Below are 96,271 nucleotides of genomic sequence, written 5' to 3'. Positions count from 1 at the left end.
GGGCGATGACCGTGAACCTCAACACCTACAAATACTTCAACGAAGTCGCCTCAAGCGGATCGATCAGACGTGCGGCGGATCGCCTGCACGTCGCGCCGTCGGCGATCAGTCGCCAGATTGCGCTACTGGAACACACGTTGGGCGTGATGCTGCTTGAGCGTACCAATACCGGCATCCGTTTAACGCCCGCGGGCATGATGCTGGAGCGCTTCACGCGCAAGATGTGTCGCGATCTCGATCGCATCCACGAATCGATTAAAAACCTTAAAGGTCTGCGCGAGGGCGAGGTGAAAATCTGGGTGATTGAAGCAGTGGTGCAGGCGATTTTGCCGCGCATCATGACCAGCTTTAACGAGAATTATCCGGCCATTCAATTCTCAATAAACAGCGAATCTTCTGACCGTACTATCGAAGCGATTATCCGCGATGAAATCGATATCGGTATCGTGTTCAACATGGGCGATCGCCCTGGAATAGAAGTGATTAAACGCTGTCCTGCACCAATTCAGTGCTTAGTGTCACCGCAGCATCCACTGGCCCAGCATCAGTCGTTAAGCCTGGAAGATATTTGTTTCTATCCGGTGGCGTTGCCGGTTTCCAGCTTTGGCATGCGGCAAACCTTCGACAAAGTCACGCGCAGCCTGCATCTCAATCCGCAATCCATCGTCAATACCAACAACCTTGAGCTGACCAAAGCGATGGCGATTGCCGGGCGCACGCTGACCATCGGGCCGCGACAGATTGCTGCACGTGAGATTGAGCAGAACATGCTGATCGCCATTCCGATTGATAACCAGGCGATGGAGTCCGCCAACATCGAAATTTGTGTGCATCGCGACCGGTCGCTGTCCTACGCCGCGCATCAGTTTCTCAAGCATGTTTGCCGGGAATTCAATTGATTAGGCTTGAACGGTCACCATAAATGGCGACCCTACATAATCGTGCGGCGCTCAGGTTGGTCGTTGCGTTTTTGCACGCGTATGGCGTTCTAAAACCGGCAACGCGGTGTGCTGCAATCGGTATTACTTGGGGTGGTAAAACGCGTGGTACTTATTAGTCATCGCTGAATACAGGCAAAAATCCATTAAGGGGAAAACGATGCCGAGCATCATGACTAACGGAATTCGCACCCATTACGAAATCGCGGGACGTGGTCCGGCCATCCTGTTTGTCTCCGGGCTGGGCGGCACCGCTGCGTATTGGCAGCCGCAAGTGCAGGTGTTCGCCGAGGAATTTACCGTGGTGACTTACGATCAACGCGGCGCGGGACAATCGGATCATCCGGCTGGCCCTTACAGCATTGAAACGCTGGTGGATGATGTGCAGGCGCTGATCGCCGCGCTGGAGCTGGATCGTCCGGTGCTGATTGGTCACTCGACCGGCGGGGCGATTGGTCAGGTTCTGGCGGCGCGCGATCCGCAATTGCTGGCGGGCATGGTGCAGTACGCCAGCTGGGCGAAATCCGACATGCATTTCAACTGGTGTTTCCGTATGCGCCGCGCGCTGCTGCTCGGTAGCACGCTGGAAGAGTATGTGCACGGCAGTGCGCTATTCCTTTATCCGCCGGAACATATCAAAGCTAACGCCGATACGTTATCGCCAACTTTACTGGCCTCCGCTACGCGCTTTCCGGCGCGTGAGGTGGTGCTGAGCCGCATTGACGCCATCATGGCGCACGATGCCAGCGCCGCGCTGCCGCAGATTCAAACGCCAACGCTGGTGATGTGCGCGCAGGACGACATTCTGACGCCGCCATACCAATCACGCTTACTGGCGGAAAAGATCCCCGGCGCGCAGCTAAAAATCGTGCCGCAGGGCGGCCACAGTTTTTCGGAAACCGAAACAGCGCTGTTTAACCAAATTACCCGCGACTTTATGGCGAGCATTCACGCGCCAGTGATTGAACGAGGAGTCTGAGATGAAGAATGTTGAATTCGGCGTGTTTCTGCCGGTGGGCAACGGCGGCTGGATCACCTCAACCACCAGCCCGCAACTGCCCGCAACTTACGATTACAACAAGCAGGTGGCGATCCTCGCAGAACAACTGGGTTTTGACTTCGCGTTGTCGATGGCGAAATGGCGCGGCTACGGCGGCCCATCGCAACATTGGGATGTGACGCTAGAAAGTCTGACGACCATGGCCGGTATCGCCGAAGCCACCAGCCGCATTGGCGTGTGGGGCACGGTGCACACCATGGTGTTCCATCCGGCGGTGGTGGCGAAAATGAGCGCGGTGCTGGATCAAATCTCCAAAGGGCGTTTCGGCCTGAATATCGTATCCGGCTCGAACCCAACCGACCAAGGGCAAATGGGCTTGTGGATGGATCTCGATCATGCCGAGCGCTACGAACTGGCGGCGGAATGGTTAACGGTGCTGAAACGCTTATGGACCGAAGATCGCGTCGACCACAAAGGCAAACATTACGAACTGATTGATTGCATGTCGAACCCGAAACCGGCCACGCCGCCGCCGATCATCTGCGCGGGCGCGTCGGATCGCGGTTTTCTGTTCACCATGGATCACTGCACCGGCAGCTTTATGCTCGGTTCCGATCATGACGATTTCATCAAAACCGGTTTGCGTGCCAAAGAGTTGGCGGTGCAGCAGGGTAAACCCGATTTCAAAACTTACGGCTTGTTCACCATCGTGCCGGGCGCAACCGACGCCGAAGCGCACGAACGTGTGGCGCTGTATGACGCAGGCGTGGACACCATCGCGCTGGATAACCAAACGCGCGAATACTCCGGCGACAAGAGCTTTAAGCAGAACACCATGGCGCAGCGTTTTGTTTCGCAGGGCGAGCAGCGTAATTCGATGACGCGCGCGGCCTTGGTGGGATCGCCAGAAACCATCGGCACTAAGTTGGCGGCGATTATCAAAGGCGCGCAGCTTGATGGTGTAACGGTGATTGTGCCGGACTTTATCGACGATCTTCGCACCGTCGGCACCGAAGTATTGGAAGTGCTGGAGCAGCACGGCGTCAACACCAACGCACGGGCATATCAGAAATCAATGTCGTAAAACCAGGTGCGCATAAATGCGCATCCTACGGGGCTAGTGCAGCGGTTTTGTAGGGTCGCCATTTAGGGTGACCGGAATCATTCACACAACAATAAATCCACCTTTTCCGCGATGCGGATTGCCAGGAGTCGAGCGATGAAAATGAAGATGATGTTGGCTATTGCTGTAGCAGCAGCGATCGGTTGCAGCGCCGTTGTTCAGGCTGATGAGAGCAAACCGCGCGTGGCGGCGCTGTTCACCCAAACCGTCACCCAAGGTTCGTGGGATATGGCGGGCTATGCCGCGTTTAAATCGATGGCAACTAAAGAAGGTTTTGCGCCGAGCTACCTCGAACACACCACCTACGAAGCCGCGCCCTCCGTGCTGCGTCAATTAGCCTCCGACGGTGTGAAACTGGTTATCGCGCACTCATCGGGTTATTCGGCAGCAATCAAAGAAGTGGCACCGCAGTTCCCGAATACCCAGTTCGTGCTTTATTCCTACGAAGGTTCCACCAACAATTTGCCGAACTATTCCGCATGGTCGGTAGATTGGGATGAATACGGCTTTGTGCTCGGCGCATTGGCGGCATCCGCCAGTAAAACTGGCCATATTGCGGTGATCAGCGGCGAACCGATTCCATCAGCAGAGCGTACCGTGCAGTTCATCAAAAAAGGCGCGGCTTACGTCAATCCCAAAGTGGTGGTCGATTCGGCTTACGTTGGCTCGTTCACTGACGTAGCGCGCGCCAAAGAAATCGCCACCGGCGCGATTGCGCGCGGTGCTGATTTCGTCATTCCGTCGGCGGATACCGCTGATGCCGGCATTCAGCAGGCCGCCGATGAAGAGGGCGTGTTGACCATCGGCTCCTACACCGATCAAGCCAAATCGTTCCCGAACTCGATCATCACCTCAACCGTGATGAATTTTGATAAATCCTACGCCGATATTGGCAAACATTTCGCCGATCACCAGTTGGGTAATCGCATCATCACCGAGAACCTGAAAACCAACGGTTGGACGCTCTCCACACCGTTTGCCCACGCCGATAAAGCGGTGCAGGACAAGGTGTTCAAGGTGATTGACGATATTAAATCCGGCAAGGTCAAGATTGAGGACTAACGCCATGTCCAGCCCGCTTATCGAACTCGATCACGTCTCGAAGCGCTATCCGAATGGCTTCGTGGCACTGGAAAAAGTGTGTCTGTCGCTGTTCCCCGGAGAGATCCACGCGCTGCTGGGTGAGAACGGAGCGGGCAAGTCGACATTAATGAACATCTTGTACGGCGTGCACGAACCGAGCGAAGGCGGCGTGCTGATGAACGGTCGGCAGGTGATTCACCGCCGACCGGCCGACGCCATCGCCAACGGCATTGGCATGGTGCATCAACATTTCAAGTTGGTGGCGCCGTTCACCGTGGCGGAGAACCTTGCGCTGGTGGCGCGCGGCGATCGGCGCAAAGCTTTTCGTCGTCACGCCGATGTGCGCAGCTTTATGCAGATTTATGGCGTTGAACTCGATCCCGGCGCGATTGTGGGTGAGTTGCCGCTGGCGTTGCAGCAACGGGTGGAAATCCTTAAAGCGTTGGTAAACGACACACACGTGCTGCTGCTGGATGAGCCATCGACCATTCTGACGCCAGATGAAATTACTGCGCTGTACGCCACGGTGCGACGCATCTGCCAAAACGGTACGGCGGTGGCGGTGGTGACACATAACGTCGATGAAGTGCTGGCAAATACCGATCGCTACACCATTTTGCGCCGTGGCAAAACCAACGGCAGCGGGCTGACTCAAGGCTGCACGCCGGATGAACTGGTGGAGAAGATTGTCGGGCGCACGGTAAGCAGCGGCACGCGTTTAGGCTTACAGCGCAGCGGCGGCGCGGAACAGATGCGGCTAACCAACGTACAGGTGAAAGCGGGCAGCGGATCGCCGGGATTACACAACATCAATCTCACGCTTGCCGCGCGCGAGGTGATTGGCGTGGCGGGGGTGGAAGGCAACGGGCAAAGCGAGTTGTTCGCAATTTTAACCGGTGAAATGCAGCCAGACAGCGGTGAGGTGACGCGCTCAGGTGACAATGTCACGTTAGCCTTGGTGCCGCAGGATCGTCATCACGAAGGGTTGTCTCTGGATCTGCCGGTTTCCCACAATTTGCTCTATCCCGACATCATGCAGGGTGCTTATCGCCGCCTGGGTTTGCTCGATCATCAAGCCATTGCCCAACGCGCGGCTGAAATGATCGAACAGTCGGATATTCGCACCCATTCACACGCCAGCCCGGCGCGTTCGTTGTCAGGCGGTAATCAGCAGAAGATCGTGGTGGCGCGCGCGATGGCGCAAGGTGCTTCGATCATTGTGGTGTATCAGCCCACGCGTGGTTTGGATATGGCGGCGGCGGAGGCGGTGTTGATGCGCCTGGCCGAAGCGGCTGATGCTGGCACCACGGTGATGATTATCTCCTCGAACATTGAGGAACTGATTCGCGTGTCGGATCGCATTGTGGTGATGAACGGCGGACGCATTACCGGCGCGGTGGCGGGAGATGAAATGAATATCGAAAGAATTGGCACCTTGATGACATCAGGGCGCGGAACGCAGATCGCTGGAGGTGCGCATGTCTGAATCGGTTACTTCGCTGGCGCAAACCAGCGCGTCTTTGCGCCGTGTGCTGGCGCAGCTCAGCGCTTCGCGATCGTTGTGGATCACCCTCAGCGCGTTTGTTGGTTCGCTGATCATTGGCTTAGCGCTGATCGCTGCGATGGGCGTGCCGATGCGTGCGGCGCTATCGACTGCATTTGACGGCGCGTTCGGCAATATCCGCGCGCTGTCCGACACGCTGGTGTTTATGACGCCGCGTTTATTGGTGGCACTCGGCGCGTTAATCGCCATTCGCGGCGGCATGTTTAATCTCGGCGGCGAAGGGCAACTGCAAATGGGTGCGATTGGCGCGATGCTGCCGTATCTCGCTTTCGGCGATATCGGTGGTGCGCTGTTGCCGTTATCGATTCTCAGCGGCGCGTTGTGCGGTGCGATTTGGGGCGCGATTCCGGCGCTGCTGAAAGTGTGGCGCGGCATCGACGAAATCATCGTCACGCTGATGATGAACTTCATCGCCATCTATTTCCTGAAATATCTGGTGCAAGGCCCGATGCGTCCGGCCAATTCCAACTTCAACATGTCGGCGCAAATCCCCGCTGACGGCGTGTTCCAGCAGGTGATTGAAGGCACGCGTTTGCATGCGGGCGTGTTCCTCGCACTGCTGATCGCCTTGGGCGTTTGGGTGATGCTCATTCACAGCGCCTTTGGTTTGAAACTGCGCGCCAGCGGGCAAAGTCCACGCTTTGTGCGCTTGCAGGGGCAATCGGCGGCTAAAACCATCCTTTCCAGCATGGCGATTTCCGGCGCGGTAAGCGGGCTGGCGGGCACCTTTGAAGTGCTCGGCGTGCAATACCGTTTGATTGATGGTTTCTCATCCGGCCTCGGATTTGAAGGGTTGGCGGTGTCGTTCCTTGCCGGTTTGCAGCCGTTTGGCGCAGTGATTGTTTCGCTCTACTTTGGCGCGATCAATAGCGCTGCGCTGGCGTTGCAAACCACCTTTTCGATTCCGGCGGCATTAGCCGATGTGCTGGGCGGCATGCCGATTCTGATTTTAGCGGTACTCAGCGGCGTGATGCTGGTGAAAGGGAGGCCGGTATGGAATTCAACACTGTAACGCTGGCGCTGTTTTTGGCGGGTGGCTTGCGCCTGTGCGTGCCAGTGCTGATGGCGGCGCTCGGAGAAACCATTTCTGAACGAGCAGGTGTGTTCACCATCGGGCTGGAAGGTTTGATGCTGTTTGGTGCGTCGGCATCAGCGCTGGGTTTAGCCTGGAGCGGTTCACCGGTGATGNTGATGGCGGCGCTCGGAGAAACCATTTCTGAACGAGCAGGTGTGTTCACCATCGGGCTGGAAGGTTTGATGCTGTTTGGTGCGTCGGCATCAGCGCTGGGTTTAGCCTGGAGCGGTTCACCGGTGATGGCGTTGGGCGTGGGCATGCTGGGCGGATTGCTGGCCGCTTTTGTACTGGCATTAGGCACGGTGCTGGCGCGCGCCAACCAAATAGTGATGGGTATCGGCTTCAATCTGTTTGCCATTGGCGCTACCTCGCTGATTCGTCAGCTGTGGCTGAGCGGCGCGCCAGCCGCTGGATCGATGCGCTCGGTTTCGATGCTGAAACTGCCAATGTTGTCCGATTTGCCGCTGGTGGGCCGCGCACTGTTTTCACAGAGTCCGGTGTTTTATCTGGCAGTGATCATCGCCATCGCGCTGTGGTGCTTGTTGCGTTTCACCCGCGCTGGATTGCTGCTGCGCGCGGTGGGTGAAAACGCCTTAGCCGCCGATGCTGCTGGACATGGCGTGTTACGCATTCGCTTCAGCGCCACGCTGTTTACCGGCTTGATGGCGGGTTTGGGCGGTGCGTATCTGTGCATCGTCGCATCGGGTGGCACCTTCGTTGACAACATGACCGCCGGGCGCGGCTATCTGGCGATTGCCATCACCATTTTCGCCCGCTGGATGCCGCTGCGCGTGTTGATCGTCGCCATTGTGCTCGGTTTGCTCGAAGCGTTGCAGTTCCAGGGACAATATCTCGGCGTCGATATCGCGCCAGCCTTGCTGATGGCGATGCCATTTGTGGTGGCGCTGATAGCCTGGATCATGATGGGCAAAGCGGGAGCCGCGCCCGGTGATTTAGGGCGTCCATTCTTAAGAAACTCAGGTCGTTAACACTTTTATCAGGAGAAGCAGATGAATCAGGCAATCAATCCCGAAGGTTGGATTATCGGTAAAACCGCCACCGGCCTAAATCACCTTAACTGGGGCGTCAAAGCCGGTAATCATGTCTATGTCGCGGGCATGTTATCGACCGATCCTGTAGACGGCAGCATCGTCGGCGTGGGCGATATTGAAGTGCAGACGCGCCGCGTGCTCGACAGCATCAAAGTGGTGCTGGAAGCGGCGGGTAGCAGCATGGATCACGCCGTGATGAATCAGATCTTCCTGCGCGATCTGGATGATTACCACAAATTCAATGAAATCTACGTCACCTACTTCCCGGCGCTGCTGCCTGCACGTTTCTGCGTGAAGCTGGAAATGGTGCGCCCGGAGTTTCTGGTTGAGATCGCCACCACGGCGGTAATTCCGTCTTAATTACCAGGTGCGCATAAATGCGCACCCTACGAAAACCGCGTGCCGCCGCATCAACGCGAGCACCCGTAGGGTCGCCATTTATGGTGACCGCCTAAAAATAATGAGGTCATTTGCATGCAATACCGATATCTCGGGCGCAGCGGGCTGAAAGTCTCCGAAATCTGCCTCGGCACCATGATGTTTGGCGGCGCGACGGACGAGGCCACTTCACAGCGCATCATTGCCGATGCGCGTGACAGCGGCGTCAATTTCATCGACACCGCCGATATGTACAACAAAGGCGAATCTGAACGCGTGGTTGGCCGCGCCATTGCCGCAGAGCGTTATAGCTGGGTGCTGGCAACCAAAGTCGGTAATCCAATGGGCGATGGCCCAAATCAACGCGGTATGTCGCGCAAGTGGATCCGTGAAGCGGTGCACGGATCGTTGTCGCGCCTCGGCACCGATTACATTGATGTGCTGTACATACACAAAGCGGATTTTGCAGCGCCGCTGGAAGAGATGGTGCTGGCGTTTGCCGATCTGATCCGTGAAGGCAAAATCGGTTACTTCGCGGTATCCAATTTCAAAGCGTGGCGCTTAGCGGAAACCGTGCGTTTAGCGCGTGAAGCGGGCATTGCTGGGCCAGTTGCTACCCAGCCGCTGTACAACCTCGCCAATCGCGAAGCCGAGGTGGAAATTCTGCCTTCCGCCGCATACTTCGGCGCGGGCACCGTGTGTTACAGCCCGCTGGCGCGCGGCATCCTGACCGGAAAATACCGCGTTGGCGCTGCGCCAGACAGCGACAGCCGCGCAGGCCGTGCCGATCCGCGCATGATGGAAGCGGAATGGCGACCGGAATCGCTGAAAATGGCGAGTGAACTGGCGGCATACGCTGAGCGCAGCGGACGCCAACCGGCGCACGTCGCGCAGCAGTGGGTGATGCGCAATCAGCTTGTGACCAGCACTTTGGTGGGGCCACGCACTTTCGAACAGTGGCGCGACGGCATTGCCGCACTGGATTGTCCGTGGTCATCGGAAGATGAAGCGTTTTGCGATCGTTTGGTGTCTCCGGGCAAAGGGACTAGCCTCGGGCCGGTCGATCCGCACCATCCGATTGAAGGTCGTATTGTTCGCGAGAATTTGCCATGACAGATACCATTGTTAATCCAATCACCATTGCCGACGCCTATCGCGGTGGCATGCGTCAACTGGCGGCGGGCGTGTGTTTGATCACCGCGCAACATGCCGGTCAACAGGGCGGCATGATTGCTACCGCGGTGACTTCGGTGAGCGCTGAACCGCCGACCTTGCTGGTGTGCGTCAATCGCAGCGCTTCGATGTTCGCGATGATTGCCGAGAGTGGACGATTTTGTGTCAACGTGTTGGCCGCTGATGCGCTGCCGCTGGTGGATATTTTCAGCAACTCGGCACGGCGTGAAGAACGTTTCCAGAGCGGCGAGTGGCTGACGGCGGCCAATGGTTCGCCGGTTTGTGCTGAGTCGTTGGTGTCATTTGAGTGTCGATTAGCGAAAACCGTGGATTGGCATACGCATGCGATTTTCCTCGGAGAAGTGACCGAGGTGTTGCATCCGCGCGCAGAAGCTAAGCCGTTGGTGTATTTGGATCGCGGGTTTCATCAGTTGGCGGGATTGTAGCGGTACGTAGAAGAGGTCGCCATGAATGGCGACCCTACGAAACCCTGTTTTACAGCGGCATCATGATTACCACATCTATCTCCAGCAGCAGCTCCGGCTCGGCCAATGCCGCAATCTGAAACAGCGTGCTGGCCGGTAATTCCAGCCCGGCAAAAAACGCCTCGCGAATTGGGTGGATGTGTGGCACCAATGCCAAATCCGTCACGTAAGTGGTGGTGCGCACAATCCAGTCGCGCTGCGCACCCAATCCTTCCAGTAAGCGATCGATATTGGCGTACACCTGCTCGACCTGCTTCTGCATGTCACCAACGCCAACCACCTCACCATTTTCATCCCACGCCACTTGGCCTGTCGGAAACACCGGCGTGCCAGGACGAATTTTGACGTGGTTGTAATAGCTGCGCGCTTTCAGACCGGCGGGATTAATGATGCTCATGATGCTTCCTTAATTGATGGGATTCAGGCCAACAAGGCTTCAAGGCTAACATCAGCGCGATTGATTGCGTAATCGTATCTCGGCTACACCGCGTTGCGGATTAGGCAACGCGCTCTGAGCGGCGGTCTTTCAGCGTGGCGAAAGTAAATGCCAGCACAAACAGAATGCTGTAGATCATCACGATGGTAGGGCCGGGTGCGCTGTCGAGGAAGAAAGAAGCATACACGCCGCTGAATCCGCTAAAGATCGCAATGGCGATGGCCAGCAACATGACCTGCACGAAACGTCGCGCCAGCAGCAGCGCGATAGCGCCGGGGGCAATCAACATCGAAATCGACAAAATCACGCCAACCGATTTCAGTGCCGCAACGATGGTGAGTGAAATCAGGCACAGCAAGCCGTAATGCAGCAGTTTGCCGTTGATACCGCAGGCGCGTGCCTGGCTGGGATCGAAAGCGTGCAGCAATAAATCGCGCCATTTGATGCCGATAAGCACACTGACAATCAGCGCGATGGCAGCGGTTTGCAGGATATCGATGAGGCTGATACCCAACATATCGCCGAACAGAATGTGGTCGAGATGCACTTCCGGTTGCAGCTTTAGATACAGCACCAATCCCGCGCCAAACATGCCGGAGAAGACGATGCCCATCACCGTATCGGGCTTGATGCGACTGTTTTCACTGATGTAGCCGGTGGCGACCGCACACAACATCCCGGCGACAAACGCGCCAGTTGCATACGGCAAGCCGATCAGCCAGGCGATCACCACGCCGGGAAATACCGCGTGGCTCATCGCATCGCCAAGCAATGACCAACCTTTAAGCACCAGAAATGCCGATAACATCGCGCACGGTAAAGACAGTACCAGCGTGGTGATTAGCGCCATGTTTATAAATTCGAACTGGAAGGGACTTAATAATAATTCAACCATGAATGCCGTCCTCCAGCGTTTCACGTGCGCGGCGACGCGAAGCCAGCACGCCGTGTTTAGGGGCGAAAACAAACGCGGTCAGGAACACCAAGGTTTGCGCCACCACAATCACGCCGCCGGTCGCGCCATCGAGGAAATAGCTGCTCCATGCGCCGAGGAAGCTGGTGATGCTGCCGATAGCCACGGCAATTATTAACAGGCGCGGGAAACGATCGGTGAGCAAATAGGCGGTGGCGCCTGGCGTCACCACTAAGCAAATCACCATAAACGCGCCGACGGTTTGCAGTGCGGCGACGGTGGAAGCGGAGAGCAGGGTAAAGAACAGGATTTTCAGCCGCAGCGTGTTTAAACCCAGCGAACGCGCGTGGCTTTCATCGAAAAATGTCACCATCAAATCTTTCCACTTGATGAGCAGAATGGTTAGCGTGATGACGCCAATCGCGCCAAGTTGCCAGATATCTGCCGGCGCAACCGCCAGAATATTACCCAACACGATGGTTTGAATATTCACCGAGGTGGGATTGAGTGATACCAAAAACAGGCCAATGCCGAAAAACGAAGAGAATATCAGGCCGATAATCGCATCTTCCTTCAGGCGCGTGCGTTGATTGAGAAACAACATGCTGCCCGCGGCTAATCCGCCGGAAAGAAAGGCGCCGAGCGCGAAGGGTAATCCGAGCATATAGGCGCCCGCTACGCCGGGCACAATCGAGTGCGACAGCGCATCGCCAATCAGCGACCAGCCTTTCAGCATCAAAAAACAGGAGAGAAAGGCGCAAATCGCGCCCACTAATGCGGCGATCCACATCGCATTGAGCATGTATTGGTAGCTGAATGGCTCAATAATCCACGACATGCTGCGCTCCTTGCTCGGGATTATTGGCTAATATGCGCTGCAATAATGCGGCGTTGCGATCGTGCAGCGCGCCGTCAAAAGTCTGCGCGAGGTTTTCTGCGGTGAAGGTGTCGTTGAGTAATCCGCTGGCCAGCACGGTGTTTTTTACCAACACGCAACGATCGCAGTAATCGGGGATCGCATTGAGATCGTGAGTTGAAACCAGCATGGTGCGGCCTTCGTCACGCAACTCTTTGAGTAACGCGATAATCGCCGCTTCAGTTTTGACATCAACGCCAGTAAACGGCTCATCCAGCAGGATAATTTGTCCACTTTGCGCCAGCGCACGCGCCAGGAAAACGCGTTTTTTCTGTCCGCCCGAAAGCTCACCAATTTGTCGATGGCGATAATCAATCATGCCAACGCGTTGCAGCGCTTGATCAACGCTAAGTTGATCGGCCGCGCGCGGAATGCGCAGCATGCCCATGTAACCGTAACGTCCCATCATCACCACATCTTCAACCAGCACTGGGAAACTCCAATCCACCTCTTCCGATTGCGGAACGTAGGAAACGATGTTGTTCTTCAGGGCTTTTTTGGCGGGCATTCCAGCCAACGTCACCTGACCAGAAGAGAGCGCTACAAATCCCATCATCGCTTTGAACAAGGTAGATTTACCGGAACCGTTCACGCCAATCAGTGCGGTGATGCTGCCAGCCGGGACGTTAAACGAGGCGTTGCGTAACGCGGTGTGGCCGTTGCGATAGGTCACGCCAACGTTTTCGACGTTTAAACCTGCGGCGGCGTTCATGATTGGTCTCCTGCGGTGATGCCTTTCACAACAGTTTCGGTGGTGACGCGCAGCAGATCGAGATAGGTCGGCACCGGGCCATCACTGTTGCTGAGCGAATCCACATACAACACGCCGCCGTAATGAATGCCGGCTTCACGCGCCACCTGCTGCGCCGGTTTGGCGGAAATGGTGCTTTCGCTGAAAATCACTGGAATGTGATGAGTGCGCACCGCATCGATCACTTTGCGTACCTGCTGCGGCGTACCTTGCTGGTCAGCGTTGATTGGCCATAAATACAACTCTTTCAGCCCGAAATCGCGCGCCAGATAGGAGAACGCACCTTCGCTGGTGACTAACCAACGTTGATCGGCGGGGAGTTTATCGATGGCCGCCCGCATCGGCGCAATGGTTTGCTGAATCTGCGCTTTATAGCGCTCGGCGTTGGCCTGATAGATTGCGGCATTGGCGGGGTCGTATTTCTGCAACGCATTACGGATGTTATCGACGTAAATCAACGCGTTATCCGGCGACATCCATGCATGCGGATTGGGTTTGCCGTTGTACGGACCTTCAGTAATGCCCAGCGGTTGAATGCCCTGCGTCACGCTGACTTCCGGCACATCCTTCAAACGTTGGTAAAAGCGGCTGAACCACAATTCGAGATTAAAACCGTTCACCAGAATCAAATTGGCACCTTGCGCGCGTCGGATATCGCCGGGCGTCGGTTGGTATTCATGGATTTCAGCGCCGGTTTTGGTGATCGAGGTTACGTTTGCTGCATCACCCGCCACGTTCTTCGCCATATCGGCAATCACCGTGAATGTGGTGACGACGTTGAGTTTTTCGGCTGCAAAGGCCGAGAAGGTAGTGATGGACAGCAATATCGTTAAGGCGGGCAACAGGCGCTGAGTGAACATGATTGTCTCCAGAGAAATATAGCCAATGCTATAAATTATAGCAGCTGCTATTTATATGAGACATTTTTGCTCAATTCGCCAGTGAAAAGACAAAAATTTACGTAGGAAAAGGAAGGTTGAAGTGGAGATGATTGGTCACCCGCAATGGCGACCAATTGGGTTGAAATTAGCTGGCGTCGAAAATGACATACAGTTTGCGCATGGTGTTTTCGATCAGCCAGGTGCCTTCAGTGTTGGCTGCAAAAAACAACGAATCGCCAGGTTGGAAGGTTACGGTTTCTTCGCCATCCGGCGTGAAAGCGCCGTTGCCATTGAGGATGTGCATGATTTCCGCTTGTTTCACCGAGCGGCGATACGATCCCTCACCGCACTCAAAAATGCCGCAGTCGATGTCTTCTTTGCCGGGAATAATTTTCTGTATGCCGGATAACGCAATGCTGCCGGTGCCCGGCAATCCTGTTACGTTGCCCCAGGATTCCATGCTTGCGATTGCGGCGGGTTGCGCGATTTTTTGTACTTTCATCATTTCCCTTACATCGTGAGGTTGCCATTTATGGTGCAAAATCGCTAAACCCTCGTAGGATCGCCATTTATGGTGACCATAAACGTTGGTGCGGATCAGATTACGTAAGCGATATAAAACCTGATGCGATTTATTGCGGTGCAATTAACAGATTCGAATGTTTATTTGTGCAGGTTTGGCAGAAACTTTCGCGCGAGATCCCATAAGATAAGATTTGATTGCAGCGCCAATACCTTACCGAGCCTGCACACCTTTTCATGCTGAATTCGCCATCACCATGGCTTGCGAGACTTAAGACGATGCGCATAAAAATCAATGCAGTGGCAGACAGTGAAGGTTTCCCCGAATCCGTTGATGTAATTGTGATTGGCGGCGGCATTATCGGTACGTCGGTGAGTTATGAGCTGGCAAAGCAGGGCGTTTCCGTGGCGCTGTTTGAGAAAGGCGTGATCGGCGGCGAACAATCCGGGCGCAATTGGGGCTGGGTGCGACAACAAAACCGCGATCTGTATGAATTGCCGATGGCGATTCGCAGTTTAAAGCGCTGGGACGAACTTGGCAGTGAAATTGGCCTAGATCTCGGCTTTTCCCGCCAGGGCATCACCTATGGCACGCTGAATGAGAACGATATGGCGCGTTGGGAAAAGTGGGGAAAACAGGCCAAGCAGATTGGCTTTGTTAGTCATTTGATGTCGGCGAAAGAAGCGCGCGAACGCATTGGTAATAATGCGCCGTGGATTGGCGGCGTGTGGTCACCCAGCGATGGTCGCGCTGAGCCATCGTTAGCTGCTCCGGCGATTGCGACCGGCGCGAAAAATCTTGGCGCGCATATCCATCAAAACTGCGCAGTGCGCGGGCTGGATGTTTCTGGCGGACGCGTATCTGGCGTGTGGACCGAGCGTGGTTTGGTCAAAGCTAATCGGGTGATTTGCTGCGGTGGCGCGTGGAGTTCGCGCTTCTGCAAGCAATATGGCATCGAACTGCCGAGCGCCAATATTCTCGGCACCGCGTTCAAAACCACTGCTGCACCGGAAGTGATTAAAGGTTGCCTCAGTACCGGCGGCTTGTGCATTCGTCGTCGTCAGGATGGCAGCTACACCGTGGCGCTTTCCGGACGCGGGCAAATCGATCTCGCGCCGCAGAACATTCGCTATGCCACCAAATTCTATCCGATGTTCCGCAGCAAAATCGCCAAAAAACTCAAGATTCGCGTTAACGGTTCGTTCTTCAATGGCCCGGAAGCGGCAGGTTCATGGTCGAATCAAAGCGTGTCGCCATTCGAGAAAATTCGCACGCTGGATCCGGCGGCAGATAATGCCATTGTGCAGGAAGCGTTGCAGACTTTGGTGCAGCTGTATCCCGAGTTGAACGGCATCAAGGTTGATCACGCGTGGGGCGGCTGGATTGATACCACGCCAGATCTGGTACCGGTGATTGATGAAATGAACAGCCTGCCGGGCTTGTTTATCGCTTCCGGCTTTAGCGGTCACGGCTTTGGTATTGGTCCCGGCGCGGGATTGTTGTGTGCGCAGATGGTAAATAACAAACCGTTGTTCACCGATGTTGCACCTTACAGCCTGGCGCGTTTCGCCAAAGGCAATGCGATTCGTGAGCCGCAGATGATGTAAGGTTTGCCCGGTGCGCCATGATGCGCACCGGGCAAATCTTCACACATCCAACCGGTGAATCACGTTCACAAACTCATGTACGCCGCTGTTAATTTCTCGCAGGCTGCGTGACAGCACGCTGATTTTATCCTGCTCGGTCACCACAAATTGCTTCACTTCATTCAGCTGCTGTTCCATCTGGGCGATTAATTGCGCATTGTGCTCCACTACTTGCGTGATCTGTTTGGTTGCGCTGGAGGTTGATGCCGCCAGACGTCGCACTTCGCCCGCCACCACGCTAAATCCACGGCCGGCTTCACCTGCGCGCGCTGATTCAATCGCCGCGTTCAACGCCAGAATATTGGTTTGCGAGGCAATCAGGTTGATGGTTTCCACCACTTCGCTGATGCTTTTCGCCGAAGTATTCAACTCCGCGCCAATTGCCGTGGCAGCATTGACTTGAACCGCGACAATACCGGAGTTACGGATAGTTTCATCCAGTACTTCGTTGGCGTTGTCAGTGATTTGTGAGGTTTGTTCCGAGGTAGTGAGTGCAATATCAGCCACACGTTTCGCCGCTTCGACGCGCGCGGTGATATCCGAGGCAATCTTGATCACCTTGTAAACTTTACCTTCGGCGTTATAAACCGGATTGTAGCTGGCTTCTAACCAAATGCGTTCGCCACCCGCGGTTTTACGCTCAAAGCGACCCACAAAGTGCTGACCGTTGCCGATCTTGCGCCAAAAGTCGGGATTCTCGCGGTAAAAATTGTCGTAGCAGAAAATACGATGATGCTGACCAATGAGGGACGATAGCTGATATCCCATATGTTTAAGGAAGTTATCGTTGGCGCTGATGATTTGGCCATCTGGCGTGAATTCAATCACTGCCATAGAGCGGTCGAGCGCGGTGATCACCGCTTCTTTATGTTCCAGTTCCTGATGACGTTCGGTGATATCCGATGCCACTTTAATCACTTTATACACGTGGCCTTTGTCATCGCTCACCGGGAAATAGGTGGCGCTAAGATAGAAGCGTTCACGCTGCTTGTTAAAGCGTTCGAAAATGCCGGTGACCGATTCGCCCGACGCCAGCTTTTGCCAGAAGGCGTAGTAATCGGAGGATTGACTGTATTGCGGGCTACAAAAGATGCGGTGATGCTTGCCCTGAATCTCATTCAGCTGATAGCCGGTGGTCTCCAGGAACAGGGAATTGGCAGTGAGAATCTCGCCGCTGGGCGAAAACTCAATCCATGCAACATGTTGTTTGATCGCATTGATATCTTTAGCAACATCGCCGTTTTTATGAAACGACAACGAAAGACTCGACTTTTTCACACCAAACATGGGAAGCCTCAGGCGATTATTATGTCATTGAACATAAAGGCGCTCAGCCAGGCGATTATCACACCCGTGCTTGTTGCGCTGTATTTCCCGTAGCCGTCCACTCTAATGGTGTCTCTCTGCACAAGGCGATGCGCAGGCCGGGATGTCATGGTTTTAATTGCTGCCTGATGTTGTTAAAGCCCGGACCGGTGACGATCCGAGCTTAAGTGATTCTGATCCATTATCGGCGCTGATGTTGAAACATTTAATTAAAATGCAACAAGAGCAATTAGTGACCTGATTCTGGTTGCGTCAAGGCTGACAACGCCTGTTTTTTGGGGCGCGAGACGATGATGCCCAGAATGCCGCCGATAATCAGTGCCACTGCAACGATCAATAAACCGTAGTGATAACTGTGGGTCACATCTTTGATTTTTCCCAGTATCGGTGGCAATCCGAGTCCAACAAAATTTGCCACCGTATTGATAAAAGCGATAGAAGCGGCAGCAGCCACACCGGCCAGTTTTTCCGTGGTAACCGCCCAGAAAATTGGTGTCAGCGCAAAGTTAAAACCTATAGTCAATACCAATAGAATATAGGCGATCCATAAATTGCCCACATAAATGGCGGCTGCCAGCGAAAGCCCGGAAATAATCAGCGGCAAACCTAAATGCCAACTGCGCTCGCCGGTTTTATCGGAATGGCGACCATTTAAATACATGAATAAACAGGCGAGCACGAACGGCAACGCCGAAAGCAGGCTAATCACCATATTGCTCTGATCCTCCGCCATGCTTTTAATGATCAACGGCATAAACAAGGTGATGCCAATCGAACCAAAAGCTTGCAGGAACCACACTAAACTCAACAGCAGCACGGTTTTATCTTTCAGCGCACTGAGCCAGGAATGATGTTTGCCAATTTCGACGCCAGCATTGTCCTGTTGCAGGCGCTGGCGCAGCCAGGATTTCTGTTGCGGAGATAACCAAGGTGCATGCTCCGGCGTGTCCGGCAAACGCCACAGCACCAGACAACCGAGAATCACCGCCGGAATCCCTTCCAGCACAAACAGCCAGCGCCAACCCGCGACCTCAGCCAAGCCGTGCATATTCAGAATGGCACCGGAAATCGGCAGGCCGATGATCGATGCCGCTACCGAACCCATATAGAAGAATGACATAGCGCGTGCGCGATGACTTTTGGGAAACCAGCAGGAGATGTAGTAGATAATGCCGGGTGCAAATCCTGCTTCGGCCATGCCGAGTAAAAACCGCATGATGTAGAGTTGGTTGGCGCTATGAACCCACGCCATGCCCATGCTGACGATTCCCCACGTGATCATGATGCGGGCGATCCAACGTCGCGCGCCAACTTTCGTCATGATGACGTTGCTGGGAATTTCGAACAGAATATACGAAATATAAAACATGCCGACGCCCAGGCCATACATACTGGCGGATAAACCCAGATCGGCATTCATCTGTAACGCTGCAATCGATATATTGGTTTTATCCAGGTTGGCGACAAAATAGCAGATGACAATAAAAGGAATAATCCGGCTATTTAACTTACTTAGCGTCGAGCTGTTTAAATCGGAGCTAATCATAGTGACCTCAGTTATTTACTTGCCAGATTGAAACAGCAAAATACCTGGCCGGATAAAAAGCCGACCAATATAATTTTTTTATTTTAATTATGCCTATGTATTAAACGGGGCTGATGTACGCGATGAGGCGTTAACATAAGAAATGATTGTAGTACGATTAATTAACATTGTACTACAATATGGATCACAAAATGGAACATGACTCTGATTGGTGCTTCAACATATCCATGCTGTGAAGGTATTGGATTAAGCGCAGCGATGATTAACTTTTTTAATGATTTCCCCCTAAATTGGCTGCCGTTGCTGGTATTCCTCCGCCTTCCTGACTAAACCTTAAAGCGTCCTTGTTAACACCTTGTTTCTTTCTGCATCGCTGATGCGAATTTTCTGGCGTGCGTTGATGCTGTGACAGACACATGCCTTTTTCATGGAGTTGATGATGAAAAAACACCAATCCGCGCTTTCGGCCGTGGCGATCGCCACCTGCACCGCATTACTCACGCCGCTGCCCGCAGCGGCGTGGGACAGTTTGACCGTGTTTGGCGATAGCCTGAGCGACAGCGGCAATGTCGGACGCTTCACCTTCGATGGTGCGCAACATCCGCTTTACGACGAAATTCTCGCCGCGCATTTGGGGCAAGATTTACAGCGTTCTTCGCAGGGCGGCAGCAACTACGCGCAGGGCGGTGCGGTATCCGTGCCAAAACTCGATCCTGATTTGAATACCCAGGATCAACTTGCCAGTTATCTGCAATCCACCGGCGGCCGCGCCGACAGCAACGGATTGTATATTCATTGGGTTGGTGCCAATGACATCGCGGCGGCGGTAACCAATCCGCTGACTGCCACCGAAACCATCGGCAACAGTGCTAACGCCAGCGTAGCGCAAATCAAGACTTTGCTTGATGCGGGCGCGGGTGCGGTGATTGTGCCGACCGTGCCGCAGCTCGGATCGACGCCGTATATGATTCAGACGGTGCTGCGTGCACTTGGCTCGGCGGCGACGCCCGCGATGGTGGCGGCCTTCCAGTCGCTGGATAGCGTCACCACACCAGATGCGGCATCGCGCCAGCAAGCGGTGCAGGATGCCTTTACCCAGGCGGCGGGCGTGGTCTCAACCGTTCCGGCGGTGCGCGATGCGCTGGCGCAGCAGCTTTATGCGGCCTGGCAGGAACTCAGCCAGCAGGTGACCGCGTTATCCGATGGCTACAATCAGCAGGAAGAGGCCGGGCTTGCAACGCTCAACGGTAATATCGTGCGCGTCGATATCGCCGGATTGTTCAGTGAAGTGATCGCCAATCCAACGCAATACGGTTTAAGCAACACCATCGGCATTGCGTGCCCGATTGGCACCTCAGCGGATGCCTGTCAATCCAGCACGCCAGGCTTCTCTACCGCGCAGGACTATCTGTTCGCTGACCGCTTGCATCCTAGCCCAGCGGTACATGCGATGATTGCCGATTACATCCAGTCGATTCTTGATGCACCGGCGCAAGTGGCGGCATTGTCGAAAGCGCCGTTGATGATGACGCGTGATATGCAAAATACGCTGGATGGGCATTTGCAACAGCAGCGTCAGCAACCGGCCAGCGCTGGACAATTCACCGTATTCGGCGGTTATGCCGGGCAGCATGTGGATTATCAAGGCGATGCCTGGAACAATGGCAACGCCAACAGCGCCAATCTCACGCTGGGTATTGGTTATCAGCTCACCGATAACTGGCAAACCGGCGTGCTGTTCTCCAACAGCAATCAGCGCCAGGAACCGTCGTCGAATTACGATTACAAACTGCGCGGCAATTTAGTGGCGCTTTACAGCCAACTAACAGTATTTGATCAGGGCTGGATCAACGCCGATCTGCATTACGCCGATCTCGATTTCGACAGCATCGAGCGTGATATCCACATCGGCCCGGCGACTCGCACCGAGCAAGGCAATACCAGCGGTAAATTGCTCGGCATGCGGGTACAAACCGGTTGGACGCTGCCGCTTGGCGATCATTTGAGCACCGGCCCTGTTGCCAGTTATGCGCTGGATTACGGTCGCGTTGGCGGTTATCACGAGAACGGCGACAGCAGCACCTCGATGCGCTATTCCGATCAAACCACCCATTCGCAAATTGGTTCAGTAGGCTGGCGGGTTGATAGCAAACAGTGGCTGATTAATCCGTGGGCGCAGATCAGTTATAACCACCAATTTGGTGATACCGATTCGACAGTGCGCGCCGGATTGAAATCCACGCAAACCTCGTTTGAACGCAGTATCGAAGCCGGGGATAAGAACTGGCTGGATATGTCGGTGGGCGCTAACGTGCCGCTGGGTGAAACGGTGAATGCGTTTGCTGGGGTTTCGGCGGTCGGCGGCAACAGTGATTATCATCAGGTCACCTGGAACGTCGGGGTTAATGCCACGTTTTAATCATAGAAGGCCAGTAACCTGTGGTTACTGGCCTTTATGCGCGTTGTAGATAAGTGGAAATCCGCAACATCTTAATTATTAGCAGGAACACTCTCTTTGGTTGTTGAGCTATTGTCTTCTCCAAACGCACCTTCCTTGCATTAACCGATCCGGCTTTAGCAATAATTCACCTGCGAATACTCTGTAAAAAAAATCCCAGCCGTTACGCTTTTAACCAGTAATCATAGCGTTGCTACGCCGCAGGATTTTTGCGTCATATTTACCCAGTAGTAATTGCTGGTATTCACCAACACATTAATTATCAGTTACTTATACTCGATGTGGCAGTTACTTCTCTTATCATTTCCGGGGTAAAACTATGACCAACGCTTCCAACAATGTGAATCCTACGCCACAAAATGCCGTTGCCGCCGCCGCGCCCGTTATCCAGGTGAGTGATGTTGCGACATTAAAAGCTACCGAACCTAGCGTGGGCGGTGAACTGGCTACGGTGCTGGAATATACGCGCGGTACTAAGGCTGGCGGTGGCGTGTTTGTGCATGATGCGACCGATACCACCTCAGTAGATGATGGTGGGCTGGTATTTGTAACCCCTAGAGGTAAGCGCTGGAAACGCGTTGTGCTGGATTATAATTCGGTTACCGTATTGGATTTTGGTGCGGTGCCTGATGGTAAAACCGATTGCATCGAAGCGGTTAAGCGCATGTACACCTGGTCGCAGCGCGTATTACCCGCTGCTGGGATACGTTTTACTGCCGGCGTATTCAGCATGTCGACCTTTGATATCTCTGCCAAAGAGATTAATCGCTTTAAGGTTTCTGGCGCCGCCGTCACCTTTGGTTATTTCCCCACCACCACGCTGGTGTTCAACTGGGCAACACAACCGCGTGGTGAGCATTTCTTCAAAGTTCAGGCACGTTATGCGGAAATATCCGGCTTGGTGATTAAAGGGATGAGTTACAGGCCCGGCGGCTCAATGTGGGGCGATGGCGATGGTGGCACCGCGGTGAATACGGTGGGCTTTTTCAAAAACACCATTGTAGGCGGCCAATTCTTGCGCGTCAGTAGTATGGAATTCCGCTATCTCGGCGGTAAAGCACTGGATTTGATTGATACGCTGGATTGTAAAATCGATCAGTTTTACTCACGTTGCTGCCAGGACAGCCTGATTTATGCGCGTTGGTCAGATCGTGAAGCGGGCGCGTGGGATCACAGCACCGCGATTGAACTCTCCAACTTCAATCTGCAATTTGGTTACAACAACAAACCAGTATTCGATCTGCCGCGCTGTACCCAATCGTTCATTCGCAACGGCTGGATCGAGCATTCGGATTACGCGGGTGATCTCACCAATGGTCAATGGGTGATTGAAGGGCTGGCGATTGAATCAACCACCAAACCCTTACGATTGGGTTATTGCCGCGCCACGATAATTCAAAAAAGTATTCACAACCAGAGCGCCGGATTTGATTACAGCACTGATGGTTTGGAAGAGTGGAAGCTAATTGGTGAGGGCGATCGTGGCGTACTGGAATTGTCGGATTGGGGCGTGATCACGCAAAGCTTAAATTACGATTTCATCAGTTCACCACACCATATGGATAACCGCACCGCTGCGGATAAATGGTTTTATGTTGGCGAATTTAACTTTTCTGATGCCACCTCGCAAATACACGTGCGTGTGGTGGGAACCGCGCAATTTACCTCGCAAGGTGAAACGCAAACTGATTACAGTTTTCGCACGCCAGAAGGCGCAACAAATATCTATTTGCAGGCGCGAGCTGAAGGAGACACCATTGGCAGTTGGTACGGCGAAGGTTCCAGCCCGGTGGTGAAAGTGCATATTTCCGGTGCGGGCGCCAGAACCAAGTTGTATGTGAAAATCGCCGCCTATACCGGTTTCTCCACCGCGCTGGTGACCACCAACGGCAAGGATCGCTATCAAGCCGGATTGTGCTTTATCTTCCGTAAAAGCTTTACGGCTTGTACCGCGCAAGAGAGCACCACATTGGATGCCGCAAAAACCGTGGCGTTCGAGCAACACTGGATCGGTAATAAAGACGTCGGCTTTGGCTATAACGATAATAAAGAGTTGTTATTGCGTGGCGAGGTAATTAAAGGGCAACCGGAAGAGTATGCACCAGGTCAGTGGCGTACGCGCCGTTATTTAAAGGTGCGTGTAAATGGCGAAGCATGGAGTATTCCATTAAATTCCGCCACTGAACCGTATATCTAAATAATAAAGCCAGCAATCTTGGTTGCTGGCTTTATCAGGTTAACTGCCCCAACGCTGTCGCAAATAATTCACCGCTGGCTGGGTTTGTGGCTGATTAAGGTAATTCTCGCGGAATAAAATCGTGCCGTTGATGTGCGGCACCGATTCATTAAGATCGAGCTGTTTTTTCAGTTCGGGCACGCCACCATTGACCGTCCAATCCGGTTCGCTTTTTGACACTTCACCGACTTTATACAGCGCAACGCCGATATACAGCCGCGTGTGCGTCGGTTTCACCACGTTCGCCCACCAATTTGCCAGCACATCGTAACGCGCGGCCTGGCGTGCAAATGGCCAATATATTTGCGGCGCGATGTAATCCAGCAAGCCCATTTGCACCCAACGACGCGTGTCAGCATAGGCTTCATCGTAAGCCGCTGCACCGCGCGTATCGGAACCGGCAGCATCATGGGAAATATTGCGCCACACGCCCGCCGGACTGACGCCAAACTCAACGTTAGGCTTGAGCTGTTTGATGGTGCGCGAGACTTGCTCGATCAGCTGCAAAGTATTGTTGCGACGCCAGTCGGCTTTCGAGGCAAACCCCTGACCATATTGGCGGAAAGTGGCGTTGTCATTCAGCGTGGAGTCGGGCGTTTCGGTGTAGAAATAGTCATCGAATTGCACGCCGTCGATGGCGTAATGTGACACCACTTCGGCCACGATGCTGGTGATCCAATCGCGCGCGGCAGGAATGCCGGGATCAAGCACAAAGCGGTCGCTGGCGGTGCGGATCCAGTCGCGGTGCAGCACAAACACGCTGGCGGGATTGAGCGCCAAAGTATTGTTCAATGCGTTAACGGTGGACGGTTTAACGTTAGTCGAGACGCGATAAGGATTGAACCATGCATGCACTTTCATGCCGCGTTTGTGCGCTTCATCCAGCATAAATTGCAGGGGATCGTAGCCGGGATCTGCACCAATTTTGCCGGTCAACATATCTGACCACGGCAGGATTTTGGAGTGCCACAACGAGGTGCCGTCGGGTTTCACCTGGAAAAATACCGTGTTAATGCCCAGGCTTTTCAGTTTATCGAGCTTGTCGATTAACGCTTGCTGTTGCTGGTGGATGCGATTGTCCGGGCTGGCGTTGACCGAGTTAACAGGTGGCCAGTCGAGGCGCGAAACCGTGGTGAGCCAAACGCCACGCATCGGTTCCTGGCGGGGAAGCGGTTTGGTCGGCAACGGCGTTTTGCTTACTGGCGGAAAGGGCGTCACCAGCGATTTTGGCGGCGGCGATGAGCAACTGGCAAGCAGCAAGCCTAGTGTAAGCAACGTGACGGATTTTGCAGCGAGAAAGCGTGATGAACCGGCGATGATAAACTCCATTTCTTACGAATTACCGTTCGAGGAGCATCATTCTCTTATCATGCCGACTAAAGTCAATATAATCGCGTCATTAGAGGAGGTCACCATAAATGGCGACCCTACGAGTTCGGCGCGGCCTTGTAGGGTCGCCATTTATGGTGACCTCTAACAAAACTCCAACTGAGGAACCCAAAACCTATGCAATATGAAGACCTTTATCGTCGTATCGGCCAGATCGTTTATAGCTGTGGCCCGGAAGGCGCGCGGGAACTGATCGTGCAGGCTGAGTTATTTACCGACGGTGATGGCGGGCAATATCAGTTCGATTACATCGATGAAAAGGGTGAGCCAGATTGGTTTGAACCCGATGCGCGCGCAATTGGCGATCTGTCTGAAGCGCTGAAAGATTTTCAGCAGTATTTCATCGACAACAATATGACCAACGGCTTGCCGGTGTGGCGCAAATGTGTGGTAACGCTTAACGTGCCGGAAGAAGCGATCAGCATCGACGTGCAATACGATTAACGGATTCCGCGGCATCCTTGCCGGGATTCCTGCGTTATGAGCGTACAGCCACCATCTCGGCGCTTTTGCGTGTGGCACGTTTGCGCTGCACAATTTGGCTGGCGACGATCACCGCCAGTGTCAACAGACCGGTGGCGATAATCTCTGAGCGGTGTTGTGGATTGAACAGCATGGCAATCAACACGCCGACAATGAACACCATGGTTGCCCACGTCAATCCTGGGAACAGCCACATGCGGTAACTGAGTTTTTCGCCGCGCGCTTCGCGCTTTTTGCGCAGGACTAAATGCGACGCGGCAATCACCAAATACACCAGCAGGGCAATCGCGCCGGAACTGGCGAGCAGGAACTCAAATACCGCGCTCGGTGCCAAATAGTTGGCGATCACCGCGAGGAATGCGGCGGCGGTGGAAAGCAGCACCGCAACCCACGGCGTGCCGCTGCGCGTGGTGCGGGAAGCGATGGCAGGTGCATCCTGACGACGCGACAGCGAGTAAATCATGCGCGAGGCGGTATACAACGCCGAATTGAGACAGCTACACACCGCAATCAGCACCACCACATCAACAATCTGCTTGGCATACGGCAGGTTCATCATCTGCATCGCGGTTTGGTACGAACCGGCTTTCATCAGCGATGGCGTGTTCCACGGCACCAACGCCACCACGATAAAGATCGACAGCAAATAGAACAGTGCGATACGCCAAATTACTGAGTTGGTGGCTTGGGTGATCTGCTTCTTCGGCTCGCGTGATTCGGCAGCGGCAATGGTGACAATCTCGGTGCCCATAAACGAGAACATGGTCGTAAGAATCGCCGCCAGCACCGCGCTGATGCCGTTCGGCATAAAACCATGCGTATCATACAGATGTGAAATTCCTTGCGTGCTGGTGCCCGGCATCAAACCAAACACCGCCAAACTGCCGGCACAGAGAAACGCCACAATCGCCACCACTTTCAGCAGGGCAAACCAGAACTCAAACTCACCGTAGTTCTTTACGCTGAACAGGTTACTGATGGTGAGGATCGTTGTGATCGCCAACGTGTACTCCCACACCGCCACTTGTGGGAACCATGAATGCAAAATGGTGCCTGCGGCGTTGGCTTCCAGCGGGATTACCAATACCCAAAACCACCAATAGAGCCAACCGATGGTGAATCCGGCCCAGCGGCCAAGCGATTTGTCGGCATAGGTGGAGAAGGAGCCGGAATCCGGCGCTGCCACCGCCATTTCAGCCAGCATGCGCATAATTAACACTACCAGCGCACCGGCGGCGATGTAAGCCAGCAACACCGCCGGACCCGCTTCAGCAATCGCATGCCCGGAACCGACAAACAATCCGGCGCCAATCACACCACCAATCGACAACATCCGCACATGACGCGGCTTCAGGCTTTGCGCCAATACATCAGTATTCTGTGAACTCATCAAAATTTCTCCAAAGCGTCTCTCAAGCAGTGCGTAACACCGCCCGTTTGCAACAGGTGAGAAGCCCAGCCCGGCGCGCGAGCTGGGAAGTGAGACAATGCGCTACGAATCGAAGTGCGGGCTCAGCACGCTGCCGAGGATGTCCAGCGCCTGCGCGAATTGCGCATCCGGAATGGTGAGCGGATAGAGGAAGCGGATGACATTACCTTGCGGACCACAGGTGAGCAGCAGCAGGCCGTGCACCATCGCTTGTTGTTGAATGGCTTGTGCGGTTTGCGCCGACGCGAATTCCACCGCGATCATCGAGCCAAGACCACGAATATCGGTGATCGCTGAACAATTGCGGCGCGCGCTGTGCAGGAAATCAGTCAACTGCGCGCCAAGTTGCGCCGAGCGTTCACACAGCTTTTCGTCTTCGATCACATCCAGCACCGCGTGAGCGGCGGCAATCGCCAGCGGGTTTCCGGCATAAGTGCCGCCCAAACCGCCAGGGCCCGGCGCATCCATGATCTCTGCACGACCGCTCACCGCTGAAAGCGGCATGCCGCCCGCCAGGCTTTTCGCCATAGTGATGAGATCGGGTTTCACCGCGTAATGGTCCATAGCAAACAGCTTGCCGGTGCGGGCAAAGCCGGTTTGCACTTCATCGGCGATCAGCAGAATGCCGTGTTCATCTGCCAGTGCGCGTAAGCGGTTGAAGAATTCCGGCGGTGCGACGTGGAAGCCGCCTTCACCTTGCACCGGCTCCAGCACAATTGCGGCAACGTCTTGTGGCGCGATGTCCTGGGTGAAAATGTCCTGCAAACTGGCCAGCGCGTCGTCGGTGCTGATTCTCGTCACACTATTGGGATAACGTGCATGCCACACCGAAGCGGGCATCGGACCGAAATCACGTTTGTAAGGTGCCACTTTGCCGGTCATCGCCATGGTCATGAAGGTGCGGCCGTGGAACGCGTTGCCAAAGGTGATGATGCCGTGACGACGTGTGGCGGCGCGTGCCACTTTCACCGCATTTTCCACCGCTTCTGCGCCAGTGGAGAAGAACGCGGTTTTGGCTTTACCGGCGATGGGCACCACGCGATTGAGGCGTTCCGCCAGCGCGACATAGCTTTCGTATGGCGTCACCTGGAACGCAGTATGGGTAAATTTTGCTAACTGATCGGCAATCGCCTGCACCACGCGTGGATGGCGATGACCGGTGTTTAGCACCGCAATGCCGCCAGCGAAATCAATCCAGCTATTACCTTCAATATCGCGCAGCGTGGCGTTTTCTGCCTGCTCGACGTACCACTGACAAAGATTGCCGTTACCGCGTGGCAGGGCATTATCTTTGCGTTGTTGCAACTGGCTGTTTTTACCTTCCATAACCTTTCCTTAGCGATAAGCATCTTTACAATTCGCGACAAACACGCTTATTTATCCCTGCGCTGCGGTATGTTGCCAGAGCCACTTTTAGAGAAAAGGAGGGAGCCAATTGCGGAGTTTGTACGCCGATCATGTATTAGAACGTTTGCAGTTCATGCCGGAAGGAACATTGCAGCAGCGTCTGTTGGCCTGCATGCAAGCGGCTATCGTTGAAGGGATTTTTCCACGCGCCACCCGCTTGCCTGCTACGCGTGATTTGGCGCGCGAGCTGGCGGTATCACGCAATACCGTGCTGAACGTGTATGAGAATTTGATGGCGCAAGGTTACGTTACGGCGCGTACCGGCAGCGGCACGTGGATTGCGGAACATTTGCCGGAAGGATCGCTTAATACGCCGCGTAATCCGGCGGCAATCACGCCTTTGGCGGCAAAACCGGCGGCGATCTCCAAACGCGGTGCATCGTTGCTCGGTCATGCCAATGCTTCGCCGTATCAGTGGGGCGCATTTGTACCTGGCGCGCCGGATGTCACGCAATTCCCGCATAAACTGTTCAGCCAGATTCAAGCGCGTTTGAACCGTGAACCGGATGTTGAACGGCTGATTTACAGCAGCAATGGCGGTTGCCCGCAGCTGCGACAAGCGCTGGCGGAATATCTCAGCGTGGCGCGCTCGGTACGCGCCGATGCCGATCAAATCATCATCACCGAAGGTATTCATCAGGCGGTGGATTTGGTATCGCGCGTGTTGTGCGATCCCGGCGATCACGTGTGGATAGAAGAACCAGGTTATTGGGGAACGCGCAATCTACTGCGCATTAATGGATTGAAAATCAATGCCATTGCGGTGGATGAACAGGGATTAATTCCCGATTTACCGCCGCGCAGTCGTGCACCAAAGATGATTTTTGTGACACCGTCACACCAATATCCACTCGGCGTGCATCTCAGTCTTGAACGCCGTAAGCAGTTGCTGGATTTGGCGCATAAACACAAAACCTGGCTGGTGGAAGACGATTACGACAGTGAGTTTCGTTTCTCCGGTCAGCCGTTTCCCTCACTGCAAGGTTTTGAACCGAATGCGCCAGTGATCTACATGGGCACTTTTAGCAAGACGCTCTATCCGGCGCTGCGGCTCGGCTATCTGGTGGTGCCGAAAACCCTGGCGCAGCCGTTGCGCGTAGCGGCCGCAGAACTGTATCGCGGCGGGCATTTGCTGGTGCAGCGCGCGCTGGCGGAATTTATCCAGAAAGGGCATTACATGGCGCACGTGCGGCGCATGCGCAAACTCTACAGCCAGCGCCGGCGCTTTTTAATCAGCCTGATTGAACGCTATCTTGGTTCGGCATTTTTGCCGCTGGTGAATCACGAAGCGGGATTGCATTTGGTGATGAATCTGCCAAACGGTTGCGACGATGTGGCGGTGGCAGGATTAGCGTTGCGGCGCGGCGTGAAGGTGCGGCCGCTGTCGCAATATTATATGCATCCGCAGGAACGGCGCGGGCTGCTGCTGGGTTTTGCCTGCGTTGATGAGCGGCAATGCCAGGATGCGTTTGGTACGTTGAAAGGATGTTTGGCGGAGATGGGGATTATTTGAAAAGGAGGTCACCATAAATGGCGACCCTACAACAAATTGACGCGTTTTTCGTAGGGTCGCCATTTATGGTGACCTGATAAGCTTATGGTTGCCCGATGCTATCTAAACGCTGCACAATTTCCGGCGTTAGTTTTACATCCGCACTCGCCAGGTTTTGCTGCAAATGCTCCGGCGATGAGGTGCCTGGAATCAGCAAAATATTCGGGGAGCGTTGCAGCAGCCACGCCAGCGCCACTTGCAGCGGCGTCGCGTTCAGCTCATTTGCCACATCGGTTAATTGATCCGACTGCAAAGGGGAAAAACCGCCGAGCGGGAAGAACGGCACGTAGGGAATCCCTTGCGCCGCCAACTGGTTAAGTAGCGCTTCATCCTGGCGATTAGCAAGGTTGTAAAGGTTTTGTACGCAGGCAATCGGCGTCATGGCTTGCGCATCGGCCACCTGTTTAGCGGTAACGTTGCTTAGCCCAATGTGACGCACCAATCCACGCTCTTTCAGCTTGATCATCGCTTCCACCTGCGGTTCCAGCGAACCCTCTTTCGGGCCGTGCACGTCGAGCATTGAACGCAGATTCACTACGTCCATCACCTCAAGTCCAAGATTGCGCAAATTATCTTCCACCGCTTGCGTCAATGCTTCCGGGGTAAATGCCGGTAACCAGCCGCCTTTTTCATCGCGACGTGCGCCCACTTTGGTCACGATCACCAGGTCGTCGGCGTAAGGGTGCAGCGCTTTTTTAATCAATTGGTTAGTGATATGCGGACCATAAAAATCGCTGGTATCAATGTGATTGACGCCTGCGGCAACCGCATCACGTAAAACCTGCAATGCGCGGGCTTCATCTTTTGGCGGACCAAACACGCCCGGTCCAGCCAGTTGCATGGCGCCGTAACCGAGTCGTGCAACCTGGCGATCGCCAAGCGTGTAAGTCAATGCGGGATGAGACATGGGAAGCTCCTTTGTCAGTGTGTGGTTAGATTGTAATCGCTGAACGGCTGTGCAACTATCCGCACAAAACAGGACACAGTGTACGAGGTAGCGAACAATGGCATTGGATATCGCATTGCTGCATGCGGTAGTTTCGGTAGCAAAAGCCGGTGGGTTTCGTGAAGCGGCGCGCATGACCGGCAGCAATCCTTCGCGCATGAGTGATGCGGTGCGGCGTGCCGAAGAGCAGCTTGGCGTGCGGTTGTTTAACCGCACCACGCGCACTGTGGCGTTGACCGAAGCTGGCAGGGCGCTGATGTCGCGCTTGTTGCCAGCGATGAACGAAGTGGATGCTGCACTGGATGCGTTGAATACGTTTCGCGACACGCCGGGCGGCACGTTACGTTTGAATGTGCCGGTCAGTGCTGCGCGTCTGGTGTTGCCAGCGATTGTGCCGGGATTTTTGCAGCGTTATCCCGATATCCAGTTAGAAGTGGTGGCGGAAAGCAACGTGCAGGATATTTTCCGCGACAGTTGCGACGCCGGGATTCGTTACGACGATCATCTGGAGCAAGATATGGTGGCGCTGCCGATTGGCCCGCGCATCCAGCGTTTTGCGCTGGCGGCGTCTCCCGATTATCTGGCGCAACACGGCACGCCGCAGCACCCGCGCGATTTAATGCAGCATCGCTGTTTACACGGACGTTACGCCACTGGTGTGGTGGCGGAATGGGAGTTTGCTTGTGGTGAGGAAACGGTGCGATTGCAACCCAAAGGTCCGTTGATTTGCAGCATCGGCGCGGCGATGGATTTGACCGTGGAAGCGGCGATTGCCGGCAGTGGCGTGGTCTATTTGTTCGAAGATTGGATCAAACCCGCATTACAAAACGGCAGCTTGCAGCCGCTGCTGCCCGAATGGTGGCTGAGTTTTTCCGGCTTGTGGTTGTATTACAACGATCGCCGCCTTATCCCCGCGCCGTTACAGGCGTTTCTGGATTATGTACGTGAGTTGAATGCCCAAATTCCGTAGGGTCGCCATTTATGGTGACCTAGGTTTCTGGGAAATTTCGCAGCAAATTCAACCACGGTTGGCTGTCGTTCAGCAGCTCGCAACTGAGGTTTTCAATCGTCATATGTTGTGCCATCGCCGCGCGGCGCAGCAGGTTATACGCATCGTCTTCTTCCAACTGTAATTCGCGCATCACCCGCAGCTGAGCAGAAAACAAAAACTTGCGCGCCCGCAGGCGTTCTTCCTGGCGTTTCAACTGCGCTTCCAACTGATTGATGCGTGCGGCGCTATCCAACGCCAGTGTGAAAGCCGTCATCACGCCATCGAAACGCACCGGTTTGCGCATGTAGCTATCAATCTTCTGTTCGGTGATCCATTGCAAGCGCGACGGCGTTTCCATCGCGGTAAGCACCACTTTCGGCAGCGCCGGCCACGGCAGCTTGTGCGTGGGGTGAAACAGCGCCGGGTTATCGCCATCGAACACCAACAGTTGCTGCTCAATTAACTGTGCGTCGCTGGGAAATTCCGCGTGAAAGTCACCTTGAATGCCCATGCGCGCAAACTGCTGGGCCAAATGCTGATTATCGCGTTCTGAGCAGCCAATCACGCACACTTTCAGTCCGCGCATTTGCACGTTTTTTCGACTCATGCGCGTTCTCCGCCGTCCGCCAGATGATCAATATCGGTCCACGCTAACCACGGATCGGGTTTAACCGGCGCGGATTGCTGCCAGAAGCTTTCCAGCTTGCCGTTGTGACAGCGCGCCAGATGCGGCGTGAGCCAACAGTGATTGTTATCGGCGTCGATGTGAATTGGCCCAGCGGGGGAATCCAACTCATCCTGCAACACCGCATTACGCACGCCTTCAACTTCATCGCTGCCATGACGCGCGATGGCGCGCGCCAGCAAATGTCCCGCCAGCCAGGCGCTTTGGCTATCGACGGAAGGTGATACCTGATCGCCAAAACGTTGACGATAGCAGCGTAGAAATTCGCGATTGGCGGCGTTATCGATGCTCTGGAACCAACTGGCTGAAACCAGATAACCTTCCAGCGGCGCGGCACCAATCATCTGCACTTCCGGTTCACATAACGTCAGACTGAGTTTCAGCGGTTGGTTTAACCACGGTTGTTGCAGGCTGGCTTGGTGCCACGCGCGATAAAAGCTGTAAGCGCTTTTGCCGACCATGGTGTTGAGGATTACTTTCGGTTTGCGCGCGAGGATATCGGCGATCACCTCATCAACGTTCTCCTCGCCGAGTGGCAACAGTTTGCTCTCCAGTACACTGCCGCCAGCGGGAATCACTGCTTCGCGCGTGATGCGATCCATTTCCCACGACCAAACATAATTAGAGCCGACGTGATAAATCTCAGCCTCTTGCTGTTGTAGCAGCCAACGCAGCAGCGGAATCACATGTTGATTGGGCGTGGCACCGAGATAAATCACGCTGTTGCTGCTTTCAAAACCCTCATAACGTGCCGGATGCCACAGTAGCGCATTGGCGGCTTCCACCAGCGGTAAAATGGTTTTGCGGGACGCGGACGTGTAGCAACCAATCAGATGACGCACGCCGTGGCGATGCAGCAGGTCGTGACAATATTCATGATATTTATCCAGCGATCCACCGGGATCGCGCACCACGGGCGCCAGAGTGAAACCGTAAGCTGGATTGGCGTTGATCTCTTCAATTGCCAGCAAAATACCATTGAGCATTTCACGGCCAATCACCGCGTAATCGCCGGATACGGAATAGAGGATGCCAATCGGAATGACGTTTTTGGCAAGCGGCGGCGCGGTTGGGGACATATAAACTCCATGAGCATTTTTTGGGTAAAGCGGTCACCATAAATGGCGACCCTACAACAGATTTTGCGGCACTGCGGTCACCATAAATGGCGACCTTACAACAGATTTTGCGGCACTGCGGTCACCATAAATGGCGACCCTACAACACGTTTTCGTAGGGTCGCCATATATGGTGACCCATTGATTTACAACGTATTGCGCAGCACCAGCGGTGTGTAGAAATGGGGCTGACGCATCAACACCAAATCTTTGCGTCGCACAACATGATTAGGATAGGTGCTCTCAGCCAAACCGGTACTCATGGCTAAACAGGCAACGCCATCATCACTTAATACTTTGCTTTCGCTACGCGGGAAAGCGAAGGTATCTGGGCCAAACACGCCACTGACACCAAAACTTTCACCTGCCGCTTCGGGCCAATTGGCAAACGCCAGCCACAGATTGTTCTCCCCGGCGCGCACGCGCGGCAACAGCCAATGGTACGGATCGGTACCGCGTGGAATCGGCCAACTGTGTGGAATTACCGTGCCGGCATGCGCCAGCGGCGTTGGCGTATTCAGCGCTGCCGGGCAAGCAATGATATCGCAGCCTTCCAGCGCCAAAATGCGTCCCGCTTCTGGTACCAGCAAATCTTCACCGAGCAGTAAACCTACGCGTCCACAGGGTAAATCGCAGGTTACCCATTGATCACCCGCGCTGGCCCACTGTTTATCGGCCTCATTGAGGTGAATTTGACGATAATGCGCGCCCAATCCGGCACTGCTTGCCAGCAGCGCGCTGTTGTAAAACTGGTTGCCCGCGCGCTCGGAAAATCCCACCACCAAGGCGATATCCAACTCCATCGCCAGTTTGATCACCGCCTGAATCGGCGCATCATCCAACGCCAGCGCATTCATTTTGCTCGCGTCACCGGTTAAGGCGCGTTCCGGCAGCACCAGCAACTCGACGCCGCGCGCTTTGGCCTGTTCAGCCCACGTGCGGATATGCGCAAGATTAGCGGCGACATCATTTTCCGGACGGAACTGTGCCACCGCGATGGTGGAATCTTTGGCGGCAGGCAACGGATCGTTGCCGTACAAGCCGAAGAAGTCCTGCGGATTCCACATAAAGGTGTTGGTCATCAGGCGTTGATACAGTTCAGGACGACGTTTCTTCAGCAGCGGATTATCTTGCGGCAGTGTTAATTCGGCGCTTAACACCTGATCGCCACTGTCACAGCTTGCCAGCAATGTTCCGTGGCTATCGCTGATGCAACTGCCGCCGCTAAACTGCACGCCGCGTTCCCAGCCCCAGCGATTGCTTTCAATTAGCGCACACCCGTTTTCCCAGCCGCGCGTAAGCCAGTAAGGTGCAGGCGTACGTTCGGCCAGCCAATTGCTGATGTGGCAGATAATCTGCGCGCCGCCCACCGCAGCAAGGCGTGCGGTTTCGATGAAGTGAATATCCATACAGATCAGCAAGGCGATATTGCCAATTTCGGTCTCAAACACTTGATGACCATAATCGCCGTTTGCCGCCCATTTTGGTTCGGAAATGTACGGATGGGTTTTGCGATGTACGCCAATCAGCCCTTGCGGGCCGATCAACAATGCGCTGTTGTAATAGATGTCCGTGACCGCGTCACGTTCTGGCATGCCGAATACCAGATAGCAGTTAAATTCACGCGCCACGGCGGCAAACGCCTGACTGGTTGGGCCGTCGGCAGTTTCCACGTACGGTGCAACTTCCGCGCGATCCTGCCAGCAATAGCCGGTCGTCGCCATTTCGGGCATCACGATAAGCCGAGCGCCATCGCGTGCAGCTTTGGTGGAAAGCGCCAGCAAGCGCGCCAGGTTCTCTTCTTTACGAAAAAGCGTCGGTTCAAACTGGATGGTAGCAACTTTGATGCTCATTATTCAGCCTCCTTGCTCAGCACGGCATTGAACGCCGGTTTTGGCCCTTGATAGGCATCGGACGGTTTCCAGTTGGTGGGCATATCCTGCGGGAAGGTTTTGAAGTAGTAACGGCCACGCGTTGCGGCGCTGATCGCCACGTGCAATACCGGACCAACCAGCATGGCGATAAACGAGGCGTAAACCATCGGATATGCGCCCAGCACGCCCGCCGCGCCAATTGCCACCGCCACACACAAAGCAATCACGCCAGATGGATTCCACATGCGCAGATACTCTTTGCGGAATTCAACGAAATCCGATGGTGCCAGATGCAGCACTTTGCGGCATACGAAGTAATCAGCAAGGATGATAAACACCCACGTGTTGGTGAGAATGCCGGTGATCGACAAGAAGGTGCCGGTGTACTGCAAGATATTGCAAACGTAGAACACCACGCCGAGCAGCCACACTAGCAGCATCCACCATTGGCGGCCTGGACGATAGTTGAAGGCCATATCCATGGTGTTCGACAGCGCGATGGAACCGGAATAGAGGTTCAGCACGTTGATGCGGATTTGTGTGATGACGGCAAACAATACGCCGGTCAAACCAATAATCAGCGGGAAGACAAAGCCAGGATCGAGCGCCAGTGACCAGACATCGGCACCTTCAATGTGCGGCATCAACGTGTAGGCCATAAACGCACCAAACAACATCACCACCACAATCGGCAACAGCATGCCCAACATAATCGTCGCGGTGCCTTTGTGACTGATATTTGGACGCGCGAAGCGGCCATAATCGGTCGCCATCAAGCCCTGGAACACAATCTGACCGTTCGCCATGTTCATCACTAACCACAGCGCGTTGCTATCCACTTCGCCTTTTGGCTGCCAGCCGCTGAAGCCAACGGAAGGATAGTGGTGCGTCAGCTGATAAATGCAGAAGCCAAACAGCAGGATGAAGATTGGTACGCCCCAGGTTTGCAGGAATTGCATTGAAGACATGCCTTTCCACACGAACCAGATGGCTGCCAGTCCCATCAGCGCAAATATCGCGATGCCCGCCACCGAATTGACCGGCACGCCAGCATAGTTGGCAATAGCATGCGAGACGATGGTGCCTTCAAACAGGAAATAGAAGATGAAGTTAATGGCGTAGATCAGCGAAGTGAAGGCCGATCCCATATAGCCAAAACCTAAGCCGCGCGTCATCAGGTTGAGCGATAAACCCTCTTTGCTGGCCATTTTCATGATGCAGGAACCAATAATTGTGGCGAAAACCACCATGTAGCCAATCGGCAACAGCAGCAGCGGCCAGCCGACCTGATAACTCATATCAGCGCCGAGGCTGAACCAAAACATCGCCGTTGAGTTGCCGAGCAGCACCAGAATAATGGCGGGAATCGGCCAGCGATAATGCGTCGGTACGCGGCCGACCGCGTAATCTTCTACCGCTTCCGCTTCGGTAATGTCTTGCGGTCCCTGAAACCACGCTTTTAACTTGCTCATAGTTTTACTCCAAAAAAAAGCCCCGCCGACAGCATTGCCGGTGGGGCTTCTTCGCCTGAAATCGATGTATTGGAGTGACATGTAGCCACAAACCGCTTACCAGACTACGGCGCCTGTTCCTGCAAGGCAGGATGCGGTAATCAGAGATAAGCAAGTGGCGTGCCAAAGTGTGTATGGCGCTGAATCGGCAGTTTCAGGCTGATTGATCGGGTTTGATGCGTTAATTCGGTGCGAGCTGCACCGAAATGAGGCTTGGCCAGAACTGCCTGAAGTAGCTGCTCAGTAAAATCCGAAAACAGGCAAGCAATGCATGCCAACACGATTTTAATTTTTCATATTAAGTTTCATTCAGAATGTTTTTTTATTAGCAGCTACATCAAAAATACAGTTTTAAATCAAATTGATAATTAAAAATAAATAAACGGGGCGACGAAAAGATAAAGTTTGATGGGAATCATAATTTTGAGAAATGGCAAAATTGTCCATATGTTTCAGCTTGTGAAGATTAAGGGCTTTACTACTGTTTAAAGCGAAATGTTTAATTAAATCCACACCATTTCACCATTTCACCATTCCATAATTCTGACCTCATAACGCAGTCCTTTTCCAGCCAAACCTGGTTGGTTTTAAACACCGGATAAATTCAATCTGACTTACTGCCAGAGGGGATGACGTGTGCAAAAAAAACAAATGCGCCACTTCTCCACGCTGAATTTTACCTTAAGCAACAACGTGCAGCTCATTAACTAAGGAGGTGAAGAGATCGGCAGTTTATGACTATTCCAGGCGGACAACCCTTAGTCCAGCCGTTCAAGGGCCTATTAAATAGTGGAGTGCAAAATGACTCGAATGCCTTTTTGCAAAACGATGTTAGCCTCAATGCTCTCGGTTGCCTGTTGCTCTTTCAGTGTGCAAGCCGCACCGGACAATAGCCAACCTGCTACCGCGCCCGAACAAAATAAGGGCAAACCCAATATTGTGGTGATCTTTGGCGATGATATTGGCTATTGGAATCTCAGCACCTACAACCAGGGAATGTTGGGATATCAAACACCGAATATCGACAGCATTGCCGCCGAAGGGGCGAAATTCACTTCCTATTACGCCGAGCAAAGTTCCACTGCCGGTCGATCATCGTTCATCACCGGTCAAATGCCGTTCCGCACCGGGATGAGCAAAGTGGGCATGCCTGGCGCGCCGCAAGGATTGCAGAAAGAAGATCCCACCATCGCCAGCATACTCAAGCAGTTGGGCTATGCCACTGGCCAGTTTGGTAAAAACCATCTTGGCGATCGCAACGAGTTTCTGCCGACCGCACATGGCTTTGACGAGTTCATGGGCAACCTTTATCACCTAAATGCGGAAGAAGAACCGGAGAACCCGGACTATCCGCAAGATCCGGAATACAAGAAACAGTTCGGCCCGCGTGGCGTGATTAAGTCCACCGCGGACGGAAAAATTGAGGATACCGGACCGCTCAACATCAAGCGTATGGAAACGGTGGATGAAGAGACGCTGGCGGCCAACAACGACTTCATGGAAAGACAGGTGAAAGCCAACAAGCCGTTCTTCACCTGGTACAACACCACGCGTATGCACAATAAAACCCACATTAAACCGGCGGATAAAGGCGTGACCGGATTGGGTGATTATGCCGATGGCATGGTGGAGCATGACAAAATCATCGGTGAAGTGCTGAAAAAGATTAAAGATCTTGGCATCGAAGATAACACCATCGTGGTTTACACCACCGATAACGGACCGATGACCGCCACCTGGCCGGATGCCGGTATCACGCCATTCCGCGGTGAAAAAAACACCGGTTGGGAAGGTGGCTTCCGTGTACCGGCGATGATCAAATGGCCGGGGCACATCAAACCGGGCACGCTGGTTAACGACATCATTGGCAGCAACGACTGGTTCCCAACGCTGGTGGCCGCTGCGGGTGTGCCGGACATTAAAGAGCAGTTACTGAAAGGCTACAAAACCACCGCGATGACCTACAAAGTGCATCTGGATGGCTACAACCAGCTTGATTACCTCACGGGTAAAACCCAGGACGATCCACGTAAAGAGTTCTTCTACTGGAGCGATGACGGCGATCTGCTCGCGATGCGCTACGGTCGCTGGAAGGCGCACTTCATGATTCAGGAACATAGCGGCATGGACGTGTGGAAATATCCGTTCGTCAAACTGCGTGTACCGCTGATCTTTGACCTGAAAATCGATCCGCTGGAAAAAGGCACCGATGGGATGGATTACAACCATTGGTTCTATGATCGTCTGTTCCTGCTGGGCGGGGCGCAGAAATACGCTGCGGAGATGCTGCAAAGTTTCAAAGATTTCCCTCCACGGCAAAAACCGGGTTCATTCACCGTTTCTGATGTACAGAAAATGATTGATGAAGGCAGCCCGGCCACTAACTGATGCTCTGACCACCACACCGGGTGATGTGATTCACCCGGTATTCAGGAGGCGATCATGAAATACAGCACCACTGTGCCGGTCAAACCTCTGCCGACGGCAGAAAAATTTAATGGTAAAGGCCCGGCGTACACGCGTCGTTTTCATGTGATGGCCAAGCCAACCGGATCGCGTTGCAATATCGACTGCAATTACTGTTTTTACCTGCATAAAGAGCAGCTGCTGGAGCAGGACAGACACAGCGGCATGAGTGATGAGGTGCTGGAAACCTTTATCCGGCAATACATCGACAGTCAGGATGGCGAACAGGTGGTATTTTCCTGGCAAGGCGGCGAACCGACGCTAATGGGGCTGGAATATTTTGAAAAAATCGTCGCGCTGCAACGCAAATACCAAAAGCCGGGGCAGCGCATCGAAAACGATTTGCAGACCAACGGCATTCTGCTGAATGACAACTGGGCACGTTTTCTGCGCCAACACCATTTTCTGGTTGGGATTTCCATTGATGGCCCGGCGGAACTGCACGATCGCTATCGTGTCACGCGCAGCGGAAAACCCACGTTCGAGAAAGTGATGGCTGGTGTGGCGGCACTGAAACGTCATCAGGTGCCCTTCAATGCGCTGGTCACCGTTAACCGCACCAACGCGCGCTTCCCGCTTGAGGTCTACCGCTTCCTAACGCGTGAATTGGGCGCCACCTATATTCAGTTCAATCCCTGCGTTGAACCGGTGGATTTCAAACACACCGCACCACAATTCTGGCGTGATGACACCATTCCACTTACCGGTTCTCGCCGTGCGCGCCCCGGCGATCTCGACTCCATCGTCACTGATTGGTCGGTGGACCCGGATGATTGGGGCCGCTTCCTGATTGCAGTATTCGAAGAGTGGGTGAATAACGATTTAGGTCGCGTACAGGTCAATCTGTTTGAAACGGCGGTAGCGCAGACCATGGGCATGCCAGCGCAGATTTGTATCACCTCGGAGTTTTGCGGCAAAGGGCTGGCGATTGAGAAAAACGGCGACATCTTTTCCTGCGATCATTACGTCTATCCCGAATACAAACTCGGCAATGTGCAAAGCACCAAGCTGGCGCACATGGCGTTTTCTGAACGGCAAAAAGCCTTTGGCTTAGGTAAGCGCGATACCTTACCCGCCGCCTGCAAACGCTGCCCGTATTTAAAACTGTGTTATGGCGAATGCCCCAAAAACCGCATCGTCAGAAGCGAAGAGGGCGAACTGGGCATGAATTATTTGTGCCCCGGCATTAAAGCGTTCTTCGCTTATGCGCAGCCGATGTTGGTTGGTATCGCAACCTTGCTGCAACGCCAGCCGGTGGAGCAAGCATGATGAATAACCGTGAAAAGCTGCTGGCGCTGGAAGCCAGCATGAACCAACAAGTGATCGGTCAGCAGGAGCTGGTGCGGATGTTGATTGTGGCGCTGCTGTGTGACGGGCATGTATTGCTGGAAGGTTTACCTGGCTTGGCGAAAACCCGTGCCGTTCGCGAACTGGCGCGCCATATTGAAGGTGAATTTCGCCGGATCCAGTTCACGCCGGATCTGTTGCCTTCGGACATTACCGGCAGCGAAATTTATCAGCAGAACGCCACGCGCGAAGAGGATCAGTTCCGGTTTCGCCCAGGTCCGGTGTTCGGCAACATCATTCTGGCGGATGAGATCAACCGCGCCTCTGCACGGGTGCAATCGGCGCTGCTTGAAGCGATGGAAGAGCGCCACGTCACCGTAGCGGGAAAAACCTGGCCGCTGCCGGGCATTTTCATGGTGCTGGCGACGCAAAACCCGGTCGATCAAGAGGGCACCTGGCCGTTGCCGGAGGCGCAGCTGGATCGCTTTCTGATGAAAGTGATGGTTGATTATCCGTCCAAAGAGAATGAGCAGCTGGTGATGCAACTGGTGCGCGCCGAGCAACAGGCCAAATATCAGGCAACTCCAGCGGCAAGCTCTGCCGCGCAACGCGACGCGTTACTGATTAGCCAGCAGGATATTGCCGCTTACTGGCGCGATATCGCCTCAATTTATGTCGCGCCGACGGTTGAACAATACATTGTCAATCTGGTGGAAATGACGCGCCATCCTGAACAGGTCAGTGAAACTTTTGCCAGCTATATTAGCCTCGGCATCAGCCCGCGCGGCACGCTGGCGCTGGATCGCTGTGGCCGTGCCTGCGCCTGGCTGGATGGGCGTGATGCGGTGTTGCCTGAAGATATTCAGCGCATTGCCCCGGCGGTGCTGCGTCATCGTCTGCTGTTGAGCTATCAGGCCAATGCTGACAACTGCACGCCGGATCAGGCGATTGGCCTGCTGCTCAACGCAGTGGTGGCGTAATGGCAACTCCTCTCACGCTTGAACTGGCCGATTTGCTGGCGCTGGCGGCTGACGCACAGCGCCTGGATAATCCACCGGGACAGATTCCGCCCGGCGCGCTGACTGGTGAACGCGTATCACGGCAACAAGGGCGCGGCTTGAACTTTGACAGCCTGCGCCGCTATCAGCCGGGTGACGATGTGCGGCTGATTGACTGGAAAGCCACGGCGCGTCTGCGCTCACCGTGGATTCGGTTGTACAACGAAGAGCGCGAGCGTCCGGTGTTTATCCTGCTCGATCAACGTCTGGATATGTATTTCGCTACCAGCTTGCAGATGAAATCGGTGGCGGCGGGCAACATCGCCGGGTTGCTCGCCTGGCGCAGTTGGCATGACGGCGACCGCTTAGGCTGCGCGATTTTAGGTGATGATGAACTGGCGCTGCATCCCTGCCGCGCGCCGAAACGTAATCTGATGCCAATCCTCAACGACATCCAGCGCATCAACAGCGCGCTTCCTGAACATTATGCGCAAAATCATTCTTCAAGCGTGTCGCTATCTCAGGCGCTTCAGCGCATCGTCGCCTTGCTGCCGTCCGGCAGTTGGCTGGGGATTATCAGTGATTTTCACGATCTTGATGCGCGTTGCGATGCGCTGCTGGCCCATCTTCGTCGCCGCTGTGAGATCACTGCGTTTGTCACGCTCGACGACCTGCATCGCCGCCTGCCTGCGCGGGGACAACTTGGCGCTTATTACCACGACGTCAACACGACGATCTCGCTCTCTACGCCACTCGGCGAACGCATCAATCACAGCGTGACCGAACGCCTGTCGCAGCAGCAGCGGCGATTGCAACGTGTTGGCGTGAAGGTCAAAACCATCGTCACCGGTCAGGCAGTGCTGACGCAGCTTCAGCAGGAGGACGTGCATGCTGGCAAAAGGATTTAGCACGCCGGAGCTGGCACATCCGGCGCTGCCAGGAAAAGTGTCGTGGTTTCCGTTGCCGCCCGGCTGGACGCTGCTGGGCGTGCTGCTCTTGATCGCGATTATCATTGGCGCGTTGCTGTTACTTGCACGTTACCGGCGTAATCGCTGGCGGCGCGAAGCGCGCAAACAACTGGCGCGACAGCAGCAGGTTGATGGCTGGCTGTTATTAATCAAACAGGTGCTGCTGGTGCAGCATTCACGCGCCGAAGTCAGCCAATGGCAAACGCCGCAACAGCTACTGGCGCATACCTCGCTGGATGATGAGGTGCGAAACCTGATGTGCCACCGTTATTGTCAGCAGGATAATCAGCTGGATGCGGAGACCAATCAGCGGGTTGCTGGGCAAATGCGCCACTGGCTGGAGAGTTTGCCTCATGTCTGAATGGTTATCACGCATCGATTTTGCCTGGCCGTGGGCCTTCTTATCGCTGTTTTTACCGCTGCTCACTCATTTTTTCATCACGCCGCAGCCGCAGGTCAGTGAGCAGGTGCGCGTGCCGTTTCTGCCGGTTCTGGCTCAGGAACTGCAATTGACGCAGGCGGCGCCTAAGCCCGCCATCGCGCAACGTCTGTTGTTTTGGGCGGTATGGGTTTTGCTGGTGTTTGCGCTGGCGCGCCCTGAATATCTGATGCCGCCTAAAACGCTGATCAAACCGATGCGCAACATCGTACTGATCCTTGATGTGTCTGGCTCGATGGAAAAGAACGACGGGCAGAATGGGCAAACGCGGCTGCAAGCGGTGCAGCAAACGGTACGCAGCTTTATTACTCAGCGCAAAAATGATCGCATCGGCCTGGTGATTTTTGCCAGCCAGGCATGGCCGTTTGCGCCGATCAGCGAAGACAAACAGGCGCTGCAATTTCGCATCAACCAGCTCGCACCCGGCATGATTGGTCAACAAACCGCTATCGGCGACGCGTTAGGCGTGGCGGTAAAACTGCTTGATCACAGCCTGGAAAGTGATGCATCGAAAATGGCGATTTTGCTGACCGATGGCAACGACACCGCTTCAAAACCAGACCCCAAAGTCGCGGCGCAGTTGGCGGCATCACATCACGTGATGGTGCACACCATCGCCTTTGGTGATGAGAACAGCGATCAGCAAGAGAAGGTCGATACCGTGTTACTGGATAACATCGCTCAAGTTACCGGCGGTCATGCATGGCGAGCCGCCACGCAACGCGATGCGCTGGCGCAGGTGTGGCAACAAATTGATGCGCAAACGCCGGAACAGGTCAAAACGCTCGGTTTGTCGTGGCATCGTCCACTGTTTGCCTGGCCGTTATCTTTGGCGTTAACGCTGATGTTGTTATCCGGAGTGTTCAGCATGGTTGCGAGGCGACGCGCATGAACGACTTTCACTTCCTTTATCCGTGGCGATTAGTGGGATTGCTGCTTTGCCCGCTGCTTTACTTCGGGTTCCGCCAGGCGGGCAGCGCATGGCATCAGATAATGGCGAAGCCCTTTGCTCAGGCGTTAATCAAAGGCCAACGTAAAACGGCACGGCAGGCGCTGCCGTGGTTAGTGGGTTTTGGCGTACTGGCACTGGCCGGGCCGAGTTGGCAGCGTGAGTTGCCCGCGACTTTTACGCCGGAAAATAACGTGATGGTGGTTTTACAGCAGGATCTCAGCATGCTGGCGCAGGATGTACCGCCGAGCCGCCATCAGCGTATGCAGCAGAAAATTGCCGCACTGATGACGCAGTTGCCGGGTAGCCATTTTGGCCTGGTGGTTTACAGCGGCAACGCCTGGCTCACCACGCCGCTGACCAACGATAGCGATTTCTTCTCCCTGTTTTTAAACGCGCAGCAGCCGACATTACTGCCGCAAGAACCCGGTGCAGGTTTACAGCGCGCCGTTACGCTGGCGCAAAACAATCTCCCGCCGGCAGCCGATGCGCCTCGGGCCATTATCCTCATCGCCGATCATCTGTCGCCGCAAGAGCTGGATTGGCTGAAGCAGCAGAATTTGCCGTTGCAAATCTGGGTGCCTGGCACGGCGCGCGGCGGCAGCTTACCGGATGAGTTCGCTGCGCAGGGCATTGATACGCGACTCAACGTGGCGCAATTTGAGCAGGCGCGTGATGCCGGTATTCCGGTAACGCTGGTCTCAGCCGAGGACGACGACTTGGCTGCCATCCGTAACCACATCCAGCAAAGCGTGACGGCGCAGCAAAACAGTCGCGAAGATTTGCAATGGAAGAACAGTGGTTATCTGCTGGTTATGCCGATGCTGTTATTGCTACTGGTGTGGCGACAACAGATGTTGTGCCTGCTGGTGCTGATTCTGCCCGCGATGCTCTATTCACCGAGCAGTGCTGCGTCCTGGCTGGATGCCTGGATTCGTCCCGACGTACAAGGGCAGTTTGCTTTTGAGCGCGGCGAATATGGCGCGGCGGCCGATCATTTTCAGGATCCTTTACGGCGTGGCATCGCCTTCTATTACGCACAGGATTATGTCGCGGCGCTGGGCGCGTTTCGCCAGTTAGCACCAAGCGCTGAGAGTTTGCTGTGGATCGGCAACTGCTATGCGCAGCAGAAATCCTGGCAACAGGCATTGAACAGTTACGATCAGGCGTTGAGCCTGAAACCGGAATGGAAGATGGCGCAGCAGAACCGGGCGAAGATTGCGCAGATCATCATGCAATTGCGCCAGCAGGAGCGGGATCGTCAGGCCGATCAGCATGAACAAAAAGATGAAGATCCCGATGCGATCAAACACGATCTCAAACCCGATCAGGGCGTCAATCAACGGGATATCAAACCGATTGCCGCTGCCGCGCCCGCGGCGGAGCAGTGGTACAACAACCTCACGCTTTCACCCGGTGGTTTACTGGAAAACCTTTATCATGCAACCCCCGCGGAGCAACCATGAAGACGCTGCTGATGGCTTTGCTGGTGTTGTTATCTCTGCCCGCGCGAGCGGACATGAATATGACGCGCGAACTGGTCGCGCCAGCGCATCTGGTGCCGGGGCAGCCGGTGACTGTTGCCATCACCTTCTGGACCGACAGTTGGTTTAATCCGCCGCCGCAGTGGCCGGAAATGGTGATCGAGAACGGTAATCTCCTCAGCACGCCGCTGCCAAATCAGCTAGTCACCCGCAATAGCGGCGGCGTGAGCTGGAGCGGCATCCGCATGGAGCGGCAGATCCTGACATGGGATCAAGGCAGCTTGCGCCTTCCCGCGGTGGATGTGGTGATGCAATCCGCGAATCAACCACCGAAAACCGTGTCGTTGCCTGAGCTGGCGAAAGCGGTGGTTTGGCCGGTTGATGTGCGCCAGCCGGATCGATTCTTACCCGCCAGCAAACTTGAATTGACGCAACAATGGAAAATCTACCGCGCAGTTGAGGATAAGCAGTTGCATGTTGGTGATGTGATTGAGCGCGTGGTCACCCTGCGCGCCAACGATGTTATTGCCGCGCAAATTCCGCAATTGCTGTATGCCATTCCCGGCACCGACACGCAGCGCTTGCCAGCGGCGAACAGCGATCTGACACAGGGCCGCGATGAAATTGTCGGCGCACAGCGTCAGGAACGGCTGCGTTATTTGCCTGCACAGCCGGGTGAATTGACGATCCCGCCAATGCGCCTGCGCTGGTGGGATACACGACAACAACAGTGGCAACTCGCCGAACTGCCCGGCGCGCATTATACCTTTGCCGCCGCACGTTCGGCGGGCAGCGAACAGGCGTTGAAAGCGCGTCCGCCGTTCCAGTGGGAAGCGTGGTTAATCTGGGGGGCGATTTTTTTGCTGTTGCTGCTGCTGGCGTTGTTGTTCCGTCATCAGCTTGGGCGGGCCTTACGCCGCGTTGTTGCGCTTACGCATGACTTTTGGCGCGTGGTGGCATTGCCCGATCTCACTCCAACTAAAAGGAAAAGATAATGAAACGCGCATTACTCGCCTTGCTGTTGACGTTACCGCTGGGAGTGGCTTGTGCCGCTGATGATCCACTCAGCAGCTGGAATGAGGGACAAAGCAAGCAATCGATTGAAAAGTGGGTTACTGAAGCGACACAAACCAATGGCAAGAATTTCATTCCGCCTGATCAGCGCTTCGTGGTGTTTGATAACGACGGTACGTTGTGGCCGGAAGCGCCGCTTACCTTTCAGTTGCAGTTTGTGCTCGATGAAATTAAGCGTTTGGCCCCGCAACAGCCGCAGTGGAAACAGGATGCGTTGGTGCAAGCGGTGATCAATAACGATCTGAAAAGCATAATGCAATCAGGTAAGAAGGGCTTGATGCATCTGATGACGCTGACCCACAGCGGCATGACCACCGACGACTTTGCGCAGCGCCTGAGTCATTGGGTTGAGACACAGCGCCATGCACGCTTTGGCTGCCGCTACGATCAGCTTGGCTATCAGCCGATGCGGCAATTGCTGGATTATCTGCGCGCCAACGGGTTTAAAACCTGGATCGTTTCCGGCGGCGGCATCGATTTCATGCGCGTGTTAGCGCAGAAGATGTACGGCATTCCGCCCGAACAAGTGGTGGGATCGTTCTCATTGAGTGAATTCTCGATCAGCGACAACGGCACGCAATTGCGTAAAACGCTTAATGGGGCGTTTTACGATGACGAAGTGATGAAGCCGGTCGCCATCCATCTGTTTATGGGACGGCAGCCGGTGGCTGCGTTTGGTAATAGCGACGGCGATGTGCCGATGCTGCAATATACCTCGGCTAATCCACATTACAAAACCTTTGGTTTGCTGCTGCACCACACCGATGCCGCGCGGGAATACGCGTATGACGATCATCCACCCGCCAGCGGCAAACTGGTGAAAGGACTTACGCTGGCAACGCAACAGGGTTGGACGATCGTGGATATGAAGCAGGACTGGAATACGGTGTTTGATCCGGCACTGTGCGTGCCGGAAAAAATCAGAAACTGACGAAAACACGGTCTCGGGAGAAGGTATGAAGAGTGCATTGGCGTGCCTATTCAGTTGCCTGATGTTGCTAATTTTACCTTGGGCGCAGGGTGCCGAGCCGCGCCAGTCACCATCGCCGCAAGAACAGGAGAGAACGTTAATGCTACTTAATCAGCCCGTTGTCATGCTACAGGCGAAATTTGGTCTCACTACGCCGGAAGAGCGGGTGCAGCGTATCGTTAGTACCGTTCGAACACTGCAAGATAATGACCTCACTCGGCCCGTTGAAACCCACGATTTAACCCGTTATGGCCAGCCCGTCGTGCTGTTTTCGATTAACGGCAAACCTTTCATGTTGTTGGCGCAAGGCGATCTCGATGAAGGCGATGACTTAACGCTGGCGCAAGCGGCGGAACGCGTGCGGCAGCGTCTGGATGCGCTGCGTCTGTCTCTCGCAGAACAATATTCGTCCCATTATCTGCTGCTCTCCAGCGGCAAGGCGCTTTTGGGAGCGCTGTTGTTGGCGGCATTTATGCTGTTCGGCCTGCGTTCTCAAGCATGGTTGAAACGCAAATATGCGGCGCGACGCGCTCTGCCACAACATCGAGTGTCCAGCATGTTGCGGGCTTTTCTCGGCCCTATCGAAGTGCGCTTATACGCGCTGGTTCTCACCTCAGCCATTATTGTGGCGTTTTACCTTTGGGTGAGTTGGGTGCTGCGACTGTTCCCATGGACGCGTATTTGGGGCATCGAGTTAGGCGGCTATGCATTGGAACTATTACAAGGGCTCGGATTGGCGGTGCTATCCGCATTGCCGGGCATCGTGATTGTTGCAGTGATATTTGCTGTTACGGCATTGGTAACGCGCCTGCTCAAATTGGTTCTCAGGCGTGTCGAGACCGGACAATTGCATTTGCCGGGCCTGCATCCAGATACCGTTGGCGTGACGCGCAAACTGATCAGCGTGGTGATTTGGTTATTCGCTTTATCGGCGGCCTATCCCTTTCTGCCAGGCGCCAATTCGCTGGCCTTTAAAGGCATCAGCGTGTTCTTTGGCTTGATGCTGACTTTGGGTTCCGCTGGCGTAATGAATCATGCCATGAGTGGCTTGGTACTGACGTATTCGCGGGCGTTGCGTAAAGGCGAAGTGATTCGAATTGCGGAACATGAAGGCGTGGTAAGTGAAGTGGGCATGTTGGCGACCAAGATTGTCACGCGGGAAAATTACGAAGTCACGGTACCGAACGCGGTGGTGGTCAGTGGCAGAATTGTCAATCTCAGTGCTACGCTGAAAGGCGAGGGCGTCAATATGACCACCAGCGTAACCATCGGCTATGACACGCCTTGGCGACAGGTTGAAGCCATGTTGGAACTGGCTGCTCATCGCACATCCGGCCTTCAACATGACATTCCGCCCATTGTGCGTCAGTTGGCATTGCAGGATTGGTACATCGCCTATGAGTTGCAGGTGCGAATTAACGCTGGCGAATCACTAACGGGAGTACGAAGTACACTGCATGGCCATATTCAGGATGTGTTTAATGAATTTGGCGTACAGATCATGTCGCCTAATTTTATTAGCCAGCCCGAACAAGCGGTAATGGTGGCGAGAAATAACTGGTTTACGCCACCGGCTAAAGCGGATGACAGCAAATAAAAAAAGGGTGCTTAGATAAGCACCCTTTTTAGCTGTTCGCAGTATTAAGCGTTCAGCAGCTGATTGGCGGTTTTCTCAACCAGGGCCAGCAAGACTTTTACATCTTCCAGCGTAACGGTTGGGTTCAGCAAGGTCAGCTTCAGGCAGGTTACGCCTTGATTCTCGGTCACACCGACGTTGGCGCGACCCGAATCCAGCAGAGCATCGCCGATACGCTGGTTGAACAGGGCAATCTGCGCGGTATCGGTCAGTTGCTCTGGACGATAGCGGAACAGCACGCTAGCCAGTTGTGGCTGCATGACCAGTTCCAGACGCGGTTCAGAAGTCACAAACTTCGCCACTTCCTGCGCCAGCGTTACGCCATGATCGATGATCGCGGCATACTGCTTCTGACCCAGCGCTTCCAGACCCATCCACAGTTTCAGCGCATCGAAACGACGCGTGGTTTGCAGTGATTTGGACACCAGATTCGGCACGCCTGCTTCTTCGTCAAACTCAGAGTTCAGGTAAGCCGCCTGATAGCGCATCAGCTCATAGTGACGCTCGTCTTTCAGCAAGAACGCGCCGCAGCTGATGGTCTGGAAATACTGTTTGTGGAAGTCCAAGGTTACTGAATCCACCAGCTCCAGGCCATCAAGGTAATCGCGATACTTCTCGGACAGCAACAACGCGCCGCCCCAGGCTGCATCAACGTGCACCCAGATGTTGTGCTGAGCCGCGATACCAGCGATTTCACGCAGCGGATCGATAGCACCCGCATCGGTGGTGCCAGCGGTTGCGACGATTGCAAGAATCTGTTCGCCGTTAGCTTCGGCCTGCGCCAGTTTGGCTTTCAGGTCTACTACATCCATACGGGCGAATTCGTCAGATTTCACCTGCACCACAGACTGATAGCCGTGGCCCAGCAGCGCCATGTTCTTCTGCACGGAGAAATGCGCATTCTCAGAACACAACACCTTGATCTTACGCAGATCGCCAGTGATACCGTGCTGCTGCACCGAGTGACCTTGACGCTGATAGAACGCGTCGCGCGCCAGCATCAAGCCCATCAGGTTACTTTGCGTACCGCCGCTGGTGAATACACCTGCGTCGCCCGCTGGATAGCCCACTTGCGCACGCAGCCATTCGATCAGTTTGATCTCAATGATGGTGGCGGAAGGGCTCTGATCCCACGAATCCATGCTCTGGTTGGTGGCGTTAATCAGCACTTCTGCCGCCTGGCTTACCACCAAGCTAGGGCAGTGCAGGTGCGCCACACATTGTGGGTGATGCACTGAAAGACTGTCTTTCAGGAAATATTCAATCGCGCGTTCAATCGCGGCCTGGTTACCCAGGCCGTTTGGATTGAAGTCGAGCGTGATACGCTCGCGCAGTTCGGCAACCGTTTTGCCTTGATACATCTCAGGCTGTTGCAGCCACTGCACAACCGCGGCGCTGCTTTGGGCAATCGCCTGCTGGTACGCCTCAATGCTCTGTGCAGAGGCGGCCAGAATCGGGTTTACTTCAGACATTTACTTTTCCAATCAAACAGGTTTGACGCCAGCGCCAATCAGCGCCTGCTCAAATTTATCCAGGAAAATCGCCAACTCATCGTTGGTGATCAGCAGTGAAGGCAGCAGACGCAAGACTGCGCCATGACGGCCACCGCGCTCCAGAATCAGACCTGCTTCGAAGCACTTCTTCTGCAGCAGCGCAGAGAGTTCACCGTCAGCCGGGAAGCTGCCCATGTGATCGGCCGCTTCGTTTGGTTTAACGATCTCGATACCGATCATCATACCCAAACCGCGAATGTGGCCGATAACCGGGAAGCGCTTCTGCATCGCAGCCAGTTGCTCTTTCAGCCATTCGCCCTGTGCCGCTACCTTGCCAGCAATATCCTGCTCTTTGAGGATCTTCAGCGTGGTCAGGCCGGTGGCCATTGCCAACTGGTTGCCACGGAAGGTGCCGGTGTGGTGGCCTGGAGACCAAACGTCGAACTGCTTTTTGATACCCAGAACGGCCAGTGGCAGACCGCCGCCAACGGCTTTAGACATCACGATAATGTCTGGCTCAATGCCCGCGTGTTCGAAGGCGAAGAATTTACCGGTACGGGCAAAGCCAGCCTGAACTTCGTCGAGGATCAGCAGAATGCCGTGTTCCTGAGTCACTTTACGGATGCGTTGCAGCCACTCAGCCGGAGCAGGGTTCACGCCGCCTTCACCTTGAACTGCTTCAAGGATCACTGCCGCAGGCTTACGCACGCCGCTTTCAACGTCGTTGATCAGGTTATCGAAGTAGTAAGTCAGCGCTTTCACGCCCGCTTCACCGCCGATACCCAGTGGGCAACGGTACTGATGCGGATAAGGCATGAACTGCACTTCTGGCATCATGCCATCAACCGCTTCTTTTGGTGCCAGGTTGCCGGTCACGGACAGTGCGCCGTGCGTCATACCGTGGTAACCGCCAGAGAAGCTGATCACGCCGCTACGACCAGTGGCTTTTTTAGCCAGTTTCAGCGCTGCTTCAACCGCATCGGCACCAGAAGGGCCGGTGAACTGCAAGCAGTAATCTTTACCCTGGCCTGGCAACAGCGAGAGCAGAGATTCTGAGAACTGATCTTTCAGTGGCGTAGTCAGATCAAGAGTATGTAACGGCAAGCCGCTAGTAATGACATTTTGAATGCTCTGGAGAACTTCAGGATGGTTATGACCCAGTGCCAGCGTCCCTGCGCCAGCCAGACAGTCAAGATATTGTTTGTTCTCAACATCTGTGATCCACACGCCATGGGCTTTAGCGATTGCTAAAGGCAATTTACGCGGGTAACTCCTGACGTTTGATTCAAACTCAGCCTGACGGGCTAAGAATGCGTCGTTGTTTCCGTTAAATGTATTGGCACCAAAACTATCAATACGGACTTTATCCGTCATCATATCTCTCCTTCAACCGGGGCTCGTGTGGCTCGCCAATTGACTAATTGAACAAAAAAGTAACAGCTGTGAAAAAACGCCGCCAATATAGAGCCTTTTGACCCACATCACAATGATTAATTTTGTTTAGAATTATTTACCGCTTAGCTATATGAATCAGGGATTTGCTGAAGAATTCGGCGCTTAGATTATTTCGCCAGCAGCATGCCGAAATGAATAGAACCTCTTTTTTTCATCTATGACAGAAAAATGGCAGCTTTTCAGCTGCCATTGCGGTTTCGTTAGGACCTAAAAATCAGCGATTAATGCTTGAGGCCACCACCGAGTTAGGTCCATGCATCCTGCCAGTTAGAGCCAATAGCAGGTTCAAAGAGTGGTAGCAGCTAAAGCCTCGTTGCTGTCCCTTCAGCGAACTGCATCAGTTCAGGGATAAACGTCATAATGCCCGCAAAAGCCAGCATCGGGCCAAAAGGCAGGGGATGTGTTATTGGACGATGGAAAAATGCATAACGCAGCAAAACACAAGCGATGCCGCTGGTTGCCGCAATCAATAATATGTTGGGCAATGCTTGCCAGCCTAACCATGCGCCAAGTGCCGCGAAGAGTTTGGCATCGCCGAGCCCCAAACCCGCGATTCCTTTCCAACAGTGATAAACAGTGGCTAATAGCCACAGCAATAGATATCCGGCTACTGCGCCCAATACCGCATCGCTCAGCGTTCCGGGAATCATAGAAAAAGTGTGGCATAGCAAACCTAGCCACAATAATGAAAGCGTTAAAATATCGGGCAAAAGCTGGTGTTGAATATCGATAAGCACTAACGGCAGCAACATCCAACACAGCAGCAATGCTGCGACTAATGTCAGATTCCATGGCAACAACCCAGCCAGCACTAAGCTAAGGATCAATGTAGCCAACTCTGTAATCGGGTAGCGCACACTGATTGGACTCTTGCAGTGACGACAGCGCCCACGTAATGCTAGCCAACTGATCAACGGGACGTTATCGCGTAATAGAATCTTCGCTTGGCAGTTTGGACACTGCGAACGTGGCGCGATAAGACTTAAATCTTGATTGGGATAAAGGAGCATCTGTGGCAGGCGATAGATTACCACATTAATGAAACTACCGATTGCAAGTGCAACCAGACTCGCTAAAGCCACCAATGGGACTTCATTCAACATCCAAGAGCCTAGCAAACAGCTAACGATTCCCTGTTCCATCTCAAGTGCCTTCTTTTATTGCACGCTCGCTAAGCGAGATCTGGAGCCAGAGACGTTAATGGTTATTGTTGCATTGCACTAGCGGGTGTTGCGGTTGCAGCCTTATTTCACGCAATTTTCTGAGCAGTATCGCAAGGGGAGAGAGATAACAACAACAAAACGTGTGACATAGGTTTAAAGCCAGTAGTACATGTACTGGCTTTGAGACGAGCAGGAGAGTGCAACGAGCTGTCTTTAGAAAATTGACCTGGCAAAGGTAATTAATTTCGGTAGCAACTTGCGGTTTTCTGGGGGGGGAGAGTTACCGTTAGAATGCGCATTGCAATTGTTTAAGTTTATCAGTAAAGGCTCATTTATTTTTAGACCATAATAAGGAATAGTGACAATTAAGTTTTGCGGCAAGCCGTTGCGTTGCAACAATGCGCGGAATTGAAAAACTAATTGGTGATAGTTATTATCCCGAATGCGATCATATTCATCATTCCATACTACTTTTATAATATCTTGCTTGCATGTGATGTTGTTTAATAGGCAAATCATTAACCTTTTTTGCGTTTCACTTAAGCTGATACTGATATTAATGCCAGTAAAATGCAGGCGATTATAGTGACAGTCAAGAGAGAAGACGTTATTAAAGTCTTGCTTTTCAATATTGACTAAAGCAATGATTTGTTCACTGGTGATCATGTATCCTCCTCAAGTTGCTACCGGTCATTTAACCAAGCCATAAACATTAGTGCGCCACTGCTTATCCTCTTGGGTTTAGGCAGTGAGTTGCCTCAGCGAAAACCTGAGTACTAAGGATATAGACTGGTGCTAACAACGGTTAACAGCATAGGGAGACAATGCGATTTTGAGTGTCTTGTTAACATTGTAATTCCGTAAGAAAAATGGCTGGGCGAAAAACTACCCAGCCTAATAAAGCCAATTTGGCAAAAAATTAAGGAGCATAAAAAAGAGCATTTCAAAATTAATGTAAAGTATGAGCAGTACAATCACTATGAGAGCACTCTCGAATTTTTAGGATGAAGTTTGGAGGGGTTCTGAAACTAACATGCAGCGGAGGCTAAGGCAGGTTAAATAAAACAGTCGTAATAATTACGACTGCTGTTTAAACATTTGAATCGCTTCCTGTACGTTGCTGGTGGCGAGCGACATCACGCGATCATTATTGAGGAACACATCGTATTGGCCCGCGTTATAGCGGAACACATACAAAGCACCGCGATAGCGCAGACCTTTGGTCTTCACGCCAATATGATGTCGCCGCAGTGCAGCCTGAGCAAGCCGGTCATTATTAGTTCGCATAATTTTCTCCTCCTCGATCATCAGCCAATAGCCCGACACAAAGTAGGGTTTGAAGCTTAACTTAACCTTAAGAAGAGTATAGGTAAAGCGCTAACGGCTTGTTTAACTTTCTCTTTTCTCACTGATCTTAGGGACAATTCATCCGTTTAAACGCCATCGTTTACTCCCTGACCTACACCATCATCATGATGCAACATTGATCGCCACTAATCGCTAGCTGCGAATCGGCATTTTTTCCTCTACCAATCTTCAACAACCAGGAAAAAAGCCAGATTTCGCTTACTTCATTTAATGTTGCGTTAAGTTTTCCCACGTATTTTTGTTCACAGATAAACAAAAAAGTACTGCTTATGGTTTTATGTACTACGGTTTAAATTAGCACTTTGTGCTATAACGAAGATGCTAGTTTAACTTGTGGTTAATCAGTTGGTTACGGATGGCTAATGATGCGCGTGATAGCCTGATGTTGAGGTTGGTTTAATCACAAGCAATTTGCGGAACTAAAAGTTAAGGTAGGGTTATGAATTTCCTTCCATTCTCGCGCCCGTCATTGGGTGAGGAAGAGTTAGCAGCAGTAAAAGTGGTGTTTGAATCTGGCTGGATCACCACTGGCCCCAAATGTGCCGAATTGGAACAGGCTTTCTGCACACTTACCGGCAATCAACATGCCATCGCAGTTAGCTCCGCTACCGCAGGAATGCACGTCACACTGCTCGCGTTGGGCATCCAGCCTGGCGATGAAGTGATTACGCCTTCTCTTACCTGGGTTTCCACCATCAATATCATTACGCTGCTTGGCGCAACTCCGGTGATGATCGATATTGACCGCGACACATTAATGGTCACGCCGGAAGCGATTGAAGCTGCCATTACGCCGCGTACCCGCGCGATTATTCCGGTGCATTACGCTGGTGCGCCTGCGGACATTGCCGCGATACGTGCCATTGGTGTACGTCATGGCATTCCGGTGATTGAAGACGCCGCGCACGCCGCAGGTTGCTATTACGACGGGCAACACGTTGGCAATCAGGGCACCGCCATCTTCTCGTTCCACGCGATTAAAAACATGACCTGCGCCGAAGGTGGGCTGATTGTCACTGATGATGCGGAATTGGCCGATCGCATGCGTAGTCTGAAATTCCACGGTTTGGGCGTAGATGCTTATGATCGTCAAACGCATGGTCGCAAGCCGCAGGCAGAAGTGATCATGCCGGGCTTCAAATACAACTTACCTGATATCAGCGCGGCGATTGCGCTGGTGCAGTTGGGCAAACTGCCGGCGATTAATGCGCGCCGCGCTGAGATTGCACAACGTTATTTGACTGAATTGGCCGACACACCATTCCTGCCCCTGGCTCAGCCCGCCTGGGCGCATCAGCACGCCTGGCATCTGTTTATTATTCGCGTGGATGAAGCGAAATGTGGCATCAGCCGCGATGCATTGATGGAAGCCTTGAAAGCGCAAGACATTGGCACCGGCCTGCACTTCCGCGCCGCACACACCCACAAATATTACCGCGAACGTTATCCCGACCTTTCATTACCGAATACGGAATGGAATAGCGATCGCATTTGCTCAATACCTTTGTTCCCTGATATGAGCGACGACGATGTAACACGCGTGATTAGCGCTTTGCGTCAAATCGCTGGAGTTTGAAATGCTGGAAGAAAAAGCCATTCGCAAAGTCTCCGTGGTTATCCCGGTGTACAACGAACAGGAAAGTTTGCCCGAGTTAGTGCGTCGTACTGATGCCGCTTGTGCTCAAGTCGGTTTGGACTACGAAATTCTGCTGGTCGATGATGGCAGCAGCGATCGATCAGGCGAAATGATCGCCGACGCCGCGGATATGCCTGGCAGCCATGTGGTTGGCGTGTTGCTCAACCGCAATTATGGCCAGCACTCGGCGATCATGGCGGGATTTAGCCATGTGACGGGTGACTTGATCATCACACTGGATGCCGATCTGCAAAACCCACCGGAAGAGATTCCAAATCTGGTGAACGCAGCGCTGCAAGGTTACGACGTCGTCGGTACCGTGCGTCAGAACCGCCAGGACAGCTGGTTCCGCCGCCGCGCGTCACGCACCATCAACGGTTTGATCCAGCGCGTTACCGGCAAAGCGATGGGCGATTATGGTTGCATGTTGCGCGCTTATCGCCGTCACATTGTTGATGCGATGCTGAATTGTCATGAACGCAGCACTTTTATTCCCATCCTCGCCAACACCTTTGCGCGCCGCACCATTGAGCTGCCGGTGAAACACGCCGAGCGCGAGTTTGGCGATTCGAAATACAGCTTTATGAAGTTGATTAACCTGATGTACGACCTGGTGACATGCTTAACCACCACGCCGCTGCGCCTGCTGAGTATTGTCGGCAGTTTGATTGCGCTGGCCGGTTTCGCCTTCTCACTGATTCTGATTGTGCTGCGTCTGTTCCTTGGCGCCAGTTGGGCCGGTGACGGCGTGTTCATGCTGTTTGCCGTGCTGTTCATTTTTGTCGGCGCGCAGTTTATCGGTATGGGCTTACTTGGCGAATACATCGGACGCATCTACAACGACGTGCGCGCACGTCCGCGTTACTTCATTCAACGTGTAATTAATTCTCAGCAAAATGCCGCTTCGGTACAGGAAATTGAACAATGAAAACTATCGTCTTTGGCTATGCCGAAATGGGCTGTGCGGGGATCTCTGCACTTCTGAATGCTGGCTTTGAAATCAGCGCCATTTTCACTCACGCCGATACCTCGCCGGAAAGCCACGCTTTTCCATCCGTTGCGCGCCTGGCGGCAGAGCATGGCATTCCGGTGTATGCGCCGGAAGATGTGAACCACCCGCTGTGGGTTGATCGCATTAAAGCCATGGCACCGGACATGATTTTCTCCTTCTATTACCGTGCATTGCTGAGCGACGACATCCTCAACGCCGCGCGTGTTGGTGCGTTTAACCTGCACGGCTCGCTGCTGCCAAAATATCGTGGTCGCGCACCGCTGAACTGGGTGCTGGTGAACGGTGAAAAAGAGACCGGTGTAACCTTGCACCGCATGGTGAAACGCGCCGATGCCGGCGATATCATTGAGCAAAAACGTGTAGCGATTGATGATCAAGACAACGCGTTGACGCTGCATAACAAACTGGTGGTTTGTGCCACACAAGTGCTGGAATCTGCTTTGCCAGCGCTGAAGCGTGGTGAGATTGTGGCAACGCCGCAAAATCACAGCGAAGCGACTGTGGTGGGACGCCGTACCGCTGCCGATGGCCGTATCCAGTGGGAACACTCCGCGCAGCAGGTTAACAACCTGGTACGTGCGGTCAGTGAGCCGTGGCCGGGCGCGTTTGCTTTTGTTGGTACGGTGAAATTTACCGTGTGGAAAGGGCGTGTTCATGCGGATGCGCCAGCGGCGAAACCGGGTACTGTGCTGTCTGTTGAACCGTTCCTGGTTGCCTGCGGCGAAGGTGCGCTGGAAATCGTCACTGGCCAAACGGACAATGGCGTTTACATGAACGGCAGTCAGTTGGCACAAAGCCTCGGTGTGGTGAAAGGCGCGTTGCTGTATTCGCAGCCGGTTGCTGCGATCAAACGTCGCACGCGCGTGCTGATCCTCGGCGTTAACGGCTTTATCGGTAACCACTTAACCGAGCGTTTGTTGCAGGATGACAATTTCGAAGTTTACGGTTTAGATATCGGTTCTGATGCCATCAGTCGTTTCCTCGATCGTCCTCACTTCCACTTTGTTGAAGGTGATATCAGCATTCACTCTGAGTGGATCGAATATCACATTAAGAAGTGCGATGTGGTGCTGCCGCTGGTGGCGATTGCAACGCCAATTGAGTACACGCGTAATCCGCTGCGCGTCTTCGAACTCGATTTTGAAGAGAACCTCAAAATCATTCGTGACTGCGTGAAATACAAAAAACGCATCATCTTCCCATCCACGTCTGAAGTGTATGGCATGTGTACCGACCAACATTTCGACGAAGATCATTCCAACCTGGTGGTTGGCCCGATCAACAAACAGCGCTGGATCTATTCGGTTTCCAAACAACTGTTGGATCGCGTGATTTGGGCTTATGGCGAGAAAGAAGGTTTACGCTTCACGCTGTTCCGTCCATTTAACTGGATGGGGCCGCGCCTCGACAACCTCAACGCCGCACGCATCGGCAGTTCACGCGCGATCACCCAGTTGATCCTCAACCTGGTAGAAGGATCGCCGATCAAATTGATCGATGGCGGTGCGCAGAAACGTTGCTTCACCGATATCCGCGACGGCATTGAAGCGCTGTTCCGCATTATCGAGAACAAGCACAATAACTGCGACGGCCAGATCGTCAACATTGGTAACCCGGAAAACGAAGCCAGCATCAAAGAGTTGGCAGAACGTCTGCTGGCGAGCTTTGAGCGTCACCCGCTGCGCAGCAATTTCCCACCGTTCGCCGGTTTCCGTGAAGTGGAAAGCAGCAGCTATTACGGTAAAGGTTATCAGGACGTGGAACACCGCAAACCGTCGATCAAAAACGCGCGCCGTCTGCTGGATTGGACGCCTACCGTTGAGATGGATACCACCATTGATAACACGCTGGACTTCTTCCTGCGCACCGTCGAGTTGCAGGATAAGCCATGAAAAAAGTAGGTTTGCGCGTTGATGTCGATACCTGGCGTGGCACCCAAAAAGGGGTTCCCGCCTTGTTAGAGCAGTTCAGTTTGCATCAGCTTCAAGCCAGTTTTTTCTTCAGCGTTGGTCCAGACAACATGGGACGCCACTTGTGGCGTCTTCTCAAGCCAAAATTCTTGTGGAAGATGCTGCGCTCGCGCGCGGCATCGTTATACGGCTGGGATATTCTGTTGGCAGGAACAGCATGGCCGGGACGCGACATTGGTCGCGGCCTTGAGGAAATTATCAGCGCCACCGCCGATCATCACGAAGTAGGCTTACATGCATGGGATCACTTTGCATGGCAAACCTGGGCTGGTGTGTGGTCGCAAGAGAAGCTGTTAGAGCAAATTGGTCGTGGCAAAAAAGCGCTTGAAACGATTATTGGTGACAATGTCACCTGTTCCGCAGTAGCCGGTTGGCGTGCTGATGGTCGTGTGTTAGCGGCGAAGCAGACGTTTGGTTTCCATTACAACAGCGATTGTCGCGGCTGCGGGCCGTTTTTGCCGCGCATGGCGGATGGCACTCTTGGCACAGTGCAGATTCCTGTCACGTTGCCAACCTGGGACGAAGTGGTTGGCCAATCTGTCAGCGCCGAGGGTTTTAACGATTTCATTCTCGAGCAAATGCTGGCGGCGCAAGGTTCACCGGTTTACACCATTCATGCCGAGGTCGAAGGGATTGTAGGCTTGAAAGCGTTTGCCGATCTGCTGGTGCGAGCAGAACAAAATGGTATTCGTTTCTGCCCGTTAAGCGAATTACTGCCGGACGATCTCAGTACCTTGCCGGAAGGCAAAGTGGTGCGCGGGCATATTCCCGGACGTGAAGGTTGGCTGGGCTGCCAGGGATAATTTTTTAGGACTGTTTAAATGCGTATAGGCACCAAAACCGCGTGGCTGATTGCACTCTTTGCACTTTACTACCTGATCCCGATTGAATTCCGCGCCTTATGGCAACCGGACGAAACCCGTTATGCCGAAATCAGCCGTGAAATGCTGGTTAGCGGCAATTGGGTGGTGCCGCATTTCTTCGATTTGCGCTACTTCGAAAAACCCATTGCCGGCTATTGGGTTAATAACATTGGCCAGTTGCTGTTCGGCCACACCAACTTCGGTGTGCGCGCCGGTTCAATATTCAGCACCATTTTTAGTGCACTGCTGATTTATTGGCTGGGTAAACAGATGTTTGCCAGCCGCAAAATAGCGCTGACCGGTAGCATCATCTTCCTGACGTCGCTGTTGGTTTATGGCGTCGGCACTTATGCGGTGCTTGATCCCATTCTGTTGTTGTGGCTGGTTTCGGCGATGTGCAGCTTCTGGTTAGCGGCGCAGGCCAGCACCACGCAGCAGCGTTTGTGTGGCTATCTGTTGCTCGGTGCCGCCTGCGCAATGGGCTTTATGACCAAAGGTTTCCTCGCCTTAGCGGTGCCGGTGTTAGCGATTGTGCCGTGGATGATTTGGCAACGTCGCTTCATGGAACTGCTGCGCTGGGGACCGCTGACCATTGTGGTTGCCGTTCTGCTCAGCACGCCGTGGGCGTTGGCGATCAACCAACAAGAAGCCAACTTCTGGCACTACTTCTTCTGGGTTGAGCATATTCAGCGCTTTGCCGAGTCGGATGCGCAACACAAAGCGCCGTTCTGGTACTACATCCCGGTGCTGCTGGGCGGCTGTTTACCGTGGCTGGCGTTATTGCCGGGTTCGCTGGCTGGCGCATGGCGTCAGCGCTCGCAGCATGCGGGTGCGGTGTATTTGTTGAGTTGGGTCATCTTGCCGCTGCTGTTTTTCAGCATCGCCAAAGGCAAGCTGCCAACCTATATCTTGCCGTGTTTCGCGCCGCTGGCGCTACTGATGGCGCATTACGTGCACAGCGGTTCAGCGCAGGTAATCAACGCGTTGAAAGTGAATGGCTGGATCAACCTGATCTTTGGCGCTATCACCGCGTTGGTTGTGCTAGTGGTGATTGCGCCGTGGGGCGTATCACATCGTCCGGTGTATACCAGCGATGAAATGGTGGGCGTGCTGTGTGGTGCGCTGGCGTTCATTGGCTGGGGCGTGATGGGTTGGATGAGCCGCAAGCCGGAAAACGGACGCTGGCAACTGGCGGCATTATGTCCGCTGGCATTGGCGTTGCTGGTTGGGTTCGCCATTCCGAACAAAGTGCGCGACTCCAAGCAGCCGCAAAGCTTTGTCAGCGCGGTGCATGATCAATTGGCACAAAGCCGTTTCCTGTTGGCAGATAATCCTGGCGTGGCGTCAGCGGTTGCCTGGGAATTGAAGCGCAGTGACATCAATTTCTATGATGCCAAAGGCGAATTGCAATACGGCTTGAGTTATCCGGATGCGCAATCACACTACATAGATGCTGATGCGTTTGCCGATTGGCTGCAAGTGCACCGTCGTCAGGGCAAAGTCGCGTTGATCATGATGCTGAACTCGAACGAAAAAGCGCCAGATGTGCGCTTGCCGGAGCCGGATGATGTTTATCGTCAGGGCCGCCTGGTGTACTACGGCTACGATGCGAAGCCATGAATTTATTGTTGATTCTATTGGTAAGCATCCTGAGTTGCGCCGCGCAGTTGTGCCAGAAACAGGCGGCGTACCTCGGCACTCGACACGGCAAAAAAGCGCTTATCCTATGGCTGGCGCTGAGTATTTTGCTGCTCGGCGTGGGGATGTTGCTGTGGTTGGCGGTATTGCGTGTGGTGCCGGTCAGCATTGCTTATCCAATGCTCAGTCTCAACTTTGTGCTGGTAGCGATTGCGGCAAAACTGATTTGGCGTGAAACCTACAGCTTGCAGCAATGGATCGGTACGCTGGTGATTGTCGCAGGCGTGGCGCTGATGGGAAGTCATCTATGAAAGGGCTGCTATTAGCGATGTGCAGCGTGCTGCTGGTGTCGCTGGCGCAATTGGTGTTGCGCATGGCGATGCAAGATTTCCCGCCATTGCTTGAAGTGTTGCTGTTGCAGCATCTCTCCACGTTGTTGATGTTAGCGGTGGGACTCGGGGCTTACGCGTTGTCGATGTTGTGCTGGATGCTGGCGCTGCGCCACATGCCGCTTAATCGGCTTTATCCGTTACTGAGTTTAAGTTATGTACTGGTGTGGCTGGCGGCGATTTCATTGCCAGAGTTAGGCGAGACCTTCCGCTGGAGCAGTTTCGCCGGCGTGGTGCTGATTGTGATTGGTTTGCTGCTGGTTTCGCTGCCGAAGCGGTCATCTTGAATGGCGATAATAAGATTGCGTGACATTGTCACGCAATTAGCCGCAGATGTTTCTCACCCAAATGCGCCAGCGATGGCGCACCTAACATGCCTAAATCCCGGCTCACTTCACTGTTTATCAAATCAATCCCCAGATTCACGCCCGCCGCACCGCCGACCGCGCAGGCATAATTAAACGGCCGCCCGACAAAACAGGCTTGCGCACCCAAGGCAATGGCTTTGATCGCATCGGTGCCACGTCGAATGCCGCTATCAAACATCACCGTCATATCGCCCGCAGCCTCGACGATTTCCGGCAGCACATAAATCGGCGGAATCACCGTGTCGAGTTGGCGACCGCCATGATTAGACACCACAATGCCGTCAATACCGATGGCTTTACAGCGCAGCGCATCGTTGCGGCTGAGAATGCCTTTAATCACCATCGCGCCGGTCCAGCGCGCGCGAATATGCTCGATATGTTGCCAGGTGAGATGGCTGCGACCGCTGAAATCGCGTACTGCATTTTTCGAAAATAGCGGTGCACCGCGCTGCGCATTGTTGTTCTCAAAATAGGGCATGCCGCTTTTAAGCAGCGTTCGCAGCAGGGTGCCGGTTAACCAGCGTGGATGGGTGACGCCTTGCCATGCCAAACGTAAGCTGGGACGAAACGGCGTGGCAAATCCAGCACGCTGATTATTCTCGCGATTGGCTTTGACCGGCGTATCCACCGTAATCACCAGCACCGGAATCGCCGCACGTATGACGCGATCAATCAACGCATCAATCTCTGCCAAAGTCTTCGGCAAATAGGCTTGAAACCACATGTTGGGATTGACCTGAGCGACATCTTCCAGTCGCGTCAATGACGATCCGCTCATGATAAACGGCACATTTTTATCTCGCGCTGCACCCGCCAGGATATTGTCGCCATCAAAACCAGTTAAAGCGGAGATCCCCATCGGTGCGATGCCAACAGGCGCGGCATAACGATGTCCAAACAGCTCAACTTCAATATCGCGCTGTGACACATCCACCATATTTTCAGGAATCAAGCTGTAACGCGCATAAGATGCCAGCGTGTTGCGCAGTGCAATATTGTCTTCGACGCCTCCAGAAACATAAGCGAACAGCGGATGCGGCAAGTGGTTTCGGGCGTATTTTTCGAAGTCATTCAATGAGAGACAACGCGACTGCATGTTGCGCATGATGATGGCGATCCGATTCGGCGGGAAGTGCAGGAGAAAATGATGAAAATCATGCTATTGCATTGGCTTCAATTCGCAAATCCATAAATCGGCAATGCTAATACGTTAAATGCATAAGAGCGGCGGATTGCCGCTCTGGTTAAAAAATCAATGTTGCTGCCATTCGTGGTATTCGCCATTGCGGCGACGTGGCGCGGTTTCTGGCAGTCGCAGCAAGCCAATAACCGAAATGACGCCCAACACCGCGACATACAGCGCCAAACCGTACCAATGTCCGTCGGTCATTTGCAGGATTTTCACCGCCACCAAACCCAGCACGCCACTGCCAATCAGCGAACCGACCTGCCAGATAACCGCAATGCCGCTGCAACGAATATGCGTAGGAAACAGCTCCGGGAACCACGACGCTTGCGGCGCATAACACATGCTGTGGCCAAGCGTTAACGCCACAATCATGGCGATTTGCGTTAGCCAATAGCTGTTTTGCTGCAAGGCGAGGAAGAACGGCACAATGGCGAGCACAATCAACAGCGCGCCCATCATGTACACCGGTTTGCGGCCAATTCTGTCGGACAACGCGCCCATCAGCGGAATGGAAAACACTTCGAGGATCACCGCGACAATCATGCTGTTCATCAAAATGCCGGCATCGAGATTGTTGGCTTTGCCCCACGCCAGAATAATCACCGTAAACAGTGCGAAAGCACAGGCTTCAATCAGTTTCGCGGCGACACCGTTAATCACCAGGCGTGGATTGCCACGAATCACCTCTTTAAGTGGACGCGATTCAGCCGCTTTGGTTTCGCGAATTGCGGCAAACACCGGCGACTCATCAATGCGTAAGCGGATGAATAAGCCAACAATCACCAGCACTGCGCTTAACAGAAACGGCACGCGCCAGCCCCAAGCCATCATTTGATCGGTTGAAAGTGTGGCATTCAATACCGCAAACAGCGCCAGCGGCAGCAGAAAGCCGACGGGCGCGCCAATCTGCACCCAACTGGCGAAAAAACCGCGCCGTGATGCTTGCGAATATTCCGCGGTCATCAATACCGCGCCCGCCTGTTCACCGCCGACGCCAAAGCCTTGCAGCAGACGAATCAGAATCAGCAAAATCGGCGCCCAAATACCGATTTTTTCGTAAGTCGGCAGCAGGCCAATGCAGAAAGTACCGAGTCCAACAATCAAAATGGTCGCTACCAAGGCTTTTTTGCGTCCCACTTTGTCGCCGATATGGCCAAACACGATGCCGCCAATTGGGCGCGCTAGGAAGCCAACAGCATAGGTAGCAAAGGCGGCGAGGGTGCTGATCAACGGATCGTGGCTGGGAAAGAACAGATGACCGAAAAACAGCACCGCCGCGGTGCCGTAGGCAAAGAAGTCGTAATACTCTGCTGCGGTGCCGATAGCAGAAGCACTCGCCACGCGTTTAATCAGTGAAGTGTTATCTTTCTCGGTGACTGACGTCTGGGTCATGGTGGAGGAAGCCATTGCGAATCCCTGTAGAATAATTGTTAGACTACCATACAAGGATGTTTAAGCCGTTGTTGCGAAAATGATCACAGAATGGATGCGATTACGCTGGCGCGAAAACCCAGGATTGATTACCGATTTAATATTCATGTAGGGTCGCCATTCATGGTGACCTTTAAATAAAAATATCAATAATAGATGGCGCTAATTAACCAATCCCGAATTAAGCAGCAAGCAACATTACAATTAACTATGGCACTACTTATTTTTCTATTTCCTTGATTTAAAGATACTTCATCGGCTTGCCGATATTTTATTTAATGTTGTATCGCAAGGGTTAATTCTTAATTTGACTTAATCAACGCTTAATTCTTTTACCCCATCTAGACGTTTTCTTTACGAAGTGTTGTGATATCTCAACACAGCACGTCATGTATTTCCTGATCTTCACACTCACTTTTCTAAAACGTCATGCCTGGCGGCGCTTCGCCATGCGGAAAAAAACTATTTTCTCTCTGGAGGAAAGGATGTCGTTCAAACTAAAACCGCTTGTGATCAGTCTATTGGCCGCGCAGGGCTTGATGTATCCAGCATTACCCAGCTGGGCCGCCGTTATTCAACCTTTTACCCCGGAAAAGAACGACAACAAAGTCGGTGTATTTTGCGTATGTAATGGCAGCACGCAATCTTTAACCGGTTTACCACAATTCGAACCGGGTAAAAGCGGAGCGGTAGCAACCACAATAGGTCAGTTACAAGATGAAGGGCGTATTTTTACCGACAGCTTAACCGGTAGAGAACGGCTTTCATTGGGCACACAAAATTATGATGTTTTAATTTCTGATGTGGCGAATGGGCTTTATAGCCATTATTCAACTTACGATACTGCGGCATTAAGTAATCTGGCACCAATTAGTCTTAATCAAGCCGTGACGGATTATGAAGATGTTAGTGATCAACAATATATTAATGCTCGCGTAGCGTCGGTGAGCAACGGCACGATTAATGTTCAGCTCGGTACGGCAGGCGCATCCACCACAGAAAATGGCTGGGAAATGGCCGCCAAGCAAAGCCGACTGTTTACTGCCATTGGCAGCGGCAACATGAATTGGGATGGGGATAATCGCATCGATTTTACCGCCATTCAGGCACCCAACGGCGCGCGGTGGGCGTTCAGTGATGACCAGTTAGTCTCTTATAGCGGCGCTTTTAGCGTCACCACCAAAGATGGCAACGTCAGCCAATTTAACGTCACCAATCTCAGCCAATTGCAACAATACAATGATTGGCTAATCGGCCAATTGCAGAGCGCCAATCTCGATCCTGCCAGCTATAACAGCGAATTCGGCAAAGCCTTCAGCTTCACTACCGGCAGCGTAGTCTGGGCACTGAGCTTGCGCGATCCTGATGATGAAGTGCTGCTGCCGGTAGGTGATCGCATCGTACTGAGCGCTGATGGATCGCAAGCCAGCGCGACGATCAATGCGGGTAAAACGCTGGAAGTGGAAAATGCCAGCGGTGGCGCCATGCGTGCCGATAACGGTGCCATCGCCACCATCAATGGCAAATTATCCAGCACCGGAACGCGCACCACCGACAACGATGCGCTGGTGTTAACCAACGGCAGCACCGGCATCAATAACGGCGTGATCAATGGCGGGTTCTTCAATAATGCCGACGGCAGCGGCATTGATAGCAGCACATTGGGTTATAACGCCGCCACGGTGGATGTGCACAACAGCCGCTTCACCAACAATGGCGTGCTCAACCACGCATTCTCCGATAACTCCAGCGCGATCAGCGTGCAGGATGGCAGTGCGGTTAATAACGGTACGCTCAATTTGGGTGTCGCTGAAACCATTGGCAGCGGCAGCAGTTCGGGCGTGGTGTTAGGTGGCACCACGTCGAGTTTCACTAACAATGGCACGATTTACATCGGGCGCACGCCGCAAAACAACCCGACCGATGCCACCAACGACGTGGCGATTAATCAAAGCGGCGGCACCAGCGCCATTTCGCAGCTGTTCGATTCCAGCGTGGTCAACAACGGCCATATCGTGATTGGATCGTTAACGCAAAATGCCAGCGCCATGCGCGTGGCCAGCGCGCCGGATGCCACCACGCTGAACAACGGAGTAATTGACGTCAATGGTCGCGCGCAGTTTAAACCGGCGGAAAATATCGCCATGCAGGTGATCGACTCCGGCAGCGGCGGCAATGTTGGCAACGCTGGCATCATCAATCTTAATGGCGATAACAGCACCGGCCTGAAAGTCACTGCCAGCGCAGGCAACAGCGCGCATGCGTGGTCAAGCGGCGCGATTAACGTTAATGGCATCGCCGACAACTTCAACGGCACGCGCAACACCGCCGTGTGGGTTAACGGTGTTGATGGCGGCGCGGCGTCGGCGGAACTCAGCGGGCCAATCAATCTTAACGGTGACGCGGCAATCGGCATTCGCGCAGAAGGCAATGCCACCGTCAACGTGGCGCAGAGCGCAGTGCCAAATTCGGGTAGCGGGCAATATCAGATCAACTTTCTGACCATCGGCCCGGATGCCAAAATCAATCTGCCCAGCAATGGCAACTACGGTGTGTCCGGTTGGTACTCGACCATTTTCCGTATGCAGGATGGCGCTGATTTTGATGGCAGCAGCATGACGCTGGCGCCGAATGCTTCTTTCTCAACTGGCGTGATGGGCAGCGGCGCAGGCACCGACATCAACACGAATGGCGCGACCCTGAATATTGGCGGCTATTCCACTGGCGTTGTCGTCGAAGGTGGCGCGCAGGGCACCATTGATGCGGCGACGCAACTCAACTTTACCGGTTCTGGTGCGACGGCGGCGTTAGTTGATGGCAATAAGCATGATCTTACTGGCTATATCACCAATGGCATTGCTTTCCCTTACAGTAATACCAGCTTGACGAACCACGCCGATATCAACAGCGACTTTGGCGGGCAAATCGGCTTGGTGGCACAAAATCAGGCGCAGTTGGTGAATACCGGCAACATTACGCTAGGCGGCGAAAATGCCTTTGGTATTCAATCGATTTGGGGCGCGAATGTCACCAACAGCGGCACGATTAGCGTCACTAATGGCAGCAGCGCGCTGTACGCACAAGGCTTCAATTTCAGCGGCGACGGCATTACGCCTGCGACTATCAACAACAGTGGCACGCTGAATGTCACCGCAGGCAATGCGCCAGATTACGCCCCCACCGACGGTATTTTGGCGATTGGCGATCGTGTGCAGATCAATCAAAACGGCACCATCAATCTTTACGGCACCAACGCCGTTGCGGTGGAACTGTTGAGCGGTGCCGGACTGAATCTGGGCGAAAACAGCAAGGTGGTTTTCCATGATGCCAATCAGGTTGGCTATCTCTCCACCGATGCCAGCTCGAACATTGTCAGCAACGGCGGCCAGACGGATGTTAGCACTGAAGGATCAACCTTATATCGTTTAGGCGCGGGCACCATTTTCTTTCCCCTGCAACCGGCCAATATCACCTTAAGCGGGGCGAACACCACCGGTATCGATGCCACTGGCGTGGGCACCACGCTGTTTGGCACCGATCAATACAATGTGACCGGCAACGGCGCGATTGCGGTGCGTGCGAGCGATGGCGCTTACGGCATTGTCAATAATGCTATTACCTTGAGCGGTGCCAACAGCGTCGGTGCGGCTACTGATAGCGGCGGCGCGGTGCTTTATGTGACTGCACCGATAACCGGTTTAGGTGACAACGTCACGGCATTGAGCAGCGGCAATGGCGCAAGCATCCAGAATTCCAGCAGCATTGACCTTACGGGCAGCAATAACATCGGTGCGCGACTCTATTACGGCGGCAATCTGGTTAACCGCGGCAATATCCATGTCGCCAACGGCGTGGGTGTGGATGTCAGCAATGGCTACGGCCAATACACGCAGATGAGCGGCCAATTGCAGGTCGATAGCGGCATCGCTGCGATGCGCGTGGGCCAGGGCGGCGTATTGAATATTGTGGGCGATGGGCAAGGTGATAACTACAACAGCTACTCAAGCACCATCTTTGCCAGTGGCAATGCCGACGCGGTATTGCTGTATAACGGAGCGAGTGGATTCTCCGCCGACCACGCCGTATTAAGTGCTTACCACGGCAACGTGATCAACAACCGCGCCGAAATCAGCAACATTTCACTGCAACGCGTACGTCTGGATATCAACGGCGGCAACGCGATTCGTTCAGCCACCTCTTTTGATCCCAACGGCAGCGCCTACATTGGCGTCTCAGAAGGTACTGGCTATCTGTTCGAAAACGAGGATGGTTCCACCACCAGCAATGATTTGCTGATCGGACCGAATTATTATTTCTTCATTACCGGCCCGAATAGCACCGGCGTGCGCGCCAACACCACCGGACGCGTCATCAACCAAGGCACCTTAGCGGTGTACAACCAGGATGGCATGACCGGCGGGTCGGCGATTGTCACCAGTACCGCCAGCGAAGTGATCAACGAGGGCAGCATTATTTCGCTCAGCACCCAATCGCCAATCATTGATTTGCGCGGCGGGCAAACGGTGTTTATCAACCAGGGCAATATCAGCGCGCCTTTCCCGGAAACGGTAATTGTGGCAGGCGGCGCGAGTAACGATCAGTTCGCCTTGCTGTCCGGTAATGTGCTGGGCGACGTCAATACCGGCAACGGTAACGACACGCTGCTACTCTCTGGCGGCACCATTAACGGTAGCTTGACGATGGGTACCGGTAATAATCAGGCGCTGGTCGAAAACGTGAGCCTGGCGAATACGCGCCATATCACTACCGAGAATGGCGCTGGCAGCACCCTGAGTTTTAACGAGATCAACGCGCGTGGCGGTTCGCTGGCAGCGGATGATCTCAGCAAAGGTACTAACCTCGGCGGTGGCTGGAGCACCATCAACTTCTACAACACACAATGGACGTTAACCGATAACCTCAAGTTGGCGCACAGCACCATCAATATTGATAGCGGATCAACGCTGTTTGTCGGCGATGGCGTAAATCCGTTGCTCAGCGGTGCCAGCGACGGTTCGCTGGTGGTGAATAATGCCGGTACGTTGGATCTCACTAACGGCAGCGGCGCGCCAGGCAACACGCTCACGGTTGACGGTGATTTAAATTCCACTGGCGGCCACGTAAAACTCAACACGCAGATCGTCGCCGGCGGCAGCAGCGATCGTCTACAAGTCAATGGCAATACCAGTGGCACCACGCTGCTGGACGTCACGCCATTGGCTGGCAGCGCGGCAATCATCACGCCAGATCAAGGCATTGCGCTGGCGCAAGTGACAGGAACGGCCAGCGCCGACAGCTTCGCGTTGAGCAACGGCTATGTGGCCAGCGGTCCGTGGCAATATGGCATCTACGGCACGCAAAGCGGCTCGGCATGGGATTATCGTCTGGCGAACAATTTTGTCACCGATGCGGCGGGCAACCTTGAACGGCCGAAAGTGACGCCGCAGATGCCGTCGTATATCTCCGCGCCGGTCGGTTTGGCCTACTACAACATGGCGGTGATGGACGATCTGCATAAGCGTCTGGGTGAACTGCGCGCGGATGACAGCAACGGCAGCGGTGAGATGTTTATTCGCTACCTCGGTTCAAACCTCAAGTACAAAACCAATCGCGAGCAAAGCCAATACGGTTATGACTTTGACCTCGATTACAGTGCGGTACAGCTCGGCGGCAATCTGCTGCATCTGCAAGGCGAAGCCGACAGCCTGCGTGCGGGCGTTGCCTACACACGCGGTAATGCGCGCATTCGTCCGCAAGCGGTAGAGGGTTACAGCTCAACCAGTTTCGATAACGATACCTTCTCGCTCTACGCCACCTGGCTGCGCGACAGCGGTTTCTACGTCGATGGTGCGCTGTCGTTTGATTGGCATCGCGGTGATACCGATATTGCGCGCCAGAAAGAGGTCGGGCATCTGAAAGGCAATGGTTGGGGGGCGTCGGTAGAGAGTGGCTATCCGTGGCAGTTTGCCAACGGTATTCGCCTCGAACCGCAGGCGCAGTTGATGTACCTACAACTGAATATGGATGATGTGGTCGATCGCGATAACACGCGCGTGACGTGGGGCGATTACAATCAAACCATTGGTCGCGTCGGTGCTCGCCTGGATCGCACCTGGCAGGATCAGGCCGGTCAGCAATATACGCCGTATCTGCGTACCAGCTATACGCGCGGTTGGGGCGGTTCAGCCACTACGCGTGCCAGCGCCAATGGCTCGTCGGATAGCGTGAGCTTCGATAGCGGTAAATTCGGGCAAATGTGGGATGTTGGCATTGGTGGCACCGCAACCTTGAAAAGCGATGTCTCGCTGTACGCTGAAGCGGATTATCGCCAGGAAATTGACGGCAATGGCACCAAAGGTTGGCGCTATAACGCCGGAGTGCGCTGGATGTTTTAATTAACCCATCTCAGATTCACCGTAGGGTCGCCATTAATGGCGACCTTATATTACTTGTAATTTAACAACCCCGCGCTTCGCAATAATCCATTTCTAATAAATCCATTCCTGATGTAATTCCATCAAAACAAAAACACTAAACGGCTTGATCTCACAATTCGAAAAACAAATTTCAATTAATAATTAACATGAAATAAAAACACCGTTAGCGTGAACCTTCTGTTTTGTTCTGCCGTATTTCCTTAAGCGTTTTATACCAGGAGGTATTATGGAAAGAGAACTTTATATATCCACCAACACCGCGTCGGGGCCGAATAGCACCACGCGTACCGAACCCTTCGTTAAAATTATTGCGCTGGTCGCCACGCTCGGTGGATTACTGTTTGGTTACGATACCGGCGTAGTTTCCGGTGCATTGCTGTTTATGCGCGGCGACCTTCAACTCACGCCGTTTACCACCGGATTAGTCACCAGTTCCTTACTGTTCGGCGCTGCCTTTGGAGCGTTGCTCGCCGGACATTTTGCCGACGCGATGGGACGTCGCAAGATCATTATTTCGCTGGCATTTATCTTTGCGCTGGGCGCTATGGGTTCCGCTTTCGCTCCTGATGTGATTACGATGATTGCCTCGCGTTTATTCCTCGGCATCGCGGTGGGCGGAGCCGCCGCCACCGTGCCGGTGTATATCGCGGAAATCGCGCCTGCCAACAAACGCGGCCAATTGGTGACGCTACAAGAGTTGATGATCGTTTCAGGGCAATTACTGGCTTACGTTTCCAATGCTACCTTCAATGAAATTTGGGGCGGCGAACATACCTGGCGCTGGATGATCGCCATTTCCACCGTGCCCGCAGTGTTGCTGTGGTTTGGCATGATCTTTATGCCGGAAAGTCCACGCTGGCACGTGATGCGTGGCAATACCCAGGACGCGCGCAAAGTGCTGGAGAAAACCCGTGCGGCGGATGACGTCGATTGGGAACTGGAAGAGATTGAAGAAACCATCGAAGAGAACCGGCAAAAAGGCAAAGGTCGCCTGCGCGATTTGCGCACGCCGTGGCTGCGTAAAGTATTTCTGCTCGGCATTGGTATTGCCGCCATTCAGCAGTTAACCGGCGTTAATACCATCATGTATTACGCGCCCACCATGCTGACCGCTACAGGGTTGAGCAACGATGCCGCGCTGTGTGCCACTATCGCTAACGGCGTGATTTCGGTGTTGATGACGTTAGTCGGGATTTGGATGATTGGCAAAATTGGCCGCCGCCCACTGGTATTGGTCGGTCAAATGGGCTGCACCGCCTGTTTGTTCTTCATCGCGGCGGTGTGCTTTTTCATGCCGGAATATCACCAGGCTGGCGAAGTGAACTTAGTGCGCGCCTATCTGGTGTTGGCGGGCATGTTGATGTTCTTGTGCTTCCAGCAAGGCGCGTTATCGCCGGTTACGTGGCTGCTGTTATCTGAAATATTCCCGGCGAGGATGCGTGGCATTTGCATGGGCGGCGCGGTGTTTGCGTTGTGGATGGCAAACTTCGCCATTTCCATGGCATTTCCGCTGTTGCTGGCGGCATTTGGTTTAGCTGGCGCGTTCTTAACTTTCGCGGTGATCGGTATCGGTGGATCGATGTTTGTCCTGCGCACTATCCCGGAAACTAAAGGCCGCAGCCTCGAGCAGGTCGAGCATTATTTCTTTGAACTGTATAACGGCAAACCCTGATGTAAATCACTCAAGGTTCCGGCAGAGCAAGCAAAAAAGATAGCTTACTATCACGCCATATTCACGCGTCACAACAAAACAGAACATCCTTAACCCTATATTTCAGGATAGCACCATGACGTATAAAATAAGCCATGATCGTCTTTGCGTTAATCGTAAGATTGCCCCGAATCTCAGCATTGAACAATTTTTTAAACTGGTTGAAAAGTTGGGGTTAAATAAAGTCGAAATACGCAACGATATGAAAAGTGGCCGCGTAACCGATAATTTAACCGGTGAAGACGTGCGCCATTTAGCCGCGCAACACGCGTTCACCATTGAAACCATTAATGCAGTGTATCCTTTTAATCAATTAACCGATGAGGTGTTGGAAAAGACGCGCGGGCTATTACAAGACGCACGTGCAACCGGCGCTAAAGCATTAGTGCTTTGCCCACTAAACGACGGCACGGTTATTTCCAATCAGCAAACGATAGCCGCACTAAAAACCCTGGCTCCGCTGTTTGGCGAATACGGCATCTTGGGGCTGGTGGAGCCGCTTGGCTTCCCGAAAAGCTCGTTACGCTCGGCAGCACTGGCGCAGCAGCTGATTCAACAAGCGGGTGCACCGTTCAAAATCGTGCTGGATACCTTTCACCACCATTTATACGAAGGCGCGGAACAGGATTTCGCTGGCGGCGTGGATGTGCAAAACATCGGCCTGGTGCACTTATCCGGCGTAACCGATACGCGTCCAACCGCGCAATTAACTGACGAAGAACGCGTCATGCTTAGCTCCGACGATCTGCTGCGATCGAAGCAGCAAGTACAGCGTTTAGAAGAGATGGGCTATCGCGGTATTTATGCCTTTGAACCGTTTTCTTCCGTGATGGATGCATGGAGCGCAGATGACATCGTCCGTGAAATCCAATCCAGCATTGCTTACCTGAACAACTAAGGAACACTCCATGACGCTCAATATCGGTGTAATTGGCACGGGCGCGATCGGCCGCGAACACATTCGTCGTTGCAGCAAAGTGCTGCAACATTCTCGTGTAGTGGCGCTGAATGATATCAACCGCGCTAACTGCGAGCAGATCATCAACGATCTTGGCATTCAGGCCGAGATCTACGACAACGCGCAAGACCTGATCAATGCGCCAGAAGTGCAGGCTATTCTGGTGACTTCATGGGGACCGACGCACGAAGAGTTCGTGCTGGCGGCCATCAACGCCGGTAAAGCGGTATTCTGCGAGAAGCCGCTGGCGGTAACCGCGCAAGGCTGCATGAACATTGTGCAAGCCGAAATCGCCGCTGGTAAAAAGTTGGTACAGGTTGGCTTTATGCGTCCGTACGACAGTGGTTATCGTGCGTTGAAAGCAGTGATTGATAACGGTGAGATCGGCGAGCCGCTGATGCTGCATTGCGCGCATCGCAACCCAGAAGTGGGTGATTCGTACACCACCGATATGGCTATCACCGATACGCTGATCCATGAATTGGATGTGCTGCGCTGGCTGCTGCAAGACGATTATGTTAGCGCGCAGGTGATTTATCCACGCAAAACGCGCAAAGCATCGTCACATCTAAAAGATCCGCAAATTGTGCTGCTGGAAACCGCCAAAGGCGTGCGCATTGATGTGGAAATCTTCGTTAACTGCGCCTACGGCTACGATATTCAGTGCCAGGTTGTTGGTGAAACCGGCATCGCTAATTTACCTGAACCGATGTCAGTGCAAACGCGCAGCGCGGCGAAACTTTCAACCCGCATTTTGACTGATTGGAAGAAGCGCTTTATCGATGCGTATGACGTTGAATTGCAGGATTTCATCAATAACGTGCTGTCAGGCGAAATGACCGGTCCTTCAGCGTGGGACGGCTATGCTGCGGCAGTTGCCGCCGATGCATGCGTCGCTGCCCAGAATTCGGGCGTGATTGAGGCGATCAATATGCCAGCGAAGCCGGCGTTTTATCAGTGATTGCAAAACGGTGCGCATGGATGCGCACCGTTTTGCGCCATATTAGCGCTTATTGCTTACCAACGTGCCTTTCAAACCGTGTGGCTCTGAACGCAGATATTGTGGCGGCACTTGCACCTGAGCATTAAGTTCAGCGGCAGCCTGCCACGGCCAGTGCGGGTTATATAACACCGCACGCGCCAACGCGATGATGTCGGCATCACCCTCCTGCAACGCCTTTTCAGCCTGCTGTGCTTCGGTAATCAAACCAACGCCAATCACTGGCATCTTCACCTGCTGGCGGATTTCACGCGCAAACGGCAATTGATAGCCCGGACCGACACTAATTTTTTGCTGCGCGGCAAGGCCGCCGCTCGATACATGCACATAATCACATCCCGCCGCTTCCAGTTTTTGGCTAAAGGCAACGGATTGCTCGACATCCCAACCGCCGTCAACCCAATCTGTGGCCGAAAGTCGTACGCCAACCGCGACGGATGGCGGCAATGCCTCACGCACCGCGTTAAACACTTCCAACGGGAAACGCAGACGATTTTCCAGCGAGCCGCCGTACTCATCATCACGTTGATTGCTCAACGGTGACAGGAATTGATGGAGTAAATAACCGTGCGCAGCGTGTAACTCAATCAGTTGAATGCCTAAACGCTCGGCGCGTTTGGCGCTGGCGACAAAGGCTTGCTTCAAACGCTGCAAATCCTGTTTTTCTAAGACTACCGGCGGGCGGTCTTCAGCATTAAAGGCGAGGGCGGAAGGCGCAACAGTTTGCCAGCCACCTTGTTCAAGTGGCAATTGATGACCACCTTGCCACGGCGCAGCACATGAGGCTTTGCGTCCGGCGTGACCCAGTTGGATGCCAATCGGCATGTTTGAGTATTGGCGAATGTCCTGCAAAACCGTTGCGAGCGCTGATTCGGTTTCATCATTCCACAACCCGAGATCGCCGGGAGAAATACGCCCCTCGGCCTCGACGGCGGTCGCTTCGATGATCAGCAAACCCGCGCCCGAAAGCGCCAGTTGGCCCAAATGAATGCGGTGCCAGGCGCTGGCTTTACCGTCTTGCGCTGAGTATTGGCACATTGGGGCGATCACGATGCGATTATCGAGGGTTAACTTACCCAGTTGCGTGGCACTAAACAGTAAACTCATTGGAACCTCAGGATTAATAGTTGAGTGCGAAAATCGGTCACCATAAATGGCGGCCCTACGATGTTGTGCAGGCTTTTGTAGGGGCGCCATTTATGGTGACCGCTAAATTGTAGAGTGCGATGAGTTTGAATGTTATAGAAAAGGGAAGTTAAGCGGAAAGTGCCAACATTTGTTGGGTAGCCATCCATGGCCACCGTCTTGCGGAATTACTCTTGCTCAATACTGGTTAACAGCGCGTTCTGAATGATCTTCTGCGCTTTGAGTGGGTTTTGTTCACGCTGAGCTTCCTGCAAAGCGGCAATATCCAGCTTATCCAATGCGCGGTAAATGTGCTTGAGGAAGCGAATCGACAGATTGGCGGCTTCAACATGATCTTCGCGGAACGGGAATTGATCGAGCTGCCACACGCCTTGCCAATTGTTGATCTTCAGGACGTAGAAGAACTCAAATATTTCCGTCATATGCACGGTGCCGACTACGAGATCATCATCCCAACCGCGCAGGTTGTCGTTGACGTCCATACCAAACAAGCGACCGCGATCGATAATGAGCTGGGCGGAATCGGCTGGCGATTCACCGGCAAACAGCGCATGACCGAAATCCAGCAGTACGCCGACGTTATCCAGACCAATATCTTCAATGCCCAGTAAGGTGCGCGCCGCCGAATCCCAGGTCATTTTTACGCGCGGCTCACGGGGTTTGTATTCGATGGCAAATTTGACGTCAGGATTAGCGCTCGCCAATTCACGCATGCCGTCCACCGCCATTTTCCACAGATTCTTATGATCGACCTGGAACGGATAATCCCAACCATCCTGTCCCGGCCAGACCTTGACGTAGTTGGCGCCTAATTCGCGCACCACCGTTGCGGCTTCATGCATCAAATCAAACGCTTGTTTGCGGATCGCAGCATCCGGGTTGGTGAACGCACCGCGAGAAAAACGGCGCAGATAGATTTCAGGTGTAACGCCGATGGCTTTCAATCCGGCATCTTCCAGCGCTTGTTTAACCTGCGCCACGGTCACGCCTTCGGTGAATGGATAGGGCACATCAACGTAAGAAAGGTCTTCAACGCTGCCGGCGAGTTTGATCTGATCTAAGGTGCTGAGCGCCGGGCCATAACCATCAACGGCGTACCGGTCGATATAGTTGGCAAAGTGCCATAAACCGGCACCGAATTTTGGATAGGTGTAGCTACTCATAAGACATTCTCCTCAGATGATTGCGCTAATCGTCATTGTTCTGGCTGATGATTTTTAGATGTGAATATATATTCATTAATGGTTATATATTCCATTCTGCGCCTTGACGTGACGCGTTAACCAGCGGCAGGTGGCGAAAATGCAAGCGCAATCACACAAAATTTGCGCAAAACATTGATGGGAAATTTCTTCATCGGGAACAGGGAAGGTTGCACATAGCGTAGCGGCCTACGGATCCATACCTATAACGGAGTATTAATCGTCCAGGCGATGTCTGATCAGACGCGTCCTACAAAACTATGGGATGTATCAGACTAATCTAGTTGACCTCGGTTTCTTATAGTCCTCTTCAACAAAATCCTGCCTGCATTGCGGTGAGTTTTTTCGCGACTCAGGTTACTTAATTTGCTTGAAGAGATAGTGAAATGAATAAAGTTTACCGCGTGATTTGGAATCATTCGTTGCGTTGCATGGTGGCGGTGTCTGAACTTGCCAGCAGTCGTGGAAAAAGCAATCAAATTAGCGGTGCCATTCCAGCAACCTCTCAATCTACAAAAATGCTGCCTCTGATCACTGCTGGCGGCTTACTGGCGATCAGCAGTGCGTCTTATGCTTCTAACCCGCAAGTTGTCGATAACACCACGACAAACTTTGACGGTGAAACCGTAATGACCGCACGAGCCGAGTCCGCGATGATTGTGAAAGGCGCAGCGGCCAACGCTATTTTTAATAATGGATTTATCAGTGCATCAGCACCCACTGCAAATGCTGTTCAGGTAGAAGATGGGGCGAACTTTGATGTGCGCAATAGCACCATGCAAACCTTCATTGCTCCAACAATGACTATTCTCAGCGGCTCGACGGGCAACATTCTTAACAGTCAACTTTCAACCATTTCAGGCACTTCCGCTTTATTCGTGGGCGAAAACAGCGCATTAACGGGCAACGATGTGCGTATTACCAGCAGCAAAAACGGCATGCTGGTGGACAATTCCCGCGTAGATATTAATGGACTGAATATCACCACCACCGGTTCAGGCGGCGGTACCACCACGGCGATGACCGCCAGCAACGGCAGTAATATCAATCTCGACAATGCCACGCTCACAACCAATGGCGTAGGGGGTCATGGAATTTACGCTGTTGATAGTACGGTTAATGCATCCAATATTGCTATTACCGCCACCAATGCCAGTGCGCGTGGTGTATTGGCAACCGGCGCGGATACGCAAGTAACGTTGGATGGCGGTTCAATCAATACAAATGGTGCCAACGGCCATGCAATTCAGGCATCGAGTGGCGCAACCGTCGACGTTAGCAACATGGATCTCAATACGACGTCGTTAGGTTTGGTTGGATACACTAATGGCGCGGCCGCTATCTTTGCCAATACCGGTGCGATCATCAAAGCAGATTCGCTAAATCTCAGTAGTGCGGGTAATGCAGTTTGGGTTCAGGATGCCCGCTTTGATGGTAACAATCTAAAGTTAACGCAGACTAACGACTTCAATGGGCCCATCATTTGGGCGCAGGGAGCAATGCAGCTTAATTTGAAAAATAGCCTCCTGACGATGGGCGATGGGATGGTGCAATCTGAAGGAATCTACGTCGATAATGGCATAGCAAATTTGGCTGATGTCACCATTGTCGGCAACAGTGGTGGAACAGCAATTACCACCCGTTTCGATGGCACGATGCTGGCAGATAACCTTGATATTGCAATTAATAATGCCGATAACCTGTTTGCTGCGGGCATTTATATGAGTCGTGGTACTGGCAAAACTAATGCAACGTTAACGAATTCAAATGTCGTGGTAAATGGCAGCAATGCCGCTGCTATTCGTTCAAATTATACCGGACTACAAACAGTCAATCTGATTAATACGCTGATTCAATCTGATAATGTGGCGGCGAAAAGCGATGCGGCTTCATCACTGCAAATCAATGCCGATGCTTCAACACTGAATGGCAAAATTCTCATTCAGGGTGGAACGGCTAATAGTACTAATCAGGTAGCAGATTTTATCAAACTCAATGCCACCAACGGATCTCAGCTGTATGGTGATGCGGATATCGATCATCTTTATACCCGTGACAGCCTGATTGCGCTTGACAACGCTTCTGCATGGCAAGGCGCATCCATCGGTCTGCATCAGTTGACAATGGATAATGGCAGCCGCTGGACCATGACGGCTGACTCGGACGTCGGCAGCCTCAATATGAAAGACAGTGAGATTGTCTTTGATAGCAAAGAGAGTGGATTCAGTACGCTCACCGTCGATGGTGACTTTGAAGCTGCCAACGGCACATTAGTGATGAACAGCGTGCTGGCGGATGATGCATCCAGCCATGATCAGTTGGTTGTGAAGGGCAATACATCCGGCACTGCGCAAGTTGCTGTGCATAAAGCCGGCGGTAGCGGTGCACAAACCTTGCAGGGTATTGAATTGATCACTGTCGGCGGCGAATCTAACGGCGAATTTACGCAGAAGGGGCGTATTGTCGCCGGCGCTTACGACTATCAATTGCAGCGCGGAACTGGTAGCAATAGCAAAAACTGGTATTTGATCAGTGGAATAAGCCCGGTGACTGAGCCGGATCCAGTGGGTGAGGAGGGTGATAGCGGCAAACCGGTCATTACGCCGCTGCCAGCAGAAAAAATGACGCTGCGCCCGGAAGCCGGCAACTATATCGCCAATATCGCCGCGACCAACACGCTGTTTAACCTTCGTTTACATGATCGCGGAGGTGAAACTTCGTATGTAGATGCTCTGACCGGCGAGAAGAAATTAACCAGCTTGTGGATGCGCAATCTTGGTGGTCATCAGCAAGTGCGTGATAGCAGCGGGCAACTGAAAACCCAAACCAATCGCTATGTGCTGCAATTAGGTGGCGATGTGGCACAAGGCAGCTTCACCGGTAGCGATAGCCTGCATTTGGGGGCGATGGCGGGTTACGGCAATGCTCGCAGCAACACGGATTCCAGCATCACCGGCTACCGCTCTCAGGGCCACACGACGGGCTACAATGTCGGTGTTTATGGTACCTGGTATCAGCAGCCTAATCTGCAAACTGGCGCCTATGTGGATAGCTGGTTGCAGTACAGTTGGTTCAATAACAGTGTCAATGGTGATCACCTTAGCGCCGAGCGTTATCAGTCGCGGGGTTTCACCGCTTCATTAGAAAGTGGCTATAGTTGGAAGGTAGGGGAAGATAGCTTTAAAAACAGCTACTTCATTGAACCTAATGCACAATTTATCTGGATGGGCGTAAAAGCGGATGATGTCACGGAAGCCAATGGTACCCGCGTCAGCAGTCAGGGCGATGGCAATGTGCAGTCGCGTTTGGGCTTGCGCGCTTCAATGAAAACGCCGGGCGATACGGTATTCAAACCTTATCTGGAAGCCAACTGGATCAATAACAGCAAAAACTTTGCCACCACGCTGGATGGCGTACAGGTGAAGGCACAGGGAGCAAAAGATATCGCGGAACTGCGTGTCGGTTTGGAAAGCCAACTCAACGATAATATCAATCTTTGGGGAAGCGTCGGCCAGCAGGCAGGCAACAATCAATATCGTGATTCCAGTGCTGCAATGGGCATCAAAATCAGTTTCTAATCAACAATAGCCGGGTGATTGCCACCCGGTTCTTCTTTACAGGACAGTTTAACCATGTCAGGAACCCGCAAAGTAGTGACGGCTCTGATTGTCGACGATCATCCCGTGGTGCGCACGGCGGTGGAGATGTTGCTGACCCGGGAAAATATCGACGTCATCGGGAAAACGTCTGACGGTGCCGATGCACTGCAATTGATGCGTAGCTTACAACCTGATCTGGTGATTTTAGATATCGCGATCCCGACCATCAATGGGTTGGAAGTGATTGCTCGATCGCGCGCGGCCGGTATGGTCGCCAAAATACTGGTATTTACCTCGCAAAGCGCGGCTTCCTTTGCCAGTCGCTGCCGCCAGGCGGGCGCGTCGGGCTTTGTTGAGAAAACGGAAACTCAGGATGGCCTGTTGGATGCCATTCGCGCGTTACGTGCCGGCTATACGTTTTTCCCGGCGGATGATTTTGTCTCGGCGGATTCATCCCGTTCTTCCGTCCAAACCGAAGCAGATAAACTTGGCACGTTGACCGATCGTGAAATGATGGTGTTGATTTACCTTGCACGCGGTTACACCAATATGGAGATCGCTAATGAACTGACGCTGAGTAATAAAACCATCAGCACGTATAAAACCCGCCTATTAACCAAGCTGGGGGTGAAAACGCTGGTGGATCTGATTGTTATCGCTAACCGTAATAATCTGGTGGGTTAGCGACAACTCATGATGAATTCATTGAGAAAGATTGGCTTAGCAATTTTACTGTTTGCCTCTTGCTACGTGCTCAATGAGGCCATGGTCTCGGCTGCCGAGCAAGTCCTGAATCTCAAACTGCTCAGCCGTTCCCCCCAACTCAACCATCCGCCGTCGCTGCAATTTAATCGTGAACAACAGCAGTGGCTGGGGCAGAAACCGCAATTGGTGGTGGGAATCGCTCGTCCAGCTTATCCGCCCTTTACCGTAATTAATAACAAAGTGGAGTTGGAGGGAATCACTGCGGATTACGTTGGATTGCTTGCCGCCATCATTAATAAACCGGTGAAAATTCGCTTGTTCACCAGCCAGCAGGCGGCTGAAGAAGCGATGAGCCGCGGCGAGATTGATTTGCTGGGTGCCGTCACGCAATTTGAACGCAGCACGATTCCTTTGGTGCGCAGCGCACCTTATGCCAGCGAACAATCAATATTGGCCATGCGCAGCAATAGCAGCCGGGCACCCAGCATGGATTTGGCGGGTGAGCACATCGCCATGGTTAGCGGTTATCTGCCGCTAGAGTGGGTGCAACGCCAATATCCACAAGCCAGCGTGCAAACGTATCCTAGCTATCAACAGGCGATTGGCGCGGTGGCTTTTGGCGATGCGGATATTTTTCTTGGCGACCTTTATCCCATCAGCCGTAATTTTCTTAACAATATTCGCGTGGTGCGTTTTGCTGACTTCCCCGCCAAAACCTTGTCATTTGGTTTAAACGCAGAAAACCCTGTGTTGCAGCAGATCGTTAACATCGCACTACAAGAAGTGAATAATGAAGAGCGATTGAACATTTTGCAGCGTTGGCATGTCGGACGCAGCGCGAGCGTGTTAAATCAACAAATATTCAAACTAAGCGATGAAGAAAAGCAATGGATTCAGCAGCATAATAAGGTGCGTGTGGTTGCCATTGATGGTTTCGCACCGCTCACTTTTACTGATGATGAGGGCAACTATCGGGGCATCACAATCGATATGATGTCGCAAATTCGGCTGCGTACCGGATTGGATTTTGAGCTCGTCAGCGCCAATGATGTCGGCGACATGCAACGATTATTGCAGGAAGATAAGGCCGATATGATCGGTGCATTGACACCGAGTTCTACACGTAAAAATAGTTTGTTGTTTAGCCGTGCTTATTTCACCAGTGCTTTTGTCATGGTTGTGCGCCAGCAAACTAATGCACCGCGCAATCTCAACGAATTGAGCGGTAAAAAGTTAGCAGTGATTCAAGGCACCGGTATGGCGACTTATTTAAGCGCGCGTTACCCGCAAATCAAATTAGTCGAAGCCAAAAGTGCCAGCGATGTACTCGCCATGCTGAATAACAACGAAGTGGATGCTGCGGCGAATACATTGGCTAATAGCGAATATCAAATTGCGCGCTATTACCGCAGTCGTATGCGAATTGTTGCCACGCTGCACGAATCGCCCGCCTTTATTTCCTTCGCTGTCCCGCCGCGGTCGCCAGAACTGCTGAGTATTATCGACAAAGTCATGCTTAGTATTCCGCCAGACGAAATGGATGTGATTGGTAATCTGTGGCGACCGAATAATATGGTGTCGGCAGATAATTTTTGGCGTGAGAACCGACTGGTTATTTACAGCGCGGCGGCTTTTGCCAGCGCATTGGTGTTGGTTTCGTTATTGTGGGCGATCTGGCTGCGCAGGCAGATTCGCATCAAAGAACGGGTGCAGCGCGCATTAAACGATCAACTGGAATTCATGCATGTGATGATTAACGGCACGCCCAATGCCACCTACATTCGTGATGCCAGAGGCAACTTGACCCAATGTAATGAAAGCTATTTGCAAGATTTAGGCGCCACACGTGCGCAAGTCATTAATCAATCGTTACTGAATAGCAACATATTCCAGAACGATGAGCAAACCCATCTGTACGTTCAGGATTTCTATCGTGTATTAAGCAGTGGTACGCCGATCTTTAAAGATCGTACCTTTTGGCATTTCCCTTCAGAAACGCAAAAAACTATTTTTCATTGGCTGCTGCCATACCGGGATGCCAGCGGTGTGGTCAGAGGTGTGATTGGCGGCTGGTTGGATATCAGTGAGCGTCGGGAATTACTGGAAGAGCTGCATCTCGCCAAAGAGCAAGCAGAAGATGCTAATCGCGCCAAAACACAGTTTCTTTCCACTATGAGCCATGAAATTCGCACGCCATTGAATGCGGTGATAGGCATGCTGGAAATGGCGTGTAAGTCGGCAGATAAAAATCGCGTTGATCGTCAGGCGCTAGATGTAGCGGCCAATTCAGCCAATGAGTTAGTCGAACTGCTGGGCGATATTTTGGACATCGCGCGCATTGAATCCGGCAAACTGACGTTGCAGCCTGAACGCTGCAACGTCCAGACGTTGTGCCAGTCTGTGGTGCGGGTATTTTCCGGTATGGCCGCACAGAAAAACCTCGCACTACAGCTAACCCTGGATCCGGAAATTGGGCCGGAATTGTGGCTCGATCCTCTGCGTTTTAAACAGATCCTGTCTAATTTGATTGGCAATGCGATCAAGTTTACCGTCAGCGGCAGTGTGAACGTCGCGGTGACGTTAACCCAAAGCGTTCGTTGGATGATTGTCGCCACGATACGCGATACCGGCAAAGGCATTAGCGCATCCGATCAACAGAAGTTATTCACCCCGTTCAGTCAGGTGGGTAATCACAGCGATCAGGTAAAACGTGGGACCGGACTGGGGCTGATTATCTGTAAAACACTGTGTGAAAAGATGAGCGGTGATATCCAGTTACACAGTCAGTTGGGTAAGGGGACCGAGATAGTAGTGCGCGTGTTGGCGGATACGCTGCCAGATGAGGTTGCACAAATCCCACCTGTCGCTGAATTGCCTCTGAAAACAAAAACATTGCCGTTGCGCATTCTTATTGCTGACGATTCAAGCGTTAATCGATTGTTGTTAACCCGTCAGTTGAATTTCCTTGGACATCATGTGGAAGAAGCCGCCGAAGGCGCTCAGGCGCTCTCTCTATGGCGCCAGCAGCATTTTGATGTGGTTATTACCGATTGCCGCATGCCAGTAATGGATGGTTATCAGCTCGCGCAGGCGATTCGCGCAGAGGAACAACAGCAAGATGTGTCGGCTTGTTTAATTCTTGGCTTTACGGCCAATGCTTTACCTGAAGAGCGTGAACATTGTCGCGCAGCCGGCATGGATGATTGTTTGTTCAAACCCAGCACCTTGCAGGATTTGCAACAGCGTATCGGCTTGGTGACTTCGCAGGCAACTGAAGAGGGATGGTTAAAACTTGCTGCTGGTGATGAGCATTGGAAAACTCAGTTGCGCACTGAATTAGCACAAAGTTATCAGCAGGATGTCATTGCGTTGACAGTCGCGCTAAGCAGCGATGAGCGCGGCCAGCTTAGTGAATTGGCGCACAAGATTAAAGGTAGCGCCGCAATCACCGGCGCGAGTGTGCTGGTAGCTAAATGCATTGCGCTGGAGGAGATTTGCCAGCAAACCTCGCCGTCACGTGCCAATGTTGCTGGGGCTGGACGAGAGTTGCTGGCAGAAATCCGGGCAGAAATCGCCAGAATTACTAAGTCGATATAAATGGCTATCCTACGATGCGCTTACACACCTTTTGCTTGATAACCCATGCGATTCAATCGACTAAAAAACTCTTTATTGCTTGAGCAATTCAGCTTGCGAATAATGCTCTGACGATGATGGCTAATGGTTTTGCAACTCAGTCTCAGTGAATGGCCAATGTCGGTTAGATTGCTGGTTTGCCCCAATAGCCGCAGCAAACCAAATTCGCGTGGTGACAGCGTTTGTTTGGTACGACGCGCGCTTTGCTCGAATGCTGTTGCATTTTGTAATCCCAGCACCGCATTCGATAGCTCTTTTAAGCTGCACTGTTTATCCAGGAAAGTGACTTTGGGTAGCACGCTAGCCACGTAGCTGATCACCGCGCTTTCATGCAGTTCCGTCAGTACCACAATGCGGGTTGCCGGTGATGAAAACTGCACTTTAAGCAATAGCTCAGTAAAGAACTGCACGTCGCGCCCGTAAGCGGTTAACTCGGTGATCAGCACATCCGTTCCCGCTATTTGGCTGAGAACGCCATCAAGGCCTTCTTGTCCTATATTTCTCACCTGGATAAATTTGCCAGCAAAAAAGCGCGAAATACCTTCAGAAATCCATTTGTTATTGTCGATTACCGTTAATGACAACATGTTCACCTCCATCCCAAGAATTTCCTTATTAGACAGAGATACCCATCGGATAAAAATCAGAGCGGGCAAGGGCGGTTTGTATGAAATGTCTGAAATATTGTTAGGATGTAGGCAATGCCATGACAAAACAGGAGCTGCTATGCAATTAGAGACGACGCGTTTGCGCCTTGAACCTTTCCAACACGCGCATTTCGCTGGCTTACGAGCGATGGAAAATGATCCTGAGATCATGCGTTATATCAGCAACGGCAAGGTAAAAACCCCAGAAGAGACGCGCGAAACCATTGAACGGGTGATGCAGCGCTGGCAGCAGTACGGTTTTTCCTGGTGGGCGATTTGTGAAAAAGAGTCTGGTGAAGTAGTTGGCGCGGCTTGCTTGCAACATCTGGCTAATCAGGATGGCGCGCCGCTAGAAATCGGTTGGCGACTGAATGCCAATCATCATGGCAAAGGCTTCGCGACCGAGGCCGCGCAGGCGATTGTGCAGTTTGCGCTTGAGCAGATTGGCGTTGACTATTTAGTCGCGGTTGCCGATCCACAAAACCAGGCCTCGCAAAAGGTTATGCAACGCCTGGGGATGAACTATCGAGGTATCGAAACCCATTACGATGTGCCGTGCGTAGTGTATGAATTGTCGCTAGCGCAATCGTAATCAAGCGATAACTTTGCCGCGCACGATGACTTTTCCCGACTTAATTTCGGCATCGCTGACGCGGCGAATCGCCAGATTCATGGCTTGCCAGGCGATTTCTTGCAAATCATGTGACACGCAAGGGAAGTGGAAACCATAAATGCCGGCATGTGAAACTTCGTCGATGCTGAACAACGAAACCTGCTGGCTAAGCGCGAGCTTATGTTCAATGCAGGCTTTCACAATACCCAATGAAATCTGGTTGTTACATCCGACGAAATAATCCGGCGCGGGATTTTGACTCAGCCAGCGGCTGGTTTCCTGCCAGGCGATATCCATAAAGAAATCGGCGTGCAGCACTTCTAACGAACTGACTTTTCCCTGCAATGCGGCCTGAATACCGATCACACGTTCGCGTGCCACGTTGGAGTTTTCCGGCCCGGAAACCACCACCACACGCTGCGCATTTTGCTCCAGTAACCAACGCCCGGCCTGCAAGCCGCAATCAAGATTATCAATGTAGACGCCGCTACAGTGGCGGGAATCCAGTTCGCGGTCGACCAGCACCACCGGAATATTCAGCGTTTCCAATCGCTTGAGATAAGCGGGTTGGTAATGCTGATCGTTAGAGATCACCGACAAAATAATCGCATCAACGTTGTAGCCAATCAGTTTGTCGATAATGCGATTTTCTGTTTCCTGCGATTCATAGGAGTCAAACACCAGCGTGTCATAACCCATTTTTTGCGCTTCCAGCGTCATGAGACGCGTCAAGCCACCAAAAAACGGGTTCGCCATGTCGGGATTGACGATACCAATGGTTTTACTCGATTTAGCGCGCAAGCTGCGCGCTGCGGTGTTCACCACGTAACCCAGTTGCTCAGCCGTCTCGCGAATACGTTGCAGCGTTTCCGGATGCACTTTATCCGGCTGCGAAAACGCACGCGAGGCGGTGATTTTGCTGACGTTCGCTTGTGCTGCAACGCTGGCTAGCGTTGCCTTTCGTCCTCGCCCAACAGCCAAAAGCAACTCCTTAGTGAAAAGCATCATTTTGTATCATTAACGAATCATGACAGATTTGGCAGCAGGACGCGAACGCTGTTTTTACGCTAAGCGGTTGACCCGTGGATCGGTGAAAATGTCCAGTTCATCGCGACTTTCCGACGAGAACTCCGACACCACCGCGCCTTTCTCTCCGGCCTGGAACCAATGGCGCGTATTCGGTGCAATGGTGTATTGCTCGCCGGGCTTTAACAAAATATAGCGCGTGCAGGTATACCAGGCTTCGCTGCCTTCTGGCACCTGACAGACTTTGCTGCCGCTGGTGTCATTGGGCGTTAGATTGTCATCATCCACGAATAAATACACTTCGCCCCAGCGGCAGCGGAAGGTTTCCTGTTTTCCCGGCGTGCCATCAAAAGGCGGGTGCAGATGCTCTGGGCACGTTTGTCCGGGGAATAGCACCAACTCTTTGGCGCAGTAGCGTGGTGAATTGACATAGGTTAGTAGCTGCAAGCCTGAAATCGGGTAATCCGGTAAACCAAATGACGCAATTTCAATACGTTGCCGTTCATCATCGGTCAACACCATGCCAGCCAATTGCAAAAACTCTAGCGTACGTTGCGTGTGCTCAGTTGAATGACTCATCCTCTTCTCCAATCAAGATAATGGTATCGGTGTCATTGAACATGGCTTATGTGGCAATGTTCTGTGATGAATATCGCTAATTCACACGCGACATAATCCTATTCGTTTACATTTTTGAGCAAAATATAACAAACATCACAGATCTCTCACCAGAGTTGTCGCAATATCGCCAGCAGAAAATGATATCGATACCATCAAAATGATTAAGGTGAGGCGCATATGAAAGCATTGGTTTTGGCACAAGCCGGGAAGATTGCCATCGAAGATCGCGAATTTGATGAGGTGCTGGGCGATAACGATGTGCAGATCAAAATTCATTCCGTCGGCATTTGCGGCAGCGACGTTCATTACTATCAGCATGGCAAAATCGGGCCTTTCGTGGTTAACGCGCCGATGGTGTTAGGGCACGAAGCGTCTGGCGTGGTGGTGGCGATCGGCAAAAGTGTCACGCACGTGAAAGTGGGCGATCGCGTTTGTATGGAGCCTGGCATTCCCGACCTTAACTCTGCGCAGTCGCGCGCCGGTATTTACAACCTCGATCCTGCCGTGCGCTTCTGGGCCACGCCGCCGATTCACGGCTGCCTGCGTGAAACCGTGATCCATCCGGGCGCATTTACCTTCAAATTGCCGGACAACGTCAGCTTCGCCGAAGGCGCGATGGTTGAACCATTAGCTATCGGCATGCACGCCGCCACCAAAGCGGGCATTAAACCGGGTGATATCGCGTTAGTGATTGGCGCAGGCCCGATTGGCGTGGTAACCGCGCTGGCTGCATTGGCGGGTGGCTGTTCCGACGTGATCATTTGCGATTTATTCGATGAAAAACTGGCCGTGGCCGCCAACTATCAAGGTTTGCACGCGGTGAATATCAAAACCGGCGATCTAGCAGGCAAAGTCGCGGCATTGACTAGCGGCAACGGTGCTGATGTGGTGTTTGAGTGCAGCGGCGCGAAACCGGCTATCGCCAGTATCGCCACGCATGCCGCGCCGGGCGCAACAGCGGTGCTGGTCGGCATGCCAATTGATGCGGCGCCGATGGATATTGTCGCGGCGCAGGCCAAAGAGATCACCTTCAAGACCATTTTCCGTTACGCCAACATGTATCCCCGCACCTTGCGTCTGCTGAGCAGCGGCAAACTGCGCGTGCAACCGCTGATCACCCAAACCTACAAGTTCGCAGAAAGCGTTGCCGCGTTTGAACGCGCGGCTGAAGGCCACGCCTCCGACATCAAAATCATGCTGGAAATGGAGTAATCATGGCGCTTTTTGCTGGCATTGACTGTGGTACACAAGGCACCAAAGTCGTGATTGTCGACAGCCAACAAGGCGTGATTCTCGGTGAAGGCAGCGCCACTCATCGCCTGATCAGCGACTCCAATGGACGTCGCGAACAGGAAGTACAATGGTGGATCGATGCGCTGATCGTTGCCTTTAAGCAGGCGCTGGAAAATGCAGGTGTCAACGGTCAGCAGATCGAGGCACTCGGCGTTTCTGGTCAGCAACACGGTTTTGTGCCGTTAGATGAAAACGGTGAAGTGCTGCATAGCGTCAAATTGTGGTGCGACACCGAAACCGCGGCGGAAAACGATGCGCTGTTACAGCAATTAGGCGGCGTAAAAGGCTCGCTGGATCAATTAGGTGTGATGATCGCCACCGGCTATACCGCATCGAAAATCCTGTGGTTTAAGCAGCAGCATCCTGAAAGCTGGTCACGTCTGCATACGGTGCTGTTGCCGCATGACTACCTGAATTTCTGGCTAACTGGCGAACGTGTTGCCGAATACGGCGATGCCTCCGGCACCGGTTTGTTGAACGTGCGCACGCGCCAATGGGATCGGCATGTGGTGGAACTGATCGACGATAGCGGTCGCTTGTGGAACGCCTTGCCTAAGTTACTTAGCGCCAATCAATGCATTGGCACGCTGCGAGCGGAGGCAGCGGAACAGCTGGGATTGTCCGCTAGCACCCGCGTTTCCACTGGCGGCGGCGACAACATGATGGCGGCGATTGGATCCGGCAACATTGCGCAGGGCACGGTCACCATGAGTCTCGGCACCTCCGGCACGCTATTTGCCTGCGCCGATGCGCCGGTGGTTGCTGAATCGGAGATGATCGCTGGCTTCTGCTCCAGCACCAACGGCTGGCTGCCGCTGATTTGCACCATGAATGTGACGTCGGCGACCACTGCGGTTCAATCTTTACTCGATGAAGATATCGCGGGCTTCAACGCGCTGCTGGAGCAAGCGGCGCCGGGTGCGGGTGGTGTGGAAATGCTGCCGTTTTTTAACGGTGAACGCGTACCGCAGTTACCGCATGCACGCGCCAGTTTGCACAACCTCGATAGCGATAATTTTACCCGCGCCAATCTGTGCATGGCGGTGGTGGAGAGCGCCACTTATGGCCTGCGTTACGGCATTGAGCTGTTTCGTCAGCAAGGCATCGATGCCCGTGAAATTCGTCTGACCGGCGGCGGGGCACGCAGCGCACGCTGGCGGCAAATCGTTGCGGATGTGATGGGGTGCGAGGTGATTTGCCCGGATGTGAAAGAGACGGCGGCCCTTGGCGGCGCGATTCAGGCGATGTGGGCCACCACACTGGCCGATGATGCGCAGCAAGATGCTAACGCCGTGTTGCAGCAACTTTGCCAGCGCTTTGTTTCACTGGATGAATCAACCCGCACGCAGCCTGATGCCGCACGCCAGCAGCAATATGACGCGTTGTATCAGCGCTATTTGCAACGCCTGCAACAAGCCTATCCGGAGGTGCAACTGTGACACACGATGCACAAACCCAACAGCCCGCTTATTTGCTGGAAGTCACAGGCGTACGCAAAGCCTTTGGTCCGGTGGTGGCACTGAAAAATGCCGAATTCTGCCTGCGTCGCGGCTCAATTCACGCGCTGTGCGGTGGCAACGGTGCAGGGAAATCGACTTTTCTCAGCATTTTGATGGGCTTTATTCGCCCGGATGGCGGCGACATCTTCATTAACGGTGAACGCTGTGAGTTTCATCATCCGAAAGAAGCGTTAAATGCTGGCATCGCGATTGTGCAGCAAGAGCTTAGCGCGATTCCCGATCTCACTGTGGCAGAAAACATCTGGCTCGGTCGCGAACCTAAGCGCTTCGGTTTTGTCGATTTCACCACCTTAAATCAGCGCACCACCGCGCTGCTCAAGGAGCTGGATTTCCAGATCTCGGCCACCGAGAAGATGCGCAATCTCAGCGTTGCCGAGCAGCAATTGGTCGAGATTGCCAAAGCGCTGTCACACGCCAACGCCGACATCATCATCATGGATGAACCGACTTCGGCGATTGGTGAGGAAGATGCGCAGAAAATCTTCCAGACCATCAAAAAACTGGCGGAAAAAGGCAAGGGCATTATCTATGTCTCGCACCGTTTGTCGGAGATTTTCCAGATTGCCGACAGCTACACTATTTTCCGCGACGGCGCGTATATCAAGGAAGGTTTTATTGCCGAAATCACGCGTGAACAGCTGATCGAACACATCATCGGCGGAGAATATGACAGTGAATTCGCCAAGTTCAATCAGCCGGGCGAAGAGGTGATGATGGAGGTCAACAATCTACGTTGGCGCAACAAAATCAATGATATCAGCCTGCATCTGAAGCGCGGCGAAATCCTCGGCATCTATGGTTTGGTTGGTTCGGGACGTAGCGAATTTCTCGATCTGGTGTTTGGTGTCCATCACGCTGACAGCGGCACCATTCGGTTGGGCGATAAAACGTTGGGACGCCATTCGCCGAAAGAAGCCATTGATTCTGGCATCGCTTATGTCACGGAAGATCGCAAAGAAACCGGATTGGTGCTGTGCCGCTCGGTCAGTGAAAACATCAACATCTCGTCGTTCAGTGGCATCAGCCGTGCGGGATTCATCAATGAAAAGCGCGAGCAGCAGCGGGCGAACGAGATGATCAAACGCTTTAACGTCAAAACGCCGGACGGCGAACAAATCGTCGGCAACTTGAGCGGCGGCAATCAGCAAAAAGTGGTGTTGGGGCGTTGGGCGCTGCTCGATCCGCAAGTACTGCTGCTGGATGAACCGACGCGCGGCATTGACGTGGGCGCGAAGAAAGAGATTTACCGCTTTATGTCGGAATTCGCTTTGAAAAACAAAGGAATCATCATGGTTTCATCCGAGCTGGCGGAAATCATCGGCATGAGCGATCGCATATTGGTGTTCCGCGATGGCCAGTTAGCCGGTGAGTTGTCGGCAGCCGACGCCACTCAAGCCGAACTCATGAAGTTAGCGGTTTAATAGAGAGAAAAAACATGAACGGTACGCAATCTTTAACACCCGGGGTTTCATTTTTCACGCGCAATAAACGGCGTATGCATAAGTACGGCATCATTATTGCGTTCTTTGCACTTTGCCTGATTGTGGCGGCAATTGGTGAATATCAGGTCGCGCAAGGCGCGTGGAGCAGCAACTATTTCCTCAGCAATGAGAACATGTTGATCGTGTTACGTCAGGTGTCGATCAACGGCATTCTCGCCATCGGCATGACCTTTGTCATCATCACAGCGGGCGTGGATTTATCGGTGGGTTCGGTGCTGGCGTTAAGCGGCATCGTCGCGGCACGCTTCGCTACCACCAATGCCGGTTTATCGATTGGCGATACGGCGACCGCGGTGATGGTGCCGATGATTGTCGCATTGGGCATCGGCATTGTCTGTGGCCTGATCAACGGCACTGTGTTGGCGCGTTATCGCCTCCAGCCATTTATCGTCACCATGGGCATGCTGTCTGCGGCGCGCGGTTTAACCATGTTAACCACTGGCGGCAACCCGGTTTCACAATTAAATCCCGACTTCCGCTGGCTCGGCAATGGCTACATGGCGGGCATTCCTTTGCCGGTGATCATCTTCCTGATTCTGTTTGGTCTGGCCTGGTTATTACTCAATAAAACCATCTTTGGTCGCTACGTGTATGCGGTGGGCGGCAACCCGAAAAGTGCTCGCACATCGGGCATTAACGTAGTGCGCATTAAAGTGCTGGTTTACACCTTGTGCGCCGCGTTGGCGGGCATTGCTGGCTTGATTCTGACGGCGCGTACCGGTTCGGCACAAACCAATGCCGGTGCGGGTTATGAACTGGACGCGATTGCGGCGGTGGTCATCGGCGGCACCAGCATGGCGGGCGGCGTCGGTACGCTGGTTGGCACCTTCTTTGGCGTGCTGATCATCGGCGTAATGAACAATGGCCTCGATTTGCTCGGTGTGCAGTCGTATTACCAGCAGATCATCAAAGGCGCTTTGATTGTAGTGGCGGTACTGCTTGATCCTTCACGTAAACAACAACGTGACTAACTCTGTTGATATAAAAACCCTACCAGGAGAAAAACAATGAAAATGACCAAACTCGCATTGCTCGCCTCGGCAATGATGATGGGGGGCATGACAATTGCCCAAGCTGCGCCGGTTAAAATTGCCGTGTTGATGTACGGCAACAAAGCCGAATTCGTGCAGTTGATGGAGCGTTACGGCAAAGAACATCCAGCGGTGAAAAGTGGCGAAGCAGTGCTGACTTTCTATGATGGACGCTATGATGCTTCGGTGCAAAACGATCAGGCGGCTACCGCAATCCAGACGCGTGCCGACGCGATCATCGTTAACCCGATGGATTTTGAAGCCAATATCGACATAGTTACCAATGCCAATGAAGCCAAAATTCCAGTGGTGGTGACCAACGCGCGCTTGAATACCGAAGCAATGACCTCAGAAGTGGTATCAAACGATGAGTTGGGCGGCTATCTCGAAGCCAAAGCGGTGCTGGACAAGCTGGAATGTAAAACCAAAAAAGTGAATGTGGTGATCATCGAAGGGCCAAAAGGCGGCAGTGGTGAGATCCAGCGCGGCAAGGGCAATGATAAAGCCATCGCCGAATGTGGCGCAGGCCAAGTCACCGTTTTAGAACGCAAAACGGCTAACTGGTCACGTGCTGAAGCGCAACCACTGATGGAAAACTGGCTGCAAAAACATCGCGGCAAAATCAATGGTGTGATTGGCCAGAACGATGAAATGGCATTGGGCGCGATTGAAGCGATCAAGGGCGCTGGCTTGAATGTGAAAGACTTCGCCATCGCCGGTGTGGATGGCGTTTCAGATGCAATTCATGCGGTGCAGGCCGGTGAAATGGTGTCGATTTTGCAGGATGCCAAAGGCCAAATGCAGGGATCGATCGACGTCGCGTTACGTGCGGTTAAGGGCGACAGCTATCAGCCGCAATCGGATATCTGGAAACAGTATGCCAAAGACCTGAACTGGGATGGTGGCACCGCGAAGCATTATTATATTCCGTGGACCACAGTAACGGCGGACAACGCTCAGCAACTGCTGGATGCACGTAAGTAATTGATTGCCCGCTCTCCTGCGGTTTGGGGAGAGCGGGTAGGCATTCCAAAGTTGATACTTAAGGTATGAATTTAGGTTATCTAGTTACAACATACATAAACCTATGATGTTCATAACCATCATCAGCTTCTTAGAGCGGTTTGTTTTAATCAGGATAATGAAGAAGACAACCGAGCAACGGACAAATCTCTCCGTAGCCCGTCTTGATCAGTCAGGATTCATCATACTGAATATTTCATCATAGCGTCCGTCACGCTCGGCCCAGCGTCGCGCATAGTCCCGTTCTAATAATATTTCTCCGCGGGATATGTCGTTTCTCGCAATCATTCCTAAAATTTCGTGAACATATTCATCCAGCGGCATTGCGCGAGGATCGCTAAGTTGTTCATTACCCGTTAGCGCTGTTTGCAGATAAGGTGGGAGAAGTTCTAACACTTCAACTGAGGTGTTGCGCAATTGGTGGCGCATTGAGACTAACCACGAATGGATAAATGCTTTGCTGGCACAATAAGTCGGGAAGCTCGCAAGTGGAACAGCTGCTAATGCCGAACTCGTAGCCATAATAGTCGCCTGAGGCTGATCTTTCAGTTGTTGTAGAAAGGCCGCAATGACACGAATAACGCCCATGATGTTGGTCATGACGATTTGATTTGCGACGTTGGCATTCCAATGCTCAGAGGTTAAATCCTCGGATTGAGAAATGCCGGCATTGGCAATCAGAACATTCAGTCGAGGAAATTGCCTGCGTATAATGCTGGCAAAATTTTGCAGAGCATTGTCATCGTTCACATCTATTGCAAAGCCAGAAATAGCAGGGCGTTTTGCCATCATTTCATCCAGCATTTTCTGGCATCTGCCAAGAATAATGACGGTATTACCCCGGTCGCTCAGAGATTCGGCCAATTTACGGCCAAGGCCACTGGTTCCGCCGGTGATGAGTATGGTGTTATTGGATAGATTCATGATTTTGCCTTGTCATTCATAATGATTGAAAGGCCACGCGCACCGAACCAAATAGTGTCAGATTAAATTAAATCTTTCCTGCGGATGCAAGAAGTTGCAGACTTGGAGATATGCCGTGGCGCTGTTCCGGTTTCCCTCAGCAGAGGCCCATTCCGGTACAGGGCGCGTTGGATGACGGTAACGCCTACGGCAAGTCAGATATGAAATGCAGGAACAATCTAAAGCAACAATTTGCGGATGTCTACATTAGCTGTGGACGAAGACTGAATGCCCTGGAGTGATGAAAATGAATGCGCGCACTACAATAGATCGAAGCAGGTGAGATGAATAATCGATTTTGGGTGCGTCCTGAGATACTTAATTTAACATAATATACATTATGCGTACTTGGATTGAGGAGGCAAAGTAGTAATGTCCGCTTTGGAGATGCGGATATTTTGTTGGACTGGTTATGTTGAGATCCTCAGATGCTGCCGGTACTTCACCGGGCTCATTGCACCTAATGAGATTTTAATACGCTCCTCGTTATACCAGCGTATGTAC

General features: G+C 53.2%; 76 protein-coding genes. 46 read left to right on the top strand and 30 right to left on the bottom strand.

Annotated elements, in window-relative coordinates; all coding sequences use genetic code 11:
- From ACPUC7_RS21540 to ACPUC7_RS21495, 10 genes are all read left to right on the top strand, one after another.
- A partial coding sequence (locus ACPUC7_RS21540; protein WP_494924463.1) for a LysR family transcriptional regulator occupies positions 1-899 on the top strand: 899 nt, incomplete at its 5' end.
- Between the two features lie 211 nt (positions 900-1,110).
- Positions 1,111-1,917 (top strand): alpha/beta fold hydrolase, encoded by an 807-nt coding sequence (locus ACPUC7_RS21535; protein WP_494924462.1) that lies wholly within the window; start codon positions 1,111-1,113, stop codon positions 1,915-1,917.
- A 1-nt stretch (position 1,918) separates the two neighbouring features.
- Positions 1,919-3,022 (top strand): LLM class flavin-dependent oxidoreductase, encoded by a 1,104-nt coding sequence (locus tag ACPUC7_RS21530; protein WP_494924461.1) that lies wholly within the window; start codon positions 1,919-1,921, stop codon positions 3,020-3,022.
- Positions 3,023-3,157: 135 nt separating this feature from the next.
- Positions 3,158-4,123, top strand: a complete 966-nt coding sequence (locus ACPUC7_RS21525) for a BMP family protein (RefSeq protein ID WP_494924460.1) — start codon at positions 3,158-3,160, stop codon at positions 4,121-4,123.
- A gap of 4 nt (positions 4,124-4,127) precedes the next feature.
- Complete coding sequence (locus ACPUC7_RS21520; RefSeq protein WP_494924459.1) at positions 4,128-5,630, top strand: ABC transporter ATP-binding protein; 1,503 nt, start codon at positions 4,128-4,130, stop codon at positions 5,628-5,630.
- Positions 5,623-6,720: an ABC transporter permease gene (locus ACPUC7_RS21515; RefSeq protein WP_494924458.1), complete on the top strand. Its 1,098-nt coding sequence runs from the start codon at positions 5,623-5,625 to the stop codon at positions 6,718-6,720. Before ACPUC7_RS21520 ends, ACPUC7_RS21515 begins: the two co-directional genes overlap by 8 nt.
- Complete coding sequence (locus tag ACPUC7_RS21510) at positions 6,702-7,772, top strand: ABC transporter permease (RefSeq protein WP_494924457.1); 1,071 nt, start codon at positions 6,702-6,704, stop codon at positions 7,770-7,772. Before ACPUC7_RS21515 ends, ACPUC7_RS21510 begins: the two co-directional genes overlap by 19 nt.
- Before the next feature lie 21 nt (positions 7,773-7,793).
- Positions 7,794-8,195 carry a Rid family hydrolase gene (locus ACPUC7_RS21505; RefSeq protein ID WP_343550376.1) on the top strand — a complete coding sequence of 134 codons (402 nt, stop codon included), beginning with the start codon at positions 7,794-7,796 and terminating at the stop codon, positions 8,193-8,195.
- Between the two features lie 114 nt (positions 8,196-8,309).
- On the top strand, positions 8,310-9,326 hold the full coding sequence (locus ACPUC7_RS21500; protein ID WP_494924456.1) for an aldo/keto reductase: 1,017 nt from the start codon (positions 8,310-8,312) through the stop codon (positions 9,324-9,326).
- The gene (locus ACPUC7_RS21495) at positions 9,323-9,832 is read left to right on the top strand and encodes a flavin reductase family protein (protein ID WP_494924455.1); all 510 of its coding nucleotides are present in this window, start codon (positions 9,323-9,325) and stop codon (positions 9,830-9,832) included. Before ACPUC7_RS21500 ends, ACPUC7_RS21495 begins: the two co-directional genes overlap by 4 nt.
- A gap of 49 nt (positions 9,833-9,881) precedes the next feature.
- On the opposite strand, the gene ACPUC7_RS21490 is transcribed toward ACPUC7_RS21495, so the two are convergent.
- The 6 genes from ACPUC7_RS21490 to ACPUC7_RS21465 all read right to left on the bottom strand — a co-directional run bounded on the left by ACPUC7_RS21490 (position 9,882) and on the right by ACPUC7_RS21465 (position 14,270).
- Complete coding sequence (locus tag ACPUC7_RS21490) at positions 9,882-10,268, bottom strand: RidA family protein (RefSeq protein WP_494924454.1); 387 nt, start codon at positions 10,266-10,268, stop codon at positions 9,882-9,884.
- Between the two features lie 100 nt (positions 10,269-10,368).
- A complete protein-coding gene (locus ACPUC7_RS21485; RefSeq protein WP_494924453.1) occupies positions 10,369-11,202 on the bottom strand; it encodes a metal ABC transporter permease in 834 nt (277 codons plus the stop codon).
- Positions 11,195-12,058: an iron/manganese ABC transporter permease subunit SitC gene (sitC, locus tag ACPUC7_RS21480; protein WP_494924452.1), complete on the bottom strand. Its 864-nt coding sequence runs from the start codon at positions 12,056-12,058 to the stop codon at positions 11,195-11,197. The genes ACPUC7_RS21485 and sitC overlap by 8 nt, the downstream gene beginning before the upstream one ends.
- The gene (locus ACPUC7_RS21475) at positions 12,042-12,848 is read right to left on the bottom strand and encodes a manganese/iron ABC transporter ATP-binding protein (RefSeq protein WP_494924451.1); all 807 of its coding nucleotides are present in this window, start codon (positions 12,846-12,848) and stop codon (positions 12,042-12,044) included. Before ACPUC7_RS21475 ends, sitC begins: the two co-directional genes overlap by 17 nt.
- Complete coding sequence (locus ACPUC7_RS21470) at positions 12,845-13,747, bottom strand: metal ABC transporter substrate-binding protein (RefSeq protein WP_494924450.1); 903 nt, start codon at positions 13,745-13,747, stop codon at positions 12,845-12,847. Before ACPUC7_RS21470 ends, ACPUC7_RS21475 begins: the two co-directional genes overlap by 4 nt.
- A gap of 166 nt (positions 13,748-13,913) precedes the next feature.
- Positions 13,914-14,270 (bottom strand): cupin domain-containing protein, encoded by a 357-nt coding sequence (locus ACPUC7_RS21465; protein ID WP_494924467.1) that lies wholly within the window; start codon positions 14,268-14,270, stop codon positions 13,914-13,916.
- 299 nt (positions 14,271-14,569) lie between these two features.
- On the opposite strand from ACPUC7_RS21465, the gene ACPUC7_RS21460 reads away from it, so the two are divergent.
- Complete coding sequence (locus ACPUC7_RS21460; RefSeq protein ID WP_494924449.1) at positions 14,570-15,898, top strand: NAD(P)/FAD-dependent oxidoreductase; 1,329 nt, start codon at positions 14,570-14,572, stop codon at positions 15,896-15,898.
- A gap of 39 nt (positions 15,899-15,937) precedes the next feature.
- Here the strand turns inward: ACPUC7_RS21460 and ACPUC7_RS21455 are convergent, their stop codons facing one another.
- Together ACPUC7_RS21455 and ACPUC7_RS21450 are read right to left on the bottom strand one after the other, a co-directional pair.
- A complete protein-coding gene (locus tag ACPUC7_RS21455) occupies positions 15,938-17,224 on the bottom strand; it encodes a methyl-accepting chemotaxis protein (RefSeq protein WP_494924448.1) in 1,287 nt (428 codons plus the stop codon).
- A gap of 268 nt (positions 17,225-17,492) precedes the next feature.
- Complete coding sequence (locus tag ACPUC7_RS21450; RefSeq protein ID WP_494924447.1) at positions 17,493-18,809, bottom strand: MFS transporter; 1,317 nt, start codon at positions 18,807-18,809, stop codon at positions 17,493-17,495.
- A 439-nt stretch (positions 18,810-19,248) separates the two neighbouring features.
- Between ACPUC7_RS21450 and ACPUC7_RS21445 the strand changes: the two genes are divergently transcribed.
- A complete protein-coding gene (locus ACPUC7_RS21445) occupies positions 19,249-21,228 on the top strand; it encodes an autotransporter outer membrane beta-barrel domain-containing protein (protein WP_494924466.1) in 1,980 nt (659 codons plus the stop codon).
- 358 nt (positions 21,229-21,586) lie between these two features.
- Complete coding sequence (locus tag ACPUC7_RS21440) at positions 21,587-23,464, top strand: putative phage tail protein (RefSeq protein ID WP_494924446.1); 1,878 nt, start codon at positions 21,587-21,589, stop codon at positions 23,462-23,464.
- A gap of 39 nt (positions 23,465-23,503) precedes the next feature.
- Here ACPUC7_RS21440 and ACPUC7_RS21435 read toward each other — a convergent pair whose 3' ends face one another.
- Positions 23,504-24,832, bottom strand: coding sequence for a glycoside hydrolase family 10-like protein (locus tag ACPUC7_RS21435; RefSeq protein WP_494924445.1), 1,329 nt, complete (start codon positions 24,830-24,832; stop codon positions 23,504-23,506).
- Between the two features lie 177 nt (positions 24,833-25,009).
- Between ACPUC7_RS21435 and ACPUC7_RS21430 the strand changes: the two genes are divergently transcribed.
- Positions 25,010-25,336 (top strand): hypothetical protein, encoded by a 327-nt coding sequence (locus ACPUC7_RS21430; protein ID WP_343550362.1) that lies wholly within the window; start codon positions 25,010-25,012, stop codon positions 25,334-25,336.
- Between the two features lie 34 nt (positions 25,337-25,370).
- Here the strand turns inward: ACPUC7_RS21430 and gabP are convergent, their stop codons facing one another.
- Together gabP and gabT are read right to left on the bottom strand one after the other, a co-directional pair.
- The gene (gene gabP / locus ACPUC7_RS21425) at positions 25,371-26,765 is read right to left on the bottom strand and encodes a GABA permease (protein WP_494924444.1); all 1,395 of its coding nucleotides are present in this window, start codon (positions 26,763-26,765) and stop codon (positions 25,371-25,373) included.
- Positions 26,766-26,867: 102 nt separating this feature from the next.
- Complete coding sequence (gabT, locus tag ACPUC7_RS21420) at positions 26,868-28,130, bottom strand: 4-aminobutyrate--2-oxoglutarate transaminase (RefSeq protein WP_494924443.1); 1,263 nt, start codon at positions 28,128-28,130, stop codon at positions 26,868-26,870.
- 109 nt (positions 28,131-28,239) lie between these two features.
- On the opposite strand from gabT, the gene pdxR reads away from it, so the two are divergent.
- Positions 28,240-29,724, top strand: a complete 1,485-nt coding sequence (gene pdxR, locus ACPUC7_RS21415; RefSeq protein ID WP_494924442.1) for a MocR-like pyridoxine biosynthesis transcription factor PdxR — start codon at positions 28,240-28,242, stop codon at positions 29,722-29,724.
- An 82-nt stretch (positions 29,725-29,806) separates the two neighbouring features.
- Here the strand turns inward: pdxR and ACPUC7_RS21410 are convergent, their stop codons facing one another.
- Positions 29,807-30,670 (bottom strand): aldo/keto reductase family oxidoreductase, encoded by an 864-nt coding sequence (locus ACPUC7_RS21410; protein WP_494924441.1) that lies wholly within the window; start codon positions 30,668-30,670, stop codon positions 29,807-29,809.
- A gap of 97 nt (positions 30,671-30,767) precedes the next feature.
- Here ACPUC7_RS21410 and ACPUC7_RS21405 point away from each other — a divergent pair, with 97 nt between their 5' ends.
- On the top strand, positions 30,768-31,679 hold the full coding sequence (locus tag ACPUC7_RS21405) for a LysR family transcriptional regulator (protein ID WP_494924440.1): 912 nt from the start codon (positions 30,768-30,770) through the stop codon (positions 31,677-31,679).
- A 19-nt stretch (positions 31,680-31,698) separates the two neighbouring features.
- Here the strand turns inward: ACPUC7_RS21405 and ACPUC7_RS21400 are convergent, their stop codons facing one another.
- The 4 genes from ACPUC7_RS21400 to ACPUC7_RS21385 all read right to left on the bottom strand — a co-directional run bounded on the left by ACPUC7_RS21400 (position 31,699) and on the right by ACPUC7_RS21385 (position 36,849).
- Positions 31,699-32,307, bottom strand: a complete 609-nt coding sequence (locus tag ACPUC7_RS21400; protein ID WP_494924439.1) for an ANTAR domain-containing response regulator — start codon at positions 32,305-32,307, stop codon at positions 31,699-31,701.
- The gene (locus tag ACPUC7_RS21395) at positions 32,304-33,464 is read right to left on the bottom strand and encodes a transporter substrate-binding domain-containing protein (RefSeq protein WP_494924438.1); all 1,161 of its coding nucleotides are present in this window, start codon (positions 33,462-33,464) and stop codon (positions 32,304-32,306) included. Before ACPUC7_RS21395 ends, ACPUC7_RS21400 begins: the two co-directional genes overlap by 4 nt.
- A 185-nt stretch (positions 33,465-33,649) precedes the next feature.
- On the bottom strand, positions 33,650-35,356 hold the full coding sequence (locus ACPUC7_RS21390; RefSeq protein WP_494924437.1) for a nitrilase-related carbon-nitrogen hydrolase: 1,707 nt from the start codon (positions 35,354-35,356) through the stop codon (positions 33,650-33,652).
- Positions 35,356-36,849: a purine-cytosine permease family protein gene (locus ACPUC7_RS21385; protein WP_494924436.1), complete on the bottom strand. Its 1,494-nt coding sequence runs from the start codon at positions 36,847-36,849 to the stop codon at positions 35,356-35,358. Before ACPUC7_RS21385 ends, ACPUC7_RS21390 begins: the two co-directional genes overlap by 1 nt.
- Positions 36,850-37,689: 840 nt before the next feature.
- Here ACPUC7_RS21385 and ACPUC7_RS21380 point away from each other — a divergent pair.
- The 10 genes from ACPUC7_RS21380 to ACPUC7_RS21335 are packed head-to-tail and all read left to right on the top strand — an operon-like array spanning position 37,690 to position 49,120.
- A complete protein-coding gene (locus ACPUC7_RS21380) occupies positions 37,690-39,276 on the top strand; it encodes an arylsulfatase (protein WP_494924435.1) in 1,587 nt (528 codons plus the stop codon).
- A 54-nt stretch (positions 39,277-39,330) separates the two neighbouring features.
- Positions 39,331-40,623 (top strand): anaerobic sulfatase maturase, encoded by a 1,293-nt coding sequence (locus ACPUC7_RS21375; protein ID WP_494924434.1) that lies wholly within the window; start codon positions 39,331-39,333, stop codon positions 40,621-40,623.
- Positions 40,623-41,621: an AAA family ATPase gene (locus tag ACPUC7_RS21370; protein WP_494924465.1), complete on the top strand. Its 999-nt coding sequence runs from the start codon at positions 40,623-40,625 to the stop codon at positions 41,619-41,621. Before ACPUC7_RS21375 ends, ACPUC7_RS21370 begins: the two co-directional genes overlap by 1 nt.
- Positions 41,621-42,547: a DUF58 domain-containing protein gene (locus ACPUC7_RS21365; protein WP_494924433.1), complete on the top strand. Its 927-nt coding sequence runs from the start codon at positions 41,621-41,623 to the stop codon at positions 42,545-42,547. The genes ACPUC7_RS21370 and ACPUC7_RS21365 overlap by 1 nt, the downstream gene beginning before the upstream one ends.
- On the top strand, positions 42,528-42,968 hold the full coding sequence (locus ACPUC7_RS21360; protein WP_494924432.1) for a DUF4381 family protein: 441 nt from the start codon (positions 42,528-42,530) through the stop codon (positions 42,966-42,968). The genes ACPUC7_RS21365 and ACPUC7_RS21360 overlap by 20 nt, the downstream gene beginning before the upstream one ends.
- Positions 42,961-43,938 (top strand): vWA domain-containing protein, encoded by a 978-nt coding sequence (locus ACPUC7_RS21355; RefSeq protein WP_494924431.1) that lies wholly within the window; start codon positions 42,961-42,963, stop codon positions 43,936-43,938. The genes ACPUC7_RS21360 and ACPUC7_RS21355 overlap by 8 nt, the downstream gene beginning before the upstream one ends.
- On the top strand, positions 43,935-45,461 hold the full coding sequence (locus ACPUC7_RS21350; RefSeq protein WP_494924430.1) for a vWA domain-containing protein: 1,527 nt from the start codon (positions 43,935-43,937) through the stop codon (positions 45,459-45,461). Before ACPUC7_RS21355 ends, ACPUC7_RS21350 begins: the two co-directional genes overlap by 4 nt.
- Positions 45,458-46,474 carry an oxygen tolerance domain protein gene (locus ACPUC7_RS21345; RefSeq protein ID WP_494924429.1) on the top strand — a complete coding sequence of 339 codons (1,017 nt, stop codon included), beginning with the start codon at positions 45,458-45,460 and terminating at the stop codon, positions 46,472-46,474. Before ACPUC7_RS21350 ends, ACPUC7_RS21345 begins: the two co-directional genes overlap by 4 nt.
- Entirely contained in the window at positions 46,474-47,484 is a 1,011-nt protein-coding gene (locus ACPUC7_RS21340) for an HAD family hydrolase (protein ID WP_494924428.1), read from the top strand. Before ACPUC7_RS21345 ends, ACPUC7_RS21340 begins: the two co-directional genes overlap by 1 nt.
- Positions 47,485-47,509: 25 nt before the next feature.
- Positions 47,510-49,120: a mechanosensitive ion channel family protein gene (locus tag ACPUC7_RS21335; RefSeq protein ID WP_494924427.1), complete on the top strand. Its 1,611-nt coding sequence runs from the start codon at positions 47,510-47,512 to the stop codon at positions 49,118-49,120.
- 44 nt (positions 49,121-49,164) lie between these two features.
- On the opposite strand, the gene ACPUC7_RS21330 is transcribed toward ACPUC7_RS21335, so the two are convergent.
- The 5 genes from ACPUC7_RS21330 to ACPUC7_RS21310 all read right to left on the bottom strand — a co-directional run bounded on the left by ACPUC7_RS21330 (position 49,165) and on the right by ACPUC7_RS21310 (position 54,557).
- On the bottom strand, positions 49,165-50,631 hold the full coding sequence (locus ACPUC7_RS21330; RefSeq protein WP_494924426.1) for a pyridoxal phosphate-dependent decarboxylase family protein: 1,467 nt from the start codon (positions 50,629-50,631) through the stop codon (positions 49,165-49,167).
- Positions 50,632-50,643: 12 nt separating this feature from the next.
- Entirely contained in the window at positions 50,644-52,029 is a 1,386-nt protein-coding gene (locus tag ACPUC7_RS21325) for a diaminobutyrate--2-oxoglutarate transaminase (RefSeq protein WP_494924425.1), read from the bottom strand.
- A gap of 380 nt (positions 52,030-52,409) precedes the next feature.
- Complete coding sequence (locus tag ACPUC7_RS21320; protein ID WP_494924464.1) at positions 52,410-53,210, bottom strand: prepilin peptidase; 801 nt, start codon at positions 53,208-53,210, stop codon at positions 52,410-52,412.
- A gap of 273 nt (positions 53,211-53,483) precedes the next feature.
- Entirely contained in the window at positions 53,484-53,936 is a 453-nt protein-coding gene (locus ACPUC7_RS21315; RefSeq protein WP_494924424.1) for a winged helix-turn-helix domain-containing protein, read from the bottom strand.
- A gap of 411 nt (positions 53,937-54,347) precedes the next feature.
- Complete coding sequence (locus ACPUC7_RS21310) at positions 54,348-54,557, bottom strand: hypothetical protein (RefSeq protein ID WP_494924423.1); 210 nt, start codon at positions 54,555-54,557, stop codon at positions 54,348-54,350.
- 520 nt (positions 54,558-55,077) lie between these two features.
- Here ACPUC7_RS21310 and arnB point away from each other — a divergent pair.
- Genes arnB through arnF form a run of 7 tightly spaced genes read left to right on the top strand, consistent with a single transcriptional unit; the run spans position 55,078 to position 62,433 of the window.
- The gene (arnB, locus tag ACPUC7_RS21305; protein WP_494924422.1) at positions 55,078-56,214 is read left to right on the top strand and encodes a UDP-4-amino-4-deoxy-L-arabinose aminotransferase; all 1,137 of its coding nucleotides are present in this window, start codon (positions 55,078-55,080) and stop codon (positions 56,212-56,214) included.
- Position 56,215: 1 nt separating this feature from the next.
- Positions 56,216-57,202 carry an undecaprenyl-phosphate 4-deoxy-4-formamido-L-arabinose transferase gene (arnC, locus tag ACPUC7_RS21300; RefSeq protein WP_343550339.1) on the top strand — a complete coding sequence of 329 codons (987 nt, stop codon included), beginning with the start codon at positions 56,216-56,218 and terminating at the stop codon, positions 57,200-57,202.
- Positions 57,199-59,178, top strand: coding sequence for a bifunctional UDP-4-amino-4-deoxy-L-arabinose formyltransferase/UDP-glucuronic acid oxidase ArnA (gene arnA / locus ACPUC7_RS21295; protein WP_494924420.1), 1,980 nt, complete (start codon positions 57,199-57,201; stop codon positions 59,176-59,178). The genes arnC and arnA overlap by 4 nt, the downstream gene beginning before the upstream one ends.
- Positions 59,175-60,059, top strand: coding sequence for a 4-deoxy-4-formamido-L-arabinose-phosphoundecaprenol deformylase (arnD, locus tag ACPUC7_RS21290; protein ID WP_494924419.1), 885 nt, complete (start codon positions 59,175-59,177; stop codon positions 60,057-60,059). The genes arnA and arnD overlap by 4 nt, the downstream gene beginning before the upstream one ends.
- Before the next feature lie 18 nt (positions 60,060-60,077).
- Positions 60,078-61,739 (top strand): lipid IV(A) 4-amino-4-deoxy-L-arabinosyltransferase, encoded by a 1,662-nt coding sequence (gene arnT, locus ACPUC7_RS21285; RefSeq protein ID WP_494924418.1) that lies wholly within the window; start codon positions 60,078-60,080, stop codon positions 61,737-61,739.
- Positions 61,736-62,068: a 4-amino-4-deoxy-L-arabinose-phosphoundecaprenol flippase subunit ArnE gene (gene arnE / locus ACPUC7_RS21280; RefSeq protein ID WP_494924417.1), complete on the top strand. Its 333-nt coding sequence runs from the start codon at positions 61,736-61,738 to the stop codon at positions 62,066-62,068. Before arnT ends, arnE begins: the two co-directional genes overlap by 4 nt.
- Positions 62,065-62,433 (top strand): 4-amino-4-deoxy-L-arabinose-phosphoundecaprenol flippase subunit ArnF, encoded by a 369-nt coding sequence (gene arnF, locus ACPUC7_RS21275; protein WP_494924416.1) that lies wholly within the window; start codon positions 62,065-62,067, stop codon positions 62,431-62,433. The genes arnE and arnF overlap by 4 nt, the downstream gene beginning before the upstream one ends.
- A gap of 28 nt (positions 62,434-62,461) precedes the next feature.
- Here the strand turns inward: arnF and ACPUC7_RS21270 are convergent, their stop codons facing one another.
- Both ACPUC7_RS21270 and ACPUC7_RS21265 read right to left on the bottom strand, forming a co-directional pair.
- A complete protein-coding gene (locus tag ACPUC7_RS21270) occupies positions 62,462-63,619 on the bottom strand; it encodes an alpha-hydroxy acid oxidase (protein ID WP_494924415.1) in 1,158 nt (385 codons plus the stop codon).
- Between the two features lie 147 nt (positions 63,620-63,766).
- Positions 63,767-65,110: an MFS transporter gene (locus ACPUC7_RS21265; protein WP_494924414.1), complete on the bottom strand. Its 1,344-nt coding sequence runs from the start codon at positions 65,108-65,110 to the stop codon at positions 63,767-63,769.
- 509 nt (positions 65,111-65,619) lie between these two features.
- On the opposite strand from ACPUC7_RS21265, the gene ACPUC7_RS21260 reads away from it, so the two are divergent.
- The 4 genes from ACPUC7_RS21260 (at position 65,620) to iolG (ending at position 75,201) form a co-directional block, all read left to right on the top strand.
- Entirely contained in the window at positions 65,620-71,529 is a 5,910-nt protein-coding gene (locus tag ACPUC7_RS21260; protein ID WP_494924413.1) for an autotransporter outer membrane beta-barrel domain-containing protein, read from the top strand.
- A gap of 268 nt (positions 71,530-71,797) precedes the next feature.
- Positions 71,798-73,243, top strand: a complete 1,446-nt coding sequence (locus tag ACPUC7_RS21255; protein WP_494924412.1) for a sugar porter family MFS transporter — start codon at positions 71,798-71,800, stop codon at positions 73,241-73,243.
- Positions 73,244-73,358: 115 nt separating this feature from the next.
- Positions 73,359-74,180 carry a TIM barrel protein gene (locus ACPUC7_RS21250; RefSeq protein WP_494924411.1) on the top strand — a complete coding sequence of 274 codons (822 nt, stop codon included), beginning with the start codon at positions 73,359-73,361 and terminating at the stop codon, positions 74,178-74,180.
- Between the two features lie 10 nt (positions 74,181-74,190).
- On the top strand, positions 74,191-75,201 hold the full coding sequence (gene iolG, locus ACPUC7_RS21245; RefSeq protein ID WP_494924410.1) for a bifunctional inositol 2-dehydrogenase/D-chiro-inositol 1-dehydrogenase: 1,011 nt from the start codon (positions 74,191-74,193) through the stop codon (positions 75,199-75,201).
- A gap of 42 nt (positions 75,202-75,243) precedes the next feature.
- Here the strand turns inward: iolG and ACPUC7_RS21240 are convergent, their stop codons facing one another.
- Together ACPUC7_RS21240 and ACPUC7_RS21235 are read right to left on the bottom strand one after the other, a co-directional pair.
- The gene (locus tag ACPUC7_RS21240; RefSeq protein ID WP_494924409.1) at positions 75,244-76,347 is read right to left on the bottom strand and encodes an NADH:flavin oxidoreductase/NADH oxidase; all 1,104 of its coding nucleotides are present in this window, start codon (positions 76,345-76,347) and stop codon (positions 75,244-75,246) included.
- Between the two features lie 206 nt (positions 76,348-76,553).
- Entirely contained in the window at positions 76,554-77,549 is a 996-nt protein-coding gene (locus ACPUC7_RS21235; protein WP_494924408.1) for a sugar phosphate isomerase/epimerase family protein, read from the bottom strand.
- Positions 77,550-77,974: 425 nt separating this feature from the next.
- Here ACPUC7_RS21235 and ACPUC7_RS21230 point away from each other — a divergent pair, with 425 nt between their 5' ends.
- From ACPUC7_RS21230 to ACPUC7_RS21220, 3 genes are read left to right on the top strand one after another with little or no spacing between them, the layout of a single operon-like run.
- Positions 77,975-81,166, top strand: a complete 3,192-nt coding sequence (locus ACPUC7_RS21230) for an autotransporter outer membrane beta-barrel domain-containing protein (RefSeq protein WP_494924407.1) — start codon at positions 77,975-77,977, stop codon at positions 81,164-81,166.
- Positions 81,167-81,220: 54 nt separating this feature from the next.
- On the top strand, positions 81,221-81,871 hold the full coding sequence (locus ACPUC7_RS21225) for a response regulator (protein ID WP_494924406.1): 651 nt from the start codon (positions 81,221-81,223) through the stop codon (positions 81,869-81,871).
- Between the two features lie 9 nt (positions 81,872-81,880).
- Positions 81,881-85,489, top strand: a complete 3,609-nt coding sequence (locus ACPUC7_RS21220) for a transporter substrate-binding domain-containing protein (protein WP_494924405.1) — start codon at positions 81,881-81,883, stop codon at positions 85,487-85,489.
- A gap of 20 nt (positions 85,490-85,509) precedes the next feature.
- Here ACPUC7_RS21220 and ACPUC7_RS21215 read toward each other — a convergent pair whose 3' ends face one another.
- Positions 85,510-86,115 (bottom strand): LuxR C-terminal-related transcriptional regulator, encoded by a 606-nt coding sequence (locus ACPUC7_RS21215; RefSeq protein ID WP_494924404.1) that lies wholly within the window; start codon positions 86,113-86,115, stop codon positions 85,510-85,512.
- Positions 86,116-86,254: 139 nt separating this feature from the next.
- Between ACPUC7_RS21215 and ACPUC7_RS21210 the strand changes: the two genes are divergently transcribed.
- Positions 86,255-86,767 carry a GNAT family N-acetyltransferase gene (locus ACPUC7_RS21210; protein WP_494924403.1) on the top strand — a complete coding sequence of 171 codons (513 nt, stop codon included), beginning with the start codon at positions 86,255-86,257 and terminating at the stop codon, positions 86,765-86,767.
- On the opposite strand, the gene ACPUC7_RS21205 is transcribed toward ACPUC7_RS21210, so the two are convergent.
- On the bottom strand, positions 86,768-87,769 hold the full coding sequence (locus ACPUC7_RS21205) for a LacI family DNA-binding transcriptional regulator (RefSeq protein ID WP_494924402.1): 1,002 nt from the start codon (positions 87,767-87,769) through the stop codon (positions 86,768-86,770).
- A gap of 81 nt (positions 87,770-87,850) precedes the next feature.
- Positions 87,851-88,393 carry a D-lyxose/D-mannose family sugar isomerase gene (locus tag ACPUC7_RS21200; RefSeq protein ID WP_494924401.1) on the bottom strand — a complete coding sequence of 181 codons (543 nt, stop codon included), beginning with the start codon at positions 88,391-88,393 and terminating at the stop codon, positions 87,851-87,853.
- A 219-nt stretch (positions 88,394-88,612) separates the two neighbouring features.
- On the opposite strand from ACPUC7_RS21200, the gene ACPUC7_RS21195 reads away from it, so the two are divergent.
- From ACPUC7_RS21195 to ACPUC7_RS21175, 5 genes are all read left to right on the top strand, one after another.
- The gene (locus ACPUC7_RS21195) at positions 88,613-89,647 is read left to right on the top strand and encodes an NAD(P)-dependent alcohol dehydrogenase (protein ID WP_494924400.1); all 1,035 of its coding nucleotides are present in this window, start codon (positions 88,613-88,615) and stop codon (positions 89,645-89,647) included.
- A gap of 2 nt (positions 89,648-89,649) precedes the next feature.
- Complete coding sequence (gene xylB / locus ACPUC7_RS21190) at positions 89,650-91,167, top strand: xylulokinase (protein ID WP_494924399.1); 1,518 nt, start codon at positions 89,650-89,652, stop codon at positions 91,165-91,167.
- Positions 91,164-92,669, top strand: a complete 1,506-nt coding sequence (locus tag ACPUC7_RS21185) for a sugar ABC transporter ATP-binding protein (protein WP_494924398.1) — start codon at positions 91,164-91,166, stop codon at positions 92,667-92,669. The genes xylB and ACPUC7_RS21185 overlap by 4 nt, the downstream gene beginning before the upstream one ends.
- Before the next feature lie 74 nt (positions 92,670-92,743).
- Positions 92,744-93,721: an ABC transporter permease gene (locus tag ACPUC7_RS21180; protein WP_494924397.1), complete on the top strand. Its 978-nt coding sequence runs from the start codon at positions 92,744-92,746 to the stop codon at positions 93,719-93,721.
- Positions 93,722-93,757: 36 nt separating this feature from the next.
- The gene (locus ACPUC7_RS21175) at positions 93,758-94,765 is read left to right on the top strand and encodes a substrate-binding domain-containing protein (RefSeq protein ID WP_343550316.1); all 1,008 of its coding nucleotides are present in this window, start codon (positions 93,758-93,760) and stop codon (positions 94,763-94,765) included.
- 207 nt (positions 94,766-94,972) lie between these two features.
- On the opposite strand, the gene ACPUC7_RS21170 is transcribed toward ACPUC7_RS21175, so the two are convergent.
- Together ACPUC7_RS21170 and ACPUC7_RS21165 are read right to left on the bottom strand one after the other, a co-directional pair.
- Complete coding sequence (locus tag ACPUC7_RS21170) at positions 94,973-95,728, bottom strand: SDR family oxidoreductase (RefSeq protein ID WP_494924396.1); 756 nt, start codon at positions 95,726-95,728, stop codon at positions 94,973-94,975.
- A 449-nt stretch (positions 95,729-96,177) separates the two neighbouring features.
- Positions 96,178-96,271 (bottom strand): IS3 family transposase (locus ACPUC7_RS21165; RefSeq protein ID WP_494923428.1); only part of this gene is annotated, 94 nt, incomplete at its 5' end.

The sequence above is a fragment of the Pantoea sp. CFCC18179 genome (assembly GCF_059412405.1).
The sequence above is the reverse complement of the archived record's forward strand: the minus strand, read 5'-3'. Positions and strand labels throughout refer to the sequence as shown.

Bases quoted from the DNA above. Each gene is read 5' to 3' on its own strand.
- arnD (WP_494924419.1), top strand. From the start codon at position 59,175: ATGAAAAAAGTAGGTTTGCGCGTTGATGTCGATACCTGGCGTGGCACC.
- ACPUC7_RS21400 (WP_494924439.1), bottom strand. From the start codon at position 32,307: ATGAGTCGAAAAAACGTGCAAATGCGCGGACTGAAAGTGTGCGTGATT.
- arnE (WP_494924417.1), top strand. From the start codon at position 61,736: ATGAATTTATTGTTGATTCTATTGGTAAGCATCCTGAGTTGCGCCGCG.
- ACPUC7_RS21235 (WP_494924408.1), bottom strand. From the start codon at position 77,549: ATGAGTAGCTACACCTATCCAAAATTCGGTGCCGGTTTATGGCACTTT.
- ACPUC7_RS21250 (WP_494924411.1), top strand. From the start codon at position 73,359: ATGACGTATAAAATAAGCCATGATCGTCTTTGCGTTAATCGTAAGATT.
- ACPUC7_RS21260 (WP_494924413.1), top strand. From the start codon at position 65,620: ATGTCGTTCAAACTAAAACCGCTTGTGATCAGTCTATTGGCCGCGCAG.
- ACPUC7_RS21520 (WP_494924459.1), top strand. From the start codon at position 4,128: ATGTCCAGCCCGCTTATCGAACTCGATCACGTCTCGAAGCGCTATCCG.
- ACPUC7_RS21215 (WP_494924404.1), bottom strand. From the start codon at position 86,115: ATGTTGTCATTAACGGTAATCGACAATAACAAATGGATTTCTGAAGGT.
- ACPUC7_RS21375 (WP_494924434.1), top strand. From the start codon at position 39,331: ATGAAATACAGCACCACTGTGCCGGTCAAACCTCTGCCGACGGCAGAA.
- ACPUC7_RS21385 (WP_494924436.1), bottom strand. From the start codon at position 36,849: ATGAGCAAGTTAAAAGCGTGGTTTCAGGGACCGCAAGACATTACCGAA.
- ACPUC7_RS21450 (WP_494924447.1), bottom strand. From the start codon at position 18,809: ATGATTAGCTCCGATTTAAACAGCTCGACGCTAAGTAAGTTAAATAGC.
- ACPUC7_RS21515 (WP_494924458.1), top strand. From the start codon at position 5,623: ATGTCTGAATCGGTTACTTCGCTGGCGCAAACCAGCGCGTCTTTGCGC.
- arnA (WP_494924420.1), top strand. From the start codon at position 57,199: ATGAAAACTATCGTCTTTGGCTATGCCGAAATGGGCTGTGCGGGGATC.
- arnF (WP_494924416.1), top strand. From the start codon at position 62,065: ATGAAAGGGCTGCTATTAGCGATGTGCAGCGTGCTGCTGGTGTCGCTG.
- ACPUC7_RS21325 (WP_494924425.1), bottom strand. From the start codon at position 52,029: ATGATGACGGATAAAGTCCGTATTGATAGTTTTGGTGCCAATACATTT.
- ACPUC7_RS21465 (WP_494924467.1), bottom strand. From the start codon at position 14,270: ATGAAAGTACAAAAAATCGCGCAACCCGCCGCAATCGCAAGCATGGAA.
- ACPUC7_RS21440 (WP_494924446.1), top strand. From the start codon at position 21,587: ATGACCAACGCTTCCAACAATGTGAATCCTACGCCACAAAATGCCGTT.
- ACPUC7_RS21265 (WP_494924414.1), bottom strand. From the start codon at position 65,110: ATGGCTTCCTCCACCATGACCCAGACGTCAGTCACCGAGAAAGATAAC.
- ACPUC7_RS21310 (WP_494924423.1), bottom strand. From the start codon at position 54,557: ATGCGAACTAATAATGACCGGCTTGCTCAGGCTGCACTGCGGCGACAT.
- ACPUC7_RS21435 (WP_494924445.1), bottom strand. From the start codon at position 24,832: ATGGAGTTTATCATCGCCGGTTCATCACGCTTTCTCGCTGCAAAATCC.
- gabP (WP_494924444.1), bottom strand. From the start codon at position 26,765: ATGAGTTCACAGAATACTGATGTATTGGCGCAAAGCCTGAAGCCGCGT.
- ACPUC7_RS21535 (WP_494924462.1), top strand. From the start codon at position 1,111: ATGACTAACGGAATTCGCACCCATTACGAAATCGCGGGACGTGGTCCG.
- gabT (WP_494924443.1), bottom strand. From the start codon at position 28,130: ATGGAAGGTAAAAACAGCCAGTTGCAACAACGCAAAGATAATGCCCTG.
- ACPUC7_RS21455 (WP_494924448.1), bottom strand. From the start codon at position 17,224: ATGTTTGGTGTGAAAAAGTCGAGTCTTTCGTTGTCGTTTCATAAAAAC.
- ACPUC7_RS21225 (WP_494924406.1), top strand. From the start codon at position 81,221: ATGTCAGGAACCCGCAAAGTAGTGACGGCTCTGATTGTCGACGATCAT.
- ACPUC7_RS21410 (WP_494924441.1), bottom strand. From the start codon at position 30,670: ATGTCTCATCCCGCATTGACTTACACGCTTGGCGATCGCCAGGTTGCA.
- ACPUC7_RS21255 (WP_494924412.1), top strand. From the start codon at position 71,798: ATGGAAAGAGAACTTTATATATCCACCAACACCGCGTCGGGGCCGAAT.
- ACPUC7_RS21360 (WP_494924432.1), top strand. From the start codon at position 42,528: ATGCTGGCAAAAGGATTTAGCACGCCGGAGCTGGCACATCCGGCGCTG.
- ACPUC7_RS21365 (WP_494924433.1), top strand. From the start codon at position 41,621: ATGGCAACTCCTCTCACGCTTGAACTGGCCGATTTGCTGGCGCTGGCG.
- ACPUC7_RS21530 (WP_494924461.1), top strand. From the start codon at position 1,919: ATGAAGAATGTTGAATTCGGCGTGTTTCTGCCGGTGGGCAACGGCGGC.
- ACPUC7_RS21350 (WP_494924430.1), top strand. From the start codon at position 43,935: ATGAACGACTTTCACTTCCTTTATCCGTGGCGATTAGTGGGATTGCTG.
- arnT (WP_494924418.1), top strand. From the start codon at position 60,078: ATGCGTATAGGCACCAAAACCGCGTGGCTGATTGCACTCTTTGCACTT.
- ACPUC7_RS21475 (WP_494924451.1), bottom strand. From the start codon at position 12,848: ATGAACGCCGCCGCAGGTTTAAACGTCGAAAACGTTGGCGTGACCTAT.
- ACPUC7_RS21315 (WP_494924424.1), bottom strand. From the start codon at position 53,936: ATGATCACCAGTGAACAAATCATTGCTTTAGTCAATATTGAAAAGCAA.
- xylB (WP_494924399.1), top strand. From the start codon at position 89,650: ATGGCGCTTTTTGCTGGCATTGACTGTGGTACACAAGGCACCAAAGTC.
- ACPUC7_RS21230 (WP_494924407.1), top strand. From the start codon at position 77,975: ATGAATAAAGTTTACCGCGTGATTTGGAATCATTCGTTGCGTTGCATG.
- ACPUC7_RS21175 (WP_343550316.1), top strand. From the start codon at position 93,758: ATGAAAATGACCAAACTCGCATTGCTCGCCTCGGCAATGATGATGGGG.
- sitC (WP_494924452.1), bottom strand. From the start codon at position 12,058: ATGTCGTGGATTATTGAGCCATTCAGCTACCAATACATGCTCAATGCG.
- ACPUC7_RS21270 (WP_494924415.1), bottom strand. From the start codon at position 63,619: ATGCGCAACATGCAGTCGCGTTGTCTCTCATTGAATGACTTCGAAAAA.
- ACPUC7_RS21240 (WP_494924409.1), bottom strand. From the start codon at position 76,347: ATGAGTTTACTGTTTAGTGCCACGCAACTGGGTAAGTTAACCCTCGAT.
- arnB (WP_494924422.1), top strand. From the start codon at position 55,078: ATGAATTTCCTTCCATTCTCGCGCCCGTCATTGGGTGAGGAAGAGTTA.
- ACPUC7_RS21430 (WP_343550362.1), top strand. From the start codon at position 25,010: ATGCAATATGAAGACCTTTATCGTCGTATCGGCCAGATCGTTTATAGC.
- ACPUC7_RS21195 (WP_494924400.1), top strand. From the start codon at position 88,613: ATGAAAGCATTGGTTTTGGCACAAGCCGGGAAGATTGCCATCGAAGAT.
- ACPUC7_RS21470 (WP_494924450.1), bottom strand. From the start codon at position 13,747: ATGTTCACTCAGCGCCTGTTGCCCGCCTTAACGATATTGCTGTCCATC.
- ACPUC7_RS21180 (WP_494924397.1), top strand. From the start codon at position 92,744: ATGCATAAGTACGGCATCATTATTGCGTTCTTTGCACTTTGCCTGATT.
- ACPUC7_RS21355 (WP_494924431.1), top strand. From the start codon at position 42,961: ATGTCTGAATGGTTATCACGCATCGATTTTGCCTGGCCGTGGGCCTTC.
- ACPUC7_RS21210 (WP_494924403.1), top strand. From the start codon at position 86,255: ATGCAATTAGAGACGACGCGTTTGCGCCTTGAACCTTTCCAACACGCG.
- ACPUC7_RS21395 (WP_494924438.1), bottom strand. From the start codon at position 33,464: ATGTCCCCAACCGCGCCGCCGCTTGCCAAAAACGTCATTCCGATTGGC.
- ACPUC7_RS21345 (WP_494924429.1), top strand. From the start codon at position 45,458: ATGAAGACGCTGCTGATGGCTTTGCTGGTGTTGTTATCTCTGCCCGCG.
- ACPUC7_RS21335 (WP_494924427.1), top strand. From the start codon at position 47,510: ATGAAGAGTGCATTGGCGTGCCTATTCAGTTGCCTGATGTTGCTAATT.
- ACPUC7_RS21505 (WP_343550376.1), top strand. From the start codon at position 7,794: ATGAATCAGGCAATCAATCCCGAAGGTTGGATTATCGGTAAAACCGCC.
- ACPUC7_RS21330 (WP_494924426.1), bottom strand. From the start codon at position 50,631: ATGTCTGAAGTAAACCCGATTCTGGCCGCCTCTGCACAGAGCATTGAG.
- ACPUC7_RS21485 (WP_494924453.1), bottom strand. From the start codon at position 11,202: ATGGTTGAATTATTATTAAGTCCCTTCCAGTTCGAATTTATAAACATG.
- ACPUC7_RS21390 (WP_494924437.1), bottom strand. From the start codon at position 35,356: ATGAGCATCAAAGTTGCTACCATCCAGTTTGAACCGACGCTTTTTCGT.
- ACPUC7_RS21220 (WP_494924405.1), top strand. From the start codon at position 81,881: ATGATGAATTCATTGAGAAAGATTGGCTTAGCAATTTTACTGTTTGCC.
- ACPUC7_RS21500 (WP_494924456.1), top strand. From the start codon at position 8,310: ATGCAATACCGATATCTCGGGCGCAGCGGGCTGAAAGTCTCCGAAATC.
- ACPUC7_RS21320 (WP_494924464.1), bottom strand. From the start codon at position 53,210: ATGTTGAATGAAGTCCCATTGGTGGCTTTAGCGAGTCTGGTTGCACTT.
- ACPUC7_RS21170 (WP_494924396.1), bottom strand. From the start codon at position 95,728: ATGAATCTATCCAATAACACCATACTCATCACCGGCGGAACCAGTGGC.
- arnC (WP_343550339.1), top strand. From the start codon at position 56,216: ATGCTGGAAGAAAAAGCCATTCGCAAAGTCTCCGTGGTTATCCCGGTG.
- ACPUC7_RS21490 (WP_494924454.1), bottom strand. From the start codon at position 10,268: ATGAGCATCATTAATCCCGCCGGTCTGAAAGCGCGCAGCTATTACAAC.
- ACPUC7_RS21200 (WP_494924401.1), bottom strand. From the start codon at position 88,393: ATGAGTCATTCAACTGAGCACACGCAACGTACGCTAGAGTTTTTGCAA.
- ACPUC7_RS21405 (WP_494924440.1), top strand. From the start codon at position 30,768: ATGGCATTGGATATCGCATTGCTGCATGCGGTAGTTTCGGTAGCAAAA.
- ACPUC7_RS21460 (WP_494924449.1), top strand. From the start codon at position 14,570: ATGCGCATAAAAATCAATGCAGTGGCAGACAGTGAAGGTTTCCCCGAA.
- ACPUC7_RS21370 (WP_494924465.1), top strand. From the start codon at position 40,623: ATGAATAACCGTGAAAAGCTGCTGGCGCTGGAAGCCAGCATGAACCAA.
- ACPUC7_RS21525 (WP_494924460.1), top strand. From the start codon at position 3,158: ATGAAAATGAAGATGATGTTGGCTATTGCTGTAGCAGCAGCGATCGGT.
- ACPUC7_RS21380 (WP_494924435.1), top strand. From the start codon at position 37,690: ATGACTCGAATGCCTTTTTGCAAAACGATGTTAGCCTCAATGCTCTCG.
- ACPUC7_RS21495 (WP_494924455.1), top strand. From the start codon at position 9,323: ATGACAGATACCATTGTTAATCCAATCACCATTGCCGACGCCTATCGC.
- iolG (WP_494924410.1), top strand. From the start codon at position 74,191: ATGACGCTCAATATCGGTGTAATTGGCACGGGCGCGATCGGCCGCGAA.
- ACPUC7_RS21340 (WP_494924428.1), top strand. From the start codon at position 46,474: ATGAAACGCGCATTACTCGCCTTGCTGTTGACGTTACCGCTGGGAGTG.
- ACPUC7_RS21445 (WP_494924466.1), top strand. From the start codon at position 19,249: ATGAAAAAACACCAATCCGCGCTTTCGGCCGTGGCGATCGCCACCTGC.